This window comes from Fictibacillus halophilus (assembly GCF_016401385.1).
GTDB classification, from domain to species: Bacteria; Bacillota; Bacilli; order Bacillales; family Fictibacillaceae; genus Fictibacillus; species Fictibacillus halophilus.
This window is the reverse complement of sequence record NZ_JAEACF010000001.1, coordinates 1896985-2012327: the sequence shown is the minus strand read 5'-3', so window position 1 is coordinate 2012327 and position 115343 is coordinate 1896985. Positions and strand designations below refer to the sequence as shown.

Here is a 115343-nt window from a genome sequence, read left to right as displayed (position 1 = left end):
ACCAGAAGAATTGTTTAAAGTTTCACCTAACAAATGCTTCGGTCTTAAGATAACGCCTGAGAAATTAAACGATATACGTAGAGAACGTTTAAAAGCGCTTGGTTTAAACTCTGAAGCGAACTACGCAAACATGGAAAGAATCAAGCACGAGCTTGTCTACTTTAACAAAATCGTTGATCAGATTGGATGCAGAGTGGTTGAGGTCTCAAATAAGGCTGTCGAAGAATCAGCAAATGTGATCTACAATTTGTTCCAAGGTAAGTCTTATAAATAAAGCGCAAATGATTGCGCTTTTTTATTTTCATCATTTTACTGGTAAAACCGAGAGAGTTTTATTATAATATTACATTGTGATTAAATTTTATAAGTTTGTCAAAAATAGTGATAAATTGAGTATGCTAATTTTATGCAAATGCTCTCATATGAAGGAGAATCACTGTAAAAGTAGAACATAAGTATATGGAAAAATTAATTGGTAATGTATTCGTAGATGCAGATGCTTGTCCTGTAGTGATAAAGGAAGAAATCTTTAAGTTCTCCAGGATGTTTGATTTTGAGCCCATATTTGTCACATCTTATGCTCACGCAAGCAGCACTGACCAGCCTGGGCACTGGATTTTGGTAGATGCAAGTCCTGAAGAAGTTGATCTTTATATACATAATCATTCGAAGAAAAATGATCTTGTTGTAACTCAAGATCATGCCCTCGCAAGTCTTCTTCTTTCAAAAGGGGTTTACGTTATCACCCCAAGGGGGAAACAGTTTCAAGAGAATGAAATGGAGCAAGTTCTTCATGAACGCTACATGTCTGCAAAAGCTAGACGTTCTGGCAAGCATTCAAAAGGACCTGCAAAATTTAAAAAAGAGGACACAGAAAGATTCTGCACAGTTTTTTGCGAAATCCTGTCGAATGTTGAAGGAAAATAACATTGTGCCACGAATATATATCTAGTGTCTAAAAGAAACAGAGATTCTGTGGTGGTAATATGGAACGTATACCTGAGGATTTAATAGAGAAGGTCAGGTCATCAAGCGATATAGTTGACGTGATCAGCGATTATGTACCTCTTAAGAAACAAGGCAGAAATTATTTTGGTCTATGTCCTTTTCACGGGGAAAAATCGCCATCCTTTTCTGTCTCACCTGAAAAACAGATTTACCATTGTTTCGGTTGTGGAGCAGGAGGCAATGTTTTTTCTTTTTTGATGAACATTGAAGGATACTCTTTTATTGAAGCTGTTACGCAGCTTGGGAAGAAAAGTGACATCGAACTTCCTCAAATTCATCAGCAAAACTTCTCCGAAAAAAGCTCTGACGAGAAAAAAGCGATGACTGAGATTCATGAGTTGTTGGCTAAATTGTATCATCACTGCTTACTTCACACAAAACAAGGAAGGCCAGCATTAGAGTATTTGGAGAAAAGGGGATTCACAAGAGAATCCATAGAGCGGTTCCAAATTGGTTTTGCCCCAGATTCTTGGGAGACCGCATCACAATTTCTCCAAAAGCGAGGAATGGATTTACACATCGCTGAAAAAGTTGGGTTGATTGGAAAGAGACAATCTGATGGAAAACCGTATGATCGATTTAGAAATCGAGTCATGTTTCCGATTTGGGATCGTACGGGTGCGGTTGTAGCTTTTGGCGGCCGGGTTTTAGACGGAAAGGACGAGCCGAAGTATCTTAACAGTCCAGAGTCGAAGATCTTCCAAAAAGGAAGAACTCTTTATGGATTAAACCTTGCACGTGCTGAGATGAGGCAGAAACAACATGCTGTCATCTTTGAGGGTTATGTTGATACAATTGCTGCCTATAGAGCAGGAGTTACAAATGGTGTTGCTTCATTAGGTACTTCGTTAACGGAGGATCATGCAGCCATTCTGAAACGAAATGTTCAATCTGTCACAATCTGCTATGACTCTGACCGAGCAGGTGTTGAAGCTGCGTTTCGAGCTTCAGAAATTTTAACAAAACAAGGCTGTACCGTGAAAATTTCACAGATGCCTGACGGAATGGACCCCGATGACTATATTTCGCAATTTGGAAACGATTCGTTTTTAAAAGATATAATAGGGGCTAGCCTAACTGTGATGGCATTTAAAATACAATATTACAGACGCGGTAAAAACCTTCGAGATGAAGGAGAACGGATGATCTATATCGAAGAGATTATCCAAGAAATTGCTCGTCTGCCAAAAGCGGTTGAACGAGATCATTATCTCCGACAGATCGCTTCTGAATTTAATCTGTCATTAGATGCTCTTAAACAACAGCAGACACAGACTTTCAAGCAACTGCAAAGGTCTAAGGATAACGGCCCTAAAAAGCGGGATAATAATTTTAGAATACAAACACTTTTGCAAAAGTCATTGTTGCCGAGAAATCTGAATGCTGAACGTATTGTTCTTGCTCATATGTTAAAAAGTGAGGAAGCCGCTTTCTTAATTCAAGAAAAGTTGGATTCAGGCTTTAATGTTGAAGAACATAATGCGATTGCTGCATACTTATATGCCTTTTATGAAGAAGGAAATAAACCCAATGTAGGGTTGTTCATGCAGCGTATCGATGATGACAAATTAAGAAAGTTAGCTTCAGAATTGGCGATGCTTACAATCAGTGAAGAGCTGAATGAAATAGAGCTCGCAGATTATATTCGTATTATTTCTAGCTATCCTTTATTGCGAGAGATACAAGAAAAAGAAAAGCAGCAAGAAGACGCAATAAGAAGGAATGAAATAAAACTGGCAGCCCAAATTGCCCAAGAAATTATGAGAATGAAAAGATCTCTTAAATAATCGGGATGTAGGATGGTTGAAGTTTTGGAAGGAGGGGATCGAATGGCTGAGAAACCAAACCGTCAAGGAACGGAAGGCGAATTAACCATCGATCAAGTTAAAGAACAATTAGTTGAGGCCGGTAAAAAGCGAGGACGGCTAACATATACTGAAATCACAAGTAAGCTGGCACCTTTTGAACAAGATTCTGATCAAATGGACGAGTTCTATTCATACCTCGAAGAACAAGGTGTTGAAGTTGCTGAAGCGTCTGAAGATGCAGAAGACGAAGAAGATCCTAAGTTCGAAATGGAAAAAGAGGAAGAAGAATTCGATCTTAATGACTTAAGCGTACCACCAGGAGTTAAGATCAACGATCCGGTGCGTATGTATTTAAAAGAGATCGGACGTGTAGACTTACTTTCAGCAGATGAAGAGATCGAACTTGCTAAGCGTATTGAGAACGGTGATGAAGAAGCTAAACGCCGTCTTGCAGAAGCTAACTTACGATTGGTTGTAAGTATTGCAAAACGTTATGTTGGTCGTGGAATGCTGTTTCTTGATCTTATCCAAGAAGGTAACATGGGATTGATCAAAGCTGTTGAAAAGTTCGACTATGATAAAGGATTTAAATTTAGTACGTATGCGACTTGGTGGATTCGTCAGGCGATCACTCGTGCTATTGCTGACCAAGCTCGTACGATTCGTATTCCCGTTCATATGGTTGAGACGATTAATAAACTGATTCGTGTTCAACGTCAGCTACTTCAAGATCTTGGGCGTGAACCATCACCTGAAGAAATCGGTGCTGAAATGGAATTAACGCCTGAGAAGGTTCGTGAAATCCTGAAGATTGCTCAAGAACCAGTCTCTTTAGAAACACCTATTGGTGAGGAAGACGATTCTCATCTTGGTGATTTTATTGAAGATCAGGATGCATTAGCCCCTTCAGAAGCTGCTGCCTATGAACTATTGAAAGAACAGCTTGAAGATGTTCTAGATACCCTAACTGACCGAGAAGAAAATGTTCTTCGTCTGCGTTTCGGACTTGATGACGGACGAACTCGCACCCTTGAAGAAGTTGGTAAAGTATTTGGCGTAACTCGTGAACGTATTCGTCAGATTGAAGCTAAAGCACTCCGTAAACTCCGCCATCCAAGTAGAAGTAAACGATTAAAAGACTTTTTAGAATAGAAAGTTTGCCCAACTCTGGGCAAGCTTTTTTTATTTCTTTTATTTTACTTATTATTCCACTTCAATGCAAACTCACCAAAAACTCATTTTGCACTTGCTTTTTCTACGAAATTCTATTTGTTGCTTGCTTATTCTACTTTATATTAAATTAAAAATTCTTTAAATCTTGTAAAAATTCAGCCTTTATATCTATAATAAATATGTAAGCGCATACAAATAACAGCGTAAATTTATTAAAGGGTGGGATGCAACCATGAATTTTACATTAACAGAAGAGCAGTTGATGATTCAAAAAATGATGAAAGAATTTGCAGATGAAGTGGTAGCACCGGGAGCTGAAGCAAGAGATAAAAATAAAGAATTCCCGGTAGAGATTTTTCAAAAGCTTTCTAAATTAGGAATGATGGGTCTGCCTTTTCCCGAAGAATATGGTGGAGGCGGAGCTGATACAATAAGTTTTGCCATTGCTGTAGAAGAACTGAGCCGCGCTTGTGGTTCTACTGGAATTACATATTCTGCACACGTATCTTTAGGTGGAGCTCCCTTAAACCTATTTGGCACTCACGAACAAAAAGAAAAATATCTAACACCAATCTGTACAGGTGACTCACTTGGAGCATTCGGATTAACAGAACCGAATGCAGGTTCTGATGCAGGTGGTACAGAAACAACAGCGAAAAACGAAAATGGTGAATGGTTCATTAATGGCTCTAAATGCTATATCACGAATGCGAGCTACGCCAAGCACTTAGCGTTAACCGCAATTACGAATAGAAATGGTAACGATAAAGAAATATCAGCAATTATCGTACCAACAGATGCAAAAGGATTCTCTGTTATTGATAATTACGAGAAAATGGGTCTTCACTCTTCAAATACGACTGAACTTTTTATGGAAGATGTGAGAGTGCCTGAAGAAAACCTTTTAGGAAAGCGCGGAGACGGCTTTAAACAGTTCCTGGTAACGTTGGATGGAGGAAGAATAGGTATTGGGGCTATGGCGGTTGGAATTGCACAGGCGGCCTATGAGAAGGCTCTAACCTATGCGAAAGAGCGGAAACAATTTGGAAGATCCATTTCGAAGTTTCAAGCGATTCAATTTAAACTTGCAGATATGGCAATGAAGATCGAACTTGCAAGATTAATGGTATACAAAGCGGCGTGGCTAAAAGATCAAGGTAAGAAGTTCTCAAAAGAAGCTTCCATGGCAAAATTATATGCATCAGAAGCATGTATGCAGATCTGTTCTGAATCCGTTCAAATTCATGGTGGTAACGGCTATATGAGAGATTATCATGTGGAACGTTACTTCAGAGACGCTAAACTTCTTGAGATTGGAGAAGGTACATCAGAAATTCAACGGATCGTTATTGCAAGAGAGATTGGCTGCTAACAATCGTTAAAAAGATTAAGTGATGGGGTGAATTATGGCTGAACTAATGAAAGTAACTGTAGGGGATTGTTTAAGGAAACAAGCGTTGAAACTTAAGGATCAAGAAGCTATGGTTTACAGTAAACTAGGAATTCGCTACACCTATCAAGAATTTTATGAATTAACGACAAAAGTTGCCAAAGGTCTGATGGCGATGGGCATTGAAAAAGGAGACCATATAGCTGTTTGGGCTACAAATGTACCTGAATGGCTGCTGCTTCAATTCGGGTCAGCCAGAGCTGGTGCCGTTTTAGTCACGGTCAATACGAATTATCAGTCATCTGAATTAGATTACTTGTTGAAGCAGTCTGATGCGAAAGCTTTATTCTTTATAGAATCATTTCGAACTACATCTTACAAAGATATGGTAGACTCCGTAAAAGATCGATTAGCGGAATTTCCTGTATTGAAACATTTTATTCAACTAGATGCTGAATCTTCGTCCTATGAGATTTTTTCCGATATGTTGGAAGCTGGGAATGTGATATCTGATGAAGATCTTCAAAGAAGAGAAGCATCTCTTCACTGTGATGATGTCATCAATATGCAGTACACGTCTGGAACTACAGGATTTCCAAAAGGAGTCATGCTAACGCATTACAATATTGTGAATAACGCGAGACAGATTGCGGAAAGCATGAACCTAACAAGTGCAGATCGATTGTGTATACCTGTTCCTTTCTTTCATTGTTTTGGATGTGTACTAGGTACCCTTGCAGCAGTTTCAGTCGGAGCTACGATGGTGCCAATCGTCCAATTTGATCCTCAGGAAGTTTTGGAAACGGTTCAAAACGAAAAGTGTACAGGATTACACGGAGTTCCGACAATGTTCATAGCGGAACTAAATCTTCCTAATTTTGATTCTTATGATTTAGGAACACTTCGTACAGGAATCATGGCAGGATCACCTTGTCCGATTGAAGTGATGAAGAAAGTGATTGAAAAGATGGGAATGTCAGAGATAACAATAGCTTATGGGCAAACAGAATCATCTCCTGTTATCACTCAAACGAGAACGGATGATCCGATCGAGCGGAGAGTAGAAACGGTTGGAAAGAAGCATTCTCAAGTAGAAGCAAAAGTGGTCAATCCTATAACAAATAAAGAAGTGAAACCTGGTGAACAAGGAGAACTTTGTACACGAGGTTACCACGTCATGAAAGGCTATTACAAGATGCCTGAAGCGACGAACGAAGCGATTGATTCGGAAGGATGGCTTCATACTGGAGACTTAGCCACTGTTGATAAAGAAGGCTACTTTAAAATCACAGGTCGCTTGAAAGATATGATCATCCGTGGCGGTGAGAACGTATATCCGAGAGAGGTTGAAGAATTCCTCTATTCACATCCTTCTATCCTTGATGTACAAGTAATCGGTGTCCCGGATAAAAAATTTGGAGAAAAAGTAGCGGCATGCATCCAGATAAAAGAAGGTCATTCACTTTCTGAAAATGAATTGAAGGCTTATTGTAGAGGAAAAATCTCGCACTTCAAGATTCCAGAATATTATCTCTTTCTTGATCAGTATCCGATGACTGCCTCTGGAAAAGTACAGAAATTTAAGCTTCGAGAACAAGCGATAGAGGCACTTTCAGTTATACATGAATAGCCACCAGTAGTGTGGCTTTTTTCTTTTTTGTACCTCTTCACATAAAGTGAATAACTGAATCTACAAAACTTAGGTAAAAAAGTTTAAAAAGTTAATGCTGTGACAAAACTGGGAAAAATAGAGTTTGTACTTCCCAAGTAAACGCTTTTACAGTACAATAGGTTATGGATTGTTTACTATACATATTAAGATTATCAAGATCACAACACATGTAGTGTACAGACGAAGGAGGAATTTGCATGAAACGTAATCCACTCATTCCTTTTGCCATTATTGGAGTTATTGGAATTGTTCTTATGCTTACAATGGGCGGATATGGTATCAACAAAATTCATACGGCTAGTGAAAATAAAGAAAAGGCTGCTATGGATCCGGAAGCTATTTTTAAACAAAACTGTTCTTCTTGTCATGGACAAAACCTTGAAGGTGCATCGGGACCAGCACTTGATAAGATTGGTGGCAAGTATAAGCCGGAAGAAATTGCTGATATTATCAAAAACGGTAAACCAGGTGGAATGCCAGCTGGTGTCGTAAAAGGTGAAGAAGCTAAAATACTAGTTGATTGGTTAGCAGAAAAAAAATAAAATAAGAAGAGCTTCTTGTTATTTATAACAAGAAGCTCTTTTCTTTGTATGATGTGATCGTAATTTCGTACTTTTCTAAAAGCTATATGTCTTTCTAGCTTTCTTTTACAATAAATGATTGAAGTTGCGAATACTAAAACGAATAAACTAATTGAAACGGTGATGAAAATGAATTCAGAAAAATTATCAAATCGACTCGAGCGAGTTGCTTCATACGTACCTGAAAACACAATATTAGCAGATATCGGATCTGACCACGCATATCTTCCTTGTTATCTAGGTCTAAAAAAAGTGATAAAAAAAGGAATTGCAGGAGAGATTACAGACGGCCCTTTTTTATCCGCTAAAGAACAGGTGGATTTAGATAAACTAAACGATGTGATCGAAGTAAGGAAAGGTGATGGACTTTCCGTGCTTAACCCAGACGAAGCAGAAGTTATCACCATTTGCGGCATGGGAGGTTCTTTAATCACTTCTATTCTTGAAAAAGGAAAGAATAAGTTAGGTCGTGCAAGACGTCTTATTCTTCAACCTAACATTGGATCAAGTACAGTCAGAAAGTGGCTTTTAAAAGAGAACTGGGTATTGATTGATGAAGAAATTTTAAAAGAAGATGGTAAGATTTACGAGATCCTTGTAGCTGAACGTTCAGGGGAACAACCTTATTCTGATCATAAAGAAGCGGAATTATTGTTTGGCCCATTCTTATTAAAAAATCAGAACGAAGCGTTTAAAGAAAAGTGGGCAGGGGAAGTCAAGCAATGGAATGCAATATTGACTCAAATGGAAAATAGTTCAGGAGCGACAGCAGAAGAAAAAAGAGAAGAACTAAGAAGAAACATTAAATACGCAGAGGAGTGGATTTCTTGAGTAAATGTGCAAGCGGGCAATACATCATTTCTTTATTAGAAAGTTTCGCACCTAAAAAGATGGCTGTAGAAGGAGATCCTATCGGCTTGCAAGTAGGTTCATTGAACAAACCTATAAAAAAGGTGATGATCGCCCTCGATGTATTAGAAAGTGTAGTGGATGAAGCGATTGAAGGAAAAGTTGATCTGATTATTGCACATCACCCTTTGCTTTACCGTCCGTTGAAAAAAATTGATATCGGCACATCTAAGGGCAAAGTTATCGAAAAGTTAATAAAGAACGATATAACGGTTTATGCTGCACACACGAACTTAGATGTTACTTCGCTAGGGGTTAATGAATGGCTGGCAGATCAATTGCAATTAACGAGCACCGAAGTATTATCAACAACATATGAAGATAAACTCGTAAAATTATCTGTGTTTGTACCTCGAACACATGAAGAACAAGTCAGGTTTGCCATCGGTAATGCTGGAGCAGGTCATATCGGAAATTACAGTCATTGTTCGTTCTCTAGTGATGGGACCGGTACCTTTACCCCATTAGAAGGAACCACGCCATATATAGGGAAACAAGGGCAATTGGAGAAAGTAGAAGAAGTGAAGATCGAATCAATCATGCCAGAATCTATTCAAAAAGTTGTTGTTTCGGCAATGAAAAAAGCACACCCGTATGAAGAAGTGGCGTTTGACCTCTATCCGCTTTTGAATAAGGGGAAAGAGCTCGGGATTGGAAAGATTGGTAAGCTTTCTAATGAAATGACCCTTCACGAATTTGTAGATCATGTAAAAAAAGCTTTTGGATTATCAAATCTTCGCGTTATTCAAGGTAAAAATTCTATAATAAAAAAAGTTGCTGTCGTCGGAGGCGATGGTAACAAATACATCTATCCAGCTCTACATAAAGGAGCAGATGTATTAGTAACAGGCGACATCTATTACCACAATGCACATGATGCTCAAGAAGAAGGTTTAACAATCGTGGATGCGGGCCATCATATTGAACAGATTATGAAGAGTAAGCTCAAGGAATTACTTGAACAGAAACTGAAAAATAATAAGTATGAGACTGCTGTTGTAGAATCAAACATCATTACAGATCCTTTTACTTTTATGTAGAATAGAGTTAAAATCCATACACTTACAAAAAAAGAACAGCTGGAAATACCCAGCTGTTCTTTTTTATGACTTCTTCTCTTTTACTTTTGGAAGTATGCGATTAAGTGTTACCTTACGCTCTTTTTTCCAGGTTTCTTCATTTTGGTCATCATAGTTTTTAAGGAAATCGATAACTTCTTTCGTTATTGGTGTTGGTGTAGAAGCACCAGAAGTAATTCCTACCTTCTTTACGCCTTCTAACCAACTAAGTTCGATTTCAGATACATCAGAGATTCTGTATGCTGTTGTTCCTGCAATCTCTTCTGAAACTTGAGCTAACCGATTTGAGTTATTGCTTCTAGGATCTCCAACTACAAGTACCAGGTCACAATCACCTGCTTGATTTGCAACAGCTTCTTGCCTGACTTGAGTTGCCAAACAGATCTCTTTATGAACTTCAGCAGAAGGATATCTCATAAGCAGTCTCTTAATGAGTTCAGCTACATCCCATTGACTCATCGTCGTTTGATTTGTAATGAGAATCTTTTCACTGTTCACGTTTAGTGAATCTAAATCATCGGTATTTTCAACCAGGTGTACGATATGAGGTGCGATTCCGATCGCGCCTTCTGGTTCAGGGTGACCCTTCTTACCGATATAGATGATCTCATATCCTTCTTTCTCTTTCTCGCGGATAAGGTCATGCGTTTTTGTAACATCAGGACATGTAGCATCGATCTCATATAAGCCCTTTTCATGGGCAATCCGTCTCACTTCTGGTGAAACACCATGAGCCGTATAGATAACCGTGCCTGATTCAATGTTCTTAATAATTTCAAGTCTGTTAGCTCCATCAAGTGTAATGATTCCTTCATCTTCAAAGGCATCTGTCACATGTTTGTTGTGAACGATCATACCTAGTATATAGATGGGTCTAGGCAATGTCGGATCATTCGCTGCTTGGCGTGCCATAACCATAGCGTCCACTACGCCATAACAATATCCTCGTGGAGATATTTTAACGATTTCCATATTGGATCTCTCCTTTATTTCATATAAAAGACAGCACAGAGATCTATGCTGTCTTGGGAGATTTACTTCTGTATGTGTTTATTATAAAGGAGAGACCATAAGAACTCAAACACTATACTCATACATATAGTTTCGGCCCGGATAGGTGGTAGCCTTTAGGTACGTTTGTTTTAGGTGCAGCTGGTACCGCTTTTGTAGCAGTTGAAGTTTTTTTAATCATTGGTGATGCCTCGGCCTGTGTGGATGTCTTTGTAGACTTAGGACCAGCCACAATCACCTTTTCTTCCGTTTCAGTTTTTCTTTTTTCTTTCTTTTCATTTTTCTTTACTACATTTTTCTTAGCATCGTTTTTCTCATTCGTTTCAGTCGCTTGTTCTGTGTTTTCCGGTTTTTCGGAGGTATCTGCCTCAGTATCATTTTCTGCCTTTGAGCTCGAACCGCTTTGGAAATCTTTAAGAGCTGTCATGATGGAAGGCAGATTTCTCATTGCAGGACCATATTGTTTGATCATAGGTCCCATCGTCTCAGCGACTTTTAAGACCTTTTGCACGTTGTTCAACATCGTAAACACACTTGTTCCACCTGTAATACTTCCACCGCTGCCAATCGTCCCCAAGAATCTGTCGACAGAACCCATCTGACGCGGCATACCATTCATCCCATTCATGTTTTGAAGATAAGGATTTACTTGAAAGGGCTGCATGGGATGCTGAGGTTGATTTGGATATCTATAAAAAGGCTGCATAATTCCCCCTCCTTTCCAAAATAATACGCTCATATATAGAATATGAAATTAGAAAAACATGTGTGATATTTATCCCTGTTTTCTTATTAATCTTCAGGATGGTTGGCTTAAATGCATAACTTACTCTATAATACTAAAAGTGAAGAATTTATATTTGAAAAGAAAAGGTGAGCGTATGAAATCTCCGTTTGAACGGTTAAAAATAAACGAATCGCTCCAGACTGCTTTAAGCAGTATTGGATTTGAAAGACCAACTGATATTCAAGAGCGTGTTATTCCTGGAATTATTAACGGACAAGACATGATCGGACAATCACAGACAGGTTCAGGAAAGACATTTGCGTTCCTGCTACCATTGATGCATAGAATAGATATCAAAAAAGACGAGGTACAAGCTGTGATTACAGCTCCTACTCGTGAATTAGCACAGCAAATTTATAATGAGTTTCTAAAGATTTCTGAGCATATGCCTGAGGATAAGCAAATCCGTGCAAAAGCGATTGTTGGTGGAACAGATAGAAAACGAATGGCTGAAAAATTAAAAACAGTTCCTCAATTAGTGATCGGTACTCCTGGTCGTATTAAAGACTTAGTAAACGCTCAAGAGCTAGTTGTCTTCACAGCGAACATGCTCGTAGTTGATGAAGCCGATCAGATGCTCGATATGGGCTTTATTGAAGATGTAGATTTAATCGCTTCACGTATGGCTAACGAACTTCAGATGATGGTGTTCTCTGCGACAGTTCCAGAAAAGCTGCAGCCATTCTTGAAAAAATATATGCAGAATCCTAAACACGTTCATGTTGAACCTCAACATATTACAGCAAAAGACATCAAGCATGTTCTCATTCAAACAAAACATAATGACAAACTTCCGACTCTGATCAAAACTGCAAGAAATTATAATCCATATTTTGCGATTATATTTGCTAACACAAAAAAAGCAGTCGATGAGATTGCAGATGCTATGAGTGCTGAAGGAATGAGTGTTGAACGTCTTCATGGTGACATTCCGCCTCGTACAAGAAAGAACATCATGAAACGCGTTCAAAAAGCGGAGTTTCAGTTCTTAGTGGCAACTGACCTTGCAGCTCGAGGCATTGACATCAAAGGTGTCAGCCACATCATCAACTATGAGTTTCCGAAAGATCTAGATTTTTACGTGCATAGAGCAGGAAGAACGGGTCGTGCAGGAATGTCAGGAATCTGTGCATCTCTTTATGAGCAAACAGATCAGCATTCTGTTCAAAAATTAAAAGAGAAAAAGATTGTTTTTCACATCGAACAATATAAGAACGGTGAATGGGTACCTGTGAAGCCGAGCAAGAAAAGTACAGGTGCAAAAGAGCAGGATGGCGTTTATGTACCAAAACCGCGTAAAGTAAAGCCTGGTTATAAGAAGAAAATGGACGAGCAGAAAAAGAAACTAATGAAGAAGAAAAGAAGAAACATCAGATAGTAGGTTAGGGAAGAGGGGAAAATATGATTAAACTAGGATCTCACGTTTCAATGAGCGGTAAAAAAATGCTTCTCGCTGCAAGTGAAGAAGCTGTTTCATATGGTGCCAACACATTTATGATCTATACAGGTGCACCCCAAAACACGAGACGAAAAAAAATTGAAGACCTTAATATCGAAGCAGGAACGAAACACATGATCGAGAACGGAATCGTTGATATTGTCGTTCACGCACCGTATATCATCAATATCGGAAATGCTGTAAAACCTGAAACCTTCGAGCTAGGAGTCGATTTCTTAAGAAGAGAGATCGAACGAACTGATGCACTGGGTGCAAAACAGATCGTACTTCATCCCGGAGCACATGTTGGAGAAGGTTCCGAGATTGGGATTAAAAAAATCATCGAAGGTCTTAATGAAGTATTAACAAAAGAACAGAATGTTCAAATCGCACTAGAGACAATGGCAGGTAAAGGTTCTGAATGCGGCAAGACATTTGAAGAACTTGCACAGATTATTGATGGTGTAACGCTGAACGAAAAACTTTCTGTTTGCTTTGATACGTGTCATACACATGATGCGGGTTATGATATCGTTAATGATTTTGATGGAGTAATGAACCAGTTCGATAAAGTGATCGGAATGGATCGTATAAAAGTTTTTCATATTAATGACAGCAAAAACGTAACGGGAGCTGCTAAAGACCGACATGAAAACATTGGCTTTGGACATATTGGCTTCGATGCCTTAAATTACATCGTTCATCACGAGCAGTTTAAGGATATACCGAAAATTCTTGAAACACCTTATGTAGGTACTGATAAAAACAACAAAAGACCTCCATATAAATTAGAGATCGAGATGCTCAAAGCAAAAGTGTTCGATCCAGAACTTCAGAACAAGTTATTGAACGCATAATGTTGAATAATTCTAAGACAAAAAAGCCACACATCTGTGCGGCTTTTTTGTTTTACCTATCAATGTACGTTTGAATTAAGTATTGGATATAGTTCGCTTTTTCAGGGCTAACTTCTTTTGCGATGGTAGCAATGATCATCTTGCGCTGTGATAGATTCTTAATATCAATCGTCTGCCTTCGCAATATGTTTACGATCTGTACCGCTTCTTTTTGTGAAATGGGAAGCTGATATTGCGCGGCTAGTGAGATCAGTTCATTCGGACTGATCGAATTAAGTTTTTGATTTACAAAATGAACAATGATTGGATTCATTTAGAAACCCCCTCCCGACTTTCTCATTGTATGAGGAAGAAGGAAAGAAAGTGCTAAAAAAAGACTTCGGAATATTGTCCAAAGTCTTTTTGTTTATATTTTTATACGATTGTATGAAGAATAAAATTCATAAAGAATAAAAAGGCGATTACATACATCGGTGCTGTAACCTGTTTCTTTTGTCCCGACATCCATTTAACAAGCGGATATGCGATAAATCCAAATGCAAGGCCATCTACGATGCTGTACGTTAATGGAATCAGCGCAATGATAAGAAATGATGGAAACATTTCTGTAAAATCAGCAAAAGGAATATGCTGAATCTGCTGAACCATCAGACCGCCAATGATAATCAAGATAGGAGCGATAGCCCCATCAGGAATATAGGCTATAAAAGGTGCTGCAAACATGGATAAAAAGAACAATACAGCAACTGTAATACTTGTAATTCCCGTTCTGCCGCCTTCTTGTATTCCAGATGCACTCTCTACCGTGGAGATCGTAGGACTAGTTCCGAATAAACCAGAAACGATAGATGAAGCTGCATTCGCTTGAAATGCCTTTGGAAACTTCTCTTGATCAGGTAACAGGCCGTATAACAATCCCATGTTCTCAAATGTGATAATCATGGTTAATGAGAACGTTGCAATCCAAAAGGAAAGCTCTGTTATCCCTGAAAAATCAAAGGCAAAAAACAATTCTCCAAACGGCTTAAAAGAAAATCCATCAGACATTCCTTTAACTTCTTGTGTATGACCCATAAAGAATCCGATAAGAGTTGTCAAAGCAATCCCGATTAAAAAACTTCCTTTTACGTTTTTTAGAAACAGAGCCAGTGTTACCGATAGACCTATTACCGTTAGGATAGCGTCAGGACGATCTAAATGGCCTAACTTTACAAAGGTTGCGGAGCTCGCTTCTATGATTCCGCCTTTTTGTAGTCCAATAAACGTTAAGAACAAGCCGATTCCTACTGTTATGCTATGTTTCAATGATTGTGGAATACTTTTTGAAAGAATGTCCTTTAAAGGTGTTGAAGCTGCGATTAAAAAGAATATCCCAGACATCACCACAGCAGCAAGAGCTTCTTGCCAGCTTAAATTCATACCTTGCACGATAGTATACGTGAAAAACGCGTTTACCCCCATGCCCGGCGTTAATACGATCGGAGCCTTTGCATACAGCCCCATGATCAGACAACCAACTACAGAAGTAAGGATCGTAGCGAGAACTACCCCCTCATACGGCATCCCAGCATCTGCTAATATTAGTGGATTAACGACAATAATATAAGCGATGGTGAAAAATGAGGTGATCCCTGCAAGTACTTCTTTCTTTAGTGAAACTTGATTTTGTTCCATTTTTTCCTTCCTTAAATCTTAAAAACATCCCTCTCCCACCCAGCAGTTTCCTGCCAGAGTTGATTATATAGCAAATGTAGAAATATGGCTAGAGAAAATCGTTTACAATCTTGTGTCCACACTATATAATTTGACTTAAGTAAAAAAGTTGCCTAAAGGAAACATTTTCTTCTTCAAAAAATATTCACTTTCCTTCTTTTCGTTTCATACAATTGTGAAGGGATTATTTTTTTAATTTAAAGTTGCGCTTGGGCAAAAAAAGTTACTGAACGAAAAAGGAGGTCTTTTTCAATGGATGAAGCATTAAAGATTGATCATCTATATGTGTCTTACTTAGGAAACCAAGTAGTAAAGGATATATCTTTCTCAGTGAATAAAGGGAGTTTAGTGGGAATAATCGGACCAAACGGTGCTGGTAAATCCACTATGATGAAAGCTGCTTTAAATTTAATACCGAAAGACAAAGGTGATGTAGAGGTATTTGGAGAGTCTCTAAAAAAATGGAGAAAAAAAATAGCATATGTTCCGCAGCGATCAGATATCGATTGGGATTTTCCGATCACAGTATTTGATGTCGTACTGCTTGGAACGTATCCAAAACTGGGATTGTTTAAGCGTCCTACAAAAAGTGATAGAGAGTGGGCTTTTGAATGTTTGAAAACGGTAGGTATGGAAACGTTCAGTAATCGACAGATCGGTGAACTCTCAGGTGGGCAACAGCAAAGGGTATTCCTTGCTCGAGCATTGGCTCAAAAAGCTGAGTTATTCTTTCTCGATGAACCATTCGTCGGAATTGATGTCGCAAGCGAAGAGACGATTATTCATATTTTGAGAGATCTGAAAAAAGAGGGGAAAACCATTCTGGTCGTACACCATGATTTAAGTAAAGCTGAATCCTATTTCGATCACTTGCTGCTATTGAATAAAAATATGATTCATTATGGTGCGTCTGAAGAAGTTCTTCAGCCAGAGGTGATTACAAAAGCTTACGCTAATCAGTTTTCATTTCTTCAGCCTAAAGGAGTGAATGTGACATCATGAGTATTTTTGAATTCTTTCAAGCGTTATTTCAATATGAATTTTTACAGAAAGCATTGTTTACTTCTGTAATTGTAGGGATTATCTGTGGAATCGTAGGATGCTTTATCATCTTAAGAGGCATGGCGTTAATGGGGGATGCCATCTCTCATGCTGTGTTGCCTGGTGTTGCGATCAGCTATATGTTAGGGATTAACTTTTTCTTTGGAGCTGTTATAACTGGGGTTCTTACTGCGATCGGAATTGGATATGTGAGCCAAAACAGCAGGATTAAACATGATATGGCTATAGGTATCATGTTTACGAGTATGTTTGCTGTAGGGATTGTCATTATAACTATGATGAAAAGCTCTGCCGATCTGTATCATATTCTTTTTGGTAACGTTCTTGCAGTTCGAATGAGTGACATGTGGATCACACTTGGAATCGGTGTACTGGTAATTGGGTTAGTTGTTCTATTTTACAAAGAGCTTCTCGTTTCAACCTTCGATCCAACGATGGCACAAAGCTATGGATTGCCTAACAAATGGATTCATTATTGTTTGATGGCAGTATTAACAATGGTCACAGTTGCATCGCTGCAAACGGTAGGAATTGTTTTAGTAGTTGCGATGCTGATTACACCGGCAGCAACCGCTTATCTATTAACCAACCGATTGTCTGTCATGATCTATCTGTCTGCATTAATCGGTGTTATTTCTTCCGTGTTTGGCTTGTATTTCAGCTTTACGTATAACTTGGCATCAGGTGCAACGATCGTATTAGTTTCAGCTTTTCTGTTTGCTCTCGCGTTCTTCTTTTCCCCATCACAAGGAATCGTTTGGAAAGCGTACAAATCTAGAAAAAACAGACTAGAGCTGTTGGAGAAATAAGGAGGAGGATTATATGTTTAAAAGAATTACAAAGCTCGTTTTAGCAGGATCATTATTAGCAGCTGCAGCTGGATGCAGTGCTGGTGGAAATGATTCAGAAAAGGTAGAAGTCGTAGCTACTTATTCTATCATCTATGACTTAGTTAAGAATGTAGGCGGAGACAAGGTAGAAGTTCATAGCTTAGCACCTATTGGTTCGAATCCTCATGAATATGATCCGCTTCCAGAAGATGTTTTAAAAACAACAGATGCAGATGCAGTTTTCTATAATGGTTTAAATCTTGAAGAAGGAAATTCATGGTTTGACAAATTGATGAAAACAGCTGATAAAGATGGTAAAGATGCACCTGTTTACCGTGTAAGTGAAGGGGTAGATGCGATCCACCTGGAATCTAAAGGTCTTGAAAAACAATATGATCCACATGCATGGCTGAATATTGAGAATGGGATCAAGTATGTTGAAAACATCCGAGATGCATTGATAAAAGAAGATCCAGAAAACAAAGAGTACTATAAAAAGAACGCTGAAAAATATATTGGTGAACTAAAAGCTCTTCACGACAAAACGATCGCAGAATTAAGCAAGATCCCTAAAGAGAAACGCGTACTTACAACAAGTGAAGGAGCGTTCAAATATTTTGGAGAAGCCTACAACATGGAAACGGCTTATGTTTGGGAGATTAATTCAGATAATCAAGGATCACCACAGCAGATTAAAAGCTTAGTCGATTTCCTCAAAGAAAGAAACGTTCCAGCTCTGTTCGTTGAAACAAGTGTCGACGCTAGAAGTATGGAAACAGTATCTAAGGAAACAGGTATTCCTATTAAAGGAAAAGTGTTTACCGATTCTCTAGGTAAGCCTGGTAAAGATGGAGACACTTATAAAAAAATGATGGAATGGAACACAGAAACGATTATTGAGGGATTAAAATAAGAATTATAAAAAGAAGCTGAAAATGTTCAGCTTCTTTTTGTTTTTACTAAACAATGCTTTATAATACGTAGAGTGAAGTTTACATTAAAGGTGGAAAAAAGTATGAATATAAAAGCAGTCTGTTTTGATATGGATGGTGTGATTGTTGATACGATGCGTCACCATGTTGAAGCATGGCGGCATGCATTTAATATAAATGGCTTTGATCATGAAGAACTCGTCTTTTACTTAAGAGAAGGAATGCCAGGAAAAAAGACAATCGTAGATGTTTTTAATCATTCTAATGTCGAAGTTAATGAAGAGTTGGTCAACAGTATATATGTTCAAAAAAGAGATTATTTTAAGGAACATGCACAATATGAATTTATAGAAGAAACCGTATCTACACTTATAGCCTTAAGAGATGAGCACATTCCTATTGCAGTCGTTACAGGCAGTAGAAAAGAATTTGTTTCTGAAGTTTTAAGTAAACTGCCTGTTACTTTTGATATAATTGTTACGGGAGACGATGTGAAAGAAGGAAAACCATCGCCTGAACCTTATCTATTAGCTATGGATCGACATTCCTTTAATCCATCAGAGTGGTTAGTTATTGAAAACGCCCCACTTGGTATCCAATCTGCTAAAAGAGCAGGCGCTTATTGCTTAGCTCTTGAAACGACTCTTGATAGTAAGTACTTAAAAGAAGCAGATGTAATTATCTCACCAAAAGATTTACATCGCCATGTAAAGAACCTCATAAAAGGTTTGAAATAAAACCAATATAGCATGCTCACGGAGCATGTTGTTTTACTTTGTTCATAATTCGTGTATACTATGAGACAGTTTAAATCGTACTCATTACTACTTATTTTCATTTTTCTCACGGAGGTTAATCATGAATAACAATATAGAATCGATAGCCATTCGTGTAGATGATTTATCGTTTCATTATGGCGATAAAAATGTTCTCCAGCATGTAACGATGGAGATTAAGAAAGGATCTTTTCTTGGACTAGTTGGTCCGAACGGTTCAGGTAAATCTACACTAATTAAATGTATATTAGGTCTCCAAAAGCCTCAAGAAGGAAACGTTTATCTTTTTGGGGAAAAAGTAAATAAATTTAATGATTGGGACAAGGTAGGCTATGTTTCACAAAAAGCGAATAGCTTTAACACGGCCTTTCCTGCAACAGCGTTTGAAGTTGTATCAATGGGGCTTTTCGGTAAAGTGGGATTGTTTAGATTCTTAAAAGCTTCAGATAAGAACAAAGTATGGGAAGCGTTAAGATCAGTGAAAATGGATCAGTATGCTCACCAGAACATAGGAGAGTTATCTGGAGGGCAGCAACAAAGAATCTTTATTGCTCGAGCTCTAGTTAGTGATCCTGAACTATTAATATTAGATGAGCCTACTGTTGGAGTCGACACTGAATCGTCAGACTCTTTTTATAAGATGCTTAAAGAACTTCATCGTGAGAATAACATGACTCTTGTTTTAGTGACTCATGATGTGGGTGTGATGACGAATTATGTAACAGATGTCGCTTGTTTGAATAAACAGATTCATTTTCATGGAAATACGAGAGAGTTTGAAGAAAGTTCTTCTGAAAATATGTCTGCTTTTTATGGTCATCATGTTCATGTGCTTCACCATGATCATGGTCACGAGTAAGGGGAGGAACACATGTTACCGTTTTTAAAATATGAATTTTTACAAAATGCCTTCTTAACAGGAATTATGGTCGGCTTGCTTGCTCCTGTATTAGGGGTTTTTATTGTGGTAAGACGGCAAGCGTTAATTGCTGATGCTTTGTCTCATATCACATTAGCGGGAATTGCCGCTAATCTGCTTTTGGGAAAATGGTCTCCCTTCTTTGCTGCCGCTAATCCTATCTACATGGGGATGGCTTTCTCGGTGGGTGGAGCTATATTTATTGAACAGCTAAGAAAAGTGTACAAGCACTATGAGGAGCTTGCTATACCTATTATTATGTCGGCGGGAATAGGTCTTAGTGTTATCTTTATCTCAATGGCAGACGGTTTCAACACCGATCTGTTCAACTATCTATTCGGAAGTATCATTGCTGTTAAGCGTTCGGATGTTTGGACCGTATTTGCCATTCTTATTGTCGTTCTTTTATTTGTATTTTTTATGTACAAAGAATTATTTGTCTTATCTTTCGACGAAGAGCAAGGAAAGCTTTCTGGAATTCGAAGCAACTGGATCTTGGTCGCTTTTATGGCAATTACCGCTTTAGTTATTGCTGCATCTATGAAGATCGTAGGCATTCTGTTAGTATCAGCACTCATGACGTTACCTGTTGCTGCAAGTATAAGAATCGCAAAAGGGTTTAAACAGGCCATTTGGCTCTCCGTTCTTTTTGGTGAGATCGCTGTAATCGCAGGTATGTTTCTGTCTTACTACCTTGATCTAGCATCAGGTGGAACGATCGTATTGTGCTTGGTTGTCATATTATGCTTAAGTATCTTTTATAAAAAATTTACAGGTTCCAGAAAGGTGGGTCACTTGTGAAATTTGCGATGACGATCGAACAGGCAATGGAACTTCTTAGGGAAAAGGGCTATAAGTATACGGAAAAAAGAAAAGATCTTCTTTCCTTATTTGCTCGTGAAAAGAGATATCTTACAGCTAGAGAAGTTCAGGAAGCACTCAAAGATAAGTATCCTGGGCTTAGTTTTGATACGATCTATCGAAATTTAACCACATTCGTTGAATTAGAATTGCTCGAAGAAACAGAGTGGGAAGGCGAGAAAAAGTTTCGGTTTACGTGTTCACATAATGAACATCATCATCACTTAATCTGTCTTACATGTGGGAGTACTAAGTCTATTCATACGTGCCCAATGGAAGTGTTGGATAGTGAATTGAACGGTTTTGACGTGACGGGTCATAAATTTGAGATCTATGGTTACTGTGAAACGTGCAAAAATTAAACTTTTTATAACGAATGAAGTATGTATCTCCTTTTATTTAGCCAAGCTAAGGTGAAAGGAGGTTTTTTTATGCCTGAAGTTAAATGTAATGTATCGAATTGTACGTACTGGGGAGAAGGCAACAACTGTGTAGCTGATGCCATTCTTGTAGAGATCGACAAGCATGCCAATATGTCTGTTGACATGAGTGCAGATGGGAGCCTCCATGGTGATGCGGCTCATAAAGATGCTGCTCACGATACAGCTGAAACATGTTGTCATACGTTTAGAGCTAAACATTAAACGAAGAGGCCGTAAACGGGCCTCTTTTTCAATGCCCATAAACTAACATCTATGAAAAAGTCACTTTAATGCCATAATAAGAACGCTCCTTAACACGATAAGAGGGGGAATCATCATGGCATACGAAAGAGATGACCGTACAATTAATAATAACGAAGCGGTATTTCGTGAAGAGATGGCCGCGGAAGCTGTACCGGTTCCTGTAAGAAGTGATATGACGTTACCTGAGAACGAAAGACCTCGTTATTCAGAGCGGGACGGCGATCACAGACATGAACACAAAGATTCACGGGAAAGAGCAGGAGGTAAAGCGACTGGAATCATCGCAATCATCCTTTCTGTTTTATCTTTGTTCATACTTCCTGTGTTGTTTGGGGCAGCAGGTATTGTTGTCGGATTCATTGCCAGAAGACAAGGTGCACATTCGCTAGGAAATTGGGCGATCGGAATTGGTGTCGTATCGATTATCATTTCGTTATTTTTTGCACCATTCTTTTAAAGGAAAAAGGAGCAAAGGAGAAGCTAACCGCTTCTTCTTTTTTATGGGATAAGGATGTTTTTGAATACATTGCTGTTTTTGAAAGGCTGTTTTAGTAGGCTTTGTAGCTTGTGGAAGTAATTGATTTCCGTTTCAGGTACTCGCTTTCCGCGGGGCAGGCAGTGAGCCACATTTGGACGTTTCACTTTTAAGTGTCTCACCTGCCCACCTGTCCCGCAGGAGTCTCGCACCTTGCACTCCAATCAACCCATCTTCGAAGAAAAGAAAAGGCCCTTTTCTGTAAGATTGTTGTTCTTAGGACGTTTTCATTTCTTCCTCTAGCAAGTTGATTGTAGCGTAAGGTTGCCTGCCTGCCACATGAGGAGCTTCTCGCAAGGCATGCGACGAGGAAGTTCACTTCTTTAGCATAGATTTGTAGACGCAGGAGCAGAGAGACAACCTTGGAGCGGGCTGGTGGAGACTCCTAATGGCGCAAAGCGGCAGGAGGCTCATCGTTCGCCCCATGAAAAGCGTGCAACCTGGAGCGGAAATCAACTACTTTCAGGAAACACCAATGTATACGAAAACAGTTTTTTGAAAAAGCAAAGATCGATTATAGCAATAGAAAAAAGCTCCCAAAGATGGGAGCTTTTCGAATTTATACTTGCTGAGCCGCAGCTTCAGCTTTTAATTTTTCTTCATGTGCTTTTGCTAAAATGTCTACTTCTTTTTTAAGTTCATCTAATAGTTGATCTTCTGGAATCTTCCTTATGATTTCTCCGTGACGGAATAACAATCCTTCACCACGGGCACCAGCTATCCCGATATCCGCCTCACGTGCCTCTCCAGGTCCGTTTACGGCACATCCGAGTACAGCGACTTTGATCGGTGCGCGCACGTTTGAAATATACTCTTCAACTTCATTTGCGATTGAAATCAGGTCGATCTCAATTCGTCCGCAAGTTGGGCAAGAAATCAATGTGGCAGCATCGGAAAGAAGTCCGAATGATTTCAATAATTCTCGTGCAACCTTAACTTCTTCAACAGGGTCTGCACTTAGCGAGATGCGAACGGTGTTTCCTATCCCTTTATGAAGGATAGCACCTAGTCCAGCAGCACTTTTAACGGTACCTGCAAATAGTGTACCTGATTCTGTGATGCCTAGGTGTAAAGGATAATCAAAGGCTTTTGCAGCTTTTTCATAAGCTTCAATAGCAAGGTTAACATCAGAAGCTTTCATGGAAACGATAATATCATGAAAATCAAGATCTTCTAGAATTTTGATATGATGCAGAGCACTCTCGACCATACCATCTGCAGTAGGGTATCCATACTTTTCTAGATATTTTTTTTCCAGAGAGCCAGCGTTAACACCGATTCGGATTGGAATCCCTTTTGCTTTTGCAGCTTTTACTACTGCTTCAACCTTTTCACGGCGGCCGATGTTACCAGGGTTGATCCTAATCTTGTCTGCTCCACCTTCGATGGCTTTCAGCGCAAGCTTATAATCAAAATGAATGTCTACAACTAGTGGGATATTAATTCTCTTTTTTATGTCTGCGATCGCTTCTGCAGCACGCATATCAGGACATGCAACACGTACTACTTGGCAGCCCGCTTCTTCCAAACGTAAGATTTCAGCTACTGTAGCCTCAACATCGTGTGTCTTTGTTGTTGTCATACTCTGCACAATAACCTGATTAGTACCACCTATTGTTAAGTTTCCTACTTTTACAGGTCTTGTTTTAGAACGGTGGGTGATTTCACTCATTGGTGAATCGCTCCTTTTTTCAAATTGACAGTATTATTCTGTCCTATCATCAGTTCATTTTAGCAGGGAACATTTTGTTTTGACAAGTAATGTTATCTCATTTACTTAGGATATAAAGGGAATTTGTAAGATTTACCTAATTGTATATTCTCTGGATTCACTCCAGGGTTCAATGATTTGAAATCCTTTATCATAGATACAATAGAATAATTTTTATTTGAATTAAGTTCTTCTACAACAGAAATTAACGTGTCTCCAGGTGTTACTTCATATGTTTTAAAATTTTGTTTGTTCTTATCTTGTTTCTTTTCCGTATGTATTTCTGCGTTGGCAGGACTCGACTGAGGGAGTGTCCCAATTTTTAAATCATAAGCTACCACATACAAAATAAGCATGATTACACAAACTCTTATGAATCGTTTCATAAATTCCCTCTCCTTTCGCATATGTTACTATATGCTTGTCCATTTTCTTTATGACAAGTTTAAAGTGACTTCACTTCTATGCTTGGTGTAAAATGGAAAGGCAGGAAGGACAGAAAAAAATAACTTTCTGCGTATCTTTGTAGTTGTACCGATTGGAGAGGTGAAAGTTATGAAAAAAATAAAAGTACTTGCTCTGCTATCCATAATGGCTGGAGCGCTATTTATTGCTCCTTTAACAATGTATGCTGATGCTGCACCTGGCGACATTATCGTTACGTTAGGTGAGAACTTAACAGAAGAACAAAAAAGCGAACTATTAAAAGAAATGGACGTTCCTGCTGATGTAGAATCTGTAGTTGTTACAAACGAAGAGGAACATCAATATTTAGGTAACTATATTTCAAAAGCGCAAATCGGATCAAAAGCGATCTCGTCGACAAAGATTACAATTGGCGATAAAGACCAAGGGTTGTCTGTCAAGACCAACAATATTAATTGGGTAACAGAAGAAATGTATATGAATGCTTTAACGACTGCCGGTGTAACTGATGCTGAGATCTATGTCACAGCACCATTTGAAGTTTCAGGGACAGCAGCATTAACGGGTATTATAAAAGCGTACGAGTCTACAGCACAGATTGAAATTCCAGAAGCTCAAAAACAAGTGGCAAATGAAGAGATGGTAAAGACTGCAGAACTTGGTGAGAGAATCGGAACAAAAGAAGCCACTGAGCTGATGACACGTGTTAAAGAAGAAATCGCGAAAAATCCGGTACAAACAGAAGAAGATCTACGAGCTTTGATTGAAAAAGTAGCTAAAGACATGGGGATCGAACTAACACAAGAAGAACTAAACGGGCTGCTTGCTTTGTTCAATAAGATGAAAGATTTAAATATCGATTGGGATCAAGTTCAAAATGGCTTAAAGGACATCAGTGATAATCTTGGTAATTTCTTAAATGATGAGGAAACTCAATCTTTTTTCCAAAAGATTATCGATTTCTTTATGGCCATCATTGATGCGATTAGATCACTCTTTAAGTAAACATAAAAAATAAGCGGCCAAAGCCGCTTATTTTTTTTGAGGAGTTTTTGTAATTGCTAAGACGCTGACTAGAAACGCAACGATCCAGAACCAAAAGAACGAGTTAGGGATATGCAGATTAATCATAAATAAGATCGTTAGGACAACAGATGGGAATGTGATGCTATAGCATGATAAAACCCAAAGGTGCCTATAAGAGATTCGTTTACCTAGAATCTTTGTAATCAGATTTAATATACCTGCTAAAAGTGAAGCTCCACTAAAGAGAATGCCAGAGAACAGCACATACATCACTATGTAAATGACGGCAATTATGATAGGGAATATCCCATCTAGTGTAGAAGCGAAATTTTGCATTTGATCAGGATTCAATCCAAAACTTTCAAAATTTCTCATAGAATCATTTTCTGATACAAGGTTATATAAAAATAATACGAAAACTGGTAACATGCATAGAAGGGTTAACATTAGAACGTACAGAATAGTACTGCCTACACCTAAATATCGAAAACGGGCGATAGATTGAACAGAATATAAACTTTTTATTAAACGATTATGTAATCTCATATACAAACTCCTTATAATATTGGCATAACTAGTGTACATGAAGCCTAAATAATCGACAATAAAAGAAATTGTACTTTTTTACAATTTTATTTACATCTTGTTTGTGAATAGAGATAATGTAACAGATTTACATAGATGGTTTTAAGGAGAGATGTAATCATTGGATTTTCAAGAAATGCTATTTAAGTTCATAGGAGGATTGGGGATCTTCTTATTTGGTATTAAGTATATGGGAGATGGCCTTCAAAATTCTGCTGGAGACCGTTTAAGAGAAATACTTGATCGTTTAACAACCAATCCGTTTATGGGTGTTTTAGCCGGAATATTTGTAACGGTTTTGATTCAGAGTAGCTCGGGGACAACTGTTCTAACTGTCGGGCTCGTAAATGCTGGATTCTTAACGCTAAGACAAGCAATTGGAATTATTATGGGAGCTAACATCGGAACTACCGTGACTTCATTCATAATAGGTATTGATATTGGAGAATATGCTTTTCCGATCATTGCTGTTGGATCTGTTCTTATCTTCTTTATTAAAAATCCGAAGTGGAATTATGTAGGGCAGATCATATTTGGATTCGGTTCATTATTCCTAGGATTAAGACTTATGGGTGAAGGAATGCAGCCGTTAAGCAATTCGGGAGCATTTGAAGAGCTAATGTTAACAATGGGTGATAACCCGATCCTCGGTGTAGTGTTTGGTACCTTGTTTACCCTAATTATTCAATCTTCAAGTGCAACGATCGGCATTCTCCAAGAATTGTATTCTCAAAATTTAATTAGTTTGAATGCAGCCCTACCAGTCTTATTCGGAGACAATATTGGTACCACAATTACTGCTATTTTAGCGGCTATAGGAACCACTGTTGCCGCTCGACGTGCAGCATTAACGCACGTTATCTTTAATGTTTTGGGTACAATAATATTTATGATTCTATTAGTTCCGTTTCAAACCTATATTGAATTTTTGGCTGGGAAGCTTAAGTTAGAACCAGCTATGCAAATTGCATTTGCACACGGAACATTTAACATAACGAACGTGTTCATTCAATTTTGGTTTATAGGTGCTTTAGCTCTTTTGGTGACAAAATTAATAAAGGGTGAAGATAATTTTATTGAATTCAAGGCAAAGCATTTGGATGAGATTGTCTTAGCTACGTCACCAACTCTTGCTATACAACAAGCCAAGAAAGAAATCATCCGTATGGCAAGTTATTCACAAGAAGGCTTGAATCAAGCCGTACATTATTTAAACCAAATGGATAAAAAGACATCTGCAAGAGCTCTACAATACGAGGAAGCTATAAATAATCTTGATCGTCAGATTACTTCTTATCTTGTAAAACTATCTGCCCATCCGTTAACTCCACAAGAATCCAACGAACATTCAATGCTGCTAGATACAACTCGTGATATTGAAAGAATTGGAGACCACATGGAGAATATAATTGAACTAGTAGATTATTTGATAAGAAATAATGTACGTTTAACAGATACCGCAAAACAAGATCTTAATGCAATGTTCGAATTAACCCTCTCAACAGTAGATAAATCTGTAAAGGCATTAGAAGTGGAAAACATTGAACTAGCCAAAGAAGTACTTGGATTGGAAGACAAAATTGATAAAATGGAACGAACTCTTCGAAAACAACACATTATGCGTATGAACGAGGGACAATGCGAAGGTAATGCGGGTATTGTGTTCGTAGATATTGTCAGTAACCTTGAAAGAATAGGGGATCATGCTGTAAACATTGCAGAAGCTGTATTAGAGAAGTAAAATGAATCAAGAGGCTATTTTAGTCTCTTGGTTTTTTATATATTGATGTCCTAGATTCCCTAAGGAGAAGTACATATGGATATTTTATATTGGATCATCATAGGTATAGCATTTCTCATTAGCTTTATAGCGTTAATCTATCCGATCTTACCGGGTGTATTATTTCTTGCTGCTGGTTTTGTTATCTATGGATTTGCTTTTTCGTTCGAACCCTTCACACCATTCTTTATTATTGTTCAAGTATTATTGTTTATCAGTTTATTTGTTGTGGACTATGTAGGAAATGCGTATGCAGTGAAGAAGAAAGGCGGATCAAAAGCTGCCCTCTGGGGAAGTACGATCGGTTTGATCGCAGGACCATTTGTTATTCCGGTCGCAGGGATTTTGGTTGGACCGTTTATAGGTGCTGTATTAGCCGAACTGCTTTTTCAAAAGAAAGGAATTAAAGCAGCAGTATCAATAGGCATAGGGACTGTTCTTGCCTTTGTCGGTACAACACTAATAAAAGTTCTGTCGCAAGCTATAATGATCGGTTATTTTTATTTCCAAGTCTTATAAAACTTCCTTGCTAATTACGTACTACCCATGCTATATTATTTTTGTTCTGAAAAAGCACATGTGTTCGTTTAAGTTTATTTTAAAAATGTTATTGACTTTAAACGCGGCATCGTGCTATAGTAGTTCTTGTCCTTAACAAACGTTAAGACGTTATTCCACAGTAGCTCAGTGGTAGAGCTATCGGCTGTTAACCGATCGGTCGTAGGTTCGAGTCCTACCTGTGGAGCCATTTTGGCGGTGTAGCTCAGCTGGCTAGAGCGTACGGTTCATACCCGTGAGGTCGTGGGTTCGACTCCCTCCGCCGCTACCAAAATGTTTCTTTACTCACGATGGCGGTCGTGGCGAAGTGGTTAACGCATCGGATTGTGGTTCCGACATTCGGGGGTTCGATTCCCCTCGTCCGCCCCATAACATTTACATAAGTTTTTCCATTGGACCCTTAGCTCAGTTGGTCAGAGCGGTCGGCTCATAACCGATTGGTCGTAGGTTCGAGTCCTACAGGGTCCACCATAATCGAGGAGGTATACCCAAGTCCGGCTGAAGGGATCGGTCTTGAAAACCGACAGGGGTTTAACGACCCGCGGGGGTTCGAATCCCTCTACCTCCTCCATTACATATTTGGCTCGATAGCTCAGTCGGTAGAGCAGAGGACTGAAAATCCTCGTGTCGGCGGTTCGATTCCGTCTCGAGCCACCATACATATATAACATCAACCTTACGATAAGCGTGTCGTAAGGTTTTTTTATGTTTAAAAAGGGTACAGTGTTTAAGAATTGAAAGTTCGTTATAAATTTGATAAGGTAAACATGTTGAATACTTTCTAAACAAGAAAGTTGATTAAATGGTTTCACTTTTCAAGCAACCCTTGAAAATGAACATAAAATTTTACATATTATGAGGAGGAAATGAACATGGCTAAATTTGAACTTCCTGCATTACCTTATGAAACAAGTGCACTTGAACCGCATATTGACAAAGAAACAATGGAGATCCACCACGGTCGCCACCACAAAACATACGTTGATAACTTAAACGCTGCTCTTGAAGGGCAAGCTGAGTTTGAGAACAAAAGCTTAGAAGATCTTTTAACGAATTTAGATGCTCTTCCAGAAAGCATCCAAAACGCTGTTAGAAACAATGGTGGTGGACATGCGAACCATAGCTTATTCTGGGAAGTAATCGCACCAGGTGGAGCTAACACACCTTCAGGCGAACTTGCTGAAAAGATTAACAACAAATTTGGAAGTCTTGATGCATTTAAAGAAGAGTTTGCGAACGCAGGGAAAACAAGATTCGGTTCTGGCTGGGCTTGGCTAGTAGTGAACAATGGAGAACTTGAAGTAACAAGTACTCCAAACCAGGATACTCCGGTTATGGAAGGAAAGACACCTATCCTTGGACTTGATGTGTGGGAGCACGCTTACTATTTAAAATATCAAAACAAGCGTCCTGATTACATTTCAGCTTTCTGGAACGTTGTAAACTGGGACGAAGTTGAAAAGCGTTATAACGAAGCAAAATAATTAAGTAATGAAGCCGCTGGAAAGCCAGTGGCTTTTTATTATGCCTTTATCATGGATTTCATAATGATCAGATAATCTTACGAGCAATTCATCTAACATGAAGTTTCCATCACCAAAGGGAACAGCTGACTGAACAACAAATACATTTTTTGATTGAAAATACCAAATTAAACGATGATCTACATCTTCGTTCTTAGAACTCTGTATGGTTTGAAACAGAAGTGCTTCATCAACAATTTCAAATATCCAATACTCAAACAAATTCGTTCACTCCTTCTTTACAAAAATCCTCTTTCATAATCGTTGTTGCTCCGTTCCAGGTTGCTCACTTTTCTCGGTGAGCCACATTCGTACCTTACGCGTATAAATGTCTCACTTCCCGCCTGTCTCATACGAGAGTCTCGCACCTTCAACTCTAATTCAACCGTCAAAGAAGAAAAAAAGAAGACAGCCTTTGCAAAAAAATCCAATTTCTTTAATAGTGAATAGCTCCCATCGTCTTGAAAGACACTAACGACGATATGTAAGGGGGCGAATACATGAGAATCAAAAAATTCATGGATACCGACCAGTACCCTAGAGATTTGTTTTTGCTGTTGTTTGTAGGTGGATTGTTTACGTTAAGTACGGCTCTATCTAATACATTTGTTAACATATTTCTTTGGAAACAATCCGGTAAAATTACGGATATTGCCTTTTATAATCTATCGATTGTCATCATGCAGCCTATAGCGTTCTACCTGGCAGGTTGGTTTGCCAAAAAGATCGATCGAGTCATCGTACTTAGGATAGGCGTTTTAATCCTTGCCTTGTTTTATATCGGAGTCCTTTTGATGGGTTCAATGGCAAGTAATTATCTCATTTTATTAGGAGCGATGTTAGGATTCGGGTTGGGATTTTACTGGCTTGCATTTAATGTATTGACTCTAGAAGTTACAGAACCTGAGACTCGAGATTTTTTTAACGGCTATTTAGGTGTTTTGAATTCGATATCAGGAATGATTGGACCACTGAGTGCAGGTTATATCATTACTAGGATGGACAAACATCAGGGGTATGAAACCATATTCAGTATATCAATGGTCTTATTTTTGATAGCCGTAGTCATCAGTTTCTTTTTAAAAAGGAGAAAAGCGGATGGTCAATACGGCATCCGAAAAGTATTGCAAGAACGTAAACACGACAAAGCATGGCTTCAACTATTGAGAGCACACTTTTTTCAAGGATTCCGTGAAGGTACTTTTATTTTTTTAATCGTGATTTGGGTGTACACCGCTTCTAAAAGTGAATTTGCACTTGGAACGTATGGATTTGTTCAATCCTTTGTTTCGTTTATCGGCTATTACTGTGTGTCACATTATTTGAATCCAAACAATCGCATGAAGGCGATATTTGGAGGAGGACTGCTATTGTTTGTGTCTCCATTCCTGCTATTGTTTCCTATTTCATTTACGCTTCTGATCATTTATGGAGTTTCTGTATCGATCGCTTATCCTTTATTGTTAGTGCCTTATGTATCATTAACTTACGATATTATTGGAAAATGCCGTGGTATACACGAAAAAAGGATTGAGTATATCGTGGTTCGTGAGATGTATCTGAATGCAGGGAGAATCGTTTCTATTCTTACGTTTATCACCGTAGTTCATCTTCTATCAGAAGAAAGAGGCATTCCATTATTACTTCCTATTCTAGGTGCTGGACACTTTATTATCTTTTTCTGCTTAAGAAAAGTATCGGTCCCTCCCCATAACTCTTCAAAAACGATAGAGATTGCTGAAACTCAACAAGATGGCAACAATCCAAATAAACAATGATTATCTTTTGACATAATTACCTTGGTAAGGATACTATTATTATGTAGATATAATTACCGGTTCGCTTTAGACACCTTTTTAAAGGTGTCTGTGCTGTTTTAAAGGGAGATTTACAATATTATGAAAACAAAAGATAAAAAGAAGAAAAATCATGTTCCGATTCGTATCAATGCCTTATTTCTATCTGTATTTTTTCTCTTTTCTGTTCTAGTTCTCCGCCTTGGCTATGTGCAGATTGTGAAAGGGGAGGAATATCAGCGTACAGCATATCTAACAGAAAACGTTACAACAAAACTTGATGCGCCGCGAGGGAAGATGCTTGATGCTAACTATCGCGTAGTTGTTGATAATGAACCTGTCTTCTCTATTACATATACGAGAACACAAGAAGCTGATGCAGAGGAAAGACATCAGTTGGCACAGAAGCTTGCAGATCTCATCGAAAAAGGAACAGATGAGCTTACTGAGCGAGACAAAAAAGACTATTTTATTTTTCTGAACGAAAAGCAAGTTGAATCAAGAATTTCTAAACAGGAAAAGAAAGATACACCTCCTGAAGAGCTATACGATCTAATGCTAGAAAAAGTAACAGAAGAGGATATTAACTCATTTTCAGAAAAGGAACTTGAAGTTCTGGCCATAAAAAGCGAGATGGACCGTGGCTACACATTATCTCCACAACGTATAAAGATTGGCGCGACCGAAAAAGAGATTGCGATGATCAGTGAACATTTACCTGAGTTAGAAGGGGTGGACATTAAGCCGGATGCTGAACGCTCTTATCCGTTTAAGAATTCATTTCGTGATATATTCGGCCAAGTAAAACAAATTCCAAAATCGAGAATGGACTATTATACTTCTCGAGGCAACGATCGCAATGATATGGTTGGAACGAGTTTTCTTGAAGAACAATACGAATCCCTGCTTCGCGGTACAAAAACGAAAATTAAATATGTAACAGATAAAAAAGGGAATCCAGTTGGTGATCCTGTTGAGGAAGAAGGAGCAAGAGGTAGCGATCTTGTATTAACAGTTGACATGAGTCTTCAACAAGAGGTCGAAAAAGTAATTGAAGAAAAATTAAAAGACGCTATCCGAGGAAAAAATGCTTACGCTAACAGTAAGTTAGATAGCGCCTATGTTGTGATGATGGATCCGAATACGGGTGCGATCCTCTCTATGGCTGCTAAAGAATATGATCGTAAAAACGGAAAATTTAAAGATATTCCTTTTGGTAACGTTTATCATTCTTATGCGATGGGCTCAACCGTTAAAGGAGCTACCGTACTCACCGGCCTACAGCAAGGTGTTGTATCACCAAATACCGTGATAAATGATGCACCACTCACATTTGGAGATGGAAGATCTTTAAAATCACATGAAAGTATGGGGCCGGTTGATGCTGTAGAAGCACTTGAGCGTTCATCTAACGTGTATATGTGGCACATTGCGATGAAACTTGCAGGATACGATTATTCGAACAAACGATTTAATGAAAATAAAGTTCAAGAAGCATTCGAAATCTTAAGAAACTCATACAGCCAGTTTGGGCTTGGTGTACCAACTGGAATAGATCTTCCTTCAGAAGCTACGGGGTATAATACCGGAATGAGCCGGGAACTATCACAAGCGATGTTCTTCTCTATCGGTCAATTTGATACGTACACACCGATGCAGATGGCACAATATGTTTCAACTATTGCTAATGGTGGATTAAGGATGCAGCCGCATCTCTTGAAAGAAGTGAGAGAGCCCTCTGTAGATCCAAATAAATTAGGAAAGCTTCAGTACCGTTTTGAACCAAACGTCTTAAATAAGATTGAGATGTCACCTAGTCAGATAAAGGTTGTACAAAAAGGATTTTATGAAGTGATGCATGGTAATAACGGTACCGCGGCTTGGAAGTTTAAGAACAAAGACTATAATCCAGCAGGGAAGACAGGTACTGCTGAGATTGATAAAGCTACCGGAATCGTTAACAAAACATTGATCGGATATGCACCATACGAAAATCCAGAAGTAGCATTTGCTGTTGTAGTTCCAGATATTAAAGAAGGAAATACAAACAGTGAGATCGCTGAGGGTGCGTTAGACGCTTACTTCTCAATGAAAAAAGAAGGAATTCCGACTAAGCCTGATCCAAAAGAAGAAAACCAAGAGAAACCACGCTAATCAAGCGTGGTTCTTTTTGGTATAGATAAATTCGGAATGTAAACACTAAGAACATATTCACAGATAAGCCAGTCTTAACAATACCTTTACAATTCATTAAAACGCAGTTCATATTCAAGGTTTATTGTAGAACATGTAAGAAAGAAACAAACGTTAAAAAAGGGATCATGACCTGAGAAAATTTCTCTAACATGATAAGACGAAATAATCATATTTTAGGGGGACCTATCAAGATGAAGAAAATGAAGTCTGTGTACCTTTTAGCAGTAATGTCGCTAATCCTAGTTTTCGCTTCAGCATGTGGAAACAAGAGTGAAGATGGAGCTGCAGGCGGCGGAGATCTTAGCGGAAAAATTAAAATTGATGGATCTTCCACAGTATTCCCAATCATGGAAGCTGTTTCTGAAGAGTTCCAAGCTGCAAATCCTGAAGTACAAGCACCTGTAGGAGTATCTGGAACGGGTGGAGGATTTGAAAAGTTCGTTCGTGGAGAATTAGATCTTGCGAATGCTTCTCGTCCGATTAAAGATGAAGAAAAAGCAGCAGCTGAAGAAAAAGGCATTAAATATACAGAATTTGAACTTGCGAAAGATGGTCTTTCCGTAGTTGTTTCTAAAGACAACGACTTCGTTGATCACCTTACATTAGATGAACTGAAAAAGATTTTCTTAGACGAAAACCCTGCTAAAACATGGGCAGATGTTCGTGAAGGTTGGCCAAACAAAAAAATCGAAGTATTCTCACCAGGAACTGACTCTGGAACGTATGACTACTTCGACGAAGTAATTCTGGAGGAAAAACCTATGCGTCGTGACGCACAGCTTTCTGAAGATGATAACGTACTTGTGCAAGGCGTAACAGGCTCTGAAAACGCGATTGGATTCTTTGGATATGCGTATTACCAAGCAAATAAAGAAAAAGTGAAAGCTGTACCAATCGATGGAGGTAACGGACCAGTTGAACCTTCACCTAAGACAATTGAATCTGGAGAATATGCACCGCTTTCTCGTCCATTGTTCACATATGTGAATAACAAAGCTTTAAAAGATAACGAAGCAGTATATGAATACATGAAGTTTGCTCTTGAAAACTCTGGAGAACTTGCATCATCTGATACGATCGGATACGTATCTCTTCCTAAAGAGAAATACGAAGAGCAAATGAAAAAGCTAGATGAGCTTGCAGGTAAATAAACATCCTTTATTGAAAATAAAGGAATAAGAATCATATACAAGGGTGAGGAGCGAGAAATCTCCTCACCTTTCACCTGTTTAGTATTGTCGAATTATAGGAGGTCTTGTTGGTGTCCAGAGATAAATCAAACCAAAAATCAATCCGCTCTATGATTCAGGAGAATAAGTCTTCAAGAAGTCAATCGGCGGTAATGGAAAAGGTTGTTCCAAAACTCTTTCTAATCTGTGCAATCATATCTATCTTTACAACTATAGGTATTGTCTTTACATTGTTAACAGAAACTTTTACTTTTTTTAACCGAATCTCAATAGTTGAGTTTTTCACGAATACACGATGGTTTCCTTTTGCATCTGACGAAAATGCTGACTTCGGGATCATTGCTCTAATAATGGGTACATTGACGGTTACAGCTATTGCGATGGTTGTGGCTATCCCGATCGGTCTTGCTGCAGCTATATATTTAAGTGAGTACGCATCAGCAAAAACAAGAAAAATTATTAAGCCTATTCTAGAAGTGTTGGCTGGAATCCCAACGATTGTTTATGGATTCTTTGCTCTCACGTTTGTTACACCTTTATTAGATAAGATCATTCCAGGCGGAATTTCAATCTTTAACGCACTAAGTCCCGGGATTGTAGTAGGAATCATGATTATTCCGATGATAGCATCATTGTCTGAAGATGCGATGAATGCCGTACCGAACTCTATGAGAGAAGGTGCGTTAGCTCTTGGTGCAACACGTTTTGAAGTGGCAATGAAAGTAGTACTTCCGGCAGCACTCTCAGGAGTTATCGCATCATTCGTACTAGGAATTTCCAGAGCAATCGGTGAAACGATGATCGTTACAATTGCGGGTGGTTCTAGGCCAACAGCTGATATCAATTTAACAGAGTCGATCCAAACGATGACAGCTTATATCGTTCAGGTAAGCCAAGGAGATACAGGCTATGGTACAACGATCTATTACAGTATCTATGCAGTAGGTATGACTTTGTTCGTATTTACATTAATCATGAATCTACTTGCTCAATTCATTTCCCGCAAGTTTAGGGAGGAATATTAATGCCATTAATTAATAAAGAATCTGTTAAAAAAAGAATGGGGAGCAGGATCGCGGCAAACGGTTTTGCTAAATTCCTCTTTGTTCTTGCAACATGTTTTTCATTACTCGTATTAGGTGTATTAATTTACAGAATCTTATCAGAAGGTTTACCTTATCTTAGCTTGGATTTTATTACAAACTTTGCATCTCGAATGCCTGAACGTGCAGGGATATGGGCTGCGCTACTCGGGACCATTTGGGTAATGGCAGTTACTGCACCAGTTTCATTCATTCTTGGTGTCGGAACCGCGATCTATCTAGAAGAATATGCGAAAAAGAATGCTTTTACTAAATTTGTTCAGATAAACATCTCAAATTTAGCAGGTGTTCCATCAATCGTATTCGGATTATTAGGTCTCACGATTTTCGTTCGTCTTCTTGGCTTAGGTTCAAGTGTTCTTGCGGGTGGTTTGACGATGAGTCTATTAATCCTGCCTGTTATCGTAGTTGCTTCACAAGAAGCGATCAGAACCGTGCCAAGAGAAATTCGAGAAGCTTCTTTTGGAATGGGGGCTACAAAATGGCAGACAATCAGAAGAATTGTGTTTCCTGCCGCGCTTCCTGGGATCTTGACTGGAACAATCCTTGCCTTATCTCGTGCTGTAGGTGAGACTGCACCACTATTAGTATTAGGTGCACTGGCTTATGTAGCGTTTGTTCCGGAAAACATATTCTCGCAGTTTACAGTATTGCCGATTCAGCTGTATAACTGGACAAGTAGACCACAAGAAGAGTTTCATATGATTGCAGCGAGTGGAATTATCATCTTATTGATCATCTTGCTGATCATGAATTCAATCGCAGTATTAATCCGAAATAAGTTTCATAAACGCTTCTAATAAAAGTAGGAGGACGAGAACATGGATATTACAATCAACAAACAAATGGTTCAAAAAAATGAAAAAGAACAGGATTTTACACCTGTTTTTAAGATAAATAATTTAAACTTATGGTACGGACAGGATCATGCATTAAAAGATATTAAATTTGATATCCCTGAAAAGCAGGTTACTGCCATCATCGGACCATCCGGGTGCGGTAAATCAACATTTATTAAAACATTGAACAGAATGGTAGAAATGGTTCCTATCGTTCGTATGTCCGGGGAAATTATGTATCGGGATAAAAATATTTTTAATCCTAAATACGGCGTTGAAGAACTTCGTACGCAAGTTGGTATGGTGTTCCAAAAACCAAATCCATTTCCTAAATCGATCTATGAAAACGTAGCTTATGGCCCACGTATTCATGGAATTAAGAATAAAAAAGTATTAGATGAAGTTGTAGAGAAAAGCTTAAAAGGTGCCGCGATCTGGGACGAAGTAAAAGACCGTCTGCATGAGAACGCATATGGTTTATCAGGTGGTCAGCAACAACGTTTATGTATTGCAAGATGCTTAGCGATCGAACCAGATGTTATTCTTATGGATGAGCCTACTTCTGCTCTAGACCCGATTTCAACTTTAAAAGTGGAAGAGCTCGTGCAAGAGCTTAAGAAAGACTATAGCATCGTAATTGTTACACATAACATGCAACAAGCGGCTCGTATATCAGATCGTACCGCATTCTTCCTAAATGGGGAAGTAGTGGAATATACAGATACGAGCACATTGTTCTCAAATCCATCCGATAAGCGAACAGAAGATTATATTACGGGACGATTCGGTTAATAAAGAGATTAGGAGTGAGTTAAATGGTGGTTCGTGAAAATTTTCAGCTTCAGTTAGAAGAGATGAAACAAGCGATCGTACAAATATCTAAATTGGCAGAGGAAGCATTAGAGCTTTCTGTCGAAGCATTAAAGAACCAAGATCTCGATAAAGCCCTACAGATTATTGAAAATGATAATCGCATCAATGTCCTTGAAGATGAAATCAACGACATGGCCATTCTATTGATCGCTAAACAAGCACCTGTAGCATCAGATCTAAGACGAATCGTTGCAGCCATAAAAATTTCGTCTGACATTGAAAGAATGGCTGACTTTGCCGTTAATATTGCGAAGTCAACGATTCGAATCGGGAAGCAAGAGCTTATCAAACCATTAGAAGAGCTTCCTAAGATGGCACATCATGCGATTGCCATGCTTACAACTGCTACCAAGGCATATGTGGAAGAAGATGTGGCTCTAGCGAAGAAACTAGCAGAACTAGACGATGAAGTAGATGAAACATACGGAAAAATTATAAAAGAGCTATTAGAGCTTATGACAAAAAATCCTGAACATCTTTCTCAGATCAGTCAGCTTCTGTTTGTATGCAGGTATATCGAGCGTACAGCGGACCACGCTACAAATATCGCAGAGAGCATTATCTTTTTAGTAAAAGGAAAAAGATACGGTTTAAACGATTAACCATTTAACTAAAAAAACTATACTAAATAAAAAAAGCAAGCGCTGAATCTCTCAGCGCTTGCTTTTTTTTATGTAGAATTATGAACTTGTTATTTCTTTCGCGATTTCATCAAAACTCATCTTACTGTTTACTTGATGAGATTCAGCTCTAACTGCACCTTCTAAATTGTTCGTGCGCAAATATTTTAAGAACTCATCGCTATTTTTAATTATGTTTTCTTTTTGCAGAAGATCGCATACTTCTCCAGTGCTCATTCCTTGAGTGATCGTTAAAGTCATCTGATACACTTTTTCTTCCTCTTTTGGAGGGACAGTTTTAGGTTCTTCTTTTGCAACCGGAGCTGCAACTGTATTTTCAGTGTCTTTAAGTGAAGTATACTCTTCCTTTGAAATTGCTAATTCGCCTTTTTCAGAAAGATATTGTGCTACTGACTCTTCTGTAAGTTCAGAAGCGTTTTCAGTGTCAGCCGTATAATAAAAACCAGCCAAAATTCCTGTTGAAAGAATAATACCTGCTGAAAATCCGCGAAGGTTTTTGCTTGTCATACCCATTACCCCTCACAAATTAGTTCTTATCGTTAATCATCATTTCGTCTTCAAGAACTTTTAGTTTCTTTTTTATTTGATAGATCTCTTTCATTAGCTGAATAGTAAAGTTCTCCAACTGTGTTTCTACTGAAGCTTCCTTGTTTTTTCTAAAGGAAAGAATCAAAAGAATAACACCTACTAGTAACAATCCAAAAATAGCAAACTCCATAATATCCTCCCTAATTTAAAGCTATACCCTTTACTTTTATAACATAGTATTCTGCTGTGGTATAGGCTTTTTCGCAAAAGTTTACACAAATTACTACAATTCGACTATTTTCTCAATTAACTCCAGTGTAACAATAGAAGGAATGAAATAAAATCGACGTTTTTTGTCTTACTTTGTCAATTTAACAGAATAATCAGAGAGATTAACCGGTTACAAAAACTTTACATATACGGAAATCTCAAGTGGGGTAAGGAAGCGCCATTTCTCGACATTTTTGACACATTGTATATAAAAATATCCAGTGATACGATTATAAAAAAATAAGGTAATAAAGAAACGTTTATTAGAATAATAGATTAGGATGAGGTGATGAACTTGATCGAAGATATTGTGAAATTAAAGGAAAATGGCTTAACTCTCCAAGAAATCGCACAAAGAATGAACATGTCTTTAGGAAAGGTTCAGTATCGCTGGAATAAATACCGGCAGCAGCAAACGCCATCGAATCATGAAATTTCATCTCAACCCGTTCTTAAAAAAGAGAAGTGGTCGATGCCCTTTGAATATGAAGAGGCTAATGTTCATTTGATGCCAAGAACCCCGGATAGTTTGTATGCTTATTGGAGTTTTTCTGAATCAACAAAACAGATGGCAGAACATCATTTTCGCACAAAGTGGGAAGAGCTTCCTTCGATACTAAAAATCTATGACGTAACGGACATTGATTTCTTCGGACATAATGCTCACCGGACGTTTGAGGTAGAGCTTCCGTCGATGACTAACAATTGGTTCGTTCACTCCTTAGAACCTGGAAGAACATATATCGCTGATATAGGTACGCGTACGTTTGATGGAAGTTTTTTCACACTGTTACGATCAAATCCTGTCGAGACCAGTCCTTCTCTTTATAATAGTTTTCATGATGAAAAGATCGACAGATGGAAACACCAAAGTGTTGAACAGCCGGAATGGCTAGAAAATTTTTCGACCTATTCATATTATCAAAAAATTAGATAGGAGAGTAAAACATGTCTAACGGGTATTTTTCATTAGTCTTGCACGCTCACCTTCCTTATGTGAGGCATAAAGAAGCGAATCGATTAGAGGAAAGATGGGTATTTGAGGCACTTACTGAGACATATATCCCGTTATTATGGGTACTCGAAGATCAGCCTGAAACCTTGTCTTGGACCTTATCATTCTCCTCTCCTTTATTGGAGTTATTGAACGATCCAGTCATTCAAAAACGTTACCTAGAACATTTAGACCTTACGATAAAACTTGTTAAAAAAGAAAAAAAGCATTCTACCTATAAGGAAGAAGAAAAGATTATCGATTTTTACGAAGATCGTTATAAAAGAATCATGGAAACCTATCAAGAATTCGATTGTAAAGTTACAGATGCCTATAAACACTATATGGATCTTGGGAAGGTTAATTGCATCACTTCCTCTGCAACCCACGCATTCCTTCCCTATATTCAAACTGAGCAAGGAGTTAAAGCACAAATCTTTGCTGGCGTTCAAACATTTGAAAAGTATTTTGGTGAAAAACCTAAAGGGTTCTGGCTCCCAGAATGTGCATACTCTCCTGGAGTAGATAAAGCGTTAGCTGATGCAGGTATTCAATATACTTTTGTAGATGAAGAAACTCTACTCAGAAGTAAGCCTGTTCCATCTAAAGGAATTGGAGCTCCTGTTTACTCTCCACATGGGATAGCATTGTTCTCAAGAAATCAATGTATCTCAGAAACGATATGGAACTCTTCTGTTGGTTATCCTGGCGATTTTGATTATCGAGAGTTTTATCGAGATGTTGCGTATGAACGAGAAAATGATTATATAAAGAGCTTCATTCATCCAGAAGGGATTCGAGTCGATACTGGATTAAAGTATTGGAGAATAACTGGGAAAACCGAGAACAAAGACTGGTACCATAGAGAATGGGCATTAAATAAAGTGCAAGATCATGCTCATGATTTTTGTCATCGAATTACAGAATATTTACATACCAACGAACAATCTTACCCTCCTCAACTAATAACTGCACCATTTGATGCAGAGCTATTTGGACACTGGTGGTTTGAAGGACCGGAATTTTTACTTCAATCCATGAAAGTTTCAACGAAACAAAACATCACGTGGATCACACCTCAAGAATTTCTAACAAGACATTATCAAGATTTAGAGACAGTTAGACCATGCTTTTCAACATGGGGCAGAAACCAAACAGGTGAAGTATGGCTGAATGAGTCAAATGCTTGGATGTATAGACACTTGCATCACTGTGAAAGAAAGCTGGTCGAACTCGCAGCACGTCTTTCGCATGATGAACCAAACATCGTTGTTGAACGATATGCAGATCAGATGGTTCGTGAATGGATGCTTGCTGTCAGTTCTGATTGGGCTTTTATCATTGAAGGTAATAGTGCTACAGAATATGCAAAGTCAAGATTTCAAGAGCATATCGAGAGGTTTCATGAACTGAATCGCTCGATTGATAATAAAACATATCATCTTTCCGAGATAGCAGACTATGAAAACCAATACCCATTCATGCTTAAAACAGGTTTGTGGCACTTCTTTAAGAATAAACATGATGAGTATGTGGCGTCTCATTATAGTGAACAAAAGGCTAAAGGCAAAAAGAAGATATTAATGCTTTCATGGGAATTCCCTCCTATGGTAGTAGGTGGCTTAGCACGGCATGTATTCGATCTTTCTAGAAAATTGGTCGAGCAAGGAACGGATGTATATGTCATTACTTCGTCTGTCCCAGGATATCCGGAACATGAAGTGAATAATGGTGTTCATGTATACCGAGTTGCTGGTAAACAGCCGAATTTTGAGTCGTTTTTCCATTGGACTGGGAGTTTGAATATGGCCATCACTGAACAAGCGCTGGCATTAGCAAATAAGTTTGATTTTGACTGCATTCACGCACATGATTGGCTCGTTTCCGTTTCTGCACTAGCCATTAAAAAACAATTGAACATCCCTTTGATCACTACTATTCATGCAACAGAACATGGTAGAAACAACGGGATCACATCACCTCTACAATACGAGATCAATCAGAAGGAATGGGAACTAATGGATGGATCAGACAGTCTGATCGTGTGCAGTGACTATATGAAAAATGAGCTAACAGGAGTTTTTAGCATACCTGAAGATAAGATAACGATTCTTCCAAACGGAATTGATCCAGAGCAGATCACATTTCAAACAGGTACTTTTATAGAAGATACGAGAAACGAACAAGAACTTCTTCTTTTTTCAGTTGGCAGGCTTGTAAAAGAAAAAGGATTCCAAACGATCATTGAGGCTGCAGATATTTTAAGGAATAGGGGCAAACAAGTCAGATTTGTAATAGCTGGAAAAGGTCCTTTAATGGATGAACTAAAAGAAATGATCAGACAGAAGAATCTAGAGGAGTTTGTTCATCTGGCAGGATTCGTTAGCGATGCGAAACGGAATGAATATTTTGCAAAAGCTGATGCTGCCCTTTTTCCAAGTCATTATGAACCATTCGGCATTGTTGCACTTGAAGGGATGGCGTCCGGAAAACTGACCATCGTTTCTGATACGGGTGGATTAAGGGAAATTGTTGATCATGAAAAGACAGGGCTAAAAGTATATCCGAACGATCCAGATAGTATTGTGTGGGCTGTAGAATATATCCTTAGCAACCGTGAACGCTGCCAAGACATAGCTAAAAACGGCGAGGAAATAGCTAGAACCGTTTTCAGTTGGGATTCTATTGCAGAAAAGACTGCAGAACTATATAAGACAGAACAAAATAAAACAACAAAAGTGGGAGGTATTGTTTAATGAAGGGTGTAATTATGGCTGGTGGAAAAGGGACACGATTAAGACCTCTTACATGCAATATGCCAAAACCAATGGTACCAATGCTTCACAAACCTGTGATGGAATATGGTATTGAACTTCTTAAAAAATTTGGCATTACAGATATCGCCGTTACCGTTCATTATTTACCAGACGCAATCAAAAATTATTTTGGTGATGGTCGCGATTTTGGTGTGAACCTTCAGTATTTTGTTGAAGATTCTCCTCTGGGAACAGCGGGGTCCATTAAGAATGCTGAGGAATTTTTAGATGAGCGTTTTATCGTGATATCAGGCGATGCGTTAACGGATTTCAACCTTGAAAAAGGTATTCAATTTCATGAAGATAACGATTCGCTCGCTACTATCTTCATGAAGCAAGTTGATTCGCCATTAGAATATGGTGTGATCATGACCAATCAAGAAGGAAAGATCATTCGATTTCTTGAGAAGCCAAGCTGGAATGAAGTCTTTAGTGATACGGTGAATACGGGGATCTATGTACTTGAACCAGAAGTATTTAATTATATTGAAAAAGATGTTCCAGTAGATTTTAGTAAGGATTTGTTTCCGCTACTTATGAAAGAGGATAAAAATTTGTTTGGCTATCAAGCAGAAGGCTATTGGTCTGATATAGGGAGCCTTCAGCAGTATCGCCAATCGCATTATGATATGTTGAACGGATTGGTGGATCTACCTTTTGCCGGAGAGGAAAAAGAGCCTGGTGTTTGGATTGGGAAGAATGTTTTTATTGAAGATGGAGCCGAGATTGAAGCGCCGGTAAGTATTGCAGATGGAGCGGTTATCCGAAAGGGATCACATATTGGCAAACTATCTGTTGTTGGAAAGAACAGTGTAGTAAGTTCTGGGAGTTCTTTAAAGAAAACGGTTTTATGGAACGATGTTTTTGTTGGAGATCAGTGCGAATTAAGAGGAGCAACGATCGCAAACGGTACGAAAGTAGAAAAAGATGCTTCTGTATTTGAACATGCTGTAGTCGGGAACCATTGTACGATCGGTAAAAACGCGACACTAAAGCCAGACGTAAAGATCTGGCCAGAAAAAGAAATCTTTGAAGAAGCTCTTGTTCACACCTCAATCGTATGGGGGAAAAAAGCTACAAAATCTCTGTTTGGATCGAGAGGGGTTTCTGGGATTGCGAACGTTGAGATCACACCAGATTATATCGCAAGACTTGCATCGGCCTATGGAGCTGTTCTTCCTTACGGGTCACAGATTATCATCGCAAGTGACTCACATGATTTTTCAGTTATGATTAAACAATCTTTTATTCAGGGTCTGCATTCTTCTGGTGTTCACACGCTTGATATCAGTCCTACTGTCGCACCAGTTGTCCGTTTCTCTATCGAAGAAGAACGCTTAGAGGGCGGTGTTTACGTAAGGTTCTCAAACCCTACGGGAGAAAAACAACTAATGATCGAATTCTATGATAACAAAGGGCTGCCGATTCATTCAGACCTTGAAAGAAAGATCGAGAATGCCTATTGGCAGGAAGATTATAGACGTGCTTCATTTGATCGTATTGGAAAAGGTGCCGTTCAGGCGAACAAACATGAAGATTACATTTCCGCTCTATTAGAAGAAATCCAAGAAAAGGGGATTCAAGAAGCTAAGTTTAGAGTTGTGGTAAATTACAATCATCAGCCTTATCTGAATTTTATCCCTAATCTTTATAACCGATTGAACTGTGAGATCCTGACTGCTCCATATCAGACGAAACCGGAGGAAATGGCATCCTTTGTAAGAGTTACAAATGCCAATATCGGGGTTTTGATCGGAGAAGCGGGTGAGACTTTGCGTCTCATTACAGAGACAGGTGAAGTGTTGGATGAAGAAACCATGCTTGCTCTCTATGTTTTCACAGCATTTTCTCAAGGTAAACAAAAAGAGATGGCTATCCCGGTATATGGATCATCTGCCCTAGATTCCATTGCAGAGCGTTTAAAAGGTAAGCTGATCCGTACGAAAGCTAATCCACGTTCTATCATGGAAGTAGGGGATGGGGTTCTAAATTATCAATACGACGCTCAATATGCGTTTGTACACATCTTAGAGATCATGGCAATGCAAAAGATCACATTATCTGAACTCGTGAAGATGCTTCCAGATGTGCATATGTTAAGAGAGTATGTGCCTTGCCCAAAAGATAAGAAAGGGCGAGTGATGCGCAGACTTATGGAAGATATCCGTGATAACAATGTAGAATTGCTGGATGGCATTAAAGTCTTTCATCCTGAAGGAGGATGGACGCTTATCCTTCCAGACGTAGAACAACCTGTTTTCACGGTGTACTCCCAGAATACGGATCCTGAACAAGCGAAACAAGCGGCATCACAATATATCGAAAAAATCCAGTTATATCAGCAGGTGTAACAGATGCCAAGACATTTGGTTTTAGGAAACGGAAAATTATTGATTAATTTAGATGAATATTTGCAGATCAGAGACATCTATTTTCCTTACGTCGGTCAGCAAAATCATGTCCAGGGGCATGTTAACCGTCTAGGAGCCAGTATCAATGGCTCCTTTTCTTGGCTTTCTTCAAAAGAATGGGTGATCGAGCCGGGTTATCATTTAGATTCACTCGTTACCCTCTCATACGCAAAAAACGCAAAAGAAGGTATAACGCTTAAGATTGAAGATGCCGTTCATCAAAGAGAAAATATGTTTATGCGAAGAATCACCGTATTAAACGATTCATATGAAGAAAAAAGGATCAAACTGTTCTTTCACCAAGATCTTTCAATATATGAGAATGAAGTGGGAGACACAGCCTACTTTGATCCTGAAAAATCTGTGATCATCCATTATAAGAAGAATCGTTACTTTCTTTTTACAGCATCATTCGATCAAAAGGGAATCGACCAGTACACAACAGGGGTGAAACGTTTTTTAAGTGCAGAAGGAACATGGAAAGATGCAGAAGATGGTCATCTTCATGTGAACCCGATCGCCCAAGGATCAGTGGATAGTACTTTCTCCGTACAAGGCATCGTTCCGCCACATGGAAAAGGAGACGTAAACTATGCTTTAACCGTTGGAAAAAGTAGAGAGGAAGTTTTTTCGCTTTACGATTACCTCATGGAGATCGGTCCATCTTTAACGTTAGATAAGATAGATGTGTACTGGAGGAGATGGGTTAATAAAACAAAGATCAATCCATGCAACCTTTCTGATGAACTTCTTGATCTATATAACAGGAGTTTACTGATCATTCGTACTCAAACGAATGAGAACGGCTATATTATTGCTGCGAACGATTCCGATATTCAGCATTATAACCGCGACCATTATAGTTACATGTGGCCAAGAGATGGGGCGTTAATAGCCGCTGCTGTCGCAAAAGCGGGCTTTCATGGAATGGTAAAGAATTTTTATCGCAGATGTGCGGATGTACTAACAAAAGAGGGGTACCTTCATCATAAATATAACCCCGACGGCTCGATCGGATCATCATGGCACCCTATGATCGACAAAGAAGGTTCTAGCCAGTTGCCAATTCAGGAAGATGAAACAGCGCTCGTACTGTGGGCATTTTGGGAGCATTATAAAGCAACAGGAGATATTGAGTTTGCTCAATCTCTCTATCGGTCATTAGTGCGTCCGAGTGCAAGATTCTTGCTTCAATATATGCAAGAAGAGCTAGACCTCCCGTTACCTTCTTATGATCTTTGGGAAGAAAGAAGAGGGATCTTTACCTTTACTGCTAGTTCTGTATATGGTGGCCTTATGGCTGCTTATTCTTTCGCGACACTTTTCGGCGAGGATGACCGAGCAGAAAGGTACAAGAAGGGGGCAGACCGAATAAAAGCTGGAATGGAGAAGCATTTATACGATGAGAGTTCAGGAAGATTTTTAAGAGGCATCTATCTGTTGGATGATAACGCTTATAAAAAAGACTTCACGATGGAATCAAGCATGTATGCTCTTTTTGCGTTCGGTGTATACCCTGCCGATGATGAACGTGTTGTCCGAACGATGCAGCAGATGAATGAAGAGCTGAGCATTAAGTCCGGTGTAGGCGGAATAGCAAGATACACGAATGACTATTACTTTCAACAAACGCATGATATGACAAGAGCGCCTGGGAATCCTTGGCTAATCTGTACGCTATGGCTTGCTAAATGGTATGTTCAATGTGCGAAGTCACTTCAAGATCTAGAGCGGCCGCATGAAATTTTACGCTGGGTTCACGAGCATAGTTTTTCTACAGGTGTTTTACCTGAACAACTGCACCCGTTTACGGGAGAGGCTTTGTCGGTTGCACCTCTCACCTGGTCACATGCCACATTTATTGATGTTCTCAAAGAATATACGAAAGTCTATGAGAAACTTTCACAAAACTCACTTGCTCGTTAGAAAAGAATTTGTTATCATGTTATGGTATGGTTTAATAGAGAATATGACTGTTAGTAACCATGATAATGTACTTTGGTAAAGATGTGGAGGGAAACAACAATGCGTGTAAACATTACTTTAGCTTGTACTGAAACTGGTGATCGTAACTACATCACTACAAAAAACAAGCGTACGAATCCAGACCGTTTAGAGCTTAAAAAATACAGCCCACGTTTAAAGAAATACACAGTTCACCGTGAAACAAAGTAATTTCACGTTGAAGCGCCTGAGACCCATGCAAATGAGGGATCAGGCGTTTTTTCATGCAATCATACTCATGATATGATAAATACATCACGTTATAGAGGTGTTTAATCCATGAATAAATCACAATGGCGAAAAGAGTTAAAACAATTGTTACTCTCAATGGGAAAAGAAGAAAGAAAGGCAAAAAGCGAAGCGATTTCTAATTTCTTATTTCAAACAGACGATTGGAAAACAGCAAATTGTATCGGCATTACTGTCTCGAGAGCTTTTGAGCTCGATACGTCTTACATCGTAAACCAAGCGTGGAGTGAAGGGAAGACTGTCGGAGTCCCTAAGTGCTACTCTAAACACAAACAGATGGAGTTCCGAGAGATACGTTCTTATGAAGCATTAGAAAATGTATACATGGATCTATACGAACCTAAGATTGATGTTACTTCATGCATAGAGCCGTCTCAAATGAACATGATTATCGTCCCAGGACTAGTATTTGATAGAGACGGGTACAGAATCGGTTACGGAGGTGGGTATTTCGATCGCTATTTAGAATCTTATGATGGATCTAAACTTTCACTTGCTTACACCTTGCAGACTACGGATTTTCTTCCACATGAAAACTATGATGTTCCTGTTGATCAGATTATTACGGAAGATGGTCGATTCAAGTAGATGATAAACATACTAGTAGGTATCGCTCTTCTTTCCATATTGTCAGCCTGCTTTAAATGGCTCACCATCGCAGGAAGTTTAACAGCGTTTATATTGGGTGTGATTATATATCTTGCCTTTGGTTGGCAAGGTTTGATCATACTCGGTCTGTTCTTCATAACTTCTACATTTTTGACCAAATGGAAAAAAGACAAAAAACAGGATCAAGACGCTTTAAACACCGAAGAGAAAAAGGGAAGGTCGGCCGGGCAAGTGCTTGCCAATGGTGGAGCTGCTCTACTTGCAGCAATTGCTCATCTAACGGTTTCAGATCCTGTATGGCTTATAGTATTCGCTGCTACCTTTGCAACAGCTACAGCAGATACATGGGCTTCAGAGATCGGTGTCCTATCACAGCAAAGACCGTTTCATATAAAAGAATGGAAGAAGGTCGATCCTGGCTTATCAGGTGCAGTATCAAGTCTAGGTACAGTTGCAGCAGCTACCGGAGCATCTTTAATAGGCTTTGGCTTTTATTTTCTCTATGAAACATCATTTAGTATTCTGTTGTGTATTGCGATCTCTGGATTTTTAGGCAATGTAGCAGATACCCTTTTTGGGGCTTGGTTTGAACAAAAGTATGTTTGTTCTATTTGTAAAAAAGAAACAGAAAGTCACGTTCATTGTGGTGTTAAAACAATAAAAGTATTTGGGTATTCCTTTTTTACAAACGATCTTGTGAACTTTTCTTCTACTATTATAGGAGGTATGATTGCGGGAGGTTTATACACATGGATCATAACTTGAGCGTAATAGGGGTTGTTCTTGCAGGCGGTGAGTCTAGAAGATTTGGAAGTCCAAAATTGTTCGCTAAATGGGGTCATACCACTTTTTTTGAAAAAGCGATGAATGCGATCGCTCCACATTCAGATGAGCTGGTAGCTGTCGTTCGTGAAGAATGGATGGAGAAATTAGAGCAAGACCATTCTCATGCTGCAGAACTAATTTCCGATGTTGAAGCTTTTAGAGGTAAAGGTCCATTAGCCGGCATATACAGTGCGATGCTGAAAAAAAAGGGAGATTATTATTTGATTACCCCTTGTGACATGCCTAGAATGAGCAGCCATATGTATGGAACATGGATAGAACGGGCTATTGAACATCCCGAGTATGACTGCATCGTTCCAGTTTTGAACGGAAAAGTCTATCCGCTTAACGGTGTATACAAGCGATCTTGCCTTCCTGAATTGAAAGAGAACTTAATGAAGGATAACTTAAAGGTTCTTTCATTACTAGACCGTAAACGTACGAAATACATAGAAGTACGAAAAGAAGAGGCTCACTTTTTTGAAAATGTAAATACGAAAGAAGACCTTTTAAATCTAGAGGACGAATAAAAAGTGCATTCCAAACAGAAAGTAGTAGCAAGGAGGTTTTCACATGAAAGGATTTGTGATTAAAAGCTTTTTGATATTCCTTGCTATTGTGCTCGGTTACAGAATGAGATACCGTTTGATGAATAGCGCTCTTGGCAACCCGTTTATTCGTCGTTTCTTAGTGGGAAGTGCTATGTCATTTCCAGGTTTGCGATCTAAAATGATGGATGAAATCATTTGACCATGCAATCGGAAAAAACAGCATTCTTCTTCGATCTAGACAATACGCTGTTTGATTATGAAGCCTCCTTTAAGAAGGCTTCTTTATTTGCATTTCGTTCCATCGTCTCTTCAGATGAGATAAATATGAATGTAGAAGGTAAATGGTTTTCTTGCTATAAAACGTTTTGTGATTTTTATTGGCAGGCTTATGAAAAAGGATGGATCAACCGAAAAGAATATCAAAGGAACCGCCTATTATCTTCATTACGCGCAATAGGACTAAGAAATTTTAGTAACCAAGAAATCGAGAGGTATCAACAGCTTTTTGAAGAGAATGTACATCTATTTGTGCAACCCTACTCATGGGTAAGAGATATCTTTGAGTTGCTAAATCGATATGAAATTACGCACGGTATCATCTCCAATGGAGAGGCTGCCGTTCAGAGAAACAAGATAAAACATCTACAACTAGCTATTCCTGAGGAACATATATATATTTCATCGGAAATAAAAGTGGCTAAGCCTAGTCCGGAGATCTTCCATCTTGTAAAAAGGAATACAGATGGTAGTGACTTTTACTATATTGGTGATTCTTATTCTTTAGATATGGTTCCAGCGATCCATGCTCTTTGGACAGCTATATGGTGGAATCCGTTGAAGCATTCTGTAACGAATGACAAACGTCCTCATCATACCTGTTACTCTAGCCGTGCATTAATAGAAGTCATCACGAGATATATTGAATCAGCTGGATGTTCTCTCCATTAGTTGTTTGAAAGAGAACGAATAAATATTTTTTGTCTTTGCTGATCAAGATGAAAGGCATCGAACTTCCGATTGGACTTACTCTCTGTCCATTTTTGGTCGTGATTCCTACAAAGTAATTCTTGTATAATCCTTCCCAAAGCTTCCCGATAATTTCCTGACTTTTGGATGAAGAGAACCCGGGTAGTGGTTTTCTGTTATAATCCGTTAACGACTCTAATGAGATCACGTAATATTCGTTTATGTCAATCTGATAGAAGTTTGTTGTTTGAGTAAGTGTTTGCTGTAAGTATTTATTCGTTTTTTCATCCAGATCATTTTTAGCTTTCCGTTCCGTGTTATCCTTAGGAATCTTAAAACTTGAAAAGGATTGACCTAGTTTTGCTGCATATAGATAATCATTACTCATTCTCTGTACAGAACGATATTTCTCTTCGCTAAGATGGATCTCTCCTTGATGATAGGAGATGGCCTCCCATAGCCCCGGTATCGAACTTATAACATCTTTTTCAAGGTCAATTTCAACAGCAGATGTTTTCCACTCTGTCATCTTGTTGTTAAGCCTTCCGTTCTCATAAATCATTGCAATATCTTGCCTCAAATAAACACGTTCAGAAGTCTCAGAGTTCACTTTCCAAAGCAAGTCATAACTTGAAGAGTTCCCGTTTAGGAAAGATAGATTCGTATCTGCTTCCTTAAAAGAAAATGCATTGTCTAACGGAAAGAATGTAATGCTTTCACGTGCTTCTTTTTTGACAAACGGCTGGTAGATGATACCTATTACAAGTATAATAATTAACAGATAAATTGAAATTCTCCACTTCATACAAATCAGCCTCCCTTTCGGACAACTTGTTCCTAAATTCTATGCATCCCTGTCCAAATTAGAAGGCTCGAGTTCAAGAAAACGTATGAAGGGGTTAAAAGAGAGGGGTTAGACGATTGGAAATACGAACAGAAGAGATCGTAAGTTATATTAAAGAACTCGTACATATCCCAAGCCCGTCTGGGAATACAGAAGCCGCAATCGAGTTTATGAAATCATTCTTTGAAGAAAATCAGGTATCATTCAAAACTTCGAACAAAGGTGCTGTCATCGCTACCATTCCGGGTGAAAATGATTCAAAACATCGCCTGTTGACAGCACATGTAGATACTTTAGGTGCTATGGTGAAAGAGATCAAAAGCGATGGCCGTCTAAAATTAGACTTAATCGGTGGATTTTATTGGAATACGATAGAAGGAGAATATTGTTCTATACACACAAACTCAGGAAAAACGTTTAGTGGCACGATCATGATGCATCAAACAGCTGCTCATGTATACAAAGGAATGAATGAATTAAAACGTGATCAGAAGAACATGGTTGTTCGAGTAGATGAAGAGTTTCATTCTAAGAAAGATGTTGAAGAGGCGGGAATCTCAATAGGAGATTTTGTTTCTTTCTATCCTAGATTTGAGCAATTGGATAGTGGATTTGTGAAGTCGCGTCATCTAGATGACAAAGCAAGCGTTGCAATCTTAATGCATGTGATTAAACAAATTAAGACCCACTCAATCAAGCTGCCATACACGACTCACTTTTTAATTAGTAACAATGAAGAGATTGGATATGGTGGTAATTCGAACATACCAATCGAAACAGTCGAGTATTTAGCGGTTGACATGGGAGCAATCGGTGATGGTCAGTCAACAGATGAGTTTACAGTAAGTATCTGTGCAAAAGACTCTGGGGGTCCTTACCATTATGGTTTAAGAAAACATCTTGTAGCCCTAGCTGAAAAACAAAATATTGGATATAAAGTGGATATCTATCCTTACTATGGTTCAGATGCTACAGCTGCTATTCGTGCTGGTGCAGATATCGTGCATGGTCTGATCGGACCTGGAATTGATGCATCTCATGCTTTTGAACGTACACATATCAAGTCTTTAAAAAATACAGCAGAACTTATTCACGCCTATTTAAAGTCTCCACTTGTATAGCCTAAAAGCTCCTTAGCATAGCTAAGGGGTTTTCTTTTTCTATACGATCATTGAATCTGTTGGATTTATGAGACATTTAGAATAATCGTTGTTGACCAAGGTATGAAACATGAAAAGAAAGTGAAGGATGATAGGCAGAGGAGTGATGAAAAAAATGTCATATCTGCCAAAAAAACAACCTCTTTCACCAAATTTTAATGAAAACGTTCAGTATATGAAAGATCAACTAGGCGTCGATATAAGTTTTGATTGTATTCATCTTGATTTAGAATATGCCGGAAGAAGAATGGCCTTATTTATGGTAGATGGATTCGTTAAAGATGATATTCTTCATTATTTAATGAAGTTACTAGCCGATCTCGAGCCAGGTCAATTAGATCCGGATCCACTTGTAAAGTTGATGAAGACGTATCTGCCCTATATAGAAATCTCTACGTCAGATGATTTGAACCAAGGAATCGATTGGGTTTTAAGTGGTCCCACAGTTCTGCTCGTTGAGGGAGTTTCTGAAATCCTTCAAATCGATGCAAGAACATACCCGGTTCGAGGACCTGAAGAACCGGATGTTGAGCGCGTTGTTAGAGGAGCAAGAGATGGTTTTGTCGAAACAATCGTGTTCAATACCGCACTCACGAGAAGAAGAGTTCGTGATCGTTCACTTCGTATGGAGTACATGAGTATAGGCAGGCGATCGAAGACTGACGTATGTATTTCTTATATTGAAGATATTGCAGATCCGCATATCGTGGAACGAATTAAGGAATCATTGAAAAAAATTGATACGGATGGACTTCCGATGGGTGAGAAAACAGTCGAAGAATTTATCTGTGGCCGGCACCTCAATCCTTATCCGTTAGTGAGGTATACAGAACGTCCTGATACAGCAGCGGTTCATTTATTTGAAGGACATGTTTTAGTTTATGTAGATGGATCACCGTCTGTCTTGATCACACCAACCACTTTTTGGCATCATCTCCAGCATGCAGAAGAATACAGGCAGAAACCGGTCGTTGGTGCTTATTTAAGGTTTGTGCGATTTTTAGCTGTGTGGATATCGATCTTTTTATTGCCATTATGGTACCTGTTTTCCGTACAGAAAGAACTTCTACCAGTGAATTTATCCTTCATAGGTCCTGAAGAGATAGGTGTCGTCCCATTGTTTTTGCAGTTTGTGATCATCGAACTAGGTATGGATATGCTCAGAATGGCTACGATTCATACGCCTACATCTGTTTCAACCGGACTAGGATTGGTCTCAGCGATTGTGGTCGGACAAGTAGCGATTGAAGCTGGTTTATTTGTAAATGAAGTAGTGCTCTATATTGCTGTAGCTGCAATTGGAACATTTGCTACTCCAACGTATGAGCTTAGTCTAGCAAATCGGTTATTAAGACTTTCTTTATTAGGTTTAACTGCACTGTTAGGTGTACCAGGATATATAGTAGGCTTTACATTAGCCGTATTATTCTTTGTGTCGTTCAAGTCCTTCCATATACCTTATCTCTGGCCTTTCATTCCTTTTAATCCAAAGGCGATCCGAGATGTGATCTTAAGGATTCCAATGCCATTAAAGAACAGAAGGCCAATCGTATTGCACCCAAAAGACCCCGACCGTTAAAGTTTAAGACAGCTGACCTTTTTCAGCTGTCTTTTTGTATGTAAATTCTGTGCAAAGGCTTGCATTTTTCCCTATACTATTTGTTATAATGACAAAGGTGATTATAATGAAAACAATGTATGATGTTCAACAGCTATTAAAAAGGTTTGGAACCTTTATATATACAGGAAACAAGATAGCTGATTTAGAATTGATTCAAGACGAAGTTAGAGAACTCTATGAACAAAAACTCATTGATGTAAACGAATTCAAGAATGCAATCATCATTATTCGCGCAGCACACAATAAATTACAATAGAGGATGAGACAAGATGGAGAAATGGTTAGTTGGTGTTGATTTAGGTGGAACGACAATTAAAATCGCTTTTGTAACGTTAGACGGTCATATTGTAGAGAAATGGGAGATCCCTACAAACATTAGCGAAGACGGAAAGCATATCGTTACGGATATTACTGAATCCATTAATTTAAAGCTAAAAGATTTATCAGAACCAAAAGAAAAGCTTGAAGCAATTGGAATGGGCGCACCAGGTTTCATCGATATGAAAACAGGATTCATCTACCATGCCGTTAACATCGGTTGGAGAGATTACCCGTTAAAAGAAGAGCTAGAAAAAGCAACAGGTCTTTCTGTCATCGTTGATAACGATGCTAACATCGCCGCGATCGGAGAAATGTGGCGTGGTGCAGGTGATGGTGAAGGTAACTTATTGATGGTTACATTAGGTACTGGAGTAGGTGGCGGAATTATCGTAAATGGACATATTATGCATGGAACAAACGGTATGGCTGGGGAGATCGGCCATATTACGGCTATACCAGATGGTGGAGCTCCATGTAACTGTGGTCGTACCGGCTGCATTGAAACGATCGCTTCTGCAACAGGTATCTCACGAATTTCAAAAGAAAAAGCTCTTCATGACACATCTTCGTCTCTTAATGCAATATTAAAAGAAAATGGTGTGATAAAAGCTAAAGATGTTGTTGAAGCTGTTGAAATGGGAGATCAAGTAGCAATTGATACGTTGGAAGAAGTGACATTCCATTTAGGATTAGTGATAGCAAACCTTGCAAACAGCATTAATCCAGGGAAGATCGTAATCGGTGGAGGAGTCTCTAAAGCAGGTCATACCCTAATGGAACGTTTAGAACAGAAATTTAAACACTTTGCACTTCCGAGAGTTGCTGAGGGTGCTGAAATGAAAGTGGCTACGTTAGGCAACGACGCTGGTGTAATCGGAGGAGCTTGGTTAGCGAAACACAACCGCTAATAATAAGTTCTGGATGTGTAGCTGTGGCAGTGTAGGTAATAGGAAGGAACTTTTCTCTTCACAGAGCTTTGTAAACATTAGTTTAAATATATTTGAGGAAATTAAGAATTGCGAATCGCTTCTCGGCGGTTCGTTTTCATTTTTTTTTTGAAACTTTTTTGAGTCAAGTTCGTCTAATGGTTTATGGATTTAAAAAAGGGGTAAAACTAATATAGTTTTGTTGTCCTATTTGTCAGAATCTTGAAATAGTACGTTAGGGTATTGAATTCTTGTGTGAAACCATTTAATATACTCTTTATGTAATCCTTTGATTAAGGTTTTGTAAATATGTAAAGGATGAATTTACATTCTTGATCAATGCTTACCGGATGCAATGAGAGTTCAGTTAAAAGGAATAAAAATGAAAACGAGAGTTCTTTTTGATTGAGGAGGTCAGAGAACATATGAAAGAAAAAATGAAACAAGCTTTTGCTGAATATAGATTTTTCTTTATAGCAATTGCTTTATTGTGGATTAAAACATTTATCATTTATAAAACGGCATTTGAACTGCCGATGGACAACAAAGTTCAAGAGTTAATTCTGTTTATTAACCCGATTAGTTCCATCGTTCTTTTCCTAGGTATAACACTTTACTTCAAGGGAAGAACGCACAGAAGAATGATCGTGGCAGTCAGTGCGATCATGAGTTTTGTTATGTATGCCAATATGGTGTTCTATCGTTTCTTTAATGACTTTATTACCATTCCAGTTTTGTTTCAAACAAGCAACATGGGTGACTTAGGTAATAGCGTATTTGAATTGATTCAACCTACTGATTTATTGGTATTCATTGATATCGTTATTTTGGCTTATTTTATGAGACGAGCTGATTACCGTCCTGCACGTGCTTCACGCAAGCAGATCACGATTACTTTTGCTGCTGCAATTGTATTATTTATTGTTAATGTTGGTATCGCAGAAACTGAAAGACCGCAATTGTTAACACGTACTTTTGACCGTGAAATGTTGATTAAAAACATCGGTTCATATAATTATCACATCTATGATTCCATCATTCAATCTAAAGCAAAAGCACAGCGTGCATTTGCTGATGGAAGTGAGATTACAGATGTTGAGAACTACTCACGTGCAAATTATAAAGAACCAAATCCTGAAATGTTTGGAAAAGCGAAAGGTAAGAACGTTTTCGTTATTTCAGTTGAATCAACACAAAACTTTGTTATAAATGAGTCGGTAAACGGTAAAGAGATCACGCCGTTTATGAATGATCTAATCAAAGACAGTTATTACTTCCCTAACTTCTATCACCAAACAGGGCAAGGTAAAACGTCTGATTCAGAGTTTTTATTAGATAACTCTTTATACCCACTTCCAAGTGGAGCGGTTTTCTTTACTCATTCTCAGAACCAATACAATGCAACACCAGAAATTTTAAAAGAGCAAGGTTACTATTCATCCGTACAGCATGCTAATAACAAAAGTTTCTGGAACCGTGATATCATGTATGATAATTTCGGTTACGACCGTTATTACTCATTAAAAGATTTCGAGGTAACACCTGAGAACTCAATTGGATGGGGCTTAAAGGATAAAGATTTCTTTAAACAATCCATTCCACATCTAAAAGAGATGCAAGCGATGAACAAACCGTTCTATACGAAATATATTACGTTAACGAATCACTTCCCGTTTACGTTAGAAGAGGAAGATGAGACGATTCCAGAATGGACGTCTAGCGATGGAACAGTTAACCGTTACTTTACAACCGTTCGCTATACAGACGAAGCTTTAAAAGAGTTTTTCGATGATGTTAAAGAAGCAGGTCTTTATGAAGATTCAATCTTTATCATGTATGGTGACCATTATGGGATTTCCGAAAACCATAATGATGCGATGGGGCAATTCTTAGGAAAAGAAATTACTCCTTTTGAATCTACTCAATTGCAAAAAGTACCTTTAATCATTCATATGCCAGGTGAAAAAGGAAAGACGATGGAAACAGTCGGTGGACAGATCGACCTTAAACCAACGATTCTTCACTTGTTAGGTATTGATACAAAAGGTGACATTCAGCTTGGCTCTGATTTATTCTCTAAAGACAGAGAAGATTTTGCTGTACTTCGTGATAATTCTTATATCACTAAAGATAATGTGTTCACAGACGGCAAGTGTTATGACAAAGCAACGGGTGAACCTGTTGAAGGTGAGAACAATGCTTGTGAGCCATACAGTGAACGCGCTAAGACTGAACTTGATATGTCAGATCGTATCATTTATGGAGATCTTTTAAGATTCTACGATAAAGATAAAGCAAAAGATAAAGCTGTTAAGCAAGAAGAAAAGCAAAAACAGTAAAAATAGAAGCACTCAACTTCGGTTGAGTGCTTTTTTTCTGCATAACTGCTTTGTGCAAACATACACCTTTAAGAGGAAGGTTTAAAGGGAGGGCTATGTTTGGAAATTGTCATGCGTAACGGCGATTCTTTTTGGTATTACTCACGTCTATTATCTATCCCTTACGTGTTGATTAAGGACTCTAATCCTAACGTAACAGCAACGAATATGCATGCAGGGGAGAGCATAGAGATTCCTGGAATGTTCTTAGAAAAATACAAGATTAAAAATGGTGACACGTTTTTTACAATAGCAGATAAATTTGATATTCCTCTTGATGCCTTATATCTAGTTAACCCTACAATAAAACCGAAGGAAATATTTACGAAGGACATTATCAATATTCCTAGAGTGTTGCCGTATCCATCTATCAAATGTCAGAGAAAATATGATACTGCTGCACTAAAATATGATTTGGATAAACTTCTTAACGTATATCCATTCATTAGAAAACAGGAAATTGGTAAATCTGTTCTCGGCAAACCTATAGATATGCTTATAATTGGAAATGGAAAAAAGAAAGTGCACATCAATGGTTCGTTTCATGGAAACGAATGGATTACTTCAGGGGTCCTGATGAAGTTTATTAATGAGTATGCAGCTGCACTTTCAGCGGATAAAATTTTGAATGGATATAAAGCTGCGGACTTATATAGGGATACTACACTTTACGCCGTACCAATGGTCGACCCAGATGGAGTCGATCTCGTTTTGAATGGTCCTCCTGAAGATTCTGAGTGGAAAGAGCTTGTCTTAAAATTAAATAAAGGAAGCAAAGATTTCTCAGGATGGAAAGCGAATATTCGCGGGGTAGACCTTAATAATCAATTTCCTGCAAGATGGGAGCTTGAACAAGTAAGAAAACCAACTTCTCCTGCCCCACGGGATTACCCTGGTATCGCTCCATTAAGTGAACCAGAAGCAAGAGTGATGGCAGAGATTACAGAAAAGCACCTATTCGACCGAGTGGTAGCCCTTCATACACAAGGTAAAGAATTATACTGGGGTTTCGAAGGGGAAGAACCTATGCCGATATCAGGAGAGATCGCTGGTGAATTTGAGAGGGTTAGCGGGTATAAAGCGATTAGGTATGTGGATAGTTATGCGGGCTACAAAGATTGGTTTATACAAGAATACAGAAAACCTGGATTTACCATCGAACTCGGAATAGGGGTTAACCCACTTCCATTAAGACAGTTTGATACGATCTATGAAGATACAAGAGGAATTATGTTAGCAGCTCTCTACATGTAAGATAGGAGTGAGACTTCTTCTGAACTATATGCCTCACTTCAACCCCATTTATGTTATTTAAAAGAAAGAAAAAACCATCAGAAAGTGAATTCTGATGGTTTTTTGAGTTTTTAATGGCCTGTAGAGCCGCCGCTGCCTACTAAAACGTCCAGAACAGTCATGACTGTAAACCAGCCAAAAACTGCAAACGTTAAAAAGGCAAAACCTGCTGCCATTAAATTTTTAATTTTTAACGAACGCAATAGTCCCAACGCAGCTAAAATAGCTACTAAGCCGAATATAATGGCTAATCCCATTATTCTGTGCCCCCTTGCTCTGGAGTAATACCAATCCTATGTATAAGTATAACGCTTTCACACAGGTATAACCTTGTATTATTTTACTTGTTTTATTCTGGTTTGTCGAGTGCACATTGGAACAAAATGAACTCAATTGTTAGTTTATAGGCAGAAGCCCACTTTTTAACAAGAAGTTTATGTTGGCTCCCAAGGATAAAAAACCTTTGTTCTTTATCAATGATTTCTGCTATTAATTCTTCTTCTGCTTGAAGTAGAAACATCGTCTTTTCTTGCTCTTCACCTTCCTTGATATAAAAGACACATATCATATCAAGATAAAGATACGTTTGTTCTGAGTCAGATGTAAATCCATAATCCTCAAATAAAAGAGTCGTTCTTAAAGGTTTGATTGAAAGCAGAGGTATTGCTTCAAAAAGGTCTTCATCTCTATGAGAAGTAATGATCAGATCTTCTTGCTGATCATACACAGAAACAGGAGCGGGTGTATCTATATTTTCGTATCCGAAAAATACTTTCATGTGTTTCCTCCGAAATAATGTTTGTTTTAGTGTAAGATAGAAAGTAACAACTTGCAATTGGAGGCTTATATAATGAAGTGGAAAAAGTTAACGGTGGGTCCTGTACAAGAGAATACATATATTATCTACAATACTCAGAATGAAGCTATAGTCATTGATCCAGGTAGTGAAGGGAGAAAGATCATACAAGCATTAGAGTCATTAAAAGTGAAACCTTTAGCCGTATTATTAACGCATGCTCATTTTGATCATATCGGAGCGGTAGATGACGTCCGTGAAAAATATAATATTCCGTTGTATGTTCATAAAAAAGAAGCAGATTGGCTGAGTGACACAAAAAAGAACGGATCAAAATATTTTGGTCAAAGCATTACAGCGAAGCCAGCAAGTCACATCTTAACGAATCAAGACAATACATTGAAGATCGGAAGTTTTTCATTCGAGGTCCTAACGACTCCTGGTCATTCGCCGGGAAGTGTTTCGTATTATCTTAAAAGCAGTGGAGCTGTTTTTTCAGGTGATGCTTTGTTCGCAGGAAGCATCGGAAGAACAGATCTGCATGGCGGAGATCAGGAGGTACTGATTAACAGCATTCATGAAAAACTGCTTAATCTGCCAGAAGAAACGATCGTTTTATCCGGTCATGGGCCAGAAACAACAGTTGGAATGGAAATGGATTCGAATCCATTTTTAAGCGGGTTTTAATCGTGTTACTCACGAGTTTGCTGCAAAAAAGATTAGAACAATTTGAATGGATAACGATGGAAGAGTTCATGGAACATGCGCTGTATCATCCGATAGAGGGTTATTACATGAAAGAGAACACGAAGATCGGTAAAAATGGTGACTTTTATACGGCTAGCCTTGTGTCAGACGTATTTGCTAAGGTGTGGGCTGATTTATTTTTAAGAACGATAGCTGATCATAACCTTGATCCAATAGTCGTGGAGTTTGGAGGAGGAAGCGGTCATTTTGCACGACAAGTTCAAGAGAGTTGGTCTTCAAAATCAATCGAACATATTTCGTATGTTATCGTAGAACCTAGTCCTTACCATAGAAGCTTATTGGAAAGAAATTTAGCTGGTTTTCCGGTTACAGTTCTTTGTTCATTGGATGAACTGATTCAGCGTTACCCATCATTTAAAGGGCTTATTTTTGCAAATGAAGTACTTGATGCGTTTCCCCTTCGAATATTTCAGGAAAAAAATGAAGAATGGTATGAAAAAGGAGTCTCATTGCTTAGAAACAATGAAGATCTTTGTTTTCTTTATAGAAAAGTGGAGGATTCTTGTTTAGAAAAGAAATTGGATGAAATCTTTTCTTCTAGAGACAAAAAGAATGAACTTGAAGTATCCTTTTCCATGCTCACTTGGCTAAAAACCATTTATGAATGGATAGAAAAAGACTCTTGCTTATTTTTTGTCGATTACGGATTAATAGGTGAAGAGTGGAACACCATACCGTTAAAAGAAGGAAGTATAAGGGGCTATTATCGTCATCAAATACAAAACAATCCATTAGCATTTCCCGGGATGATGGATATTACGTGTCATATAGATTGGGATCAAGTGATACGGGTAGGGAAGGATTTCGGTGTTAAAACTTTACGTTTAATGAATCAAGGAGACTTCTTATTAGAAGAAGGACTTTTAACACTGTTGCAGGATACACAAAATAAGGACCCATTCTCGATAGAACATAAGAGAAACCGTGCCATACGTTCATTCCTTCTCGATCACACTTTAGCGAATGGATTTCAAATTATACAACAAAAAAAGCAGACCGTATCGTAACGGCCTGCTTTTTTGTGGCTCTTTTAGAGAACGTATTAGTGTCCGCCACCAGCGCCAGGAGTCATCATAAACGTTGACCAGTATGTAAAACCAACAAAGAAAACAGTTAAATAAGCACCAAAGATATAAATATACATACGCTCAGATAAGTTCAAATACCCTAAAGAAACGAACATAATCGTTTGTCCTAAGAACAATAACGCCATGTCTTGCATATCGCCTAGATACGCCATGACTCCGATGATTCCAGTCCAAAAGCCTAAAACCTTATACATTCTTGACATATGTATCCCCTCCTTTTTTCGCCAATACTTGTATCCTTTAGTATTATATATGAGTTTCCACTCACTTGTAAATGCCAATTGTAAGCGGATAAATACACAATTTAAAGATAATTCATGAATATTAGCTGTTTTTTGGTTTATTATGCCTCTTTTAAAGGTAATGTAAACCAAAAGGAGTGAGTCTTATGAGTTCAATAACATTTTACACATACCCAAGCTGCACCTCGTGCCGTAAAGCGAAAATGTGGCTTAAGCAAAATAAAGTATCGTTTGATGAAAGACACCTATTCAAAGAAACGCCGTCGGTTGAAGAACTTAGAGAACTATTGAAACTAACAAAGTATGGAACAGAAGATATCTTGGCTAAACGAAGTCAGTCATTCAAATCACTTGATGTTGATATTTATGATCTTTCAACCAATGAACTATTAACGCTATTGACTAAAAACCCAAAACTATTAAAACGCCCATTAGTTACAGACGGAAAACAACTCATAGCGGGATATAGTCCTGGAGATATGAAAAAATTATGTTCAACAAAAGAAAAAGAACACATTTCTAGTCATGTGTCCTGAACATAGCACTCTTTGCGTTTAAAGAGTGTTATTTTTTTTGGCTGGGCTAGCTGGATTCGAACCAACGCATGACGGAGTCAAAGTCCGTTGCCTTACCGCTTGGCTATAGCCCAATGCAACAATACTAGTATGAGCTCTGTCGAAATTTATATACATACATTTTTTGAAAAAATGCAGGAATTGTCGTTTTATGAGAGAAATGATTAACCAATAAAATAAAAGGGAGATGATACTATTTGCCGATAAAGCTATTAGGCAATACAATCCTTCATGAAGCAGCTCTTCAGAAAGCATCAGACATTCATTTTATACCGATAAAAAAAGGGGGGATCGTCCAATTCCGTATAGATGATCGGCTGATTGAACACAGAACGCTTACTGGAGAAGAGTATATCAGGGTGCTCGCTCATTTCAAATATTCCGCAAGAATGGACATTGGCGAACATCGTAAGCCTCAGAGCGGTTCTATGGACGTAATGATTAATAATGTAAATGTAAATCTTCGTTTTTCATCTATACCATCCGCGTTTAATGAATCACTCGTCATTCGATTACTTCCTCAGCAAGAAACACTAACTCTTCATGAACTATCACTTTTTCCTCATATGTTCCAAAGACTTTTATCCCTTATCAAACGATCCAGCGGTCTCTTATTGTTCTCCGGACCGACCGGATCAGGTAAAACCACTATTTTATATTCCTTACTTCATCACCTCCAAAAAAACTACAAACGACAAGTCGTAACGCTCGAAGATCCCGTGGAACGTAAAGTAGATTCGTTTCTGCAAATGGAAATCAATGAAAAAGCAGGTCTGACATACGGTGAAGGTTTCAAGTCATTATTGCGTCATGATCCCGATGTCATCATGATCGGTGAGATCAGAGATGAATCAACAGCGAGACTTGTTATTCGCGCGTCATTGACTGGACACCTCGTATTATCTACGATGCATGCTGCAGATTGTATCGGGTGTATCGAACGTCTTCGAGAATTTGGTATCCAAGAAACGGAACTGCAACAAACATTGATGGGAATTGTATCTCAGCGTCTGATCTCAATACCGTGTCCTTTTTGTGGAGACGAATGCGTTGATTTTTGTTTTAAATCTAGAACGTATAGAAGAGCTGGAATATACGAGATGCTTTGCAATCAGGAACTATTATATGCTTTAAGTAAGGTGAGTCGTAACAAGCCTACTTATAAAAATCTCTCTTTTTACTTTAACCACGCCTTTGCAGCAGGTTATGTAACAAAAGAAAGCTACGAAAGATGGATGGGAGGAGAAACAAAAATTGATAAGAAGGGGCTGGAATCGGACTTCTCAAGGGACGTTTCTTTTTAAGCTTGGTTTTTTGTTAGATCAAGGCTATTCCATTAACAAGAGCATTGAGCTCGTCAAGTCTCAGCTTCCGCAAAAACGGCGAGAAGTTGCTGATGACATGCTTGAGATCCTTGTCTCTGGAAATCCTGTTATCGATATCTTTTCGCCATTGCATTTGCCAAAAGAAATTGTAAGTTCTATAGCTATAAACAGTGCGAATGGCAACTTGACGAGAAGTCTCATGGAGAACGGAACGTTTATGAAGAAAAAAGCTGATTGGCGTGCACGTTTGAACAAATCGATTAGATATCCTCTCTTCCTGCTATTCCTTACCGTATGGATCGCGATCGTATTTTATCAATTCTTATTTCCTCAGTTTTCAATCCTGTTTTCATCACTTGAAGTCAAAACCCCGTTGTTTACTACATGGATGCTTACGTTTTTAGGAATCATGCCAGTCTTTGGAGCATGTTTCCTCGCTTTAGGCATCACTCTATGGATTGTCATCACTGTTATGAGAAAGAGGGCTAAGCCTTCTACTCAGATGGACCTACTCATGAGAATTCCAATCTTAAAAAAATTTCTTGTTTTAATGAATACACATTTCTTTAGTGTTCATTTTGGGTCGATGCTGCAAAGTGGTTTATCTGTTTCAGATGCCCTTCTTGTTATGGAGAAGCATTTAGACAAAGGTTTTTATAAGGAAGAAAGTCAGAGGCTTCAAAAAGGTCTCCTAAATGGAGCTGAACTAACTGACCTATTGCTTGCAAAGCCATATTTTACGAATGAATTAGCCGAGATTGTTCGCTTTGGTTTGGCTCATGGAGAACTTGGCAGAGAATTGATTTCTTATGGCGAATGGATCTTTAAGGAGTTGGAAGAAAAGATCTACTCATCGCTGCAAAAGATACAACCCATTCTATTCGCAGGGATTGGTGTATTTGTCTTATTAATGTTTGCCTCTATGTTATTGCCTATGTTTACACTCATGGAAGCGTTATGAGGAGGAATAATATGAAAAATGAAAAAGGATTTACTTTGATTGAGATGATGATCGTGCTTTTAATTATTTCGGTGTTAATGCTTATCGCTCTACCGAGTATGACAAAGAATAACAGTCTCGTAAAATCGTTAGGCTGTGAAGCGACCATTGATCTTGTGCAAGGGCAAGTTGGGGCCTATGAGGCAGAAAAAAACACACTGCCTACAATAGAAGAACTGAAAGATGGTGGATATATTGATACGGCAACATGCCCAGACAAAAAACCTTTGCTAATCGATAGTAAAGGAGTCGTTTCAGTGAGCAGTGAAGAGTGAACGGAGGAGCAGAGCACATAAAGAAAAGTCAATTAGGTTTTAGTTTGATAGAGATGATGATCGTTCTTTTGATCATTGCTACAATTAGTGCTGTTGCGTACCCATCTTATGATAGTTTTAGAAAAAATCGGGAGACTGAATATTTTATCCGGACTTTTCAAAAAGATATCGTGCACATGCAACAAAGAGCAGTTAATGAGAATCGAACCTATAACTTATCGATCGATAATGAAAAGCATAAATACGAAGTGCGAGGAAACGGCAGTAAAGAACCCGTAAAAAAGCACTTTCCAAAGCATATCTGGTTTGAGAGTCATTCGATGATATTATCTGTTCAATTTAACCAGAATGGAAATATCAGTCGCGCAGGGACGTTCTATATTCACTCTGCTAATGCTTCGTATAAGATGGTTTTTCAATTAGGTAAAGGTAAATTTTATGTTGCGAAACAATAAGGGCTACCTTTTGCTTGAAGCTTTGTTTAGTGTACTGTTGATTTCAGTAGTGTTTTCGATATGTTTGCCTTTCATCAATACCTCGTATCAAGAACAAAAAACCTCAGAGCAACTGCTATATGCGATGACAGAAGCGGATCATGCAGCTGCCTCAAGAAGTGTGACGACGCTTGTAACAGATGAGCGTGAGTGGATAGATGATGGAATAGTATATAAGCTAAAAACACGAAAAGGTGTGACGGATGAATACGAAACTTGTATTTCGTTCAGAGGTTCTAACCAAAAAGAGTATACAACATGTGCGAGTTCATTCTAGAATTACCGCAAACAAAAACGGCTATACGCTTGTAGAATCGATGATCGCTCTAGGCGTATTGATCGTAACTGCTTTTATGATCACACTGTTGTTAACACATTTACAAAAACAACCACAATCTATTCAGTCTGAGGAAACAGCTCTGTTTTTTTCAATGATTGGAAAAGAAATAAGAGAAGCAGCGGCTGTTGAGGTAAAGAACAACGCGTTGTTTATTACTTTATCAACCGGTGAAGTGATCAGTTTTACACGTTATCATTCTCTTATACGAAAACAAGTGGATGGGTTGGGTCACGAAGTATGGGTTCAAAATATTCAAGAGATGAAAGTAGAAGAAATTCAGGATAGTTTTGTTAACGTTACGCTGACGGATAAGGAAGGAAACGAGGCTCGTCGTGGTTTTAGGAGAATGGGTCATGAATGAGAGAGGAATGGTTTATCCTTTAATCCTAACTCTTTGCTTTATCGTCTTAATTTTCTTTAGTTTTCTAACAGAAAAAGTAGCTTCAGAACGGCGTTTTGTATACATGCAAGAAGAGCAACTCAGACAAGTTCGACTTATCCAGCAAGGTGTTGATCGAGCTGTTATATGGGTAGAGAATCTTGCAGTTTATCCATCAGAACGTATACTTAACGTTAACGAGGGACAACTAAAGGTGTTGGTTACGCAAACATCTGTTGATGAAGTAATGTTCATGATTGAAGCTGTTACCTCGCGGCAGTCTACAAAAAGGGTAAAAGTGTATTATAATGTTACCCAGAAAAGCGTTACAAAATGGGTGGAGGGTTAAATTTGAACACCATATATTTAGTCGGTTTCATGGGTTGTGGAAAAACATCTGTAGGAAGAGAGCTTTCAAAACGTCTAGAAGTTCCTCCTTATGATGTTGATTCAACAGTTGAAAAAGATCGCGGACAAACGATAAAAGAAATATTTAAAAACGAAGGGGAAGAGGCTTTTCGTAATTACGAGTCTCTTGCCATTCGTCAGCTGCCTGTACAACATGCTGTTGTTATGACGGGAGGCGGTGCGGTCGTAAGAGAAGAGAACCTAACGTACATGAAGAACAATGGGATTGTCATCTATCTAAAGACGAGTTTTCCAGTTCTTTGGGAAAGGCTGATGAAAGAAGAAGAGAGAAACAAGAGACCTATTCTATTAACTTCTTCAAAAGAAGAGGTACAGAAACTCTTTAACGAGAGAAGTTCACATTATGAAAAAAGTGATATTGAGATCGTCACAGACCAATTTACGACTGAAGAAGTATGCGCCCACATTTTAGAAAAATTAAGCCGTTTAAACCTACGTTAATTGGCCAAAACTAATCAATGAGTGCTTCTATAAGGGAGTTTTGCCAATGGCTGCAGGATCAGACGTTATCAAGTTTCTTACTCAGAGAGTCGTTAAATATTTGGATGAACCACAATCAGTAAGAAAGGAAAGGCGTATCACAAAAAAGAATGAGCGGGAGCCTTTACTTACTTATCTTTTTGGTGTTGTGCCAATGGGACTTGGTCTCGTGTTCCGTAGAAAGAGAAAGAAGTAGGCTGGAAAAAGGAAGAGCCGGGATACAGTTCCCGGCTCTTATTTATTAGGCAAGATAGAAAAGTCCGCCATTTATGATCTCTACGATAATCTGTGGCTCATATTGGGTACGAAGTGCTTCTTTTTCTATGTGATAGGCTTCTGGTTTCGTTAAAGAATCCTCATAAAAACTCTCTAATAGTTCGAGATCTTCATTCCATCTTTTTTTAGCATCTTCGGCCCACGTGTGATCATCTGCCTCAATGACTTCCTGAATTTTATTTTCCAATCTTTTTATCGCACTCTGAGGCTTAATAAAAGGAGAGAGCGTATAACAAAAATCTGGGATCCTCTTCGTTAACAGCATTTTTTGAAGGCGTTGATGAAATTGATCTTCTATCGTTCCGTTTATTAGTTGAATGCCGTATGAGAGAACCTGATCTTTCTTTTGATCACACTGAAACGTAACTTTAACGTTCAAACATAACCAAGGTTGCAGTGGTACCTGTGCTCCTTGCTGAGGAACAGATTCATACAGCCGAATGAAAGAGGCGAGCTTCTTAGTCGACCCAAAGATCTGATGAAGTCTCGGTGAACCAAAGTGGATAAACTCACCTTTTCCATCAGGAGCTTGCTGTTGACCCGTTACTAAAGTTAACGTCATCGGATTCGGGGTACCTCCCGTTTTTTCGAGATAATGCCAGTAGAACGGACGGTTCATTAAAACTTTATCGAGTTCAGTGGTCAGTTGAACCTTCATATAACTAAAGTTTTTCTCTTGAATCCTACATTCGTTTGCATCAAAATATCGCTCAAGAAAGCGATGTATCTCGTGCTGCTGCATGCTCTTCCCATCCTTTCTGCTTGATCCCGCCATCAAGGTTGATCAAGGAAGCAAGGTTATCCATCTTTACTCGGATCTCACCTTCACTTTCAGACGTATTCATGATATCTGCAATATGGCGTTCTATGTTCTTGATTTCAAATTTCGTTAAGATTTCATCGAGTTCTCCAATAACACTCTCAAACAGATTGATCTTATTGTACAGCAAGTTTAAGATGTGCTCTTCAATCGTATTCTGAGTAGCGAAGTTATAGATATGAACGTCACCTTGCTGACCGATACGATGGATACGTCCGATCCGCTGCTCGATCCTCATCGGGTTCCATGGCAGATCATAATTGATGATATGCTGACAGAACTGCAGGTTTATTCCTTCACCACCGGCTTCTGTTGCGATCAACACTTGAGCTCGTGTTCTAAAGAGGTGAGTCATCCAGTCCTTTTTGCTTCGCTTAAACCCGCCTCTAAACGGTACAGAAGAGATGCCGTGCTGCTGTAAAAACCATTGCAGATACAATTGAGTACCACGGTATTCTGTAAAAATGATGACCTTGGAATCAATCGATTGAATCAGCTCTAACGCTTTTAGAGCTTTAGAGTTTTGATCGACGAGTTCAATTTTCTTCATCAACGCTAAGACTCGTTGTTCCATTAAAGAGTTTGATACATCTTTTTGAAGCATATTTTTTAATGTTAGAAAAACGGCTTCACGCGAACTGCATGCTTCTCGCTGCAGGGTTACGATAGAAAATTTACTTCGGTCAAAGTAAGAGTCTTTTTTTAGTTGAGAGATTTCATCGTATAGATCACGTTCTGTTTTTGATAATGTAATAGGAATGGTTTGAACAAGACGCTTCGGCCATTTTAGACCAGTCTCTTCTCGTCGATTACGAACCATCACCTTATTTACGAGCTGCTTCAGCTTTTCTTCATTTTTTAGTGAATACTTATCTTCTTTATAATCTTTGTCAAAGTTTTCTCGATTTCCTAAATGGCCAGGCTTTAATAGAGATACAAGATTAAAAATCTCCTCAACTCTGTTTTGTACCGGAGTAGCTGTTAATAGTAAACAGAACTTCTTTTTTAATAACTGTACAAATTCATAGTTTTTCGTTTTCTTGTTCTTTAACTTATGTGCCTCATCGATGATAACAAGATCATAGTCTTGATTAAGAACGATGTCGCGGTGCGGGGCTCGTTTTGCCGTATCAATAGAGGATACGACTACATCGCATTGTTCCCATACATATGCCTTTTTCTGAGCAATTGCAGGAATAAAGAACTTTTGATTCAGCTCGTTCGTCCATTGAATAACGAGTGATGCAGGAACGAGGATCAAAATTTTCTTAGCGAGTCGGCGTATCATGTACTCTTTTAGAATCAAACCTGCTTCTATCGTTTTTCCTAATCCTACTTCATCTGCCAAGATTGCTTTTCCGTTCATCTGTTCAATAACGGTAGTCGCAACGTCCAGCTGATGAGGCAAAAAAGTCATCTGTGGGAGATGATCTGGAGCTTGAAGACCGAGGAAATCAGGAATTGCTAAGTGGTGTTCGGCTTCAAGAGCTAAGTTATATAATTCCCAATTGGCCCAAGGTCCATCTTCTTCCACACGCTTTAAAAAGTCATCATGCCATTCTCGCTGAAACTGAACGTCGATTTTCATAACGGATTTCCTTTCTTTAAAAAAGTTCGTTGCCATTCCTTTTGTAAAAATGATAGGATAATAATGTAGTAAACATAGTAATAGTATGTGCGACCTTGGACAATAACATACTCGCGAATGAAAGTAAGAGGAGAGACTGCGTTAGCGGCGCCGAAGGAGCAAACAATTGTGAAACTCTCAGGCAAAAAGACTCTTGCTAGACGCATCTCTGGAGAGTGCTTTTTTAATAGATGAAAGCCACCAACGAAGAAACTCAAGGATATTTACTTGAGAAACTTACAGGTTGCAGGACAGAGGATCCCATTTATAAGGGGTCTTTCTGTCCTTTTTTTGTCCAGAAAAGTCCGAAAATTTTTAAGTATGAAAAAGGAGGAATTCACATGGCTACATTGTTACGAACACCGTTATTTGAGACATATAAAGAACACGGTGGAAAAGTAATTGATTTTGGTGGTTGGGAGTTGCCTGTTCAGTTCTCAAGTATTAAAGAGGAACACGAAGCGGTTAGAACGAAAGCCGGTTTATTCGATGTATCTCACATGGGAGAATTTGATGTTCGAGGACCTAATGCCCTATCGTTCTTGCAATATACAATGACCAATGATGTTTCGAAACTTCAAAACGGCCAAGCGCAATATACGGCTATGTGCTATGAAAACGGTGGTACAGTAGATGACCTTTTAATCTATAAAAGAGATGAAAACGATTACTTACTCGTTGTGAATGCCTCAAATATTGAAAAAGATTTTGAATGGCTTATGAGCAAGAAGCCTGAAGGTGTAGAACTTGTGAATGTATCTCCTGAATATGCGCAGCTTGCTATTCAAGGACCTAAAGCAGAAGAGATTTTACAAAAACTTACGGATACCAATCTTTCTGAGATCGGATTCTTCCGTTTTAAAGAAGATGTTTCACTAGCTGGAATATCTGCTCTTGTTTCTCGAACAGGCTACACAGGAGAAGATGGGTTTGAGATTTATTTGAAAACTGAACATGCAGAAAAACTGTGGAGATCGGTTCTTGAAGCGGGTCATGAAGATGGATTGCTTCCTGCAGGACTTGGGGCGCGTGATACTTTGCGTTTTGAAGCGAAGCTTGCTCTATACGGTCAAGAACTCACAAAAGAAATTACCCCGATAGAAGCAGGTATCGGATTCGCTGTAAAAACAGATAAAGAAGCAGATTTTATTGGAAAAGAAATTCTAGCAGATCAAAAGAAGAACGGTGCACCTCGTAAGCTAGTTGGTATCGAAATGATCGATAAAGGAATTCCTCGATCACATTACGAGGTATTTAAAGGTGATGTGAAGATCGGAGAAGTTACAACAGGAACACAATCGCCAACATTGAAGAAGAACCTAGGACTTGCTCTACTTGAAAAGGATTTCACGGAGCTTGGAACAGAGGTCGAAGTACAAATTCGTCAAAAACGTTTAAAAGCAAAAGTAGTCGCTTCACCATTTTATAAACGAGGAAAATAAGATATTTAAGGGGGAGAAACCATGACGTTCCGCTATTTACCGATGACTGCTCAAGACAAAAAGGAAATGCTTGAAACGATTGGAATCGAAACGACAGAAGATCTTTTTCAGGATATTCCCGAAGAAGTTCGGTTTAAAGGACGCTTACAAATCGAGGAAGCTTTGTCAGAACCTCAACTAGTTAAAGAGATGAGCCGCTTGGCAGCATTAAACAAAAATACAAAAGATCATGCTTCGTTCTTAGGCGCTGGTGTATATGATCATTACACACCATCAATCGTAAACCACATGCTTCTTCGTTCGGAGTTCTATACAGCATATACACCATATCAGCCTGAGATCTCTCAAGGTGAACTTCAAGCGATCTTTGAGTTTCAAACGATGATCTGTGAACTAACAGGTATGGATGTTGCCAACTCTTCTATGTACGATGGTGGAACTTCACTTGCGGAGGCTGGTTTATTATCAGCAGCTCAAACACGTAGAAAGAAAATTGTTGTATCAAAATCCGTACATCCAGAATCACGTGCCGTTTTGCACACTTATGCAAAAGGCCAGCATCTTGAAGTGGTAGAAGTGGATACAGAAGATGGTGTTACTTCATTAAATGCATTGCGTGCCGAAGTTGATGAACAAACAGCATGTGTGATCGTTCAATATCCTAACTTCTTCGGTCAGATCGAACCTTTAAAAGAAATAGAAGAAATCGTGCATAGTGCTAAAGGAATGTTCGTAGTTTCTTCCAATCCTTTAGCACTCGGCGCACTGACTCCTCCTGGTAAATTCGGTGCGGATATCGTAGTTGGTGATGCACAGCCGTTCGGGATCGCACAAGGTTTTGGCGGACCACACTGTGGATATTTTGCAGTAACAACCAAATTGATGCGTAAAGTTCCTGGCCGCTTGGTCGGTCAAACGGTTGATGAAGACGGGAAGCGCGGATTCGTTCTTACCCTTCAAGCAAGAGAACAGCATATCAGACGTGATAAAGCGACGAGTAACATCTGTTCGAACCAAGCGCTTAACGCACTTGCAGCTTCAATTGCCATGACGGCACTTGGAAAACAAGGTGTGAAGGAAGTAGCACACCAAAATATACAAAAAGCTCATTATGCAAAAAAAGTTCTTGAGGAAAAAGGATTCAAGACAGCGTTCACTGGACCTTTCTTTAACGAGTTTGTTATCGAGTTAAAGTGTACAGCTAAAGAAGTGAACGCCAAACTATTAGAATCTGGCATCATCGGTGGATATGATTTAGGTCTTTCGTATTCAGAACTTAAGAACCATATGCTTTTAGCGGTTACGGAAATGAGAACAAAAGAAGAGATCGATCAGCTTGCAAATGTATTGGAGGGATTAGCATGCGTACAGAACATCAGTCATTAATTTTTGAATTGTCTAAACCAGGTCGAGTAGGGTACAGCATCCCTGAACTTGACGTTCCAGAGATTAACGTAGAATCTATCATCCCTTCCGATTATTTGCGTACGGAAGAAGCGGATCTTCCTGAAGTGTCAGAGCTTCAAATCGTTCGTCATTACACAGCGTTATCCAATCGTAACCATGGTGTGGATTCTGGTTTTTATCCACTTGGATCATGTACGATGAAATATAATCCGAAGATCAATGAAGATGTAGCACGTTTCCCTGGATTTGCAAATATCCATCCGCTTCAAGAAGAAGAAACGGTTCAAGGTGCGATGGAAATGATGTACCGTCTGCAAACATCTCTAGCTGAGATCACAGGTATGGACGAAGTAACTCTGCAGCCGGCAGCTGGTGCACATGGTGAATGGACAGGTCTTATGATGATCCGTGCTTACCATGAAGCAAACGGTGATTTCAATCGTACAAAAGTAATCGTTCCTGATTCAGCGCACGGAACTAATCCAGCGTCTGCAACCGTTGCAGGTTTTGAATCGATCACGGTGAAATCCGATGAGCGCGGTCTTGTTGATCTAGAAGATTTGAAACGAGTAGTCGATCAAGATGTTGCGGCTCTTATGCTTACAAATCCAAATACGCTTGGTCTTTTTGAAGAGCATATATTAGAAATGGCTAAGATCGTCCATGAAGCTGGCGGAAAGCTATATTATGACGGAGCGAACGCAAATGCGATATTAGGATTTGCTCGACCTGGAGACATGGGCTTTGATGTCGTTCACTTGAACCTTCATAAAACGTTCACAGGGCCACACGGTGGTGGTGGACCAGGATCAGGACCAGTTGGGGTTAAGGCAGATCTGATTCCATTCTTGCCAAAACCAGTTCTTGTTAAAGAAGATGATCTTTATAAATTCGAATATGATCGCCCGCAATCGATCGGACGAGTGAAGCCTTTTTATGGCAACTTCGGCATTAACGTACGAGCATTTACGTACATCATGACGATGGGGCCAGACGGGTTACATCAAGTATCAGAGAACGCCGTATTAAATGCTAACTACATGATGCGCCGACTTGAACCTCATTTCGATCTTCCATTTACACAACACTGTAAGCACGAGTTCGTATTATCAGGTCGCCGTCAGAAGAAACTTGGCGTAAGAACGCTTGATATCGCAAAACGTCTCTTAGACTTTGGCTATCACCCGCCAACGATCTACTTCCCGTTAAGTGTAGAAGAAGCGATCATGATCGAGCCAACAGAAACGGAATCGAAAGAAACACTCGATGAATTTATCGAAAAGATGATTCAGATTTCAAAAGAAGCAGAAGAAACACCTGAATTGGTTCAAGAAGCTCCTCACACTACAGTTGTTAAACGACTGGATGAAGCAACAGCCGCAAGAAAGCCAATCTTAAAATATTCAAAACAAGTTTAAACATACAAAAAAGCAGCTCTGGAAATTTTCCTGAGCTGCTTTTAATATTAGTTTGATTTTACACGGCCAGTCCATTTGCGGAAGCCGCCATGTAGGTGATGAAGCTGGCCATATTTTTTCTTTTTAAGAAAATTGGCTGCACGAGCACTTCTGAATCCACTTTCACAATATAGATAAACAGGCTGATCGCTGCGCACTTCTTTTAATCTCTGTCTCATTTGAGAAAGAGGAATGTTACGTGCTCCTAGGATATGTCCTTTTTTAAACTCTTCAGGCTCACGAACATCGATCAGTTGTGCTTTTCGATAACCTGCTTTAAACTCTTCCTCGTTTAAAGTAGTTAAAAATCTCTTTTGATAAAGCCCCATACCAATTACATACGCCAATAAAGCTACTACAATACCTGCTAAAACTATCCATCCCATAACGCTTGCACTCCTTTAAACAATCTACCACAATTATAGCGGTGCGCGGCTCTATAGGCAAAAGAAAAATCTGACTTTAAGCGATTGTTTTGACACACTCGCCGAATTTGGTACACTAGTTACGAATGAATGGCAGGGAGACGAAAAACGTGGAAAAAGAAAACTGGTATTATATCGATTCTGGAAATTGCGAACCTGCAATTAATATGGCAATGGACGAAGCACTTCTAACTTGGCACAGTGAAGGAAAGATTCCACCTGTTATCCGCTTTTACGGATGGAATCCAGCTACTCTATCTATTGGATACTTTCAAAAAGTAGAAAAAGAGATTAACCTTGATGCTGTAAAAAAATATGGACTGGGCTTTGTGAGACGTCCAACAGGTGGTCGCGGAGTTCTTCATGATCAAGAACTCACATATAGCGTCATCGTATCTGAATCACACAAAGATATGCCACAAAGTGTAACCGAAGCTTATCGAGTGATCTCAGAAGGAATCAAAGAAGGGTTTCAAGGTTTAGGCTTAGATGCTTACTTCGCTGTTCCGAAAACAGAAGAAGAGCGTGAAGGGTTGAAGAATCCCCGGTCAGCAGTTTGCTTTGATGCTCCTTCGTGGTATGAATTAGTCGTAGAGGGAAGAAAAGTAGCGGGAAGTGCTCAAACGAGGCAAAAAGGTGTGATCCTGCAACACGGATCAATTCTTTTGGACCTAGATGAAGACAAACTGTTCGATCTGTTTAAGTATTCTAGTGACAGATTAAGAGAGAGAATGCAGACAGCGTTTAAGAAAAAAGCTGTGGCGATCAACACACTGCTAGATGCTCCTGTTTCAATTGATGACGCGAAGACTGCCTTTAAAAAAGGATTTGAGGACGGTTTAAACGTAAACCTTGTGCCGTACACGCTTACAGATGATCAGTGGGCAGAAGTACAAAACATAGCCGATACTCGTTATCGTAACGATGAGTGGACGTTCAGGCGTTAATAGTGAAAAATCGAAATCTCATAGAGATATCGATTTTTTATTTTTGCTCTCTAATTATCAGAAAAAAAGATGTCAAGATATTAATTTTTTTTGGAAAGTAAGAGGATATTTTGAAAACCAAGAGTTCGTACGGCTTTTCAAAACTACCAAATTATACAAATCTAAAATAAACCCCATTCATTAATAAAATCATCAAAAATATTCAGGATTCATCAAATTGCTGTAAAATCCTCATGATTTTAAGTTTGACAATTTTTTTTCTTTGACATGAGGTTTACGTATATATAGTATAAGGGTAGAACTTATACATACAAGATATAGATGTGCATCCGTATGTGATTTTAATAGAGGAGGAGAAAGATGGACACAGTCGCAACTGTTAAAAAGGGTATTAATATTGACGCTCTCAACAGTGATATAGCTCAATTTCCACAAGTGCACCCCGTAACTTCTACAATGAAAACAACACACAAAGGTGTTTCACGGCTGGTCATGCTAGATCGATACAGCTTCAAAGACACAGAGAAGAAAACCTTAAAACCGGGTGATTTTGTTGTATTAACGGTAAAAGAAGACCCAAAATTTCCAGCAAGAGGGCTAGGCTATATTCAATCTGTCAACTGGGATGATAAAAACGCAGTTGTATTGGTTGAAGATGAGTTCAAAGCAGTGCTAGAAAAGCCGGAAGAAGCTGAATCTGGTTTGATCACACGTTCACTAGATGTGATGGACAAGCCGTTAGAAGTTTACTACGAGCAGATCGCACTAAGAAATGCCACAGGCTTAGCATCTGTGGAAACGACAGAAGAAAAACGCCAAGAATCATTCAAAAAGTTTTATAAAGAACTTTCAGAAATGAATTTTGTACCTGCTGGACGCGTTTTATACGGAGCAGGCGCAGAAACAGATGTAACGTATTTTAACTGTTACGTAATGCCATACGTGAAAGATTCGCGTGAAGGCATCTCTGATCACCGTAAGCAAGTCATGGAGATCATGAGCCGCGGCGGCGGAGTTGGAACGAACGGATCTACGCTTCGACCGAAGAACGCACTAGCAAGAGGCGTAAACGGAAAATCATCTGGATCAGTATCCTGGTTGGATGACATCGCGAAGTTGACGCATCTGGTTGAGCAGGGCGGAAGTCGCAGAGGCGCTCAGATGATTATGTTAGCGGATTAAAAAAAACAATAAAAAATTCCTTTTATAGGGGGTATTCAAATGAACAACTATGAATACCTACATGACTTATACATTAATAAAAATAAATCTGCATTAGAAATTAGTATTCTTACAGGAAAAACGAGAAACCAAATAAAAAGGTTACTTAGAAAGTACGGGATAAGAAAAACCGTTATAAAAAACTCAGGGAAAATTTATGATGATATAGTCTGGTTAAAAACACAGTATATAGAATATCAAAAAGGTTACACTCAAATTGCTGATGAATGCGGTGTTAGTTATTCGGTTATACTTGATCGTCTTAGGTATCATGGTATACCTATCAGAAACCACCACGGAATCGATAAGGGTAAGCCAAATAGAGGTAAAAAAAGGACAAAGGAAACCATTGATAAGATAAAGGCATCCAGAATAAAAAAAAGAGTAAAGATTAGATGCTTTTATTGCAATCAACTCAAAGAGATTAGATTCTCTTCGTATAAAAAGTCTCAGAATAACTTCTGTAATCAAACTTGTTATAGAAATTATCTTTTTGATAACCGAAAAGAAACTATAGATATAACCGATTCAGCAGACTACAAAGAGTGGAGATTGAAAGTATATAAAAGAGATGGGTATCGTTGTAAAATGCCACTATGTAATAGTGATACAAGAGATATTGCAGCACATCATATTTTTCCTAAAAAAACATTTCCTGAAAAGATGTTTGAAATTTCTAATGGTATAACATTATGTAGAAAATGTCATGAAAAAACCTATGGTAAGGAAAAAGATTATATAAATTGTTTAGTCCGCGTCGTTCAGAAAATGAGCGACTAGAAAATCGGGTGAATTGCTGGAAACCCCTTAGAGCCAATCTGCTAAATCGGGACCGGAAACGGTGAACGTAAATGCTAGAAAAGTGATTGGATTGGGAAATCAGCAGCCAAGCCTCTAAGTCCTTTTGGATATGAGGAAGGTTCAACGACTATCGAAAGTTTGCTAAGGTGAATGAGTAGAGTAGGGAGAGATTCTTCCGAAGTGCCCGACTCCTAACAGGTTATGCTGAGGATGATGATATAGTCTAGTCCCGATAGGCTTATTGCCTTGAGAAATATCTCTAACGAGAGGGTATTAACGTGGCACCCTGACATCATTGATTTCATTATTTCTAAAATGCAAAATCCTCGCATTTTGCGTTACTTAATTGAAAATACAAATGACGAGAAGATTAAACAAGTCGCTCAAGATAAATTGAAGTTTACACCACTGACACCAGCTCAAAAAGCGATGTACGAAGGAATCCTTCGCTATAAGGATATTCCAGGGACAGGCGGATTTGATTCGGACGTTCTACGCGATGCTGAGACAATGCTTCGCGATGGAGGAACGTACAGCGTTCATAATTCTGAATTTTTAACAGGTGCAAACATCTCTGTTACGATCACGAAGGAATTTATGGAAGCCGTAGAAAATGACTCTGAGTATCTATTACGTTTTCCTAGCGTTGAGGCATACACGCCGGAAGAGATGGAAGCTTACAACAACGAGTGGCATGAGGTCGGAGATGTTCGTGTTTGGGAAGAGAAAGGCTATGGTATTCGCGTATACAAACGAATTCAAGCACGGGAACTGTGGAACCTGATCAACATTTGTGCAACATACTCAGCTGAGCCAGGAATTTTCTTTATCGATAATGCAAATGACATGACGAACGCTACAGCTTATGGACAAAAAGTTGTAGCAACGAACCCATGTGGAGAACAACCACTTGCACCATACAGTGTCTGCAACCTCGCTGCAGTTAACCTTGGAAACATGGCTGACAAAGAAAACAAAACGGTGGACTTTGAAAAACTAAAACAAACGGTTGAAGTTGGCGTACGTATGCAGGACAACGTAATTGATGCAACACCATACTTCTTGGAACCAAACCGAGTCCAAGCACTAGGGGAACGTCGTGTAGGGTTAGGAGTTATGGGATTACATGACCTTCTTATCTATTGCGAGACCGTTTACGGATCTGAAGAAGGAAACCAACTGGTAGACCAAATTTTCGAGACGATCGCTGTAACGGCTTACCGCACTTCAATCGAACTTGCTAAAGAGAAGGGAAGTTTCCCGTTCTTAGAAGGCGATTCAGATGAGACGACTAACGAGTTGCGTAGACGATTTACTGAAACAGGGTATATGAAGAAGCTTCCTGAAGATTTACGCAAAGACATCTTAGAATTTGGCATTCGTAACTCTCACTTGTTGACTGTTGCTCCAACTGGATCCACAGGAACCATGGTTGGTGTCTCCACAGGATTAGAGCCTTACTTCTCATTCTCATACTTCCGCAGTGGTCGTCTTGGGAAATTTATTGAAGTGAAAGCTGATATTGTAAAAGAATATTTAGACAGCAATCCTGAAGCGAACGAAAATGAACTGCCTGAGTGGTTTGTTGCTGCAATGGAGCTTGCGCCAGAAGCACATGCAGATACTCAATGTGTCATCCAGCGTTGGGTAGACAGCTCGATCTCAAAAACGGTTAACGCTCCTAAAGGTTATACAGTTGATCAAGTTCAAAAAGTTTACGAACGCCTTTATAAGGGTGGAGCAAAAGGTGGAACGGTGTATGTAGATGGAAGCCGTGACTCACAGGTTCTTACACTAAAAGCGGAAGAGACATTTGAACAAACTGAGATCGATCTTGGTATGGAAGAAGAAAAAAGCAAAGTTGTTATTTTAGATACGATCACTGATCTTCGTTCTACAGATGTTACCATTGGTAACGAAGTTGGAAACACTTGTCCGGTATGTAGAAAAGGGAAAGTGAAAGAAATCGGTGGATGCAACACATGTACAAACTGTAACGCACAGTTAAAATGCGGACTATAAAAAGGAAGGGAAGGAACTGGAAATGTTCCTTCCTTTTTCTTTTGTGGTGATTGGCACATACTAACTCCATCATTTGTGAAAAAAAATTGTGGGGTGTATGACTATGGCTGGTGCCAATAAACCGTTTATGCCGCAGTTGATCTATTTTGAACCGCGAGCACTTGAGTATCCATTAGGTAAAGAACTGTACGATCGTTTTAGTAAGTTAGAAGTTGAAATCAGAGAGACCACATCACATAACCAAATTCGTGATTTGCCAGGAGATAATGACTTTCAAAAATATAGAACGGCAAAATCAACGCTTGTGGTAGGTATCAGAAAAACGTTGAAATTTGATACATCAAAACCATCTGCGGAGTATGCGATCCCTCTTGCTACGGGATGCATGGGGCATTGTCACTATTGTTACCTACAGACGACACTCGGCAGCAAGCCTTACCTACGAACATATGTGAATACAGATGAGATCTTCGCGCAAGCCGAAAAGTATATGCAGGAAAGGGCGCCTGAGATCACGCGATTCGAAGCTTCATGTACATCTGATATTGTCGGCATAGACCATCTTACACATAATTTGAAAAGAGCGATTGAGTTTTTTGGTGCAACAGACTTAGGTCGACTTAGATTTACGACGAAGTATCATCATGTAGATCATCTATTAGATGCGAAACACCAAGGTAGAACCCGCTTCCGTTTTAGCGTAAACTCCCAATATGTAATAAAGAACTTCGAACTTGGAACAAGTCCGCTTGAGGAGCGTATTAATGCTGCCATAAAAGTTGCAGAAGCAGGGTATCCATTAGGTTTTATAGTGGCACCACTTTATCTTCATAAAGATTGGGAAGAAGGCTATAAAGAACTTTTTGATATCTTAGAAGCGAAGATTCCAAAGCATCTAACGAACGACCTTACGTTTGAGCTGATTCAGCACCGTTTTACGAAACCTGCAAAACGTGTTATCGAAAAAAACTACCCAAAATCAAAGCTTGAAATGAATGAAGAAGAGCGTAAGTATAAGTGGGGTAGATATGGAATTGGAAAATATGTTTATCAAGATGATCAGGCGACAAGACTGCGTGAAACGGTAGAAAATTATATTCATACGATGTTTCCACAAGCAAAGATTGAATATTTTACTTGATCAAATGCCAAGACAGCTTCCCTTGTCACGCTTACCATTCTATAGTATCCTTTTTATAGAGACCAAGCTGGTTTAGTATAGGGAGTGAACAATTTGCCGCCAACCCCAAGTATGGAAGACTATATAGAACGCATCTATGCCCTAATCGAAGAGAAAGGCTATGCCAGGGTATCAGATCTCGCTGAGAACCTAGAAGTGCATCCCTCTTCAGTAACCAAGATGATTCAAAAACTCGACAAAGGCAAGTATGTCGTTTATGAAAAATACAGAGGTTTCGTTCTAACACCGAACGGAAAAAAACTTGGAAAACGTCTAGTTTATAGACATGAGTTACTTGAAGAATTCTTGAAAGTTATTGGGGTCGACCAAGAAAACATCTACCAAGATGTTGAGGGTATCGAACATCATTTAAGTTGGAACGCTATTGATCGAATTGGAGATCTAGTTCAATTTTTTGAAGAAGATGAAAATCGGATAAAGTCATTAAGAGAAGTTCAAGCAAAGAATGAAGAACAAGAACAATCATAAATTTTTATGGTTGTTTTTATTTTGTTTTTTTATATATACGTGCTAAGGTCCGTCGAGACAATTGGACAGTATTCTGTAAGAAGTGGACAGTAAAATATGAAAAGTGGACAGTATTTTTCTAAGAGTGGACAGTAAATGAAGAAAACCCGACAGTATTTCTTGTGAAGTGGACAGTAAAATTGAAATCTCAACCATACCCAGCCTGTATCCCTTGAGAATACCGTAAGTTAGTTCCGCCTCCCGCCTCCCTGACCAAAACAAATCATAATAAAAGAGGTTATTTTTGAAGAATCGGTAATAAAGGACATCTTCTACTGATTAGGATAGTAGTGGAGGAGATGTTTATGCGAATTGATGGTGTGTTTTCAGGTGGAGGCATCAAGGCGCTTTCGTTGATTGGTGCTGTTGAAGCAGCTGAGAATCGTGGCCTCTGTTTCGAGAGGGTAGCTGGGACAAGTGCGGGGGCTTTGATGGCTGCTTTGATCAAGGCAGGCTATAACGCGGGAGAAATGAAAGAAATCATTGATAAATTAGACTTTCGAAAGTTTCTGGATACAAGCAAAACGATTGTGCCTGTTCCTTTTATGAATTGGTTGAAACTTTATTGGAAACTAGGTCTTTTTAAGGGAGATTATCTAGAGAACTGGGTAGCTTCTCTTCTAGCGGCACGGGGAATTGTTACGTTTGCGGATATTCCTTATGGCAGTCTTAAGATCATTGCGTCTGATATTTCTCGAGGAAGGCTGATCGTTTTGCCAGATGATCTCGAGGAGTATGGGTTATTGCCGGAGCGTTTTCCGGTGGCAAGAGCGGTTAGGATGAGCTGCAGTCTTCCTTATTTCTTTTATCCCATCAAACTTTTTAATCGTGTTGGACAAAAAAGTCTTATAGTAGATGGAGGCGTTTTGAGTAATTTTCCGATGTGGCTTTTTCAAAGAAAAGACAGGGTGCCTGTTCGGCCGGTGTTAGGTTTTCAATTGAGTTCGTACATCAACGACCATATTCCAACTCATAATGTAAAAAATGCGGTTCAGCTGTTTAAAGCTTTGTTTGAAACGATGATGCAAGCGCATGATAACCGATACATCGATTCGCATGATGCCCGGGATATTATTTTTATGCCCGTAAAGCATGTATCTGTTATCGATTTTCAATTGTCTTCAGAAGCAAAGAATGAACTTTATACGTTTGGTCATGACCGAGCTGAGCAATTTTTACAGAGCTGGATAACAAGTAAGAGATACCCGAATCCAGCATATAAAAATCGAGCCTAATCCTTAAAAGGAGGCTCGATTTTTTTTCTTATTCTTTTTCCCTTCGATCACGGTTAAGTGATGTTCACGTGTTTTCTTTCTTTGTGCGGAACTCTTAGCAGTCTTTTTGCTCGAGAACAACGGTGAGGCAGTTTTTGCTGGTTTTTGGTTCGTGCCATACCGTTTTTGAGATTGCTTGACTGCTTTTCTATACTTGCCGTTTACACCCGATGAGGTTCTGCGAAAGATAAAGTAAAACACGGCGACCACTGCTGCTCCGATCAGAATGGTTGTAAATAAATCGCGAGGTGAAGTGACTAGTTGATAGAGAATACCGACAATAGCCAGTGAAATAACAAACCAAATGATAGGATGCAATCTTCTTTGATTCTGTTGCAACAGGTTCACCTCCTTATGATTAAACGATTTTACTTGCGTTAAGTTCACTTTCATAGGATGCGTCACGACGTAACATTTCATTAAAAGAAATAATAGAAACTTCTATTTGTTTTTCATCGGGTTCTTTCGTTGTTAAAAGTTGAAGCCATAAACCAGGGTATCCAAGGTAACGAAGAACAGGAACATCTCTTAGTTTATTAGTTAACTGTAATACTTCAAAAGATACCCCTAAAACGACAGGAATAAGCGCGAGTCTGCATAAAATTCTTAGCCATAACGGATCTGATGGAAAGAAATAATAGATAAACATGCCGACGATCACGGTAAATAGAATAAAACTGCTGCCGCAACGGTAATGAAGCCTTGAATGCTTCTTTACGTTTTCAACGGTGAGCTCATCTCCTGCTTCATAGGTGTTGATTACTTTGTGTTCAGCTCCGTGATACATGAATACTCTTTTGATCGCTGGTGTTAAAGAAACAAAATAGATGTAGCTTAATAAAAAGATGAACTTGAACAAACCTTCTAACAGATTCTGTCCTAAATGACCGGGTACGATAAAACGAAAAGCTTCTGCTAAAAAAACGGGTACGAGCGTAAAAACAAATTTTCCGAATAGGAAAGATAATACACCGATAATGGCTAAAGAAAAGAAAAAGGCAAATTTAGATGGTTTTTCTTCTTCCTCTTTTTCTTCTTCACCGGGGTTAACACCAAATCGTTCAGCTGAAAAATTTAAATGCTGAGTACCGTTCATACTCGCTTCGATAATGGCTATAAATCCTCTTAAGAAAGGAATCTTCTTTAATTTTGAAAGAACAGGAGAAGGTTTTTTCTTAAGTTCGAAATACTCGATCGTATCATCATTTCTGCGTATTGCCGTTACATAGGTGTGCTTTCCGGCAAACATAACCCCTTCTAATACGGCCTGGCCGCCGTAAGCGGGCTTTTTCTCTTTTGTCATGTTGAACCCCCAGCCTAAAGTTTTGTAGGTACTTTCTATTCTACAGGAAAGCAGGATATTCCTCCACAAAGGATGATTGTATTTTTCCCATTTTATACATGATTTACCCGGAATATGATTGGTTAAGAGTGTGAGAAGTTTGGGCAGTGGTTTTGTGGACATACTAATAGTGTTGGAGGTGGTCGTTAATGAGCGATTCAAAACTAGAACAAAATAAACAAGAATCTCAATCTTCATTCATGAGCAGAGTCGTTGGTGTTGGTTTTTTTGGAGGCTTGATTTGGGCTTCTTTCGGATTTATCGCCTACTATTTAAATTTTTCAAAAGTAGGTCCTGCACTGGTTTTAGCACCATGGGCACTTGGAAAGTGGAAAACTGAGTGGATTGGCCAACTAATCAGTATTTTGATTATTGCTCTACTTTCGATCTTAGTAGCAATTGCATATCGATATGCGTTTGCCAAGATCAAATCCATGTGGGCTGGTATTCTTTTCGGTGTTGCACTATGGGGAATTGTATTTTTCTTGCTTCACCCGATCTTTCCGGGATTGGAACCCATGAATACGATTGGTAAAAATACGATAACAACAACGCTGTGCATCTATATTTTATATGGTGTTTTTGTAGGTTACTCGATCTCATTTGAATACAGTGAACGTCATGGCCAGTCCCAAGGAAACAAGGAATCTACACAAAGTTCGTAACTATTCAAATGATTAGACGCTATGATAGAATGTTTTATGAACATTCTATTTTTTTATGCAAAGGCTAGGTGTTTCGGGTGAAAAACAGAAACTTTCTTGTTATAAACGGACCGAACTTAAATCGATTGGGGAAGCGGGAGCCTGGCATATATGGCGCGCATACATTGGAAGATCTAGAAGAGGAACTTGTTTCTTTTTCAAAAGAACTACTCTTGGATATCTCATTTAAACAAAGCAATAATGAAGGAGATCTCATTGATTTTATTCACGAAGCTGAAGGTGAGTTTAGTGGTATCGTTTTAAACGCAGGTGCCTATACTCATTATAGTTATGCCATTAGAGATGCAATTGCCAGTGTTGATGTCCCCGTAATCGAAGTCCATTTATCAAATGTTCATGCTAGAGAGGAATTCCGACGAGAATCTGTTATTGCTCCAGTTACGATCGGACAGATTTCGGGATTTGGTTTTGATAGTTATAAATTAGCTCTTCAAGTTTTTCATAATCAACAGAAGGGGGAAACGTTATGAATCGTGTAGAACGGGCAAGACGTTTATTCGATACGTTTGATATTGATGCACTATTGGTTACATCTTCTTCAAACCGTTTTTATTTAAGTGGTTTTAAAGGAAGTTCAGGCGTGCTTTTGATCACGAGAGACGAAGCGATTCTAGTGACTGATTTTAGATATAAGACTCAAGCAGCGGAACAGGCACAAGGTTACCGTGTTGTGATGCACACCGATCCTATTCCCGAAGAGGTTGCAAAGTTAACGAAGGAGCTTTCTGTGCGTAAGCTTGGTTTTGAGCAAGACCATGTGACATACTCTACATTCCGTACATATGAGAAACAATTAGATTACAATACAACTGAACTTGTTCCGGTATCCGGGCTTGTGGAAAAGTTGCGCTTGATTAAGGATGAATCAGAGATTAAGATAGTAAAGGATGCAGCATCCATTGCCGATGCCGCTTTTTCACATATTATCGAGTATATTCGCCCCGGACTTACTGAGCGGGAAGTATCAAATGAATTAGAATTCTTCATGAGAAAAAATGGAGCCGTCTCTTCATCGTTTGATATTATTGTGGCTTCAGGCTACCGATCAGCACTTCCGCATGGAGTTGCTTCGGATAAGAAGATTGAAACGGGTGAATTGGTAACCTTGGATTTTGGAGCATACTACAAAGGTTATTGTTCAGATATCACTCGTACTGTAGCCATTGGAAATGTTTCGGATGAGCTAAAAGAGATCTACCAGGTCGTATATGATGCACAGATGCTAGGTATGAAAGGCATTAAACCAGGAATGACAGGTAAGGATGCAGATGCGTTAACGCGTGATTACATCGCTTCAAAAGGATATGGTGATTACTTTGGACATTCAACAGGACATGGAATTGGCTTAGATGTGCATGAAGGTCCAGCTCTATCCATGAAGTCTGACACGGTTCTTGAACCGGGAATGCTTGTGACAGTTGAACCAGGTATTTATATCTCAGGTGTAGGCGGAGTTCGGATCGAAGACGATGCTCTCATTACAAAAGACGGCAATGAATCACTTACCCACTCTACTAAAACCCTTTTAACGTTAAGTTAAGGTATTTCAGGAGGATAAAACATGATTTCAGTAAACGATTTTAAAACAGGATTAACGATCGAGGTTGACGGAGGAATCTGGCAAGTTCTTGAGTTCCAACACGTAAAGCCAGGAAAAGGAGCAGCATTTGTGCGCTCGAAACTTCGTAACCTTCGTACAGGTGGTATCCAGGAGAAAACATTCCGCGGTGGAGAAAAAGTAGCAAAAGCTCATATCGAAAACCGTAAGATGCAATATCTATATGCATCAGGAGATACTCACACGTTCATGGATAACGAATCTTATGAGCAAATCGAACTTCAAGCTTCTCAAATCGAATACGAATTAAAGTACTTGCTTGAAAACATGACCGTTCACATCATGACGTACCAAGGTGAGACGATTGGTGTAGAACTTCCAAACACCGTTGAATTAGTAGTAGCAGAGACTGAGCCTGGTATTAAAGGGGACACAGCTTCTGGTGGAACGAAGCCAGCGACGCTTGAAACAGGCTTGATCGTACAAGTTCCTTTCTTCGTAAACCAAGGGGACAAGCTGATCATCGATACAAGAAATGCAGCTTACGTTTCTCGTGCATAGTCTATAACTTTGAAACCTCATTCCATTCTGGAGTGAGGTTTTTTTATGTAGTAATGATGTAGTAAGCTTCGAACAGGACGCAAATGGATGCAGGTTTGTTTGAAGTAGGGTATCTGATGCCTGTTGTTTGTCGATTCTTGTAGACTCGCGGATATAAGGCAAGAACTCGCGGGATTAATGCTGAAACTCGCGGAATTAAGTCCGAAATTTCTTGAATGTTTATAAGGATTTCAGGGATTAATACCTAAAATACCCCACTACGTATAGTTCCACATACAGTGTTTAGAACCTTTGCTCACTATTTTGTTTATCTTCCATAAAAAATCACTTAAATCCGATTGAAATTGGAAATAAACTTTACATAACCCTATATTTATAAACAATCTGAGCTTTTTTTCTACTACAGTGGCTTCCGACTTATTTTTTCAATCAATTGATACCAATGGGGCTTCCTACTATATGAGAAGCCCTACCATCAATACAGACTCTTTCATGAATGTTTTATGAACAATCTATCAAAAACCCCTCTATCTTCCCTTCTAACTTCAAATCTACCTTTATTGGCATAAAGCTTAAATGTCTGCCATACGTTTATAGTACTAGCCTTTTAAAGGAGAAAACGGTCATGGAGACGATCTTTAGACTTTTTCCAGATAAAATTCAGCATATCTTAAGAAATTTGCCCCCATCTGTTCTTCAATCTGTAGAAGAGATCAGGGTTAGAATTGGACAACCGATGGAAATCCTTTGTTCCGGCAAACCGATCTATCCGTCTGAAGGTTCAATCACGGCTGAAGAATCGCAAGTATTGCTCAATCGGTTAAGTCAGCACTCTCTCTACGCACTTGAAGAGGAATTAAAAAGGGGCTATATCACCATCTCAGGCGGTCATCGTGTAGGACTAGCAGGAAAAGTGATCACTGAGCATGGATTCGTAAAAGCCATTAAAGATATTAGTTCGTTTAACGTAAGGATAGCAAGAGAGAAGATTGGAATCGCAGAACCGCTTGTTTCTTATCTTTATCAAAAAAAATGGCTCAATACATTGCTGATCGGTCCTCCACAAACCGGGAAAACCACTTTATTAAGAGATATTGCAAGACTCGTGAGTTGTGGCCTTCAGCAAAGAAATATTCCTTCTTTTAAAGTTGGAATAGTAGATGAGCGCTCTGAAATAGCGGGTAGCATAAAGGGTGTTCCGCAACATACCTTTGGAAGACGTGTTGATGTTCTTGATGCATGTCCGAAAGCGGAAGGGATGATGATGCTCATTCGTTCAATGAGCCCTCAAGTGATGATTGTTGATGAAATCGGTCGAAAAGAAGACGGTGAAGCTATATTAGAAGCGATGCATGCGGGTGTTCAAATGATTTTTACCGCACATGGTAGCTCTATAGAAGATGCACTGAAACGACCTGTGATGAAACCTTTAGGAGATCTTTCTTTATTTGAAAGGTATGTTATTTTGAGCCGAGATAAAGGACCGGGAACGATTCAAAGAATCTATGACGGAGCATTGAATGAGATCTACAGATCATCTGGTGGTGCAGCATGATGAGTTGGATAGGTGCGATCGCTATTCTTTCAGCCACAACGGTCTTTGGTTTTGAGTGGGCAAAGCGAGTAAGAGAACGGCCGAAGAAGTTAAGAGAATTAAAAGTAACCCTACAAGCCTTGGAGGCCGAGATCATGTACGGATCAACTCCTCTTTATGAGGCGTTTTTGCATATCGGAAGACCTTTAAAAGAACCTTTGTCCACTTTCTTTCTTACCATATCAGACCGATTAGCGGAAGGCGAGCTTTCGGTGCAAGAAGCTTGGGATAATCAGTTAGCTGTTCTGGCCAAAGAAACTTCTTTTAAGATGGGGGAGATCGAAGTCCTCCGCCAGTTTGGGGCAACCCTTGGCAGGCATGATAAAGAGCATCAGCAGAAGCAGATTCAGTTGACGTTAGCTCACCTTAATCGCGAAGAAAAAGAAGCAAGGGACATACAAGAACGTTATGAAAAAATGTGTAAAAGTCTTGGGGTTTTAATGGGACTTTTAATCGTTATTCTCTTAATGTAACAGGGAGGTTTTACGAATGGGATTGGATGTAAACGCGGTGTTTCAGATTGCTGGACTTGGCATTATCGTTGCGATGCTTCATACCGTATTAAAGATGATCGGAAAAGAGGATTATGCTCACTGGGTCACTCTTCTAGGTTTTGTTGTTGCCCTTTTTATGGTCATCACTCTTTTAGATGATTTATTTGAAAAAGTAAAGGGTGTCTTTTTGTTTCAGAATTAAGGAGGGGGCCAGATTGGAAATTATCCAAATTGTTGGTTTTGGACTGGTTGCTGCTTTCTTAGCCTTAGTCCTTAAGGAACAAAAAGCGAATTTTGCTTTTTTGGTCACACTCATGGTCGGAGCAGGAATCTTTTTGTTTCTGATTGATAAGATCGGGCAAATTCTAACGATGCTTCAACGGCTTGCCATCAACGCAAATGTAAACATGGTCTATGTTGAAACGTTACTAAAGATAATTGGTATTGCTTATATTGCTGAGTTCGGAGCACAGATAACCAGAGATGCAGGTCAGGGAGCTATAGCTTCTAAGATTGAACTAGGTGGTAAGATACTGATTCTCGTGATGGCGATACCAATTCTAACGGTCATTATTGAAACCGTTCTGACGCTTATACCGAAATAAGAAGGCGGGTTGTAAAGATGAAGAAAGTGATGGTGCGGACAAGTCTACTTCTACTCATAATCTTTTCCTTCAACCTATTTGGCCCCATAGAATCCGCATCAGCGAGCTCGATCACTTCAAAAATGGTAGATCAACAAGTTTCCTCTATGCAGCTAGATGAAATCAAACAATACTGGGACAGCATCTCCCGTGAGTACGGAGGATTCTTGCCAGAAAGCCAAAAAGGAACCTTCCTTGAATTTGTAAAAGGAGAAAAAGAATTTTCTATAAAAGGCTACATGATCGGCCTTTTAAAGTTTATGTTTCATGAACTTGTTGTTCACGGAAAACTGCTTGGAACCTTAATTCTGCTTACCGTATTCAGCATGCTGCTTCAATCCATCCAAAATGCTTTTGATCGATCAGCTATCTCTAAAGTGGCGTATGGCATTATTTATATGGTTTTAATCATTTTAGCTTTAAACAGTTTTCATGTTGCGATTTCTTATGCAACAGAAGCGATCGATAGCATGTTAAGTTTCATGATTGCCCTCATCCCCCTTCTGCTGGCTTTGATGGCAACGGTGGGAAGCATCGCTTCAGTCGCTTTTTTTCATCCGGTTATCTTGTTTTTAGTCAATACTAGCGGCCTTTTAATCAAGAATTTTGTATTGCCGCTTCTTTTTTTATCTGCACTATTAAGCATCGTTTCAACGATGTCAGAGCATCACAAAGTCACACAGTTGGCCAAGCTGTTAAGAAATATCAGCATGGGTGCACTCGCCTTTTTTTTCACCGTTTTCCTAGGTGTAATGAGTGTACAAGGTGCAACGGCAGCAGTGGCAGATGGAATTACGATCAAGACAGCAAAATTTATAACAGGTAATTTTATTCCCGTCGTAGGCCGTATGTTTACAGATGCGACAGATACCGTCATGAGTGCTTCTATCTTACTAAAGAACTCAGTAGGCATAATAGGGGCACTATTGTTACTTCTTTTAGCTATATTTCCTGCCATCAAAGTTTTAATACTAGCTTTTATATATAGCATGGCTGCAGCCCTTCTTCAGCCTTTAGGCGGTGGGCCGATTGTTGAATCATTAGGCATCATCGGCAAGAGTGTCATGTTTATCTTTGCGGCCCTTATGACGGTGTCTATCATGTTCTTTTTAGCTATAACGATTATAATCGCAGCCGGCAACGTTACGCTGATGGTCAGATAGGAGGGGAGTCATGGCATTTTTAACGGAATGGATAACCAATATTATTATTCTTGTACTTTTAGCAGGAGTCATCGAGTTGTTGTTACCTGGTAATCAATTTCAAAATTATATCAAGATGGTTGTAGGTTTACTCATCCTACTCGCCATGCTCTCTCCACTGTTCAAACTAATTAATACAGATCTAGATCAAGTGTTTCTCGCAATGGATCTACCAGCACCTGCGAAAGAAGACGAAATAAAAAATTCAATAGAAGAGAATAAAAGTGAAATACAATCCGCTCAACGTGCATATATATTAGAGCAAATGGCTGTCCCAATGAAAAAACAAGTTCAAGAGGAGTTGAAACAGACTTATGAGTTAGAGATTGTCGATCTTCAAATTCAAACGGAAATCGGTAAAGAGCCGTTGGAGCCTGAAGATATAAGGGGTGCCAAAGTGGTACTAGCCAAATACCACGACCAAGCAGAAATCTCTGAAGTATCAGAAGTAGATGTCAGTGTTTCTGATCCTGAGAGAAAAGAATCGCTCGAACAACCGGTTTCTAACGAAGTCATCCAGTTTTTGACCAATCAGTGGCAGTTGGATGCAGACCAAGTTGATGTACATTTGGAAGGGGGAGAGGAGTTATCCCAATGAAACGTTCATTTTGGGAACAGATAAAAAAACGGCTGCAGCTGAGTGATAAAGCAGGGAATAAACAAAAGTACTTACTAGTCTTACTTCTATTGGGAATTTCTCTTATGTTTATTAGCAAAATGATAGACTCCCCTGCTCAAAAAAGTTCATTAAACGGACTGGTGCCAGAATCGAAGGTAAAATCGGAGGCGGTTTTTAAACAAGCGAAAGAAGTCACTGACAAGAATATCAAAACGTATGAAGATCGTTACTCGAATGAACTTAAAGATCTATTAGAACAGATGCAAGGAGTTGGCAAAGTTTCCGTTATGGTAGAACTTTCAACAACAGAGAAAAGAGAGTTTGTTACTGACGATAGCACACAGAGCCAGACTACATCGGAAAATGATAAAAACGGCGGTAAGAGAACGATAGAAGATCAAAAGATAGATGAAAAAGTAGTTATCATCTCAAATGATGGCAGAGAAGAGCCGATAACCGTTACTACAGAAAAACCAAAGATCAAAGGTGTGGCGATATTGGCACAAGGTGCAGAGAACATCCAGACAAAGTCTATGATTATAGAGCTCGTTAAAAAGGTTTTTGATATTGGTAGTGACCAGATTTTTGTAGGACCAAAAAATCCTGAGGGGGAATAAACAAATGTTATTGAAAAAACAAACCGTTTGGCTTCTGACTATGCTTAGCTTAATCATTGTGCTGTCTGTGTATTATATTACAGCACCTGGAGGAACGGATGATCTTGCTTATTTGGAGGCAGGAAAGAAGTCAGGTAAGGAAGCGACTGTGTCAGGTGTTGCGAACGACGATGTGTTTACTGCGCTTCGCCTTGAGCGAGATGAAGTTCGTGATGAGATGAGTGCTGATTATGTAGCTGTTGCAGGATCTGAGGACGCTTCTGCTGAGGTTCAAGCTGATGCGTGGGCTAAGATGACAGAGCTTCAGTCACTTACTATGCAAGAATCAACAGTAGAAACATTGATCAAATCGATGGGATTCAATGATGCTTTAGTAAGCACGATGAACAATGAGATCAAAGTAATTGTAAAAGCTGATAAACTATCGAAAAAAGAAGTGGTTGAGATCATGAATGTGGCAAACGAACACCTTGGTAGCGGCAAAACAGTAGCTGTTGAATACCATGCATCCAAATAGATAGACTTTAAAAAGTACGAAAGCCGGACATTCCGGCTTTTTTCTTTTTGTGATTTCATGATATATTGGATAGAAACTTAAAAGCGTCATTCAAGTTTGCATTTCTTTATGACGGGAAATGATAGAAAAAAGTGAAGAGTAATCGTAAACGCTTACAATGTATGACGTAATCGTGTACTATTAACTTGAACATGATTCTAATGTATCCACGAAAAGAGAAATGTGGTATATTACATGTGTTAAGACCTAGTCACAATAGAAGGTGCTAAATAAAAAATCTAACCTGGATAGGATTGTTAAAAGGAGTAGAGATCATGCTAAAAATACAAGAAATCCGTGAATTGATTAAACTTATTGACAAATCAAGTATCAACGAATTCAAATACGAAAATGATGGTTCTAAGATTGTTCTTAAAAAGGACAGTGGATCAGTTGTTTCTTATGGAGCAGAAGAAGTTGTTTCTCAGCCCGTAGTGACTCAAGCGCCCCCTGTAAAAGAACAGGCTCCAACAGCTGAAACGGTTAAGGAAAATACAGAAGTTAAACAAGAAACAAAACAGGCAGACGAAGATGCTAACTTACATAAAGTAGTTTCACCTATGGTAGGTACGTTCTATGCTGCTTCATCTCCAGATGTTGATGCATTTGTTAAGCCAGGAGATAAAGTTTCTAAGGATAGCATCGTTTGTATCATTGAGGCGATGAAATTATTCAATGAGATCGAATCGGAAGTAAATGGTGAAATCGTAAAAGTATTAGTTGAGAACGGACAATTAGTAGAATACGGACAACCTCTGTTCCTTGTGAAAGCAGAATAGGAGGGTATGTCTATGATTAAAAAGCTATTAGTAGCAAACCGTGGTGAGATTGCTGTAAGGATTATTCGCGCATGCAAAGAGCTTGGTGTTGAAACAGTAGCCGTTTATTCAGAAGCTGATAAAGATGCCTTGCATGTCCGTTTGGCAGATGAGGCTTATTGTATCGGGCCGACTGCTTCAAAAGATAGTTATCTAAACTTCACTAACATAATGAGCGTTGCGACACTAACTGGTTCTGAAGCCATTCATCCTGGATATGGATTCTTGGCAGAGAACGCTGACTTTGCAGAACTTTGCAGAGAGTGCAATGTAACGTTTGTCGGTCCAAGTGCTGAAGCGATAAACAAGATGGGTATTAAGGATGTTGCCAGAGCAACAATGGCAGAAGCCGGAGTTCCTATCGTACCGGGTTCTGACGGGATAATTAGGGACAAGGAAGAAGCCATTGAACTCAGCAATAAAATTGGGTATCCTGTAATTATTAAAGCAACAGCAGGCGGTGGGGGTAAAGGGATCCGCGTAGCTAAGAATGAAACGGAACTCTTAAAAGGCATTGCGATCACTCAGCAAGAAGCAGCAACTGCTTTTGGTAACCCAGGTGTGTATATAGAAAAATACATTGAAGATTTCCGACATGTTGAGATACAGGTGCTTGCAGATAACCATGGGAATGTAATCCACTTGGGAGAAAGAGATTGCAGTATCCAAAGACGACTTCAAAAGCTTTTAGAGGAGACACCATCTCCAGCTATCTCCCCATCTAAACGTCAAGAGATGGGTGATGCGGCAGTAAAAGCAGCAGAAGCCGTTCAATATTCTGGTGCTGGTACCGTTGAATTTATCTTTGATCATAATACAGGTGACTTCTATTTCATGGAGATGAATACTCGAATCCAAGTAGAACACCCTGTAACAGAGATGGTAACAGGGATTGACCTAATCAAGGAACAGATTAAAGTAGCTTCAGGTGAGAGATTGCGATACAAACAAGAAGATATTGAGTTTGATGGCTGGTCGATCGAATGCAGAATAAATGCAGAGAATCCGGAGAAAAACTTTATGCCATCTGCAGGGAAGATTGAGATGTATCTTCCACCAGGCGGTTTAGGTGTTCGAGTTGATTCTGCTGTTTATCCTGGCTATACGATTCCACCATTTTATGATTCTATGATCGCTAAAGTTATTACTTACGGAAATACTAGACAAGAAGCGATCGACCGTATGAAGCGAGCGCTAAGTGAGTTTGTTATTGAAGGAATTCATACGACCATTCCGTTCCACCTGCGTCTGTTAAACCATGAGACTTTTGTGAATGGTGACTTTAATACAAAGTTTTTAGAAAATCATGATTTAACTTCAAAAAGCGAATAAGTACGGAGGTGTTTAATTGATGAACGAACTATCATTTGAAATGGAAAGTTACTCATCAGAATTAGGAAAAGTTGAAATCTCACCTGAGGTCATCGAAGTTATTGCTAGTATTGCGGCTTCTGATGTTGAAGGTGTAGCTTCTATGAGAGGCAGCTTTGCAAGTGGTGTAGTTGAGCGACTTGGAAAGAAAACGCATGGCAAAGGCGTTAAAGTTGAACTCTCAGAAGCAGGTATTTCAATCGATGTATACGTATCAATGAAATATGGAGTTGCGATTCCAGATGTAGCTCAAAAAATTCAAGATTACATCAGACAAGCGCTTCTAGACATGACAGCACTAGAAGCAACGGATATCAACGTATTCGTAGTTGGTGTTCAATTTGATTCAAAAGAAAAACAGAATGAAGCACCAGAAGTAGATTATTAAAAAGATCAAAGGGTGAGTTCTACTTGCCCTTTGATCTTTTTTCTTGTTTTTTATTACGTTGTTCGTTGAAATTATAGTTGAGGCGGGGGTATAGGGTGGCAGAATAGTAATCGAATAGTGTCTACTCGCCGGTATTCGGGCAAAACTCGCCGGATTAAGTCCGAAAATTCTAGAATTATCTCGTGAATTTACTGAATTCACAGTCTGGATACCCCACCTCGTATAGAGTGAAAGTAATTTTGAGACTTAGAAACCAATAGCTTGCGAAGAGAACCGATAGTGAAAAGATAAAATACTTTTTCATTTATCAAGCAACCCTTAACAGAAAGTAAAAAAACTGAATGTTCGGAAGGGTTAGTAAGTCCATTGTTCGGATTGTAACGAGTCCTAACATTATGGTATTATGCTAGATAGAAATTGTTCGCAAATAGAAAGGAAGTCGGATTATGAAACGCAGACTTGCCAGAGAAAAGGCATTTCAATCGCTTTTTCAAATTGAAGTAAGTGACATCTCAGCTAGTGAAGCTATGGAGCATGTTTTAGAAGGAGAGCCATCAGACGAATTCTTAACAAAGATGGTTCATGGTACGGTTGAAAAGAAAGAAGAAATCGAGCGTTTTCTAACGCCTTATTTAGAAAAATGGAGCTTTTCAAGACTAGCAAACGTGGAACGTGTCGTTCTTCAGATGGCAGCTTACGAGTGGCTGTTCATGGAAGAGGTTCCAAAGAACGTAACTTTGAATGAAGCGATCGAAACAGCAAAAATCTTTGGCGGTGAAGAAGCAGGACGTTTCGTAAACGGTGTCCTAGGAAAAATAATCAAAGATATAAACAATAATTAATTAAATAATAAAACCAACTACTTTTGAGGGGGACTTTAGAATGGCTGTGTTAGACGGAAAACAAATTGCGAGAGAGATCAGAGAGAAACTTGCAAAAGAGATCCAAGACCTTAAACAAGAAGGAATTGTTCCGGGTTTAGCTGTTATTCTAGTAGGCGATCACCCAGCGTCTCGTTCATATGTATTAGCAAAAGAAAGAACGTGTAAAGAGCTCGGTATGCATTCGGTATTGACGGAGCTTCCTGAATCTATTTCTGAGAATGAATTGTTACAATACATTCAAGCGTTTAACAATGACGAACAAATTGATGGGATACTCGTACAACTTCCCCTTCCTTCACATATTAGTGAATCAAAAGTAATTGAGGCGATTCTGCCTGAAAAAGATGTAGACGGGTTTCATCCGATTAATATCGGACGAATGCATGCAGGAGACGAGCAAGCATTCATACCGTGTACCCCGCTTGGGATTTTAGAGATGGTTAAACAAACCGGTGAAGATATTTCAGGGAAACATGTTGTTGTTGTAGGCAGAAGCAACCTCGTTGGAAAGCCAGCCGGCCAGCTTTTCCTGCAAGAAAATGCAACGGTCACGTTTTGTCACTCAAGAACAAACAATCTTCGTGAACAAACATTACAAGCTGATATTTTAATTGCGGCGGTAGGAAAACCGAACCTTATTACAGAAGATATGGTAAAAGCAGGTGCTGTTGTCATTGATGTAGGTGTTAATCGTAAGGAGAATGGAAAGCTTTGTGGAGATGTGGACTATGAGGCTATTAAACCTAAAGCAAAACATATCACTCCTGTTCCAGGTGGCGTTGGCCCTATGACGATTACGATGTTGATGAACAATACGGTTCTTGCTTCGAAATGGAGAAAGAAGCTAAAGGAAGTACATTAATGCAAAACAACAATCGGTATGTTCCAATATCGGCTGTAACCCGGTATATTAAAAGGCTATTTGAAAATGACGGTAACTTACAAGATGTTTGGGTAAAAGGCGAGCTATCTAATGTTAAGCTCCATAGCAGAGGGCATTTGTATTTTACGTTGAAAGATGCAAACAGCAGAGTTTCTGCTGTTATGTTTGCAGGAAACAACAGATATTTAAACTTCAAACCTGAAGAAGGAATGAATGTATTAATTCAAGGCTCGGTCTCTGTTTATGAACCTCAAGGGCAATACCAACTCTATGTCAGAACGATGCAGCAAGACGGTGTTGGTAATTTGTTTCTAGCGTACGAAAATCTTAAGAATACGTTAGAACAACAAGGGCTTTTTGATCCTATACATAAAAAGCCGCTGCCCAAATTCCCTTCGACGATAGGCGTAATCACTTCACCAACAGGAGCTGCCATAAGGGATATTGTTACTACCATAAAGAGAAGGTTTCCTCTAGCTGCTGTCACGATCTATCCCGTACTCGTTCAAGGACCAGGCGCTGCTCCATCCATCGTTCGGGCAATTGAACGAGCGAATGCACTGAATGAATCAGATGTTTTGATCGTAGGACGTGGTGGAGGTTCGATAGAAGAGCTATGGGCGTTTAATGAGGAAAGTGTTGCAAGAGCGATTTTTCAATCCAATCTGCCGATTATTTCTGCTGTGGGTCATGAAACGGATTTTACGATTTCAGATTTTGTAGCTGATCTAAGAGCACCAACACCAACAGCTGCGGCTGAGATGGCAGTGCCTCATCTAGATGAACTAAAGGATCGATTATTCCAAAGAAATGTTCGTCTGAAAAGGGTGATGAATGAGTTTGTAGCGGGTCATCAACAGCATTTGTCCCGACTACAAAAATCTTACGCCTTTAAATACCCAACACAACTGATTAAGCAAAAAGAGCAAGAACTTGATAGGTGTATGGATCAATTAAAACGTACGGTTGGAAGCTTTGTTGATCAACATCAGAATCAACTTTCACAGATTAAACGTCAACTTTTACTGTTTTCACCTAGAGGTCAGCTTCAGAAGGCAAACGAAAGAGTCGTTTCTCTGCATAAGACATTGCTAAAAGAAACAAACCGTCACGTAAGGCAGCACCAGAAGGATTTTTCTAACAAGATTTCTAGGCTCTCTTCCCTTAATCCTCTGGCTGTAATGGATAGAGGATACAGCTTGACCTATAAACAAGGCAAAGACGAATTGGTTAAATCAGTATCACAGGTTAAAGCTGGGGATGCATTAACGATAAAGTTAAAAGATGGACAGATTGATTGTCACATCACTGGAACGGAGGCGTCTTTTACGAATGACTGAAAAAACAAGCAAACTTACATTTGAAGAAGCTATGATACAGCTAGAAGAAATCGTTGAAAAGCTTGAACAGGGAGATGTTCCTTTAGAAGAAAGTATTGATCTGTATCAACAAGGAATGAAGCTCTCAAAATTATGTCATACGAAATTACAGAACGTTGAGAAGAAGATGGATACGATTCTGCATGAAGACGGAAAAGAAGAACCATTCGCGATTCAGGAGGAAGATCATTGATAGCGTTTGAACAATATCTTCGAGATAAAAAAACATTGGTTGAAGAAAAGATGGTCGCTTATTTGGACAAGTTGGATGCTCCAGAAACATTAAAAAAATCGATGCTATATTCAATTTCTGCAGGTGGAAAGCGAATACGTCCAATCCTTGCCCTTGCAGTTATGGAATCTTTTGAAAAGAATACAGAAGAAATAGTAGATGTTGTTTGTTCGATTGAATTTGTTCACACTTATTCTCTGATCCATGATGATCTTCCTTCTATGGATAATGATGATTATAGAAGAGGCAAACTCACTAACCACAAAGTTTTTGGCGAGGCTCAAGCGATATTAGCAGGTGATGCTTTATTAACAGAGAGCTTTAGCTTGATTACGAACAACTCCTTTTTAACAGCTGTCCAAAAAGTTCAAATGATTGCAGTATTATCAAAAGCAGCAGGAGCAACAGGTATGGTCGGTGGTCAAGTAGAAGATATAGAGGGAGAAAACAGAAACCTCTCGTTAATGGAGTTAGAAAGCATTCATGAAAAAAAGACAGGTAAGATGCTTGAATGTTCAGTGATCATAGGTGGAATTGCAGCAGGAGCTTCTGATGAAGATCTTATGCACCTGACAAACTATGCACGGCATATCGGAATTGCTTTTCAGATTCAAGATGACATCCTTGATGTAACAGGGAATCAAGAAGAGATAGGTAAACCCGTTGGAAGTGATGAAGCCAACTTGAAAACCACATACCCTAAGATTCTTGGTCTTGATGGTGCAAAGAAAGAAATGGAAAATCACATACATATTTCTTTGGACCATTTAAACAAGATCAACGGAAATACAGGCATATTAGCGTCCATCGCTGACTACATTATAAAAAGAAACCATTAAGAGATTGTTGCAAAATTGGAAGTATGATATGATATTATTTGCTTTGGAGTGGTGCAGTATTCTAGTCAGCCCCCCATTCCTGAAGGCGGGCCTAAAAATCCGCCAAAGGGCACATCGATGAAGTTCCTTGTATTGGCTTGAGGCGCCCAGCCTTGGGTCATCGCTGGGAGTTAAGGTTGAAGGGCGATCCACAATGGCATGTGGGCGAGGACCCTTCTTCCGCGGAGGCCCCCATATTTGCGGTTTGTGTTCAAAAGACCTTACTGCGAAATGGGGTTTGAACCTGCTTAGCTTTTTTTCTTGTTCACAGGAAAAGAAGGCGAGCAGCGTAGCCTGCCTTGAGTGGAGCTTGAGGGGATTATGGTGTGAAAAGCCTGTATCGGTTGGCCGCTGATTATGAGCTTTATACCATATGAAATCTTCTCTGCAAAAGAGGCTAGGGAATGTGCGTGAGGCTGTTGAGGAAAACTCCTAGACTGTTCTGCCCTGACACCTATTAGGGATTATAGTGCGGACTAAGTGGTAATCTAGTCTAACGTTTGGCAACAGCGTTAAGAAGAGAGTAAAGGGAAACCGCGAATATGGCGACATTTCGTACTCTTCTGGGAAAACCTACTGGACCTAAGCCGCAGTCTTTACTTAATAAGGTGACCACTCCCTATTACATAAAGTGACCAAAAGGTGAGGAGTTATGCATGAAGCATTCCTTTACTAAAACACTCAAATGGAGTACAAGCATTGCCGTTATCACTCTTGTGTTAGCGGCTATTTTTACAGTTGTATCCTCTTTTTTGTTAAATGGAGTTTCGTGGGCTATCGGGATGGGAATCGTCTTTCTAATCGTATTAACCGGGGTTCTGTTTGACATAGTGGGGGTAGCATCAACAGCTGCGAATGAAGTTCCGTTTCATGCGATGGCTTCTGAGAAGGTTCCTGGAGCAAGACATGCTATAATCATTACAAGAAACGCAGATCGTGTAGCGAATTTTTGTAACGATGTTATCGGTGATATCTCTGGAATCGTTAGCGGAACAGCATCTGCTGCAGTTGTTGTAGAACTTACACTCTCTATGGGGAATAGTTCTGGATCAAACTCCGAGTATTTGATCTCGATCGTCTTCACTAGTGTAGTTGCTGCACTTACTGTAGGAGGCAAAGCGTTAGGAAAATCATATGCGATCAACCACTCAACCTTTATTATTTTTCAGGTTGGGCGTTTATTATATTTTTTAGAGGAAAAATTAAGAATTAAACTGCTATCGCCTGCTAAAAGAGAGAAGAAAAGGCGTTAATGGAAAGAGAGGCATATTCCATGAACCTGGAAGAAATTCAAGATCCTCAGTTTTTGAAAACGTATGAAACTGAACAATTAAATAAATTAGCTGCCGAAATTCGTTCTTTTCTAATTGAAAAACTTTCAGTTAGAGGAGGCCACCTAGGTCCTAATCTTGGCGTTGTAGAATTAACGCTTGCCATGCACAAAGTCTTTGACAGTCCGAAAGACAAATTTATTTGGGATGTAGGTCATCAAGCTTATGTGCACAAGATCCTAACGGGAAGAGCGTCTCAGTTTGATACACTTCGTCAGTATAAAGGTCTCTGTGGTTTTCCTAAAAGGATTGAAAGCGAACATGATGTTTGGGAAACAGGGCACAGTTCTACATCACTTTCTGCAGCTATGGGTATGGCTATCGCCAGAGATCTTAAGAAAACGGATGATAAAGTTCTTGCGGTCATTGGTGATGGTGCTTTAACAGGCGGTATGGCTTTAGAAGCGCTGAACCATATCGGTCATGAAAAGAAAGACTTAATCGTTGTACTTAACGACAACGAGATGTCTATCGCACCAAATGTAGGGGCTCTTCACAACGTTTTAGGACGCATGAGAACAGCTAGAAAATACAATAAAGCAAAAGATGAGCTTGAATCACTAATCCGTAAGATACCTGCGTTTGGCGGGAAATTGGCTGCAACGGCCGAACGTGTAAAGGATAGCTTGAAGTATTTGTTAGTATCTGGCATGTTTTTTGAGGAATTGGGCTACACCTATTTAGGACCAGTTGATGGTCATGATGTAGACGACCTGATCGAAAATCTAACATATGCGAAAAAGACGAAAGGTCCTGTAATCATTCATGTTCTTACGAAAAAAGGAAAAGGATATGAACCCGCTGAGAGTGATAAGAAAGACAGCTGGCATGGTGTAGGTCCTTATAAGATTGAATCAGGTGAGCAAATCAAACCGCAGCAAGTAGGACCTTCTTACAGCGGAGTTGTCAGTAAAACACTCGAGACTCTTTCACATAAAGATGATCGTATTGCTGTCATAACGCCTGCCATGACCATTGGCTCTAAGCTAACGGATTACGGCAAAGCGTTTCCTGATCGCTTGTTTGACGTTGGTATTGCTGAACAGCATGCAACAACGATGGCAGCTGGGCTTGCGACGCAGAATATGAAACCGGTCCTATCGATCTATTCTACGTTTTTGCAGCGAGGTTACGACCAAGTTGTTCATGATGTAGCGAGACAGAATTTGAATGTCGTTTTCACAATAGACAGATCTGGTCTTGTTGGTGCTGATGGAGAAACGCACCAAGGTGTATTTGATATTGCTTTCTTGCGTCATATCCCAAATATGGTATTGATGATGGGGAAAGATGAAAATGAGCTTCAGCATATGGTTTACTCTGCTCTTAACTACGAAGATGGTCCGATTGCGATCAGATTCCCAAGAGGTAACGGTTCAGGAGTACCGATGGATGAAGAGTTCGAGAATATCCCAATTGGTTCATGGGAAGTGCTTAAAGAGGGAGACGACGTTGCGATTCTTACGTTCGGAACGACGATTCCAATGGCACTTGAAGCGTGGGAAATCCTTGCGAAATCAGGTGTCTCTGCACGTGTGATCAACGCTCGTTTTATTAAACCGCTTGACTCAAAAATGCTAAAAGAGCTTTATGCGGAAAATATGCCTATATTAACTCTTGAAGAAGCAGTTCTTCAAGGCGGTTTTGGAAGTGCGGTATTAGAGCATGCAGCAGATCACCAGGCTAATGTGATCATCGATCGCATGGGAATACCAGATTGCTTTATCGAGCATGGAAGTGTAACAAAACTATTAGAAGAGATCGGAATTACAACACCTGATCTCGTTGAGCGTGTGAAAGCACTTGTTAAAAGAAAGGCAGAAAAGGGTCTTCTTACATGAAAAAAGAACGTGTAGATGTACTGCTTGTCAATCGAGGACTTTGTGAAACACGAGAAAAAGCCAAACGATCTGTTATGGCAGGTCTTGTGTATTCAGGAACGAACCGGATGGATAAGCCAGGAGAAAAGATAGAACAAGATGCGCCTCTCCAGGTTAAAGGAGATGTCATTCCTTATGTAGGAAGAGGCGGATTGAAGCTTGAAAAAGCACTTCAGATTTTCGATTTTGATGTTAAAGAAAAGATTGGGATGGATATTGGAGCTTCAACAGGCGGTTTTACAGATTGTGCACTTCAAAATGGCGCATCTTATATTTATGCGATCGATGTTGGCTACAATCAACTAGCCTGGAAGCTAAGAAATGACTCTAGAGTAGCGGTGATGGAAAGAACAAACTTTAGGTATGTAACCCCTGATCAGCTACAACAGGGCATTCCTCACTTTGCCACAATTGACGTTTCATTTATTTCTCTACGAATTATACTTCCTGTGCTGACTCAGCTTATGCCAACTGGCGATGTGATCGCTTTGATCAAGCCTCAGTTTGAAGCAGGACGTGAAGAAGTCGGGAAGAAGGGAATTGTTAGAGATCCAAAAGTTCATAAACGCGTGATCGAAGAGATTACAGATTTTGCCCGTAAAACAGGGATTAATCCTGTTGCATTGTCTTTTTCACCTATTACTGGTGGGGATGGCAACATAGAGTTTTTAATGCATGGAAAAGTGAATAATGAGGACTTTCAAACCATAACTTCAGAGAATATTGAAGAAGTTGTTAAGTCAGCTCATGAAACATTAAAGAAAGAGCGGGAATAAATTCCTCGCTCTTTTTATTATTCTATTAATGAAAAATTTACATCCTATGCACAATAGTATAAGATAAAGGCAGAATGTGACAGTGTAAATTGAGGTGGATCACGAGTGAATAAAGGACAACGACATATTAAAATACGTGAAATGATTAGCAATCATGATATTGAAACGCAAGACGACTTAGTGGAACTGCTCAAGAATGCCAACTTTAATGTAACCCAAGCAACAGTTTCCCGTGATATTAAAGAACTGCATCTTGTGAAAGTACCGATGAACGATGGTCGCTATAAATACAGTCTTCCGGCTGACCAAAGATTCAACCCACTGCAAAAATTAAAAAGAACGCTGACTGACAGCTTTATTAGTATTGATTATGCAGATCATCTGATCATTATGAAGACACTTCCTGGTAATGCAAATGCCATTGGAGCGTTAATCGATAAGCTAGATTGGGAAGATTTAATGGGAACGATCTGTGGCGATGATACAATTTTGATTATTTGTCGTTCTAAAGAAGTTAGTGCAGATGTTTCGCAGCGCTTTTTAGATATGCTGTAATTTTTAAAATAAGGTGTGATGTAATTGCTGGCAGAATTAAGTATTCGTAATTTTGCTATTATTGATTCTTTGAGTGTTTCTTTTACAAAAGGGTTAACCGTATTAACAGGTGAAACAGGGGCAGGAAAGTCCATCATCATTGATGCGATCGGACTTTTGATCGGCGGCCGCGGTTCTACGGAATTTGTGCGCTATGGTACTCAAAAGGCAGAGATCGAAGGTTTGTTTCATATTCATCCAGGTCATCGTGTTTATTATAAATGTGAGGAATTTGGTATTGCGATTTCGGATGAAGATGAGATGGTCGTGCTCAAAAGGGATATTACAGAGAATGGAAAAAGCATTTGCAGAGTAAATGGAAAGCTTGTTACGCTGTCTGTTCTTAAAGAGATCGGACAGGCATTAGTAGATATTCATGGTCAGCATGAAACGCAATACTTAATGCAGCCTGATAAGCATCTTTTTTTACTCGATAGTTTTGGTGATAAGGATTTTAAAAAAGAGTTGATCGCGTATGAATCAACATTCAAGGACTATAAAGAAATCAATAAGCAGCTTTCTGAGCTATCTAGAAACGAACAAGAGATTGCACAAAGAATAGACCTCCTTGAATATCAGTATCAAGAATTAGCTGGTAGCAATCTCATTCCTGATGAAGATGTTAAGCTTGAAGAAGAAAAACGAATGCTTTCAAATTTTGAAAGAATTCATGGCTCTCTTCAGGATGCCTATCATAACCTTTATGGTGAAGGAAAAGCACTTGAGTTAGTCTCTAGTGCGCTAGCTGATTTCTCGCAAGTCGCAGCACTTGATGAATCATTAAAAGCTGATGAAGAGCAATTTGGCAACAGTTTTTATGTATTAGAAGAGCTTACATATAAGATTCGGGATATGTTTGATTCATTAGAATACAATCCGGAAAGGCTTAACAGCATCGAGTCCCGTCTTGATGAATTGAGTAAGCTTAAACGCAAGTATGGAACTTCAGTTAAAGAAATGATCGATTATAGTGAAAAAATCAAAAAAGAATTAGAACTTATTCAAAATAAAGATAATCATATTGAAGAGCTCAAAAAGAAGCAGGATAAGCTTATTGCAAAACTTGAGACCTCAGGAAAAAGACTGACTAAAAAGAGAGCAGAGACCGCAAAAGTCTTAAAAAATAACATACAGCAGCAGCTAAAAGAACTTTATATGGAAAAAACCAAGTTCGAAGTCGTGATGAAGAGAACGGAGGATAATCAGTTTTTGAGAACGGGACTTGATTCTGTAGAGTTTTATATCTCTCCGAATCCTGGGGAACCACTTAAACCGTTATCCAAAGTCGCATCAGGTGGTGAGCTTTCAAGAATCATATTAGCGCTAAAAACCATTTTCTCTGAAAATCAAGGTATCACCGCTATTATTTTCGATGAAGTGGATACGGGCGTTTCTGGCCGTGTCGCTCAAGCAATTGCGGAAAAGATCTACAGAGTTTCAGTCGGCTCACAAGTGCTTTGTATTTCTCACCTTCCACAAGTTGCTGCAATGTCTGATACGCATCTTCATATTTCAAAGGATACACTGCAAGGAAGAACGGTTACAAAGGTTCTTACCTTAAAAACAGATGAAAAAGTAAATGAAATAGGAAGAATGATCTCAGGGGTTGAGATAACAGACCTTACAAGGCAGCATGCTCAGGAATTATTAGAGCTTGCAGCGTCCATCAAAAAGACATCATAAACTTTATGCATGAAAAAGCTATCCATTTAAGGAATAGCTTTTTCTTTTTTCTTGGTTATAAACTCATGGTCCGTAGGCTAAATTAAAGGTACAGCCATGGTGAGGGTGTGAGCTAGGAGCGAGGAGAGTGTATGATGTATAAGGATTTACTTCGGCGAATGATCGGCGTTATTCTCCTTGGAAGTTTAGTGGGGATCGGTTTTTTGTCTCCTGTGCGTGAATATGTAGCACTGCCTGAATCGATTACCTTTTTTGAAGGACAGCATGTCATGCAAGCCCTTCCTGTTGGAACAAGCATAAAACAGGAAGAAACAAATATTTATACGACTGCAATGGAAAGCGAACATAAAGTTTCGATACAAGCCAAAACAAACGGTGATAGCATGGCAACTCTCGAAGCAGCAAGTTTTCCCATAAAAAAGATGAATGTAAAAGTTTTATCTGATCTAAAGGTTGTACCTGGTGGACAATCAATAGGAGTTAAATTAAATACTCTAGGGGTACTGATTGTTGGGCATCACCTTGTAAATACAACAACAGGAAAACAATCTCCAGGTGAAATTGCCGATATACAAGTAGGAGATATTATTACCAAAATTAACGGAAAAAATATTAAAAAAATGGGAGATGTAAGCCCATTTGTTAAACAATCTGGTGAAACTCGAAATCCTTTAGACGTAACGATTATTCGAGATGGTAAAACGTTTCATAAAACACTTACTCCTCTGCAGGATAAGAATGATCAGTCTTATCGCATAGGACTATATATTCGTGATTCAGCAGCGGGTGTAGGAACACTTACCTTTTTTGATCCAGCGTCCTATAAATATGGTGCACTCGGCCATGTGATTTCAGATATGGATACCAAAAAGCCTATTAAGGTAAATAACGGGGAAATCCTAGGATCTACCGTTACTTCCATTGAAAAAGGTTCAAACGGTCATCCTGGAGAAAAGTTAGCGCGCTTTTCCAATGACCAAAGAGTTTTAGGGGACATTTCAAAGAACAGTCCATTTGGCATTTTTGGAAAATTAAACGATAAATTATCGAATGGGGACTGGAACAAACCGTTGCCAATCGCCCTGTCTCATCAAGTTAAAGAGGGTCCAGCAAAGATTTTGACTGTCGTTAACGGATCAAAGGTTCGAGAATTTGACGTTGATGTTGTGAGCTCCGTTCCGCAGAAATTCCCTGCCACTAAAGGAATGGTCATTAAGATTACAGATCCTGAACTTTTAAAAATTACCGGTGGAATCGTACAAGGAATGAGCGGCAGCCCAATCATTCAGAATGGAAGAATTATTGGAGCCGTTACCCATGTGTTTGTAAATGACCCAACATCAGGTTACGGCGTTCATATCGAGTGGATGCTTGATGAAGCCGGTGTAGATATTTATAAAGATGCAAAACAGGCGAGTTAACTCGAAAAACCGGTTGAATCTCACCGGTTTTTCTTGTTATCTTATCAACTTATCACTGAAATAAAAAATAGCTAAAGAGTCATTCTTCTTTTAAGTGTATGAACATCTCAACTCTCAAAATGAGTTGAGATGTTCTTTTTTTTTGAGTTTATAGTGGGAACGTCCAAAGTGGTTCGTTCAGCTACGACGAGCAAAAGAGGTCTTCTGCTATGATTTAATTTTAGATAATTTAGACAATCCTATGAAAATTTTGTATAATGAGGGATATAAAGAAAATTCGACAAAACTGCTTTTGGAAATACAATAACTGTCGAAATTCAAAGTAAATTGAAGGAAATGGCTCTATCTGCTACAAAAACAAAATAATTTTAAAAAATTTAAAACAAAATAAAGGGATTTAAGATTTATTGTTGAAATGTTACATTGGGAAAAACAAGAAATTGTTGGATGGGGAGGAAATAATGGTGCAAAAAATTAAAGTTTGTCTAGCTGATGATAACCGTGAACTGATTAGTCTTCTGAGGGAGTATCTTTCAAGTCAAGATGATATGGAGGTAATTGGGGTAGCTTACAACGGTCAAGAATGTTTATCCGTTTTAGAGAATAAAGATCCTGATGTACTAGTTCTTGATATTATCATGCCTCATTTAGATGGATTAGCAGTGCTTGAAAAGATTAGATCTAGCGATGATCTGCCTCAGCCGAATGTTATCATGTTAACGGCGTTTGGTCAGGAAGATGTTACGAAAAAAGCCGTAGACTTAGGTGCATCATACTTTATTTTAAAGCCATTCGATATGGACAACCTAGCGAGTCAGATCCGTCAGATCTGTGGAGCAGAAAAATCAACTGTACAGCGTGCGTCCGGAAATAATCGAAACAACTTCCAATCTACAATTAACAATAAACCACGCAATCTGGATGCGAGTATCACAAGTATCATTCATGAGATCGGCGTTCCTGCTCATATTAAAGGATATATGTACTTAAGAGAAGCGATCTCTATGGTATACAATGATATTGAACTATTAGGATCGATCACAAAAGTTCTTTATCCAGATATCGCAAAAAAATTCAATACAACATCTAGCCGTGTTGAACGTGCTATACGTCATGCGATTGAAGTTGCATGGAGCCGTGGAAACATCGACAGCATCTCATCCCTATTCGGCTATACCGTATCAATGTCAAAAGCAAAGCCTACAAATTCAGAGTTCATCGCGATGGTCGCGGATAAGCTTCGAATCGAACATAGGGTAATGGCATAATTACTTACTTATAAAAATAACCATCTCTCAAAATTGAGAGATGGTTATTTTTTTCTGTATTTTAACTGAACTTTATTTCTTTTACGGTCTCTGTAAAAGATGAATCCACCTACAAAAGCTAAGCCTGCTAAGAAGCTTAACAACCCAGCGATAAATTGTAGCCATAAGAATGGAAACGGAAACTGCAAAACTCCAAATAACGTGTCTCTCATCCATTTGATGCCCATCACGGCCATGATTCCAGGGATTAATACGATTACCAATGCTGCATATCTGCTCATGAAGAATACACTCCTCTACTTGTCTTATTGTACATAAAGTTAAAATTATTGTCGATGTAAAATAAGTTTGCAAACCCTTTCATAGTGAGCTATGATAAACTTATGAAAAATATTGCACGTTATAATTAAAGGTGGGCTAATTGTTGCAAAGGATCGCATTGCTGGTAGTGCAAGAAGAATTAGAATTAATTCAACAGATCAATCAATCCGAACTTTTTGAACTTGCGGCTCTTTTGGAAGGACCTCTTCAATCGTTGCCGGCCATATTGGATAACATCCCGGTATATACATATTCTTCGGCACCAAATGAAGAGGTGGACGTTATTGTTTATTCGGATTCTCTTAAAGAAAACGCAGATTGGGTATATGAGAATAAGTACCCAACGTCAGGGAAATTGACTACTTCTCAATTTCGATTTCTGTTATCAATTCCTAACGAAACAAAAAATAAAAAAGAAATCGGGCATCTGCAGCAGCTCAAAACGATATTAGACAATACACACGACGGCATGATCGTTATTGATCAAGATTTAACAATTACTATATTTAACAAGAGTGCTGAAAAAATGACAGGTTTGTCTAAAGAGCAAGCTGTAGGAAAATCTATTCTTGAAGTAATGCCTAACAGCCAGCTTCCAAGAGTTATGGATTCAGGCATAGAAGAAGTGAACCAAGAACAAATTTTAGCTAATGGTACGAAAATCTATACAACGAGAACACCTATTTTAAATCACGAAGGTCGAAAGCTTGGTGCTTTTGCCGTCTTTAAAGATATTACAGAAATCGTAGACTTGGCAGAAGAAGTAACGAATTTAAAAAGCATACAAACGATGTTAAGAGCTATCATCCAATCTTCCGAAGAAGCCATATCTGTTGTGGATGAAGAAGGAAAAGGCATTATGATCAATCCTGCTTACACGAAGCTCACAGGTTACACAGCAGAGCAAGTAATTGGGAAACCTGCAACAACTGATATTTCTGAAGGTGAAAGTATTCATATGCAGGTTCTTAAAACACGCAAGCCTGTACGGGGTGCTCGTTTAAGAGTTGGACCGAACCGGAAAGATGTAATCGTTAACGTTGCACCTGTAATCGTGGATGGTTTATTAAAAGGCAGTGTAGGTGTTATACACGATGTTTCAGAGATAAAAGGACTTACAGAAGAACTAAATCGGGCAAGACAGATCATTCGTACTCTTGAAGCGAAATATTCGTTTGAAGATATTATTGGTTCGTCCGAAGAAATGAGTTTTGCAATTGATCAGGCTAAGCTTGCAGCTTCTACTCCAGCAACCGTTCTCCTTCGTGGTGAATCAGGAACGGGAAAAGAGCTTTTTGCTCATGCCATACATAATGCGAGCAGCAGGAAGTTTAACAAGTTTATACGTGTCAACTGTGCAGCCCTGTCTGAATCGTTACTAGAGAGCGAACTGTTTGGTTACGAAGAAGGTGCTTTTTCCGGTGCGTTAAGAGGCGGGAAAAGAGGACTATTCGAAGAATCGAATGGTGGAAGTATCTTTTTAGATGAAGTGGGAGAGTTGTCGCAGAACACACAAGCTAAACTTTTGCGCGTGCTGCAAGAGAATGAAATCAGACGTGTTGGTGGGACTAAAGCGATTCCGATCAATGTACGTGTTATTGCTGCAACTAATGTCAATCTTGAAAAAATGATTGCAGATGGCACGTTCAGGCAGGATTTGTACTACAGACTGAACAGGATGCCGATTTATATTCCACCATTAAGAGCAAGAAACAATGATATTTTGCTTTTAGCTTATCACCTTCTGCAGAAGTTAAATCAAGACTATGGAAGAAACATTGATTTTATTAGCAAGGATGCTGAAGAGTTTTTATTAGCGTATCATTGGCCGGGAAATGTTAGAGAGCTTGAAAATGTATTAGGAAGAGCGATCATTCACATGAGTCATACTGATTCGCAGATCAATCGGAGTCATATTTCGTTGTTATCTTTAGAGCCATCAAATAAAGAGGACCTCCAACTGCAAGCTATGACCGATACAACCGATGATGCGAAGACTTTAGCCGAACAAATCGATGCGTTTGAAAAACGTATTTTAACAGAAGCTATAGAGAGGTTTCGTGGCAACAAAACGAAAACAGCAAAATCGCTAGGTATCTCTCTTAGAAATTTTTACTATAAATTAGAAAAATACAATCTTGATGAAAAATTGCGCAAATAATTTCATGCAAATTATTGCAAGGTATATGCATTTTATTGCATAGTTAAATCAGGAAATCTACTTTTTAAACACATTTAGTAGTTGGCATGAAAATTGCATAGTTAATAAAGCGGTTAACAAGGGGGGATAGCATGCGTTTACAAAACTTGGTGAGCCAAGCCAAAAATCAACAAGAGAAACCAGTCATCGCAGTGGCAGAAGCTGGGGATCAGGAGGTTTTGGAAAGCATACTGAAATCATATAAAGAGGGGCTCGCCCATTTTATTCTATTTGGAAACGGTGACAAAATTTCTGATTGGTTAAACAGAAATGCAGATGTTCCGTTGGATGGAATAAAAGTTGTACCTACCGATACAGCTTCGGCTGCGTTAAAGGCGGTAAAAGCTGTTCATGATGGAGACGCTGATATTTTGATGAAAGGGCTTATCTCAACTTCTGCTCTTTTAAAAGCAGTCCTAAATAAAGAATTTGGTCTCCGTACAGGCAAAGTGTTATCACATGTTGCTGCATTTGAAGTAGAAGGATTTCAAAAATTGATTTTTATTACAGATGCTGCCATGAACATAGAGCCTGACCTTAATCAAAAAGTACAGATCCTACAAAATGCTATCGATTTTGCCGTTCGAACCGGGGTGGAAGTTCCAAAAGCCGCTGTACTTGCAGCTGTAGAGAACGTTAATCCTGCTATGCAAGCCACATTGGATGCAGCGAGTCTAACGGTTATGAACCTTAGAGATCAAATTAAGGGCGGCATAGTCGAAGGTCCATTAGCTTTAGATAATGCAATTTCGAAGGAAGCTGCCGCTCACAAAGGAATTACAGGGAGTGTAGCTGGGGATGCAGACATCCTTCTTGTTCCTAATATAGAAACAGGAAATGTTTTGTATAAATCGCTGATCTATTTTGCTCGTGCAAAAGTTGGAGCTGTAATCTGTGGTGCTAAAGCGCCAATCGTTCTAACGTCCAGAGCTGATTCAGCAGAAAGTAAATATTATTCTATCGCTTTAGCTGTAAACTCAGTCATCACTGACAATTAAACCTTAGGAGGAAAACACAATGGAAATTTTTAAATATATGGAAACTTACGATTATGAGCAAATGGTGATCTGCCAAGATAAACAATCTGGTCTAAAAGCAATTATCTGTATTCACGATACGACACTTGGACCTGCACTTGGTGGAACGAGAATGTGGACGTATGAAACAGAAGATGCAGCGATTGAAGATGCATTAAGACTAGCTAGAGGGATGACTTATAAAAACGCAGCGGCAGGATTGAATCTTGGCGGCGGAAAAACAGTAATCATCGGTGACCCAAAGAAAGACAAGAACGAAGAAATGTTCCGTGCGTTCGGACGTTATATTCAAGGACTTAATGGACGTTATATTACAGCAGAAGATGTGGGTACTACTGTTGAAGACATGGATCTTATCTACCAAGAAACACCTTTCGTAACGGGTGTATCACCTGCTTTCGGTTCAAGCGGTAATCCTTCTCCGGTAACGGCTTACGGCGTATACCGTGGTATGAAAGCGGCAGCAATGGAAGCGTTTGGTACAGATTCTCTAGAAGGAAAAGTTATCGCTGTTCAAGGTGTTGGACATGTTGCTTACACACTTTGTAAACACCTTCACGAAGAAGGCGCATCATTGATCGTTACAGATATCAATAAAGAAGCTGTACAACGTGCAGTAGAAGATTTTGGTGCAAAAGCTGTTGAGATCGATGAGATCTACAGTGTTGATTGCGATATCTTTGCTCCATGTGCACTAGGAGCTATTATCAACGACGATACAATTCCACAGATCAAAGCAAAAGTTATTGCAGGAGCTGCTAACAACCAACTTAAAGAAACTCGTCACGGTGATGCGATTCATGAGATGGGAATCGTTTATGCACCAGACTATGTAATCAACGCAGGTGGAGTTATTAACGTAGCAGATGAGCTTAACGGGTATAATCGTGACCGTGCAATGAAAAAAGTAGAAACGATCTATGACAACATCGCGAGTGTTATCGAGATCTCAAAACGTGATAACATTCCAACGTACCTTGCAGCAGATCGTCTTGCAGAAGAGCGTATCGAACGCATGAGAAAGTCTAGAAGTCAGTTCTTATTAAACGAAAGACATATCCTGTCTAACCGATCTCGTTAAGAGTTCGTATCAATGGAGGTTTGAAACGTGCATCAAATAGAATTTCGCATACTAGTGATCAATCCGGGGTCAACCTCTACTAAGATTGGTATTTTCGATAACGAACGGCCAGTATTTGAAAAAACGATCCGTCATGATACAGAAGCCATCCATTCGTTTGATTCTGTTATTGATCAGTACACTTTTAGAAAAGAAACGATCTTAGAAGCTCTAGACTACGAGGGCATCAATATTTCAAAGCTCAGTTGTGTGGTCGGCCGCGGCGGTTTGTTAAGACCGATCGAAGGTGGAACATACAGCGTTAATGAACCGATGCTCAAGGATCTGAAAAATGGTTACGCTGGTGAACATGCTTCGAATTTAGGTGGAATCCTGGCATTTGAAATAGCAGAAGGTCTGAATATCCCATCTTTTATCGTAGATCCAGTTGTCGTTGATGAGATGGATGAGATCGCAAGAATTTCGGGTGTTCCTGAAATGGAAAGAAAGAGTATTTTTCACGCGCTGAATCAAAAGGCAGTTGCTCGACGCGTAGCGAAACAGTTGAATAAATCTTACGAAGCTCTACGGCTCATTGTCGTTCATATGGGTGGGGGGATCACGGTAGGTGTCCACAAGGACGGAAGAGTGGTCGATGTAAACAACGGACTGCATGGAGAGGGACCTTTCTCTCCTGAACGTGCAGGCACTGTTCCGATAGGTGATCTGGTTTCACTCTGCTTCTCTGGTGAGTTTTATGCAGAAGAAGTAATGAAGAAGCTTGTAGGCCAAGGTGGCCTTGTTGCTTACCTGGGAACAAACGATGCAAGAACCGTTGAAGAAAGAATCGAAAACGGTGACAAAAAAGCAGAGCTTATCTATGATGCGATGGCCTATCAAGTTGCAAAAGAGATCGGATCAGCAAGTACGGTTCTCTATGGACAAGTTGATGTGATCATCCTAACAGGTGGTCTCGCTTTCGGAAAAGAATTTGTTAAGAAGATAACTGACCGCGTTGAATGGATTTCTGATTGTATCATTCAGCCGGGAGAGAATGAGCTTCAAGCGTTAGCAGAAGGTGGCCTTCGAGTACTAAGAGAAGAAGAAACAGCAAAGGTTTATCCTGGGGGAAAAACGATTGCTAGAGTGTCACTGGATTAACTAACAGCAAAAGGAGATATGAGCGATGTCAAAAGACTTTGATTTGGTCATATTGGGCGGAGGGACTGGCGGCTATGTAGCTGCCATCCGCGCTGCTCAATTAGGGAAAACCGTTGCAGTTGTTGAAAAAGGAAAGCTTGGGGGTACTTGCTTACATAGAGGATGTATACCAAGTAAAGCGTTATTAAGAAGTGCTGAAGTATACAAAACAGCAAAAAAGGCTGCAGACTTTGGTGTTGAGATCGAAGGGCTAGGCTTGAACTTTTCCAAGATGCAAGAACGTAAGCAATCCATCGTCAATCAACTACACATGGGTGTACAAAGTTTAATGAAAAAAGGAAAGATTGAAGTCTATGAAGGAATCGGTCGTATACTAGGACCTTCTATTTTTTCACCAATGCCAGGTACCGTATCAGTAGAGTTTAATGATGGTACAGAAAATGAGATTCTTATCCCGCAGAACGTAATTATTGCAACAGGCTCTAGACCACGTTCATTACCAGGATTAGAGATTGACGGTACAATTGTTATGTCTAGTGATGAAGCGCTAGAGATGGAGTCGTTGCCATCATCAATCATCATCGTCGGCGGTGGAGTGATCGGCATTGAATGGGCTTCTATGCTCAATGATCTTGGAGTGGAAGTAACCGTATTAGAATATGCGGACAGAATTGTACCGACAGAAGACGAAGAGATTTCGAAAGAAGCAGCGCGCGTTCTTAAGAAAAAAGGCATCAAGCTCGTAACGAGTGCGAAAGTCCTTCCTGATACATTAGAAAAAGGTGAAGGCGTAATGATCTCGGCTGAACATAAAGGCGAGACAAAACAATTTAGTGCAGAGAAGATGCTCGTTTCTGTAGGCCGTATGGCGAACACAGAAGGAATCGGTTTAGAGAACACCATCATTAAAGTTGAAAACGGATACATTCAAACGAATGAATATTTCCAAACCGCAGAGAGCCACATCTATGCGATCGGAGATGTAATCGGAGGACTTCAGCTTGCGCATGTTGCATCACATGAGGGAATCACGGCAGTAGAACACCTCTCTAACCTGCAACCTGAGCCGATCAACTACGATAATATTTCAAAATGTATCTATTCAAGTCCAGAGATGGCAAGTGTTGGCCTTACTGAGAAACAAGCAAAAGATCAAGGCTTCAACGTAAAAGTCGGCAAGTTTCCTTTTAAAGCGATCGGAAAAGCCC

At 39.1% G+C, this 115343-nt stretch carries 119 protein-coding genes, 7 tRNA genes, 2 pseudogenes and 1 riboswitch (2 of these 129 only partly in view); of the genes and pseudogenes, 107 read left to right on the top strand and 21 right to left on the bottom strand.

Annotated features, from left to right (window positions below):
* From I5J82_RS10555 to I5J82_RS10515, 9 genes are all read left to right on the top strand, one after another.
* Window positions 1–274: the end of a pyruvate, water dikinase regulatory protein gene (locus I5J82_RS10555; protein WP_198767822.1), read on the top strand. The gene continues 542 nt to the left of window position 1, outside the view; the window shows 274 of its 816 coding nt (coding positions 543–816); its start codon lies off the left edge, out of view; it ends in the stop codon at window positions 272–274.
* A gap of 185 nt (window positions 275–459) precedes the next feature.
* A complete protein-coding gene (locus I5J82_RS10550; RefSeq protein ID WP_198767821.1) occupies window positions 460–927 on the top strand; it encodes a YaiI/YqxD family protein in 468 nt (155 codons plus the stop codon).
* A 59-nt stretch (window positions 928–986) separates the two neighbouring features.
* Window positions 987–2795, top strand: coding sequence for a DNA primase (gene dnaG / locus I5J82_RS10545; protein WP_198767820.1), 1809 nt, complete (start codon window positions 987–989; stop codon window positions 2793–2795).
* A 42-nt stretch (window positions 2796–2837) separates the two neighbouring features.
* Entirely contained in the window at window positions 2838–3968 is a 1131-nt protein-coding gene (rpoD, locus tag I5J82_RS10540; protein WP_066396256.1) for an RNA polymerase sigma factor RpoD, read from the top strand.
* Between the two features lie 253 nt (window positions 3969–4221).
* Window positions 4222–5361, top strand: coding sequence for an acyl-CoA dehydrogenase family protein (locus I5J82_RS10535; protein WP_198767819.1), 1140 nt, complete (start codon window positions 4222–4224; stop codon window positions 5359–5361).
* A 34-nt stretch (window positions 5362–5395) separates the two neighbouring features.
* Window positions 5396–7009 carry an AMP-binding protein gene (locus I5J82_RS10530; RefSeq protein WP_198767818.1) on the top strand — a complete coding sequence of 538 codons (1614 nt, stop codon included), beginning with the start codon at window positions 5396–5398 and terminating at the stop codon, window positions 7007–7009.
* A 239-nt stretch (window positions 7010–7248) separates the two neighbouring features.
* Window positions 7249–7593, top strand: coding sequence for a cytochrome c550 (gene cccA / locus I5J82_RS10525; RefSeq protein ID WP_144699011.1), 345 nt, complete (start codon window positions 7249–7251; stop codon window positions 7591–7593).
* 168 nt (window positions 7594–7761) lie between these two features.
* Window positions 7762–8463 (top strand): tRNA (adenine(22)-N(1))-methyltransferase, encoded by a 702-nt coding sequence (locus tag I5J82_RS10520; RefSeq protein WP_198767817.1) that lies wholly within the window; start codon window positions 7762–7764, stop codon window positions 8461–8463.
* Complete coding sequence (locus I5J82_RS10515) at window positions 8460–9581, top strand: Nif3-like dinuclear metal center hexameric protein (protein WP_198767816.1); 1122 nt, start codon at window positions 8460–8462, stop codon at window positions 9579–9581. The genes I5J82_RS10520 and I5J82_RS10515 overlap by 4 nt, the downstream gene beginning before the upstream one ends.
* 63 nt (window positions 9582–9644) lie before the next feature.
* Here I5J82_RS10515 and I5J82_RS10510 read toward each other — a convergent pair whose 3' ends face one another.
* Both I5J82_RS10510 and vrrA read right to left on the bottom strand, forming a co-directional pair.
* On the bottom strand, window positions 9645–10592 hold the full coding sequence (locus I5J82_RS10510) for a 4-hydroxy-3-methylbut-2-enyl diphosphate reductase (protein ID WP_198767815.1): 948 nt from the start codon (window positions 10590–10592) through the stop codon (window positions 9645–9647).
* Between the two features lie 118 nt (window positions 10593–10710).
* Window positions 10711–11337 (bottom strand): VrrA/YqfQ family protein, encoded by a 627-nt coding sequence (gene vrrA, locus I5J82_RS10505; protein ID WP_198767814.1) that lies wholly within the window; start codon window positions 11335–11337, stop codon window positions 10711–10713.
* Window positions 11338–11512: 175 nt separating this feature from the next.
* Here vrrA and I5J82_RS10500 point away from each other — a divergent pair, with 175 nt between their 5' ends.
* The gene (locus I5J82_RS10500) at window positions 11513–12796 is read left to right on the top strand and encodes a DEAD/DEAH box helicase (protein WP_198767813.1); all 1284 of its coding nucleotides are present in this window, start codon (window positions 11513–11515) and stop codon (window positions 12794–12796) included.
* A 23-nt stretch (window positions 12797–12819) separates the two neighbouring features.
* On the top strand, window positions 12820–13713 hold the full coding sequence (locus I5J82_RS10495; protein ID WP_198767812.1) for a deoxyribonuclease IV: 894 nt from the start codon (window positions 12820–12822) through the stop codon (window positions 13711–13713).
* 52 nt (window positions 13714–13765) lie between these two features.
* Here I5J82_RS10495 and I5J82_RS10490 read toward each other — a convergent pair whose 3' ends face one another.
* Both I5J82_RS10490 and I5J82_RS10485 read right to left on the bottom strand, forming a co-directional pair.
* The gene (locus tag I5J82_RS10490; RefSeq protein ID WP_066396234.1) at window positions 13766–14026 is read right to left on the bottom strand and encodes a DUF2624 domain-containing protein; all 261 of its coding nucleotides are present in this window, start codon (window positions 14024–14026) and stop codon (window positions 13766–13768) included.
* A gap of 101 nt (window positions 14027–14127) precedes the next feature.
* On the bottom strand, window positions 14128–15387 hold the full coding sequence (locus tag I5J82_RS10485; protein ID WP_198767811.1) for an NCS2 family permease: 1260 nt from the start codon (window positions 15385–15387) through the stop codon (window positions 14128–14130).
* Window positions 15388–15678: 291 nt separating this feature from the next.
* Here I5J82_RS10485 and I5J82_RS10480 point away from each other — a divergent pair, with 291 nt between their 5' ends.
* The 9 genes from I5J82_RS10480 (at window position 15679) to I5J82_RS10440 (ending at window position 21949) form a co-directional block, all read left to right on the top strand.
* A complete protein-coding gene (locus tag I5J82_RS10480) occupies window positions 15679–16428 on the top strand; it encodes a metal ABC transporter ATP-binding protein (protein WP_198767810.1) in 750 nt (249 codons plus the stop codon).
* The gene (locus I5J82_RS10475) at window positions 16425–17297 is read left to right on the top strand and encodes a metal ABC transporter permease (protein WP_198767809.1); all 873 of its coding nucleotides are present in this window, start codon (window positions 16425–16427) and stop codon (window positions 17295–17297) included. Before I5J82_RS10480 ends, I5J82_RS10475 begins: the two co-directional genes overlap by 4 nt.
* Window positions 17298–17310: 13 nt before the next feature.
* Window positions 17311–18231, top strand: coding sequence for a metal ABC transporter substrate-binding protein (locus I5J82_RS10470; RefSeq protein ID WP_198767808.1), 921 nt, complete (start codon window positions 17311–17313; stop codon window positions 18229–18231).
* Between the two features lie 102 nt (window positions 18232–18333).
* On the top strand, window positions 18334–18987 hold the full coding sequence (locus I5J82_RS10465; RefSeq protein ID WP_198767807.1) for an HAD family hydrolase: 654 nt from the start codon (window positions 18334–18336) through the stop codon (window positions 18985–18987).
* A gap of 121 nt (window positions 18988–19108) precedes the next feature.
* Complete coding sequence (locus I5J82_RS10460; RefSeq protein WP_198767806.1) at window positions 19109–19885, top strand: metal ABC transporter ATP-binding protein; 777 nt, start codon at window positions 19109–19111, stop codon at window positions 19883–19885.
* 12 nt (window positions 19886–19897) lie between these two features.
* Window positions 19898–20746: a metal ABC transporter permease gene (locus tag I5J82_RS10455; protein ID WP_198767805.1), complete on the top strand. Its 849-nt coding sequence runs from the start codon at window positions 19898–19900 to the stop codon at window positions 20744–20746.
* 8 nt (window positions 20747–20754) lie between these two features.
* Window positions 20755–21168 (top strand): Fur family transcriptional regulator, encoded by a 414-nt coding sequence (locus I5J82_RS10450; protein ID WP_198768985.1) that lies wholly within the window; start codon window positions 20755–20757, stop codon window positions 21166–21168.
* 69 nt (window positions 21169–21237) lie between these two features.
* Window positions 21238–21450: a DUF1540 domain-containing protein gene (locus tag I5J82_RS10445; RefSeq protein WP_066396215.1), complete on the top strand. Its 213-nt coding sequence runs from the start codon at window positions 21238–21240 to the stop codon at window positions 21448–21450.
* 115 nt (window positions 21451–21565) lie between these two features.
* A complete protein-coding gene (locus I5J82_RS10440) occupies window positions 21566–21949 on the top strand; it encodes a DUF4190 domain-containing protein (protein ID WP_198767804.1) in 384 nt (127 codons plus the stop codon).
* Window positions 21950–22586: 637 nt separating this feature from the next.
* On the opposite strand, the gene ispG is transcribed toward I5J82_RS10440, so the two are convergent.
* The gene (ispG, locus tag I5J82_RS10435) at window positions 22587–23699 is read right to left on the bottom strand and encodes a flavodoxin-dependent (E)-4-hydroxy-3-methylbut-2-enyl-diphosphate synthase (RefSeq protein ID WP_198767803.1); all 1113 of its coding nucleotides are present in this window, start codon (window positions 23697–23699) and stop codon (window positions 22587–22589) included.
* 101 nt (window positions 23700–23800) lie between these two features.
* On the bottom strand, window positions 23801–24124 hold the full coding sequence (locus I5J82_RS10430; protein WP_198767802.1) for a LysM peptidoglycan-binding domain-containing protein: 324 nt from the start codon (window positions 24122–24124) through the stop codon (window positions 23801–23803).
* Between the two features lie 169 nt (window positions 24125–24293).
* Between I5J82_RS10430 and I5J82_RS10425 the strand changes: the two genes are divergently transcribed.
* A complete protein-coding gene (locus I5J82_RS10425; protein ID WP_198767801.1) occupies window positions 24294–25169 on the top strand; it encodes a DUF1002 domain-containing protein in 876 nt (291 codons plus the stop codon).
* 27 nt (window positions 25170–25196) lie between these two features.
* On the opposite strand, the gene I5J82_RS10420 is transcribed toward I5J82_RS10425, so the two are convergent.
* Window positions 25197–25736 (bottom strand): DUF1189 family protein, encoded by a 540-nt coding sequence (locus I5J82_RS10420; RefSeq protein ID WP_198767800.1) that lies wholly within the window; start codon window positions 25734–25736, stop codon window positions 25197–25199.
* A gap of 175 nt (window positions 25737–25911) precedes the next feature.
* On the opposite strand from I5J82_RS10420, the gene I5J82_RS10415 reads away from it, so the two are divergent.
* From I5J82_RS10415 to I5J82_RS10375, 9 genes are all read left to right on the top strand, one after another.
* Window positions 25912–27516, top strand: coding sequence for a Na/Pi cotransporter family protein (locus I5J82_RS10415; RefSeq protein ID WP_198768984.1), 1605 nt, complete (start codon window positions 25912–25914; stop codon window positions 27514–27516).
* Between the two features lie 75 nt (window positions 27517–27591).
* Window positions 27592–28074, top strand: coding sequence for a DUF456 domain-containing protein (locus I5J82_RS10410; RefSeq protein ID WP_198767799.1), 483 nt, complete (start codon window positions 27592–27594; stop codon window positions 28072–28074).
* A 154-nt stretch (window positions 28075–28228) separates the two neighbouring features.
* Window positions 28229–28303: transfer RNA gene (locus tag I5J82_RS10405), tRNA-Asn, on the top strand.
* 4 nt (window positions 28304–28307) lie between these two features.
* A tRNA-Met gene (locus I5J82_RS10400) sits at window positions 28308–28384 on the top strand.
* A 22-nt stretch (window positions 28385–28406) separates the two neighbouring features.
* A tRNA-His gene (locus tag I5J82_RS10395) sits at window positions 28407–28482 on the top strand.
* 25 nt (window positions 28483–28507) lie between these two features.
* Window positions 28508–28584 (top strand) — tRNA-Ile (locus tag I5J82_RS10390).
* 7 nt (window positions 28585–28591) lie between these two features.
* Window positions 28592–28684: transfer RNA gene (locus tag I5J82_RS10385), tRNA-Ser, on the top strand.
* Between the two features lie 10 nt (window positions 28685–28694).
* Window positions 28695–28770, top strand: a tRNA-Phe gene (locus I5J82_RS10380).
* Window positions 28771–28985: 215 nt separating this feature from the next.
* Window positions 28986–29597 carry a superoxide dismutase gene (locus I5J82_RS10375; protein WP_198767798.1) on the top strand — a complete coding sequence of 204 codons (612 nt, stop codon included), beginning with the start codon at window positions 28986–28988 and terminating at the stop codon, window positions 29595–29597.
* Here I5J82_RS10375 and I5J82_RS10370 read toward each other — a convergent pair whose 3' ends face one another.
* Window positions 29598–29858, bottom strand: coding sequence for a hypothetical protein (locus I5J82_RS10370; protein WP_198767797.1), 261 nt, complete (start codon window positions 29856–29858; stop codon window positions 29598–29600). It lies immediately after the preceding gene.
* 278 nt (window positions 29859–30136) lie between these two features.
* On the opposite strand from I5J82_RS10370, the gene I5J82_RS10365 reads away from it, so the two are divergent.
* From I5J82_RS10365 to phoU, 7 genes are all read left to right on the top strand, one after another.
* Window positions 30137–31414 carry an MFS transporter gene (locus I5J82_RS10365; RefSeq protein ID WP_198767796.1) on the top strand — a complete coding sequence of 426 codons (1278 nt, stop codon included), beginning with the start codon at window positions 30137–30139 and terminating at the stop codon, window positions 31412–31414.
* 120 nt (window positions 31415–31534) lie between these two features.
* A complete protein-coding gene (locus tag I5J82_RS10360; RefSeq protein ID WP_198767795.1) occupies window positions 31535–33586 on the top strand; it encodes a penicillin-binding transpeptidase domain-containing protein in 2052 nt (683 codons plus the stop codon).
* 233 nt (window positions 33587–33819) lie between these two features.
* Complete coding sequence (locus tag I5J82_RS10355; protein WP_198767794.1) at window positions 33820–34779, top strand: PstS family phosphate ABC transporter substrate-binding protein; 960 nt, start codon at window positions 33820–33822, stop codon at window positions 34777–34779.
* 149 nt (window positions 34780–34928) lie between these two features.
* On the top strand, window positions 34929–35843 hold the full coding sequence (gene pstC / locus I5J82_RS10350; protein WP_198768983.1) for a phosphate ABC transporter permease subunit PstC: 915 nt from the start codon (window positions 34929–34931) through the stop codon (window positions 35841–35843).
* Window positions 35843–36721, top strand: coding sequence for a phosphate ABC transporter permease PstA (gene pstA, locus I5J82_RS10345; RefSeq protein WP_198767793.1), 879 nt, complete (start codon window positions 35843–35845; stop codon window positions 36719–36721). Before pstC ends, pstA begins: the two co-directional genes overlap by 1 nt.
* A 45-nt stretch (window positions 36722–36766) precedes the next feature.
* The gene (gene pstB / locus I5J82_RS10340; protein WP_408610412.1) at window positions 36767–37552 is read left to right on the top strand and encodes a phosphate ABC transporter ATP-binding protein PstB; all 786 of its coding nucleotides are present in this window, start codon (window positions 36767–36769) and stop codon (window positions 37550–37552) included.
* Window positions 37553–37575: 23 nt separating this feature from the next.
* Entirely contained in the window at window positions 37576–38235 is a 660-nt protein-coding gene (gene phoU, locus I5J82_RS10335; RefSeq protein ID WP_198767791.1) for a phosphate signaling complex protein PhoU, read from the top strand.
* Window positions 38236–38313: 78 nt separating this feature from the next.
* Here phoU and I5J82_RS10330 read toward each other — a convergent pair whose 3' ends face one another.
* Complete coding sequence (locus tag I5J82_RS10330) at window positions 38314–38781, bottom strand: hypothetical protein (protein ID WP_198767790.1); 468 nt, start codon at window positions 38779–38781, stop codon at window positions 38314–38316.
* Between the two features lie 19 nt (window positions 38782–38800).
* A complete protein-coding gene (locus I5J82_RS10325) occupies window positions 38801–38992 on the bottom strand; it encodes a hypothetical protein (RefSeq protein WP_066396184.1) in 192 nt (63 codons plus the stop codon).
* 369 nt (window positions 38993–39361) lie between these two features.
* On the opposite strand from I5J82_RS10325, the gene I5J82_RS10320 reads away from it, so the two are divergent.
* The 10 genes from I5J82_RS10320 to I5J82_RS10275 all read left to right on the top strand — a co-directional run bounded on the left by I5J82_RS10320 (window position 39362) and on the right by I5J82_RS10275 (window position 50479).
* Window positions 39362–40009: a DUF4912 domain-containing protein gene (locus I5J82_RS10320; protein ID WP_198767789.1), complete on the top strand. Its 648-nt coding sequence runs from the start codon at window positions 39362–39364 to the stop codon at window positions 40007–40009.
* 11 nt (window positions 40010–40020) lie between these two features.
* Complete coding sequence (locus I5J82_RS10315) at window positions 40021–42822, top strand: 1,4-alpha-glucan branching protein domain-containing protein (RefSeq protein ID WP_198767788.1); 2802 nt, start codon at window positions 40021–40023, stop codon at window positions 42820–42822.
* Complete coding sequence (locus tag I5J82_RS10310) at window positions 42822–45233, top strand: sugar phosphate nucleotidyltransferase (protein WP_198767787.1); 2412 nt, start codon at window positions 42822–42824, stop codon at window positions 45231–45233. The genes I5J82_RS10315 and I5J82_RS10310 overlap by 1 nt, the downstream gene beginning before the upstream one ends.
* 3 nt (window positions 45234–45236) lie before the next feature.
* Window positions 45237–47219, top strand: coding sequence for a glycoside hydrolase family 15 protein (locus tag I5J82_RS10305; protein WP_198767786.1), 1983 nt, complete (start codon window positions 45237–45239; stop codon window positions 47217–47219).
* Between the two features lie 99 nt (window positions 47220–47318).
* A complete protein-coding gene (gene rpmG / locus I5J82_RS10300) occupies window positions 47319–47468 on the top strand; it encodes a 50S ribosomal protein L33 (protein ID WP_066242361.1) in 150 nt (49 codons plus the stop codon).
* Window positions 47469–47576: 108 nt separating this feature from the next.
* Window positions 47577–48134: a 5-formyltetrahydrofolate cyclo-ligase gene (locus I5J82_RS10295; RefSeq protein ID WP_198767785.1), complete on the top strand. Its 558-nt coding sequence runs from the start codon at window positions 47577–47579 to the stop codon at window positions 48132–48134.
* Window positions 48135–48920, top strand: a complete 786-nt coding sequence (locus I5J82_RS10290; RefSeq protein ID WP_198767784.1) for a DUF92 domain-containing protein — start codon at window positions 48135–48137, stop codon at window positions 48918–48920. It abuts the gene before it with no gap.
* The gene (mobA, locus tag I5J82_RS10285; protein ID WP_198767783.1) at window positions 48905–49510 is read left to right on the top strand and encodes a molybdenum cofactor guanylyltransferase; all 606 of its coding nucleotides are present in this window, start codon (window positions 48905–48907) and stop codon (window positions 49508–49510) included. Before I5J82_RS10290 ends, mobA begins: the two co-directional genes overlap by 16 nt.
* Window positions 49511–49553: 43 nt before the next feature.
* Entirely contained in the window at window positions 49554–49730 is a 177-nt protein-coding gene (locus tag I5J82_RS10280; RefSeq protein ID WP_197131220.1) for a hypothetical protein, read from the top strand.
* Window positions 49731–49732: 2 nt separating this feature from the next.
* Window positions 49733–50479: an HAD family hydrolase gene (locus tag I5J82_RS10275; RefSeq protein WP_233096616.1), complete on the top strand. Its 747-nt coding sequence runs from the start codon at window positions 49733–49735 to the stop codon at window positions 50477–50479.
* Here the strand turns inward: I5J82_RS10275 and I5J82_RS10270 are convergent.
* Window positions 50439–51302, bottom strand: a complete 864-nt coding sequence (locus tag I5J82_RS10270) for a hypothetical protein (RefSeq protein WP_198767781.1) — start codon at window positions 51300–51302, stop codon at window positions 50439–50441. The genes I5J82_RS10275 and I5J82_RS10270 overlap by 41 nt on opposite strands.
* A gap of 116 nt (window positions 51303–51418) precedes the next feature.
* Between I5J82_RS10270 and I5J82_RS10265 the strand changes: the two genes are divergently transcribed.
* The 6 genes from I5J82_RS10265 (at window position 51419) to I5J82_RS10240 (ending at window position 59001) form a co-directional block, all read left to right on the top strand.
* Window positions 51419–52462, top strand: a complete 1044-nt coding sequence (locus tag I5J82_RS10265; protein WP_233096456.1) for a M42 family metallopeptidase — start codon at window positions 51419–51421, stop codon at window positions 52460–52462.
* 154 nt (window positions 52463–52616) lie between these two features.
* The gene (locus I5J82_RS10260) at window positions 52617–54080 is read left to right on the top strand and encodes a spore germination protein (protein WP_408610397.1); all 1464 of its coding nucleotides are present in this window, start codon (window positions 52617–52619) and stop codon (window positions 54078–54080) included.
* Window positions 54081–54186: 106 nt separating this feature from the next.
* A complete protein-coding gene (locus I5J82_RS10255) occupies window positions 54187–54378 on the top strand; it encodes a YqgQ family protein (RefSeq protein ID WP_198767779.1) in 192 nt (63 codons plus the stop codon).
* Between the two features lie 13 nt (window positions 54379–54391).
* On the top strand, window positions 54392–55351 hold the full coding sequence (locus I5J82_RS10250) for an ROK family glucokinase (RefSeq protein ID WP_198767778.1): 960 nt from the start codon (window positions 54392–54394) through the stop codon (window positions 55349–55351).
* Window positions 55352–55794: 443 nt separating this feature from the next.
* Complete coding sequence (locus I5J82_RS10245) at window positions 55795–57708, top strand: LTA synthase family protein (protein WP_233096455.1); 1914 nt, start codon at window positions 55795–55797, stop codon at window positions 57706–57708.
* Between the two features lie 99 nt (window positions 57709–57807).
* Window positions 57808–59001, top strand: coding sequence for a M14 family metallopeptidase (locus I5J82_RS10240; protein ID WP_198767777.1), 1194 nt, complete (start codon window positions 57808–57810; stop codon window positions 58999–59001).
* Window positions 59002–59111: 110 nt separating this feature from the next.
* On the opposite strand, the gene I5J82_RS10235 is transcribed toward I5J82_RS10240, so the two are convergent.
* Together I5J82_RS10235 and I5J82_RS10230 are read right to left on the bottom strand one after the other, a co-directional pair.
* A complete protein-coding gene (locus tag I5J82_RS10235) occupies window positions 59112–59297 on the bottom strand; it encodes a DUF2759 domain-containing protein (protein WP_066242324.1) in 186 nt (61 codons plus the stop codon).
* A gap of 92 nt (window positions 59298–59389) precedes the next feature.
* Window positions 59390–59818, bottom strand: a complete 429-nt coding sequence (locus I5J82_RS10230; protein WP_198767776.1) for a hypothetical protein — start codon at window positions 59816–59818, stop codon at window positions 59390–59392.
* Window positions 59819–59890: 72 nt separating this feature from the next.
* On the opposite strand from I5J82_RS10230, the gene I5J82_RS10225 reads away from it, so the two are divergent.
* Window positions 59891–60523 carry an MBL fold metallo-hydrolase gene (locus I5J82_RS10225; RefSeq protein ID WP_198767775.1) on the top strand — a complete coding sequence of 211 codons (633 nt, stop codon included), beginning with the start codon at window positions 59891–59893 and terminating at the stop codon, window positions 60521–60523.
* 2 nt (window positions 60524–60525) lie between these two features.
* Window positions 60526–61611: an SAM-dependent methyltransferase gene (locus tag I5J82_RS10220; protein WP_198767774.1), complete on the top strand. Its 1086-nt coding sequence runs from the start codon at window positions 60526–60528 to the stop codon at window positions 61609–61611.
* A 35-nt stretch (window positions 61612–61646) separates the two neighbouring features.
* Here the strand turns inward: I5J82_RS10220 and I5J82_RS10215 are convergent, their stop codons facing one another.
* On the bottom strand, window positions 61647–61895 hold the full coding sequence (locus tag I5J82_RS10215) for a DUF2626 domain-containing protein (RefSeq protein WP_066242314.1): 249 nt from the start codon (window positions 61893–61895) through the stop codon (window positions 61647–61649).
* A gap of 185 nt (window positions 61896–62080) precedes the next feature.
* Between I5J82_RS10215 and I5J82_RS10210 the strand changes: the two genes are divergently transcribed.
* On the top strand, window positions 62081–62470 hold the full coding sequence (locus I5J82_RS10210; RefSeq protein ID WP_198767773.1) for a Spx/MgsR family RNA polymerase-binding regulatory protein: 390 nt from the start codon (window positions 62081–62083) through the stop codon (window positions 62468–62470).
* 38 nt (window positions 62471–62508) lie between these two features.
* Here I5J82_RS10210 and I5J82_RS10205 read toward each other — a convergent pair.
* Window positions 62509–62583, bottom strand: a tRNA-Gln gene (locus I5J82_RS10205).
* Between the two features lie 123 nt (window positions 62584–62706).
* On the opposite strand from I5J82_RS10205, the gene comGA reads away from it, so the two are divergent.
* From comGA to I5J82_RS10160, 9 genes are read left to right on the top strand one after another with little or no spacing between them, the layout of a single operon-like run.
* The gene (comGA, locus tag I5J82_RS10200) at window positions 62707–63813 is read left to right on the top strand and encodes a competence type IV pilus ATPase ComGA (RefSeq protein WP_198767772.1); all 1107 of its coding nucleotides are present in this window, start codon (window positions 62707–62709) and stop codon (window positions 63811–63813) included.
* Window positions 63764–64795 carry a competence type IV pilus assembly protein ComGB gene (gene comGB / locus I5J82_RS10195; protein ID WP_198767771.1) on the top strand — a complete coding sequence of 344 codons (1032 nt, stop codon included), beginning with the start codon at window positions 63764–63766 and terminating at the stop codon, window positions 64793–64795. The genes comGA and comGB overlap by 50 nt, the downstream gene beginning before the upstream one ends.
* Window positions 64796–64806: 11 nt before the next feature.
* Complete coding sequence (gene comGC / locus I5J82_RS10190; protein ID WP_198767770.1) at window positions 64807–65109, top strand: competence type IV pilus major pilin ComGC; 303 nt, start codon at window positions 64807–64809, stop codon at window positions 65107–65109.
* Complete coding sequence (gene comGD / locus I5J82_RS10185; RefSeq protein ID WP_198767769.1) at window positions 65106–65564, top strand: competence type IV pilus minor pilin ComGD; 459 nt, start codon at window positions 65106–65108, stop codon at window positions 65562–65564. Before comGC ends, comGD begins: the two co-directional genes overlap by 4 nt.
* Complete coding sequence (locus I5J82_RS10180; protein ID WP_198767768.1) at window positions 65551–65880, top strand: type II secretion system protein; 330 nt, start codon at window positions 65551–65553, stop codon at window positions 65878–65880. The genes comGD and I5J82_RS10180 overlap by 14 nt, the downstream gene beginning before the upstream one ends.
* Window positions 65864–66304, top strand: coding sequence for a competence type IV pilus minor pilin ComGF (locus I5J82_RS20350; protein WP_198767767.1), 441 nt, complete (start codon window positions 65864–65866; stop codon window positions 66302–66304). Before I5J82_RS10180 ends, I5J82_RS20350 begins: the two co-directional genes overlap by 17 nt.
* Window positions 66297–66671: a competence type IV pilus minor pilin ComGG gene (comGG, locus tag I5J82_RS10170; protein ID WP_198767766.1), complete on the top strand. Its 375-nt coding sequence runs from the start codon at window positions 66297–66299 to the stop codon at window positions 66669–66671. The genes I5J82_RS20350 and comGG overlap by 8 nt, the downstream gene beginning before the upstream one ends.
* A gap of 2 nt (window positions 66672–66673) precedes the next feature.
* Window positions 66674–67192 (top strand): shikimate kinase, encoded by a 519-nt coding sequence (locus I5J82_RS10165; protein WP_198767765.1) that lies wholly within the window; start codon window positions 66674–66676, stop codon window positions 67190–67192.
* 46 nt (window positions 67193–67238) lie between these two features.
* Complete coding sequence (locus I5J82_RS10160; RefSeq protein WP_198767764.1) at window positions 67239–67427, top strand: YqzE family protein; 189 nt, start codon at window positions 67239–67241, stop codon at window positions 67425–67427.
* Between the two features lie 45 nt (window positions 67428–67472).
* Here I5J82_RS10160 and I5J82_RS10155 read toward each other — a convergent pair whose 3' ends face one another.
* Both I5J82_RS10155 and I5J82_RS10150 read right to left on the bottom strand, forming a co-directional pair.
* Window positions 67473–68249, bottom strand: a complete 777-nt coding sequence (locus tag I5J82_RS10155; RefSeq protein ID WP_198767763.1) for a YqhG family protein — start codon at window positions 68247–68249, stop codon at window positions 67473–67475.
* The gene (locus I5J82_RS10150) at window positions 68218–69915 is read right to left on the bottom strand and encodes a DEAD/DEAH box helicase (protein ID WP_198767762.1); all 1698 of its coding nucleotides are present in this window, start codon (window positions 69913–69915) and stop codon (window positions 68218–68220) included. Before I5J82_RS10150 ends, I5J82_RS10155 begins: the two co-directional genes overlap by 32 nt.
* A gap of 117 nt (window positions 69916–70032) precedes the next feature.
* A riboswitch (glycine riboswitch) is annotated at window positions 70033–70118 on the top strand.
* A gap of 177 nt (window positions 70119–70295) precedes the next feature.
* On the opposite strand from I5J82_RS10150, the gene gcvT reads away from it, so the two are divergent.
* From gcvT to gcvPB, 3 genes are read left to right on the top strand one after another with little or no spacing between them, the layout of a single operon-like run.
* Entirely contained in the window at window positions 70296–71396 is a 1101-nt protein-coding gene (gcvT, locus tag I5J82_RS10145; protein ID WP_198767761.1) for a glycine cleavage system aminomethyltransferase GcvT, read from the top strand.
* A gap of 21 nt (window positions 71397–71417) precedes the next feature.
* Entirely contained in the window at window positions 71418–72782 is a 1365-nt protein-coding gene (gene gcvPA, locus I5J82_RS10140; RefSeq protein ID WP_198767760.1) for an aminomethyl-transferring glycine dehydrogenase subunit GcvPA, read from the top strand.
* A complete protein-coding gene (gene gcvPB / locus I5J82_RS10135) occupies window positions 72758–74221 on the top strand; it encodes an aminomethyl-transferring glycine dehydrogenase subunit GcvPB (protein WP_198767759.1) in 1464 nt (487 codons plus the stop codon). The genes gcvPA and gcvPB overlap by 25 nt, the downstream gene beginning before the upstream one ends.
* A 47-nt stretch (window positions 74222–74268) precedes the next feature.
* Here the strand turns inward: gcvPB and I5J82_RS10130 are convergent, their stop codons facing one another.
* The gene (locus tag I5J82_RS10130) at window positions 74269–74646 is read right to left on the bottom strand and encodes a rhodanese-like domain-containing protein (RefSeq protein WP_144699128.1); all 378 of its coding nucleotides are present in this window, start codon (window positions 74644–74646) and stop codon (window positions 74269–74271) included.
* Between the two features lie 149 nt (window positions 74647–74795).
* Between I5J82_RS10130 and I5J82_RS10125 the strand changes: the two genes are divergently transcribed.
* The 7 genes and pseudogenes from I5J82_RS10125 to I5J82_RS10095 all read left to right on the top strand — a co-directional run bounded on the left by I5J82_RS10125 (window position 74796) and on the right by I5J82_RS10095 (window position 82619).
* The gene (locus I5J82_RS10125; RefSeq protein WP_198767758.1) at window positions 74796–75632 is read left to right on the top strand and encodes a lipoate--protein ligase family protein; all 837 of its coding nucleotides are present in this window, start codon (window positions 74796–74798) and stop codon (window positions 75630–75632) included.
* 360 nt (window positions 75633–75992) lie between these two features.
* Window positions 75993–76811: pseudogene (locus I5J82_RS10120) on the top strand (ribonucleotide reductase N-terminal alpha domain-containing protein); the annotation flags it as partial.
* A gap of 42 nt (window positions 76812–76853) precedes the next feature.
* Entirely contained in the window at window positions 76854–77633 is a 780-nt protein-coding gene (locus I5J82_RS10115; RefSeq protein ID WP_198767756.1) for an HNH endonuclease, read from the top strand.
* Between the two features lie 300 nt (window positions 77634–77933).
* Window positions 77934–79676, top strand: a pseudogene (locus I5J82_RS10110) (vitamin B12-dependent ribonucleotide reductase); the annotation flags it as partial.
* Between the two features lie 103 nt (window positions 79677–79779).
* On the top strand, window positions 79780–80817 hold the full coding sequence (gene splB, locus I5J82_RS10105) for a spore photoproduct lyase (protein ID WP_198767755.1): 1038 nt from the start codon (window positions 79780–79782) through the stop codon (window positions 80815–80817).
* Window positions 80818–80928: 111 nt separating this feature from the next.
* A complete protein-coding gene (gene mntR / locus I5J82_RS10100) occupies window positions 80929–81345 on the top strand; it encodes a transcriptional regulator MntR (protein ID WP_066400195.1) in 417 nt (138 codons plus the stop codon).
* A 344-nt stretch (window positions 81346–81689) separates the two neighbouring features.
* Window positions 81690–82619 (top strand): patatin-like phospholipase family protein, encoded by a 930-nt coding sequence (locus I5J82_RS10095; RefSeq protein ID WP_198767754.1) that lies wholly within the window; start codon window positions 81690–81692, stop codon window positions 82617–82619.
* A 3-nt stretch (window positions 82620–82622) separates the two neighbouring features.
* Here the strand turns inward: I5J82_RS10095 and I5J82_RS10090 are convergent, their stop codons facing one another.
* Together I5J82_RS10090 and I5J82_RS10085 are read right to left on the bottom strand one after the other, a co-directional pair.
* Window positions 82623–82997, bottom strand: a complete 375-nt coding sequence (locus I5J82_RS10090) for an SA1362 family protein (RefSeq protein ID WP_198767753.1) — start codon at window positions 82995–82997, stop codon at window positions 82623–82625.
* A 19-nt stretch (window positions 82998–83016) separates the two neighbouring features.
* Window positions 83017–83961, bottom strand: a complete 945-nt coding sequence (locus I5J82_RS10085; protein ID WP_144699141.1) for a DUF1385 domain-containing protein — start codon at window positions 83959–83961, stop codon at window positions 83017–83019.
* A 188-nt stretch (window positions 83962–84149) separates the two neighbouring features.
* Between I5J82_RS10085 and I5J82_RS10080 the strand changes: the two genes are divergently transcribed.
* The 27 genes from I5J82_RS10080 (at window position 84150) to spo0A (ending at window position 108356) form a co-directional block, all read left to right on the top strand.
* On the top strand, window positions 84150–84665 hold the full coding sequence (locus I5J82_RS10080) for a YqhR family membrane protein (RefSeq protein WP_198767752.1): 516 nt from the start codon (window positions 84150–84152) through the stop codon (window positions 84663–84665).
* 77 nt (window positions 84666–84742) lie between these two features.
* Window positions 84743–85195: a type II 3-dehydroquinate dehydratase gene (gene aroQ, locus I5J82_RS10075; RefSeq protein WP_198767751.1), complete on the top strand. Its 453-nt coding sequence runs from the start codon at window positions 84743–84745 to the stop codon at window positions 85193–85195.
* On the top strand, window positions 85192–86265 hold the full coding sequence (locus I5J82_RS10070; protein WP_198767750.1) for a M24 family metallopeptidase: 1074 nt from the start codon (window positions 85192–85194) through the stop codon (window positions 86263–86265). The genes aroQ and I5J82_RS10070 overlap by 4 nt, the downstream gene beginning before the upstream one ends.
* 21 nt (window positions 86266–86286) lie before the next feature.
* Window positions 86287–86844, top strand: coding sequence for an elongation factor P (efp, locus tag I5J82_RS10065; RefSeq protein WP_198767749.1), 558 nt, complete (start codon window positions 86287–86289; stop codon window positions 86842–86844).
* A 625-nt stretch (window positions 86845–87469) separates the two neighbouring features.
* Complete coding sequence (gene spoIIIAA, locus I5J82_RS10060) at window positions 87470–88399, top strand: stage III sporulation protein AA (RefSeq protein ID WP_198767748.1); 930 nt, start codon at window positions 87470–87472, stop codon at window positions 88397–88399.
* The gene (gene spoIIIAB / locus I5J82_RS10055; protein WP_198768979.1) at window positions 88399–88911 is read left to right on the top strand and encodes a stage III sporulation protein SpoIIIAB; all 513 of its coding nucleotides are present in this window, start codon (window positions 88399–88401) and stop codon (window positions 88909–88911) included. The genes spoIIIAA and spoIIIAB overlap by 1 nt, the downstream gene beginning before the upstream one ends.
* Window positions 88912–88927: 16 nt before the next feature.
* On the top strand, window positions 88928–89134 hold the full coding sequence (spoIIIAC, locus tag I5J82_RS10050; protein ID WP_191753863.1) for a stage III sporulation protein AC: 207 nt from the start codon (window positions 88928–88930) through the stop codon (window positions 89132–89134).
* Between the two features lie 13 nt (window positions 89135–89147).
* Window positions 89148–89537, top strand: coding sequence for a stage III sporulation protein AD (gene spoIIIAD, locus I5J82_RS10045; protein WP_066396033.1), 390 nt, complete (start codon window positions 89148–89150; stop codon window positions 89535–89537).
* Between the two features lie 17 nt (window positions 89538–89554).
* Entirely contained in the window at window positions 89555–90739 is a 1185-nt protein-coding gene (spoIIIAE, locus tag I5J82_RS10040) for a stage III sporulation protein AE (RefSeq protein WP_198767747.1), read from the top strand.
* 10 nt (window positions 90740–90749) lie between these two features.
* Window positions 90750–91376: a stage III sporulation protein AF gene (gene spoIIIAF, locus I5J82_RS10035; RefSeq protein ID WP_198767746.1), complete on the top strand. Its 627-nt coding sequence runs from the start codon at window positions 90750–90752 to the stop codon at window positions 91374–91376.
* Window positions 91373–92014 carry a stage III sporulation protein AG gene (gene spoIIIAG / locus I5J82_RS10030; protein ID WP_198767745.1) on the top strand — a complete coding sequence of 214 codons (642 nt, stop codon included), beginning with the start codon at window positions 91373–91375 and terminating at the stop codon, window positions 92012–92014. Before spoIIIAF ends, spoIIIAG begins: the two co-directional genes overlap by 4 nt.
* 4 nt (window positions 92015–92018) lie before the next feature.
* A complete protein-coding gene (locus tag I5J82_RS10025) occupies window positions 92019–92531 on the top strand; it encodes a SpoIIIAH-like family protein (RefSeq protein WP_191753866.1) in 513 nt (170 codons plus the stop codon).
* A 314-nt stretch (window positions 92532–92845) separates the two neighbouring features.
* The gene (accB, locus tag I5J82_RS10020; RefSeq protein WP_198767744.1) at window positions 92846–93349 is read left to right on the top strand and encodes an acetyl-CoA carboxylase biotin carboxyl carrier protein; all 504 of its coding nucleotides are present in this window, start codon (window positions 92846–92848) and stop codon (window positions 93347–93349) included.
* 12 nt (window positions 93350–93361) lie between these two features.
* Complete coding sequence (gene accC / locus I5J82_RS10015) at window positions 93362–94720, top strand: acetyl-CoA carboxylase biotin carboxylase subunit (RefSeq protein ID WP_198767743.1); 1359 nt, start codon at window positions 93362–93364, stop codon at window positions 94718–94720.
* Window positions 94721–94739: 19 nt separating this feature from the next.
* The gene (locus tag I5J82_RS10010; RefSeq protein WP_137788933.1) at window positions 94740–95147 is read left to right on the top strand and encodes an Asp23/Gls24 family envelope stress response protein; all 408 of its coding nucleotides are present in this window, start codon (window positions 94740–94742) and stop codon (window positions 95145–95147) included.
* Window positions 95148–95593: 446 nt separating this feature from the next.
* Entirely contained in the window at window positions 95594–95989 is a 396-nt protein-coding gene (gene nusB, locus I5J82_RS10005; protein ID WP_198767742.1) for a transcription antitermination factor NusB, read from the top strand.
* 40 nt (window positions 95990–96029) lie between these two features.
* A complete protein-coding gene (gene folD, locus I5J82_RS10000; protein WP_198767741.1) occupies window positions 96030–96893 on the top strand; it encodes a bifunctional methylenetetrahydrofolate dehydrogenase/methenyltetrahydrofolate cyclohydrolase FolD in 864 nt (287 codons plus the stop codon).
* Window positions 96893–98254, top strand: coding sequence for an exodeoxyribonuclease VII large subunit (gene xseA / locus I5J82_RS09995; RefSeq protein ID WP_198767740.1), 1362 nt, complete (start codon window positions 96893–96895; stop codon window positions 98252–98254). The genes folD and xseA overlap by 1 nt, the downstream gene beginning before the upstream one ends.
* Window positions 98247–98486 carry an exodeoxyribonuclease VII small subunit gene (locus I5J82_RS09990; protein WP_066396014.1) on the top strand — a complete coding sequence of 80 codons (240 nt, stop codon included), beginning with the start codon at window positions 98247–98249 and terminating at the stop codon, window positions 98484–98486. The genes xseA and I5J82_RS09990 overlap by 8 nt, the downstream gene beginning before the upstream one ends.
* Window positions 98483–99364, top strand: a complete 882-nt coding sequence (locus I5J82_RS09985) for a polyprenyl synthetase family protein (RefSeq protein WP_233096454.1) — start codon at window positions 98483–98485, stop codon at window positions 99362–99364. Before I5J82_RS09990 ends, I5J82_RS09985 begins: the two co-directional genes overlap by 4 nt.
* Before the next feature lie 695 nt (window positions 99365–100059).
* A complete protein-coding gene (locus I5J82_RS09980; RefSeq protein ID WP_198767739.1) occupies window positions 100060–100656 on the top strand; it encodes a hypothetical protein in 597 nt (198 codons plus the stop codon).
* A gap of 20 nt (window positions 100657–100676) precedes the next feature.
* Window positions 100677–102575 carry a 1-deoxy-D-xylulose-5-phosphate synthase gene (dxs, locus tag I5J82_RS09975; RefSeq protein ID WP_198767738.1) on the top strand — a complete coding sequence of 633 codons (1899 nt, stop codon included), beginning with the start codon at window positions 100677–100679 and terminating at the stop codon, window positions 102573–102575.
* Window positions 102572–103390: a TlyA family RNA methyltransferase gene (locus tag I5J82_RS09970; RefSeq protein ID WP_198767737.1), complete on the top strand. Its 819-nt coding sequence runs from the start codon at window positions 102572–102574 to the stop codon at window positions 103388–103390. Before dxs ends, I5J82_RS09970 begins: the two co-directional genes overlap by 4 nt.
* Before the next feature lie 105 nt (window positions 103391–103495).
* Entirely contained in the window at window positions 103496–103945 is a 450-nt protein-coding gene (gene ahrC / locus I5J82_RS09965) for a transcriptional regulator AhrC/ArgR (RefSeq protein WP_198767736.1), read from the top strand.
* 24 nt (window positions 103946–103969) lie between these two features.
* Window positions 103970–105667, top strand: a complete 1698-nt coding sequence (gene recN, locus I5J82_RS09960; RefSeq protein WP_198767735.1) for a DNA repair protein RecN — start codon at window positions 103970–103972, stop codon at window positions 105665–105667.
* A 134-nt stretch (window positions 105668–105801) separates the two neighbouring features.
* On the top strand, window positions 105802–107088 hold the full coding sequence (spoIVB, locus tag I5J82_RS09955) for a SpoIVB peptidase (RefSeq protein ID WP_198767734.1): 1287 nt from the start codon (window positions 105802–105804) through the stop codon (window positions 107086–107088).
* Window positions 107089–107552: 464 nt separating this feature from the next.
* Window positions 107553–108356 carry a sporulation transcription factor Spo0A gene (gene spo0A / locus I5J82_RS09950; protein WP_198767733.1) on the top strand — a complete coding sequence of 268 codons (804 nt, stop codon included), beginning with the start codon at window positions 107553–107555 and terminating at the stop codon, window positions 108354–108356.
* 44 nt (window positions 108357–108400) lie between these two features.
* Here spo0A and I5J82_RS09945 read toward each other — a convergent pair whose 3' ends face one another.
* The gene (locus I5J82_RS09945; protein ID WP_144699175.1) at window positions 108401–108637 is read right to left on the bottom strand and encodes a DUF2627 domain-containing protein; all 237 of its coding nucleotides are present in this window, start codon (window positions 108635–108637) and stop codon (window positions 108401–108403) included.
* Window positions 108638–109146: 509 nt separating this feature from the next.
* On the opposite strand from I5J82_RS09945, the gene I5J82_RS09940 reads away from it, so the two are divergent.
* The 5 genes from I5J82_RS09940 to lpdA all read left to right on the top strand — a co-directional run.
* Window positions 109147–110838, top strand: a complete 1692-nt coding sequence (locus I5J82_RS09940) for a sigma 54-interacting transcriptional regulator (protein WP_233096609.1) — start codon at window positions 109147–109149, stop codon at window positions 110836–110838.
* A gap of 131 nt (window positions 110839–110969) precedes the next feature.
* The gene (gene yqiS / locus I5J82_RS09935; RefSeq protein WP_198767732.1) at window positions 110970–111875 is read left to right on the top strand and encodes a phosphate butyryltransferase; all 906 of its coding nucleotides are present in this window, start codon (window positions 110970–110972) and stop codon (window positions 111873–111875) included.
* Window positions 111876–111894: 19 nt separating this feature from the next.
* Window positions 111895–112995, top strand: a complete 1101-nt coding sequence (gene bcd, locus I5J82_RS09930; RefSeq protein WP_198767731.1) for a branched-chain amino acid dehydrogenase — start codon at window positions 111895–111897, stop codon at window positions 112993–112995.
* A 27-nt stretch (window positions 112996–113022) separates the two neighbouring features.
* Window positions 113023–114135 carry a butyrate kinase gene (gene buk, locus I5J82_RS09925; protein ID WP_198767730.1) on the top strand — a complete coding sequence of 371 codons (1113 nt, stop codon included), beginning with the start codon at window positions 113023–113025 and terminating at the stop codon, window positions 114133–114135.
* A 25-nt stretch (window positions 114136–114160) separates the two neighbouring features.
* Window positions 114161–115343 carry the 5' portion of a dihydrolipoyl dehydrogenase gene (lpdA, locus tag I5J82_RS09920; protein WP_198767729.1) on the top strand. It continues 239 nt past the right edge of the window, so only the first 1183 of its 1422 coding nucleotides appear in the window; it begins with the start codon at window positions 114161–114163; its stop codon lies off the right edge, out of view.

Bases quoted from the DNA above. Each gene is read 5' to 3' on its own strand.
- I5J82_RS10520 (WP_198767817.1), top strand. From the start codon at position 7,762: ATGAATTCAGAAAAATTATCAAATCGACTCGAGCGAGTTGCTTCATAC.
- phoU (WP_198767791.1), top strand. From the start codon at position 37,576: ATGGTGGTTCGTGAAAATTTTCAGCTTCAGTTAGAAGAGATGAAACAA.
- mobA (WP_198767783.1), top strand. From the start codon at position 48,905: ATGGATCATAACTTGAGCGTAATAGGGGTTGTTCTTGCAGGCGGTGAG.
- I5J82_RS10485 (WP_198767811.1), bottom strand. From the start codon at position 15,387: ATGGAACAAAATCAAGTTTCACTAAAGAAAGAAGTACTTGCAGGGATC.
- I5J82_RS10355 (WP_198767794.1), top strand. From the start codon at position 33,820: ATGAAGAAAATGAAGTCTGTGTACCTTTTAGCAGTAATGTCGCTAATC.
- I5J82_RS10530 (WP_198767818.1), top strand. From the start codon at position 5,396: ATGGCTGAACTAATGAAAGTAACTGTAGGGGATTGTTTAAGGAAACAA.
- I5J82_RS10070 (WP_198767750.1), top strand. From the start codon at position 85,192: ATGAATCGTGTAGAACGGGCAAGACGTTTATTCGATACGTTTGATATT.
- pstA (WP_198767793.1), top strand. From the start codon at position 35,843: ATGCCATTAATTAATAAAGAATCTGTTAAAAAAAGAATGGGGAGCAGG.
- I5J82_RS10290 (WP_198767784.1), top strand. From the start codon at position 48,135: ATGATAAACATACTAGTAGGTATCGCTCTTCTTTCCATATTGTCAGCC.
- I5J82_RS10160 (WP_198767764.1), top strand. From the start codon at position 67,239: ATGGCTGCAGGATCAGACGTTATCAAGTTTCTTACTCAGAGAGTCGTT.
- xseA (WP_198767740.1), top strand. From the start codon at position 96,893: ATGCAAAACAACAATCGGTATGTTCCAATATCGGCTGTAACCCGGTAT.
- I5J82_RS10535 (WP_198767819.1), top strand. From the start codon at position 4,222: ATGAATTTTACATTAACAGAAGAGCAGTTGATGATTCAAAAAATGATG.
- I5J82_RS10360 (WP_198767795.1), top strand. From the start codon at position 31,535: ATGAAAACAAAAGATAAAAAGAAGAAAAATCATGTTCCGATTCGTATC.
- I5J82_RS10310 (WP_198767787.1), top strand. From the start codon at position 42,822: ATGAAGGGTGTAATTATGGCTGGTGGAAAAGGGACACGATTAAGACCT.
- spoIIIAG (WP_198767745.1), top strand. From the start codon at position 91,373: ATGAAACGTTCATTTTGGGAACAGATAAAAAAACGGCTGCAGCTGAGT.
- I5J82_RS09940 (WP_233096609.1), top strand. From the start codon at position 109,147: ATGATCGTTATTGATCAAGATTTAACAATTACTATATTTAACAAGAGT.
- accB (WP_198767744.1), top strand. From the start codon at position 92,846: ATGCTAAAAATACAAGAAATCCGTGAATTGATTAAACTTATTGACAAA.
- I5J82_RS10215 (WP_066242314.1), bottom strand. From the start codon at position 61,895: ATGTCAAGAATGTATAAGGTTTTAGGCTTTTGGACTGGAATCATCGGA.
- I5J82_RS10450 (WP_198768985.1), top strand. From the start codon at position 20,755: ATGACGATCGAACAGGCAATGGAACTTCTTAGGGAAAAGGGCTATAAG.
- I5J82_RS10280 (WP_197131220.1), top strand. From the start codon at position 49,554: ATGAAAGGATTTGTGATTAAAAGCTTTTTGATATTCCTTGCTATTGTG.
- spoIIIAA (WP_198767748.1), top strand. From the start codon at position 87,470: ATGGAGACGATCTTTAGACTTTTTCCAGATAAAATTCAGCATATCTTA.
- gcvPA (WP_198767760.1), top strand. From the start codon at position 71,418: ATGACGTTCCGCTATTTACCGATGACTGCTCAAGACAAAAAGGAAATG.
- I5J82_RS10480 (WP_198767810.1), top strand. From the start codon at position 15,679: ATGGATGAAGCATTAAAGATTGATCATCTATATGTGTCTTACTTAGGA.
- I5J82_RS10225 (WP_198767775.1), top strand. From the start codon at position 59,891: ATGAAGTGGAAAAAGTTAACGGTGGGTCCTGTACAAGAGAATACATAT.
- I5J82_RS10295 (WP_198767785.1), top strand. From the start codon at position 47,577: ATGAATAAATCACAATGGCGAAAAGAGTTAAAACAATTGTTACTCTCA.
- I5J82_RS10495 (WP_198767812.1), top strand. From the start codon at position 12,820: ATGATTAAACTAGGATCTCACGTTTCAATGAGCGGTAAAAAAATGCTT.
- I5J82_RS10325 (WP_066396184.1), bottom strand. From the start codon at position 38,992: ATGGAGTTTGCTATTTTTGGATTGTTACTAGTAGGTGTTATTCTTTTG.
- I5J82_RS10080 (WP_198767752.1), top strand. From the start codon at position 84,150: ATGAGCGATTCAAAACTAGAACAAAATAAACAAGAATCTCAATCTTCA.
- comGG (WP_198767766.1), top strand. From the start codon at position 66,297: ATGAATGAGAGAGGAATGGTTTATCCTTTAATCCTAACTCTTTGCTTT.
- I5J82_RS10235 (WP_066242324.1), bottom strand. From the start codon at position 59,297: ATGGGATTAGCCATTATATTCGGCTTAGTAGCTATTTTAGCTGCGTTG.
- pstB (WP_408610412.1), top strand. From the start codon at position 36,767: ATGGTTCAAAAAAATGAAAAAGAACAGGATTTTACACCTGTTTTTAAG.
- I5J82_RS10445 (WP_066396215.1), top strand. From the start codon at position 21,238: ATGCCTGAAGTTAAATGTAATGTATCGAATTGTACGTACTGGGGAGAA.
- ispG (WP_198767803.1), bottom strand. From the start codon at position 23,699: ATGAGTGAAATCACCCACCGTTCTAAAACAAGACCTGTAAAAGTAGGA.
- I5J82_RS10415 (WP_198768984.1), top strand. From the start codon at position 25,912: ATGCTATTTAAGTTCATAGGAGGATTGGGGATCTTCTTATTTGGTATT.
- dxs (WP_198767738.1), top strand. From the start codon at position 100,677: ATGAACCTGGAAGAAATTCAAGATCCTCAGTTTTTGAAAACGTATGAA.
- I5J82_RS10410 (WP_198767799.1), top strand. From the start codon at position 27,592: ATGGATATTTTATATTGGATCATCATAGGTATAGCATTTCTCATTAGC.
- I5J82_RS10305 (WP_198767786.1), top strand. From the start codon at position 45,237: ATGCCAAGACATTTGGTTTTAGGAAACGGAAAATTATTGATTAATTTA.
- gcvT (WP_198767761.1), top strand. From the start codon at position 70,296: ATGGCTACATTGTTACGAACACCGTTATTTGAGACATATAAAGAACAC.
- spoIIIAE (WP_198767747.1), top strand. From the start codon at position 89,555: ATGAAGAAAGTGATGGTGCGGACAAGTCTACTTCTACTCATAATCTTT.
- I5J82_RS10230 (WP_198767776.1), bottom strand. From the start codon at position 59,818: ATGAAAGTATTTTTCGGATACGAAAATATAGATACACCCGCTCCTGTT.
- I5J82_RS10270 (WP_198767781.1), bottom strand. From the start codon at position 51,302: ATGAAGTGGAGAATTTCAATTTATCTGTTAATTATTATACTTGTAATA.
- I5J82_RS10095 (WP_198767754.1), top strand. From the start codon at position 81,690: ATGCGAATTGATGGTGTGTTTTCAGGTGGAGGCATCAAGGCGCTTTCG.
- I5J82_RS10550 (WP_198767821.1), top strand. From the start codon at position 460: ATGGAAAAATTAATTGGTAATGTATTCGTAGATGCAGATGCTTGTCCT.
- I5J82_RS10330 (WP_198767790.1), bottom strand. From the start codon at position 38,781: ATGACAAGCAAAAACCTTCGCGGATTTTCAGCAGGTATTATTCTTTCA.
- I5J82_RS10475 (WP_198767809.1), top strand. From the start codon at position 16,425: ATGAGTATTTTTGAATTCTTTCAAGCGTTATTTCAATATGAATTTTTA.
- bcd (WP_198767731.1), top strand. From the start codon at position 111,895: ATGGAAATTTTTAAATATATGGAAACTTACGATTATGAGCAAATGGTG.
- I5J82_RS10365 (WP_198767796.1), top strand. From the start codon at position 30,137: ATGAGAATCAAAAAATTCATGGATACCGACCAGTACCCTAGAGATTTG.
- I5J82_RS10255 (WP_198767779.1), top strand. From the start codon at position 54,187: ATGAAAACAATGTATGATGTTCAACAGCTATTAAAAAGGTTTGGAACC.
- I5J82_RS10320 (WP_198767789.1), top strand. From the start codon at position 39,362: ATGAACTTGATCGAAGATATTGTGAAATTAAAGGAAAATGGCTTAACT.
- I5J82_RS10510 (WP_198767815.1), bottom strand. From the start codon at position 10,592: ATGGAAATCGTTAAAATATCTCCACGAGGATATTGTTATGGCGTAGTG.
- spoIIIAB (WP_198768979.1), top strand. From the start codon at position 88,399: ATGAGTTGGATAGGTGCGATCGCTATTCTTTCAGCCACAACGGTCTTT.
- I5J82_RS10470 (WP_198767808.1), top strand. From the start codon at position 17,311: ATGTTTAAAAGAATTACAAAGCTCGTTTTAGCAGGATCATTATTAGCA.
- rpoD (WP_066396256.1), top strand. From the start codon at position 2,838: ATGGCTGAGAAACCAAACCGTCAAGGAACGGAAGGCGAATTAACCATC.
- spoIIIAF (WP_198767746.1), top strand. From the start codon at position 90,750: ATGGCATTTTTAACGGAATGGATAACCAATATTATTATTCTTGTACTT.
- I5J82_RS10025 (WP_191753866.1), top strand. From the start codon at position 92,019: ATGTTATTGAAAAAACAAACCGTTTGGCTTCTGACTATGCTTAGCTTA.
- mntR (WP_066400195.1), top strand. From the start codon at position 80,929: ATGGAAGACTATATAGAACGCATCTATGCCCTAATCGAAGAGAAAGGC.
- I5J82_RS09945 (WP_144699175.1), bottom strand. From the start codon at position 108,637: ATGAGCAGATATGCAGCATTGGTAATCGTATTAATCCCTGGAATCATG.
- I5J82_RS10425 (WP_198767801.1), top strand. From the start codon at position 24,294: ATGAAAAAAATAAAAGTACTTGCTCTGCTATCCATAATGGCTGGAGCG.
- I5J82_RS09990 (WP_066396014.1), top strand. From the start codon at position 98,247: ATGACTGAAAAAACAAGCAAACTTACATTTGAAGAAGCTATGATACAG.
- vrrA (WP_198767814.1), bottom strand. From the start codon at position 11,337: ATGCAGCCTTTTTATAGATATCCAAATCAACCTCAGCATCCCATGCAG.
- I5J82_RS10500 (WP_198767813.1), top strand. From the start codon at position 11,513: ATGAAATCTCCGTTTGAACGGTTAAAAATAAACGAATCGCTCCAGACT.
- gcvPB (WP_198767759.1), top strand. From the start codon at position 72,758: ATGCGTACAGAACATCAGTCATTAATTTTTGAATTGTCTAAACCAGGT.
- I5J82_RS10455 (WP_198767805.1), top strand. From the start codon at position 19,898: ATGTTACCGTTTTTAAAATATGAATTTTTACAAAATGCCTTCTTAACA.
- I5J82_RS10315 (WP_198767788.1), top strand. From the start codon at position 40,021: ATGTCTAACGGGTATTTTTCATTAGTCTTGCACGCTCACCTTCCTTAT.
- I5J82_RS10260 (WP_408610397.1), top strand. From the start codon at position 52,617: ATGTCATATCTGCCAAAAAAACAACCTCTTTCACCAAATTTTAATGAA.
- cccA (WP_144699011.1), top strand. From the start codon at position 7,249: ATGAAACGTAATCCACTCATTCCTTTTGCCATTATTGGAGTTATTGGA.
- I5J82_RS10115 (WP_198767756.1), top strand. From the start codon at position 76,854: ATGAACAACTATGAATACCTACATGACTTATACATTAATAAAAATAAA.
- I5J82_RS09970 (WP_198767737.1), top strand. From the start codon at position 102,572: ATGAAAAAAGAACGTGTAGATGTACTGCTTGTCAATCGAGGACTTTGT.
- I5J82_RS10275 (WP_233096616.1), top strand. From the start codon at position 49,733: ATGCAATCGGAAAAAACAGCATTCTTCTTCGATCTAGACAATACGCTG.
- accC (WP_198767743.1), top strand. From the start codon at position 93,362: ATGATTAAAAAGCTATTAGTAGCAAACCGTGGTGAGATTGCTGTAAGG.
- I5J82_RS10150 (WP_198767762.1), bottom strand. From the start codon at position 69,915: ATGAAAATCGACGTTCAGTTTCAGCGAGAATGGCATGATGACTTTTTA.
- splB (WP_198767755.1), top strand. From the start codon at position 79,780: ATGGCTGGTGCCAATAAACCGTTTATGCCGCAGTTGATCTATTTTGAA.
- I5J82_RS09980 (WP_198767739.1), top strand. From the start codon at position 100,060: ATGAAGCATTCCTTTACTAAAACACTCAAATGGAGTACAAGCATTGCC.
- nusB (WP_198767742.1), top strand. From the start codon at position 95,594: ATGAAACGCAGACTTGCCAGAGAAAAGGCATTTCAATCGCTTTTTCAA.
- I5J82_RS10130 (WP_144699128.1), bottom strand. From the start codon at position 74,646: ATGGGATGGATAGTTTTAGCAGGTATTGTAGTAGCTTTATTGGCGTAT.
- I5J82_RS10085 (WP_144699141.1), bottom strand. From the start codon at position 83,961: ATGACAAAAGAGAAAAAGCCCGCTTACGGCGGCCAGGCCGTATTAGAA.
- pstC (WP_198768983.1), top strand. From the start codon at position 34,929: ATGATTCAGGAGAATAAGTCTTCAAGAAGTCAATCGGCGGTAATGGAA.
- folD (WP_198767741.1), top strand. From the start codon at position 96,030: ATGGCTGTGTTAGACGGAAAACAAATTGCGAGAGAGATCAGAGAGAAA.
- spoIVB (WP_198767734.1), top strand. From the start codon at position 105,802: ATGTATAAGGATTTACTTCGGCGAATGATCGGCGTTATTCTCCTTGGA.
- yqiS (WP_198767732.1), top strand. From the start codon at position 110,970: ATGCGTTTACAAAACTTGGTGAGCCAAGCCAAAAATCAACAAGAGAAA.
- I5J82_RS10210 (WP_198767773.1), top strand. From the start codon at position 62,081: ATGAGTTCAATAACATTTTACACATACCCAAGCTGCACCTCGTGCCGT.
- I5J82_RS10375 (WP_198767798.1), top strand. From the start codon at position 28,986: ATGGCTAAATTTGAACTTCCTGCATTACCTTATGAAACAAGTGCACTT.
- I5J82_RS10010 (WP_137788933.1), top strand. From the start codon at position 94,740: ATGAACGAACTATCATTTGAAATGGAAAGTTACTCATCAGAATTAGGA.
- I5J82_RS10440 (WP_198767804.1), top strand. From the start codon at position 21,566: ATGGCATACGAAAGAGATGACCGTACAATTAATAATAACGAAGCGGTA.
- efp (WP_198767749.1), top strand. From the start codon at position 86,287: ATGATTTCAGTAAACGATTTTAAAACAGGATTAACGATCGAGGTTGAC.
- dnaG (WP_198767820.1), top strand. From the start codon at position 987: ATGGAACGTATACCTGAGGATTTAATAGAGAAGGTCAGGTCATCAAGC.
- I5J82_RS10420 (WP_198767800.1), bottom strand. From the start codon at position 25,736: ATGAGATTACATAATCGTTTAATAAAAAGTTTATATTCTGTTCAATCT.
- I5J82_RS10460 (WP_198767806.1), top strand. From the start codon at position 19,109: ATGAATAACAATATAGAATCGATAGCCATTCGTGTAGATGATTTATCG.
- comGC (WP_198767770.1), top strand. From the start codon at position 64,807: ATGAAAAATGAAAAAGGATTTACTTTGATTGAGATGATGATCGTGCTT.
- I5J82_RS10490 (WP_066396234.1), bottom strand. From the start codon at position 14,026: ATGAATCCAATCATTGTTCATTTTGTAAATCAAAAACTTAATTCGATC.
- I5J82_RS10245 (WP_233096455.1), top strand. From the start codon at position 55,795: ATGAAAGAAAAAATGAAACAAGCTTTTGCTGAATATAGATTTTTCTTT.
- I5J82_RS10250 (WP_198767778.1), top strand. From the start codon at position 54,392: ATGGAGAAATGGTTAGTTGGTGTTGATTTAGGTGGAACGACAATTAAA.
- I5J82_RS10430 (WP_198767802.1), bottom strand. From the start codon at position 24,124: ATGAAACGATTCATAAGAGTTTGTGTAATCATGCTTATTTTGTATGTG.
- I5J82_RS10155 (WP_198767763.1), bottom strand. From the start codon at position 68,249: ATGCAGCAGCACGAGATACATCGCTTTCTTGAGCGATATTTTGATGCA.
- spoIIIAC (WP_191753863.1), top strand. From the start codon at position 88,928: ATGGGATTGGATGTAAACGCGGTGTTTCAGATTGCTGGACTTGGCATT.
- I5J82_RS10465 (WP_198767807.1), top strand. From the start codon at position 18,334: ATGAATATAAAAGCAGTCTGTTTTGATATGGATGGTGTGATTGTTGAT.
- rpmG (WP_066242361.1), top strand. From the start codon at position 47,319: ATGCGTGTAAACATTACTTTAGCTTGTACTGAAACTGGTGATCGTAAC.